The organism is Bacillus aquiflavi, from assembly GCF_019915265.1.
GTDB classification, from domain to species: Bacteria; Bacillota; Bacilli; order Bacillales; family Cytobacillaceae; genus Bacillus_BT; species Bacillus_BT aquiflavi.
In genome coordinates this window covers 1,326,445-1,441,787 of record NZ_CP082780.1, presented here as the reverse complement: position 1 = coordinate 1,441,787, position 115,343 = coordinate 1,326,445, and the positions used below count along the sequence as shown (strand labels likewise).

Annotated in this window: 98 protein-coding genes, 1 tRNA gene, 18 pseudogenes and 1 riboswitch (2 of these 118 only partly in view); of the genes and pseudogenes, 36 read left to right on the top strand and 81 right to left on the bottom strand. The window is 36.1% G+C overall.

Annotated features, from left to right (window positions below; translation table 11 throughout):
* From tnpC (K6959_RS07125) to K6959_RS07115, 3 genes and pseudogenes are all read left to right on the top strand, one after another.
* A pseudogene (gene tnpC, locus K6959_RS07125) lies at positions 1–684 on the top strand (IS66 family transposase) (it extends 874 nt beyond the left edge of the window).
* Between the two features lie 340 nt (positions 685–1,024).
* Positions 1,025–1,126, top strand: a complete 102-nt coding sequence (locus tag K6959_RS07120) for a hypothetical protein (RefSeq protein WP_163243285.1) — start codon at positions 1,025–1,027, stop codon at positions 1,124–1,126.
* A gap of 62 nt (positions 1,127–1,188) precedes the next feature.
* Positions 1,189–1,467 (top strand): annotated as a pseudogene (locus tag K6959_RS07115) (hypothetical protein); the annotation flags it as partial.
* A 74-nt stretch (positions 1,468–1,541) separates the two neighbouring features.
* Here the strand turns inward: K6959_RS07115 and K6959_RS07110 are convergent.
* The 8 genes and pseudogenes from K6959_RS07110 to K6959_RS07075 form a co-directional block, all read right to left on the bottom strand.
* Positions 1,542–2,040, bottom strand: a pseudogene (locus tag K6959_RS07110) (recombinase family protein); the annotation flags it as partial.
* Between the two features lie 438 nt (positions 2,041–2,478).
* Positions 2,479–2,997: a hypothetical protein gene (locus tag K6959_RS07105; protein WP_163243284.1), complete on the bottom strand. Its 519-nt coding sequence runs from the start codon at positions 2,995–2,997 to the stop codon at positions 2,479–2,481.
* 61 nt (positions 2,998–3,058) lie between these two features.
* Positions 3,059–3,520, bottom strand: coding sequence for a hypothetical protein (locus K6959_RS07100; RefSeq protein ID WP_223088029.1), 462 nt, complete (start codon positions 3,518–3,520; stop codon positions 3,059–3,061).
* Between the two features lie 28 nt (positions 3,521–3,548).
* The gene (locus tag K6959_RS07095; RefSeq protein WP_223088027.1) at positions 3,549–3,773 is read right to left on the bottom strand and encodes a hypothetical protein; all 225 of its coding nucleotides are present in this window, start codon (positions 3,771–3,773) and stop codon (positions 3,549–3,551) included.
* A 201-nt stretch (positions 3,774–3,974) separates the two neighbouring features.
* The gene (parC, locus tag K6959_RS07090) at positions 3,975–6,422 is read right to left on the bottom strand and encodes a DNA topoisomerase IV subunit A (protein ID WP_223088025.1); all 2,448 of its coding nucleotides are present in this window, start codon (positions 6,420–6,422) and stop codon (positions 3,975–3,977) included.
* Positions 6,422–8,395 (bottom strand): DNA topoisomerase IV subunit B, encoded by a 1,974-nt coding sequence (gene parE, locus K6959_RS07085; RefSeq protein ID WP_223088023.1) that lies wholly within the window; start codon positions 8,393–8,395, stop codon positions 6,422–6,424. The genes parC and parE overlap by 1 nt, the downstream gene beginning before the upstream one ends.
* 508 nt (positions 8,396–8,903) lie before the next feature.
* Positions 8,904–9,317 carry a CoA-binding protein gene (locus tag K6959_RS07080; protein ID WP_223088022.1) on the bottom strand — a complete coding sequence of 138 codons (414 nt, stop codon included), beginning with the start codon at positions 9,315–9,317 and terminating at the stop codon, positions 8,904–8,906.
* A 93-nt stretch (positions 9,318–9,410) separates the two neighbouring features.
* Positions 9,411–11,150, bottom strand: coding sequence for a glycosyl hydrolase family 18 protein (locus K6959_RS07075; RefSeq protein WP_223088020.1), 1,740 nt, complete (start codon positions 11,148–11,150; stop codon positions 9,411–9,413).
* 365 nt (positions 11,151–11,515) lie between these two features.
* Between K6959_RS07075 and K6959_RS07070 the strand changes: the two genes are divergently transcribed.
* The 6 genes from K6959_RS07070 to K6959_RS07040 all read left to right on the top strand — a co-directional run bounded on the left by K6959_RS07070 (position 11,516) and on the right by K6959_RS07040 (position 17,285).
* Positions 11,516–11,989 (top strand): PCYCGC motif-containing (lipo)protein, encoded by a 474-nt coding sequence (locus K6959_RS07070; protein WP_316252532.1) that lies wholly within the window; start codon positions 11,516–11,518, stop codon positions 11,987–11,989.
* Between the two features lie 442 nt (positions 11,990–12,431).
* Positions 12,432–13,016 carry a glycerol-3-phosphate 1-O-acyltransferase PlsY gene (gene plsY / locus K6959_RS07060; RefSeq protein WP_163243274.1) on the top strand — a complete coding sequence of 195 codons (585 nt, stop codon included), beginning with the start codon at positions 12,432–12,434 and terminating at the stop codon, positions 13,014–13,016.
* A 219-nt stretch (positions 13,017–13,235) separates the two neighbouring features.
* On the top strand, positions 13,236–14,249 hold the full coding sequence (locus K6959_RS07055) for an ATP-binding protein (RefSeq protein ID WP_163243273.1): 1,014 nt from the start codon (positions 13,236–13,238) through the stop codon (positions 14,247–14,249).
* A 110-nt stretch (positions 14,250–14,359) separates the two neighbouring features.
* Positions 14,360–14,560, top strand: coding sequence for a hypothetical protein (locus tag K6959_RS07050; RefSeq protein WP_163243272.1), 201 nt, complete (start codon positions 14,360–14,362; stop codon positions 14,558–14,560).
* 551 nt (positions 14,561–15,111) lie between these two features.
* The gene (locus K6959_RS07045; protein ID WP_223088016.1) at positions 15,112–16,257 is read left to right on the top strand and encodes a CapA family protein; all 1,146 of its coding nucleotides are present in this window, start codon (positions 15,112–15,114) and stop codon (positions 16,255–16,257) included.
* Between the two features lie 227 nt (positions 16,258–16,484).
* Complete coding sequence (locus tag K6959_RS07040; protein WP_163243270.1) at positions 16,485–17,285, top strand: CPBP family intramembrane glutamic endopeptidase; 801 nt, start codon at positions 16,485–16,487, stop codon at positions 17,283–17,285.
* A 79-nt stretch (positions 17,286–17,364) separates the two neighbouring features.
* Here K6959_RS07040 and K6959_RS07035 read toward each other — a convergent pair whose 3' ends face one another.
* From K6959_RS07035 to acnA, 8 genes are all read right to left on the bottom strand, one after another.
* The gene (locus tag K6959_RS07035; protein WP_163243269.1) at positions 17,365–17,787 is read right to left on the bottom strand and encodes an acyl-CoA thioesterase; all 423 of its coding nucleotides are present in this window, start codon (positions 17,785–17,787) and stop codon (positions 17,365–17,367) included.
* Positions 17,788–17,898: 111 nt separating this feature from the next.
* The gene (gene tlp / locus K6959_RS07030) at positions 17,899–18,138 is read right to left on the bottom strand and encodes a small acid-soluble spore protein Tlp (RefSeq protein ID WP_163243268.1); all 240 of its coding nucleotides are present in this window, start codon (positions 18,136–18,138) and stop codon (positions 17,899–17,901) included.
* A 184-nt stretch (positions 18,139–18,322) separates the two neighbouring features.
* A complete protein-coding gene (locus tag K6959_RS07025) occupies positions 18,323–19,069 on the bottom strand; it encodes a group II intron maturase-specific domain-containing protein (protein WP_262421912.1) in 747 nt (248 codons plus the stop codon).
* 540 nt (positions 19,070–19,609) lie between these two features.
* Positions 19,610–19,753 carry an acid-soluble spore protein N gene (locus tag K6959_RS07020; RefSeq protein WP_163243337.1) on the bottom strand — a complete coding sequence of 48 codons (144 nt, stop codon included), beginning with the start codon at positions 19,751–19,753 and terminating at the stop codon, positions 19,610–19,612.
* 59 nt (positions 19,754–19,812) lie between these two features.
* Positions 19,813–19,938: an FbpB family small basic protein gene (locus K6959_RS07015; protein ID WP_163243336.1), complete on the bottom strand. Its 126-nt coding sequence runs from the start codon at positions 19,936–19,938 to the stop codon at positions 19,813–19,815.
* A 93-nt stretch (positions 19,939–20,031) separates the two neighbouring features.
* Positions 20,032–20,532, bottom strand: coding sequence for a peroxiredoxin family protein (locus tag K6959_RS07010; RefSeq protein ID WP_163243335.1), 501 nt, complete (start codon positions 20,530–20,532; stop codon positions 20,032–20,034).
* A gap of 41 nt (positions 20,533–20,573) precedes the next feature.
* Positions 20,574–20,990 carry a hypothetical protein gene (locus tag K6959_RS07005; protein WP_223088015.1) on the bottom strand — a complete coding sequence of 139 codons (417 nt, stop codon included), beginning with the start codon at positions 20,988–20,990 and terminating at the stop codon, positions 20,574–20,576.
* A 428-nt stretch (positions 20,991–21,418) separates the two neighbouring features.
* Entirely contained in the window at positions 21,419–24,127 is a 2,709-nt protein-coding gene (gene acnA / locus K6959_RS07000) for an aconitate hydratase AcnA (protein WP_163243333.1), read from the bottom strand.
* A 518-nt stretch (positions 24,128–24,645) separates the two neighbouring features.
* Between acnA and K6959_RS19570 the strand changes: the two are divergent.
* A pseudogene (locus K6959_RS19570) lies at positions 24,646–24,981 on the top strand (transposase); the annotation flags it as partial.
* A gap of 244 nt (positions 24,982–25,225) precedes the next feature.
* On the opposite strand, the gene K6959_RS06990 reads toward K6959_RS19570, so the two are convergent.
* Complete coding sequence (locus tag K6959_RS06990) at positions 25,226–25,486, bottom strand: hypothetical protein (protein ID WP_163243332.1); 261 nt, start codon at positions 25,484–25,486, stop codon at positions 25,226–25,228.
* Between the two features lie 180 nt (positions 25,487–25,666).
* Between K6959_RS06990 and K6959_RS06985 the strand changes: the two genes are divergently transcribed.
* Positions 25,667–25,813: a small acid-soluble spore protein P gene (locus K6959_RS06985; RefSeq protein WP_163243331.1), complete on the top strand. Its 147-nt coding sequence runs from the start codon at positions 25,667–25,669 to the stop codon at positions 25,811–25,813.
* Positions 25,814–25,852: 39 nt separating this feature from the next.
* Here K6959_RS06985 and selA read toward each other — a convergent pair whose 3' ends face one another.
* Positions 25,853–27,268: an L-seryl-tRNA(Sec) selenium transferase gene (selA, locus tag K6959_RS06980; protein ID WP_163243330.1), complete on the bottom strand. Its 1,416-nt coding sequence runs from the start codon at positions 27,266–27,268 to the stop codon at positions 25,853–25,855.
* Between the two features lie 101 nt (positions 27,269–27,369).
* Here selA and K6959_RS06975 point away from each other — a divergent pair, with 101 nt between their 5' ends.
* From K6959_RS06975 to selD, 3 genes and pseudogenes are all read left to right on the top strand, one after another.
* Positions 27,370–27,759: an Hsp20/alpha crystallin family protein gene (locus K6959_RS06975; protein ID WP_163243329.1), complete on the top strand. Its 390-nt coding sequence runs from the start codon at positions 27,370–27,372 to the stop codon at positions 27,757–27,759.
* A gap of 101 nt (positions 27,760–27,860) precedes the next feature.
* On the top strand, positions 27,861–28,559 hold the full coding sequence (locus tag K6959_RS06970) for an aspartate/glutamate racemase family protein (RefSeq protein ID WP_223088014.1): 699 nt from the start codon (positions 27,861–27,863) through the stop codon (positions 28,557–28,559).
* Positions 28,560–28,683: 124 nt separating this feature from the next.
* Positions 28,684–29,751, top strand: a pseudogene (gene selD / locus K6959_RS06965) (selenide, water dikinase SelD).
* Positions 29,752–29,799: 48 nt separating this feature from the next.
* On the opposite strand, the gene K6959_RS06960 reads toward selD, so the two are convergent.
* Positions 29,800–30,243 carry a hypothetical protein gene (locus K6959_RS06960; protein ID WP_163243326.1) on the bottom strand — a complete coding sequence of 148 codons (444 nt, stop codon included), beginning with the start codon at positions 30,241–30,243 and terminating at the stop codon, positions 29,800–29,802.
* Positions 30,244–31,030: 787 nt separating this feature from the next.
* On the opposite strand from K6959_RS06960, the gene K6959_RS06955 reads away from it, so the two are divergent.
* A complete protein-coding gene (locus K6959_RS06955; protein WP_223088013.1) occupies positions 31,031–32,275 on the top strand; it encodes an MFS transporter in 1,245 nt (414 codons plus the stop codon).
* A gap of 181 nt (positions 32,276–32,456) precedes the next feature.
* Here K6959_RS06955 and K6959_RS06950 read toward each other — a convergent pair whose 3' ends face one another.
* Both K6959_RS06950 and K6959_RS06945 read right to left on the bottom strand, forming a co-directional pair.
* On the bottom strand, positions 32,457–33,311 hold the full coding sequence (locus K6959_RS06950) for a MurR/RpiR family transcriptional regulator (RefSeq protein WP_223088011.1): 855 nt from the start codon (positions 33,309–33,311) through the stop codon (positions 32,457–32,459).
* A complete protein-coding gene (locus tag K6959_RS06945) occupies positions 33,304–34,659 on the bottom strand; it encodes an aspartate aminotransferase family protein (protein ID WP_223088334.1) in 1,356 nt (451 codons plus the stop codon). Before K6959_RS06945 ends, K6959_RS06950 begins: the two co-directional genes overlap by 8 nt.
* A 588-nt stretch (positions 34,660–35,247) precedes the next feature.
* On the opposite strand from K6959_RS06945, the pseudogene K6959_RS18925 reads away from it, so the two are divergent.
* Together K6959_RS18925 and K6959_RS18920 are read left to right on the top strand one after the other, a co-directional pair.
* Positions 35,248–35,531 (top strand): annotated as a pseudogene (locus K6959_RS18925) (IS1595 family transposase); the annotation flags it as partial.
* A gap of 33 nt (positions 35,532–35,564) precedes the next feature.
* On the top strand, positions 35,565–36,083 hold the full coding sequence (locus tag K6959_RS18920; protein WP_163243323.1) for a general stress protein: 519 nt from the start codon (positions 35,565–35,567) through the stop codon (positions 36,081–36,083).
* A gap of 73 nt (positions 36,084–36,156) precedes the next feature.
* Here the strand turns inward: K6959_RS18920 and K6959_RS18915 are convergent.
* The 6 genes and pseudogenes from K6959_RS18915 to K6959_RS06930 form a co-directional block, all read right to left on the bottom strand.
* Positions 36,157–36,312, bottom strand: a pseudogene (locus K6959_RS18915) (IS200/IS605 family transposase); the annotation flags it as partial.
* 204 nt (positions 36,313–36,516) lie between these two features.
* Entirely contained in the window at positions 36,517–36,867 is a 351-nt protein-coding gene (locus K6959_RS18910) for a group II intron maturase-specific domain-containing protein (protein ID WP_262421968.1), read from the bottom strand.
* A gap of 26 nt (positions 36,868–36,893) precedes the next feature.
* Positions 36,894–37,163 (bottom strand): RNA-dependent RNA polymerase family protein, encoded by a 270-nt coding sequence (locus tag K6959_RS18905; protein WP_262421910.1) that lies wholly within the window; start codon positions 37,161–37,163, stop codon positions 36,894–36,896.
* Complete coding sequence (locus tag K6959_RS18900) at positions 37,120–37,701, bottom strand: reverse transcriptase domain-containing protein (protein WP_262421909.1); 582 nt, start codon at positions 37,699–37,701, stop codon at positions 37,120–37,122. Before K6959_RS18900 ends, K6959_RS18905 begins: the two co-directional genes overlap by 44 nt.
* A 684-nt stretch (positions 37,702–38,385) precedes the next feature.
* Complete coding sequence (locus K6959_RS06935; RefSeq protein WP_223088009.1) at positions 38,386–40,362, bottom strand: TRAP transporter permease; 1,977 nt, start codon at positions 40,360–40,362, stop codon at positions 38,386–38,388.
* A gap of 65 nt (positions 40,363–40,427) precedes the next feature.
* Positions 40,428–41,423 carry a TAXI family TRAP transporter solute-binding subunit gene (locus tag K6959_RS06930; protein WP_223088007.1) on the bottom strand — a complete coding sequence of 332 codons (996 nt, stop codon included), beginning with the start codon at positions 41,421–41,423 and terminating at the stop codon, positions 40,428–40,430.
* A gap of 417 nt (positions 41,424–41,840) precedes the next feature.
* On the opposite strand from K6959_RS06930, the gene K6959_RS06925 reads away from it, so the two are divergent.
* Positions 41,841–43,313 (top strand): alanine/glycine:cation symporter family protein, encoded by a 1,473-nt coding sequence (locus K6959_RS06925; protein ID WP_163243358.1) that lies wholly within the window; start codon positions 41,841–41,843, stop codon positions 43,311–43,313.
* 47 nt (positions 43,314–43,360) lie between these two features.
* Here the strand turns inward: K6959_RS06925 and K6959_RS06920 are convergent.
* From K6959_RS06920 to hppD, 4 genes and pseudogenes are all read right to left on the bottom strand, one after another.
* Positions 43,361–44,513 (bottom strand): annotated as a pseudogene (locus K6959_RS06920) (homogentisate 1,2-dioxygenase).
* 46 nt (positions 44,514–44,559) lie between these two features.
* Positions 44,560–45,463, bottom strand: a pseudogene (locus tag K6959_RS06915) (fumarylacetoacetate hydrolase family protein).
* 78 nt (positions 45,464–45,541) lie between these two features.
* Positions 45,542–46,165, bottom strand: a complete 624-nt coding sequence (locus tag K6959_RS06910; protein ID WP_163243361.1) for a flavin reductase family protein — start codon at positions 46,163–46,165, stop codon at positions 45,542–45,544.
* A 47-nt stretch (positions 46,166–46,212) separates the two neighbouring features.
* Positions 46,213–47,313: pseudogene (gene hppD, locus K6959_RS06905) on the bottom strand (4-hydroxyphenylpyruvate dioxygenase).
* 434 nt (positions 47,314–47,747) lie between these two features.
* On the opposite strand from hppD, the gene ggt reads away from it, so the two are divergent.
* Entirely contained in the window at positions 47,748–49,463 is a 1,716-nt protein-coding gene (ggt, locus tag K6959_RS06900) for a gamma-glutamyltransferase (RefSeq protein WP_374058379.1), read from the top strand.
* A 217-nt stretch (positions 49,464–49,680) separates the two neighbouring features.
* Here ggt and K6959_RS06895 read toward each other — a convergent pair whose 3' ends face one another.
* Positions 49,681–50,103: a hypothetical protein gene (locus tag K6959_RS06895; protein ID WP_163243364.1), complete on the bottom strand. Its 423-nt coding sequence runs from the start codon at positions 50,101–50,103 to the stop codon at positions 49,681–49,683.
* Complete coding sequence (locus K6959_RS06890) at positions 50,100–50,309, bottom strand: helix-turn-helix transcriptional regulator (RefSeq protein ID WP_163243365.1); 210 nt, start codon at positions 50,307–50,309, stop codon at positions 50,100–50,102. The genes K6959_RS06895 and K6959_RS06890 overlap by 4 nt, the downstream gene beginning before the upstream one ends.
* 305 nt (positions 50,310–50,614) lie before the next feature.
* On the opposite strand from K6959_RS06890, the gene K6959_RS06885 reads away from it, so the two are divergent.
* Positions 50,615–51,640 carry a M42 family metallopeptidase gene (locus K6959_RS06885; protein WP_262421967.1) on the top strand — a complete coding sequence of 342 codons (1,026 nt, stop codon included), beginning with the start codon at positions 50,615–50,617 and terminating at the stop codon, positions 51,638–51,640.
* 235 nt (positions 51,641–51,875) lie between these two features.
* Here the strand turns inward: K6959_RS06885 and tnpC (K6959_RS06880) are convergent.
* The 6 genes and pseudogenes from tnpC (K6959_RS06880) to K6959_RS06855 all read right to left on the bottom strand — a co-directional run bounded on the left by tnpC (K6959_RS06880) (position 51,876) and on the right by K6959_RS06855 (position 59,468).
* Positions 51,876–53,437: pseudogene (gene tnpC, locus K6959_RS06880) on the bottom strand (IS66 family transposase).
* Between the two features lie 85 nt (positions 53,438–53,522).
* Positions 53,523–53,876 (bottom strand): IS66 family insertion sequence element accessory protein TnpB, encoded by a 354-nt coding sequence (gene tnpB / locus K6959_RS06875; RefSeq protein ID WP_262421965.1) that lies wholly within the window; start codon positions 53,874–53,876, stop codon positions 53,523–53,525.
* A gap of 448 nt (positions 53,877–54,324) precedes the next feature.
* Complete coding sequence (locus tag K6959_RS06870; protein WP_223088001.1) at positions 54,325–54,915, bottom strand: thioesterase II family protein; 591 nt, start codon at positions 54,913–54,915, stop codon at positions 54,325–54,327.
* Between the two features lie 353 nt (positions 54,916–55,268).
* Complete coding sequence (locus K6959_RS06865) at positions 55,269–56,762, bottom strand: family 10 glycosylhydrolase (RefSeq protein WP_223087999.1); 1,494 nt, start codon at positions 56,760–56,762, stop codon at positions 55,269–55,271.
* A gap of 22 nt (positions 56,763–56,784) precedes the next feature.
* Complete coding sequence (locus tag K6959_RS06860) at positions 56,785–58,569, bottom strand: glycoside hydrolase family 3 protein (protein ID WP_262421907.1); 1,785 nt, start codon at positions 58,567–58,569, stop codon at positions 56,785–56,787.
* Between the two features lie 14 nt (positions 58,570–58,583).
* A complete protein-coding gene (locus tag K6959_RS06855; RefSeq protein ID WP_246234866.1) occupies positions 58,584–59,468 on the bottom strand; it encodes an endonuclease/exonuclease/phosphatase family protein in 885 nt (294 codons plus the stop codon).
* Positions 59,469–59,687: 219 nt separating this feature from the next.
* Between K6959_RS06855 and K6959_RS06850 the strand changes: the two genes are divergently transcribed.
* Positions 59,688–60,566 (top strand): phosphorothioated DNA-binding restriction endonuclease, encoded by an 879-nt coding sequence (locus K6959_RS06850; RefSeq protein WP_223087997.1) that lies wholly within the window; start codon positions 59,688–59,690, stop codon positions 60,564–60,566.
* 260 nt (positions 60,567–60,826) lie between these two features.
* Here K6959_RS06850 and K6959_RS06845 read toward each other — a convergent pair whose 3' ends face one another.
* The 4 genes from K6959_RS06845 to thiC form a co-directional block, all read right to left on the bottom strand.
* Positions 60,827–61,387: an NAD(P)H-dependent oxidoreductase gene (locus K6959_RS06845; RefSeq protein WP_223087996.1), complete on the bottom strand. Its 561-nt coding sequence runs from the start codon at positions 61,385–61,387 to the stop codon at positions 60,827–60,829.
* Positions 61,388–61,416: 29 nt separating this feature from the next.
* Positions 61,417–62,406 (bottom strand): TraB/GumN family protein, encoded by a 990-nt coding sequence (locus K6959_RS06840; RefSeq protein ID WP_223087994.1) that lies wholly within the window; start codon positions 62,404–62,406, stop codon positions 61,417–61,419.
* Between the two features lie 241 nt (positions 62,407–62,647).
* Complete coding sequence (locus K6959_RS06835) at positions 62,648–62,848, bottom strand: hypothetical protein (RefSeq protein ID WP_163243143.1); 201 nt, start codon at positions 62,846–62,848, stop codon at positions 62,648–62,650.
* Positions 62,826–64,493: a phosphomethylpyrimidine synthase ThiC gene (gene thiC, locus K6959_RS06830; RefSeq protein WP_223087992.1), complete on the bottom strand. Its 1,668-nt coding sequence runs from the start codon at positions 64,491–64,493 to the stop codon at positions 62,826–62,828. The genes K6959_RS06835 and thiC overlap by 23 nt, the downstream gene beginning before the upstream one ends.
* A gap of 206 nt (positions 64,494–64,699) precedes the next feature.
* Positions 64,700–64,811, bottom strand: a riboswitch (TPP riboswitch).
* Positions 64,812–64,961: 150 nt separating this feature from the next.
* Here thiC and K6959_RS06825 point away from each other — a divergent pair.
* Positions 64,962–66,173, top strand: coding sequence for an MFS transporter (locus K6959_RS06825; RefSeq protein ID WP_223087991.1), 1,212 nt, complete (start codon positions 64,962–64,964; stop codon positions 66,171–66,173).
* Between the two features lie 560 nt (positions 66,174–66,733).
* Here K6959_RS06825 and K6959_RS06820 read toward each other — a convergent pair.
* A complete protein-coding gene (locus K6959_RS06820; protein WP_223087989.1) occupies positions 66,734–68,158 on the bottom strand; it encodes an aminotransferase-like domain-containing protein in 1,425 nt (474 codons plus the stop codon).
* Positions 68,159–68,404: 246 nt separating this feature from the next.
* On the opposite strand from K6959_RS06820, the gene K6959_RS06815 reads away from it, so the two are divergent.
* Entirely contained in the window at positions 68,405–69,295 is an 891-nt protein-coding gene (locus tag K6959_RS06815; RefSeq protein WP_223088331.1) for a DMT family transporter, read from the top strand.
* A gap of 173 nt (positions 69,296–69,468) precedes the next feature.
* Here K6959_RS06815 and K6959_RS06810 read toward each other — a convergent pair whose 3' ends face one another.
* Positions 69,469–70,527, bottom strand: coding sequence for a cytochrome ubiquinol oxidase subunit I (locus tag K6959_RS06810; protein ID WP_163243138.1), 1,059 nt, complete (start codon positions 70,525–70,527; stop codon positions 69,469–69,471).
* Positions 70,527–71,864: a c-type cytochrome gene (locus K6959_RS06805; RefSeq protein WP_223087988.1), complete on the bottom strand. Its 1,338-nt coding sequence runs from the start codon at positions 71,862–71,864 to the stop codon at positions 70,527–70,529. Before K6959_RS06805 ends, K6959_RS06810 begins: the two co-directional genes overlap by 1 nt.
* A gap of 440 nt (positions 71,865–72,304) precedes the next feature.
* Here K6959_RS06805 and K6959_RS06800 point away from each other — a divergent pair, with 440 nt between their 5' ends.
* The 4 genes from K6959_RS06800 to K6959_RS06785 all read left to right on the top strand — a co-directional run bounded on the left by K6959_RS06800 (position 72,305) and on the right by K6959_RS06785 (position 76,249).
* A complete protein-coding gene (locus tag K6959_RS06800; RefSeq protein WP_163243136.1) occupies positions 72,305–73,084 on the top strand; it encodes an IclR family transcriptional regulator in 780 nt (259 codons plus the stop codon).
* A 362-nt stretch (positions 73,085–73,446) separates the two neighbouring features.
* Positions 73,447–74,466, top strand: a complete 1,020-nt coding sequence (locus K6959_RS06795; protein ID WP_223087986.1) for a TRAP transporter substrate-binding protein — start codon at positions 73,447–73,449, stop codon at positions 74,464–74,466.
* A 13-nt stretch (positions 74,467–74,479) separates the two neighbouring features.
* Entirely contained in the window at positions 74,480–74,968 is a 489-nt protein-coding gene (locus K6959_RS06790; RefSeq protein WP_223087985.1) for a TRAP transporter small permease, read from the top strand.
* Positions 74,969–74,971: 3 nt separating this feature from the next.
* Positions 74,972–76,249: a TRAP transporter large permease gene (locus K6959_RS06785; protein ID WP_163243133.1), complete on the top strand. Its 1,278-nt coding sequence runs from the start codon at positions 74,972–74,974 to the stop codon at positions 76,247–76,249.
* A gap of 251 nt (positions 76,250–76,500) precedes the next feature.
* Here the strand turns inward: K6959_RS06785 and K6959_RS06780 are convergent, their stop codons facing one another.
* Together K6959_RS06780 and K6959_RS06775 are read right to left on the bottom strand one after the other, a co-directional pair.
* The gene (locus K6959_RS06780) at positions 76,501–77,682 is read right to left on the bottom strand and encodes a hypothetical protein (protein WP_223087982.1); all 1,182 of its coding nucleotides are present in this window, start codon (positions 77,680–77,682) and stop codon (positions 76,501–76,503) included.
* Between the two features lie 65 nt (positions 77,683–77,747).
* Positions 77,748–78,479: a hypothetical protein gene (locus K6959_RS06775; protein ID WP_163243131.1), complete on the bottom strand. Its 732-nt coding sequence runs from the start codon at positions 78,477–78,479 to the stop codon at positions 77,748–77,750.
* A 440-nt stretch (positions 78,480–78,919) separates the two neighbouring features.
* Here K6959_RS06775 and K6959_RS06770 point away from each other — a divergent pair.
* A pseudogene (locus tag K6959_RS06770) lies at positions 78,920–79,111 on the top strand (transposase); the annotation flags it as partial.
* 488 nt (positions 79,112–79,599) lie between these two features.
* Here the strand turns inward: K6959_RS06770 and K6959_RS06765 are convergent.
* From K6959_RS06765 to K6959_RS06750, 5 genes and pseudogenes are all read right to left on the bottom strand, one after another.
* A complete protein-coding gene (locus K6959_RS06765; RefSeq protein ID WP_163243130.1) occupies positions 79,600–79,974 on the bottom strand; it encodes a YidH family protein in 375 nt (124 codons plus the stop codon).
* Between the two features lie 234 nt (positions 79,975–80,208).
* Positions 80,209–80,613 (bottom strand): annotated as a pseudogene (locus tag K6959_RS18890) (zinc ribbon domain-containing protein); the annotation flags it as partial.
* A gap of 185 nt (positions 80,614–80,798) precedes the next feature.
* Complete coding sequence (locus K6959_RS06760) at positions 80,799–80,960, bottom strand: hypothetical protein (protein ID WP_163243129.1); 162 nt, start codon at positions 80,958–80,960, stop codon at positions 80,799–80,801.
* 3 nt (positions 80,961–80,963) lie between these two features.
* Positions 80,964–81,158 (bottom strand): hypothetical protein, encoded by a 195-nt coding sequence (locus tag K6959_RS06755; RefSeq protein ID WP_163243128.1) that lies wholly within the window; start codon positions 81,156–81,158, stop codon positions 80,964–80,966.
* Complete coding sequence (locus tag K6959_RS06750; protein ID WP_163243127.1) at positions 81,115–81,306, bottom strand: hypothetical protein; 192 nt, start codon at positions 81,304–81,306, stop codon at positions 81,115–81,117. The genes K6959_RS06755 and K6959_RS06750 overlap by 44 nt, the downstream gene beginning before the upstream one ends.
* A gap of 146 nt (positions 81,307–81,452) precedes the next feature.
* Here K6959_RS06750 and K6959_RS06745 point away from each other — a divergent pair.
* The 3 pseudogenes from K6959_RS06745 (at position 81,453) to istB (ending at position 85,088) form a co-directional block, all read left to right on the top strand.
* Positions 81,453–82,571: pseudogene (locus K6959_RS06745) on the top strand (IS4 family transposase).
* Between the two features lie 471 nt (positions 82,572–83,042).
* Positions 83,043–84,331, top strand: a pseudogene (istA, locus tag K6959_RS06740) (IS21 family transposase).
* Positions 84,328–85,088 (top strand): annotated as a pseudogene (gene istB, locus K6959_RS06735) (IS21-like element helper ATPase IstB). The pseudogenes istA and istB overlap by 4 nt, the downstream one beginning before the upstream one ends.
* A gap of 713 nt (positions 85,089–85,801) precedes the next feature.
* On the opposite strand, the gene selB reads toward istB, so the two are convergent.
* The 9 genes from selB to K6959_RS06695 form a co-directional block, all read right to left on the bottom strand.
* Positions 85,802–87,655 carry a selenocysteine-specific translation elongation factor gene (selB, locus tag K6959_RS06730; RefSeq protein ID WP_262421964.1) on the bottom strand — a complete coding sequence of 618 codons (1,854 nt, stop codon included), beginning with the start codon at positions 87,653–87,655 and terminating at the stop codon, positions 85,802–85,804.
* 98 nt (positions 87,656–87,753) lie between these two features.
* On the bottom strand, positions 87,754–90,894 hold the full coding sequence (locus K6959_RS06725; RefSeq protein WP_223087979.1) for an AAA family ATPase: 3,141 nt from the start codon (positions 90,892–90,894) through the stop codon (positions 87,754–87,756).
* On the bottom strand, positions 90,891–92,036 hold the full coding sequence (locus K6959_RS06720) for an exonuclease SbcCD subunit D (RefSeq protein ID WP_163243167.1): 1,146 nt from the start codon (positions 92,034–92,036) through the stop codon (positions 90,891–90,893). The genes K6959_RS06725 and K6959_RS06720 overlap by 4 nt, the downstream gene beginning before the upstream one ends.
* A 135-nt stretch (positions 92,037–92,171) precedes the next feature.
* A complete protein-coding gene (locus K6959_RS06715; protein ID WP_163243153.1) occupies positions 92,172–92,372 on the bottom strand; it encodes a cold-shock protein in 201 nt (66 codons plus the stop codon).
* 277 nt (positions 92,373–92,649) lie between these two features.
* Positions 92,650–93,543: a DUF2268 domain-containing putative Zn-dependent protease gene (locus K6959_RS06710; protein WP_163243154.1), complete on the bottom strand. Its 894-nt coding sequence runs from the start codon at positions 93,541–93,543 to the stop codon at positions 92,650–92,652.
* Positions 93,540–94,292 carry a MerR family transcriptional regulator gene (locus K6959_RS06705; RefSeq protein WP_223087977.1) on the bottom strand — a complete coding sequence of 251 codons (753 nt, stop codon included), beginning with the start codon at positions 94,290–94,292 and terminating at the stop codon, positions 93,540–93,542. Before K6959_RS06705 ends, K6959_RS06710 begins: the two co-directional genes overlap by 4 nt.
* A gap of 482 nt (positions 94,293–94,774) precedes the next feature.
* Positions 94,775–94,906, bottom strand: coding sequence for a hypothetical protein (locus K6959_RS18885; RefSeq protein WP_258561197.1), 132 nt, complete (start codon positions 94,904–94,906; stop codon positions 94,775–94,777).
* A gap of 201 nt (positions 94,907–95,107) precedes the next feature.
* The gene (locus tag K6959_RS06700; protein WP_163243156.1) at positions 95,108–95,326 is read right to left on the bottom strand and encodes a DUF2922 domain-containing protein; all 219 of its coding nucleotides are present in this window, start codon (positions 95,324–95,326) and stop codon (positions 95,108–95,110) included.
* A 38-nt stretch (positions 95,327–95,364) separates the two neighbouring features.
* On the bottom strand, positions 95,365–95,583 hold the full coding sequence (locus K6959_RS06695; RefSeq protein ID WP_163243157.1) for a DUF1659 domain-containing protein: 219 nt from the start codon (positions 95,581–95,583) through the stop codon (positions 95,365–95,367).
* A 660-nt stretch (positions 95,584–96,243) separates the two neighbouring features.
* On the opposite strand from K6959_RS06695, the pseudogene K6959_RS06690 reads away from it, so the two are divergent.
* Positions 96,244–97,607 (top strand): annotated as a pseudogene (locus K6959_RS06690) (IS4 family transposase).
* Positions 97,608–98,360: 753 nt separating this feature from the next.
* Here K6959_RS06690 and K6959_RS06685 read toward each other — a convergent pair.
* On the bottom strand, positions 98,361–98,798 hold the full coding sequence (locus K6959_RS06685; protein ID WP_223087976.1) for a hypothetical protein: 438 nt from the start codon (positions 98,796–98,798) through the stop codon (positions 98,361–98,363).
* A gap of 635 nt (positions 98,799–99,433) precedes the next feature.
* On the opposite strand from K6959_RS06685, the pseudogene K6959_RS06680 reads away from it, so the two are divergent.
* Positions 99,434–100,551: pseudogene (locus K6959_RS06680) on the top strand (IS4 family transposase).
* 131 nt (positions 100,552–100,682) lie between these two features.
* Here the strand turns inward: K6959_RS06680 and K6959_RS06675 are convergent.
* The 6 genes from K6959_RS06675 to K6959_RS06650 form a co-directional block, all read right to left on the bottom strand.
* Complete coding sequence (locus K6959_RS06675) at positions 100,683–101,033, bottom strand: hypothetical protein (protein ID WP_163242785.1); 351 nt, start codon at positions 101,031–101,033, stop codon at positions 100,683–100,685.
* 15 nt (positions 101,034–101,048) lie between these two features.
* On the bottom strand, positions 101,049–101,330 hold the full coding sequence (locus tag K6959_RS06670; RefSeq protein WP_223087974.1) for a hypothetical protein: 282 nt from the start codon (positions 101,328–101,330) through the stop codon (positions 101,049–101,051).
* A gap of 31 nt (positions 101,331–101,361) precedes the next feature.
* Positions 101,362–101,970: a hypothetical protein gene (locus K6959_RS19565; protein WP_163242787.1), complete on the bottom strand. Its 609-nt coding sequence runs from the start codon at positions 101,968–101,970 to the stop codon at positions 101,362–101,364.
* 414 nt (positions 101,971–102,384) lie between these two features.
* On the bottom strand, positions 102,385–102,735 hold the full coding sequence (locus tag K6959_RS06660) for a dihydroorotate dehydrogenase (quinone) (protein WP_223088330.1): 351 nt from the start codon (positions 102,733–102,735) through the stop codon (positions 102,385–102,387).
* A 21-nt stretch (positions 102,736–102,756) separates the two neighbouring features.
* Positions 102,757–103,212: a hypothetical protein gene (locus K6959_RS06655; RefSeq protein ID WP_223087973.1), complete on the bottom strand. Its 456-nt coding sequence runs from the start codon at positions 103,210–103,212 to the stop codon at positions 102,757–102,759.
* 60 nt (positions 103,213–103,272) lie between these two features.
* Positions 103,273–104,616 carry an LXG domain-containing protein gene (locus K6959_RS06650; protein ID WP_223087971.1) on the bottom strand — a complete coding sequence of 448 codons (1,344 nt, stop codon included), beginning with the start codon at positions 104,614–104,616 and terminating at the stop codon, positions 103,273–103,275.
* 184 nt (positions 104,617–104,800) lie between these two features.
* Between K6959_RS06650 and K6959_RS06645 the strand changes: the two genes are divergently transcribed.
* Complete coding sequence (locus K6959_RS06645) at positions 104,801–104,896, top strand: excalibur calcium-binding domain-containing protein (RefSeq protein WP_163241930.1); 96 nt, start codon at positions 104,801–104,803, stop codon at positions 104,894–104,896.
* Between the two features lie 74 nt (positions 104,897–104,970).
* On the opposite strand, the gene K6959_RS06640 is transcribed toward K6959_RS06645, so the two are convergent.
* The 9 genes from K6959_RS06640 to K6959_RS06605 all read right to left on the bottom strand — a co-directional run bounded on the left by K6959_RS06640 (position 104,971) and on the right by K6959_RS06605 (position 110,957).
* Complete coding sequence (locus tag K6959_RS06640; protein ID WP_163241877.1) at positions 104,971–105,168, bottom strand: hypothetical protein; 198 nt, start codon at positions 105,166–105,168, stop codon at positions 104,971–104,973.
* A gap of 223 nt (positions 105,169–105,391) precedes the next feature.
* Positions 105,392–105,781, bottom strand: a complete 390-nt coding sequence (locus tag K6959_RS06635) for an MFS transporter (RefSeq protein WP_163241878.1) — start codon at positions 105,779–105,781, stop codon at positions 105,392–105,394.
* 74 nt (positions 105,782–105,855) lie between these two features.
* The gene (locus K6959_RS06630) at positions 105,856–106,170 is read right to left on the bottom strand and encodes an MFS transporter (RefSeq protein WP_163241879.1); all 315 of its coding nucleotides are present in this window, start codon (positions 106,168–106,170) and stop codon (positions 105,856–105,858) included.
* A 385-nt stretch (positions 106,171–106,555) separates the two neighbouring features.
* A complete protein-coding gene (locus K6959_RS06625) occupies positions 106,556–108,142 on the bottom strand; it encodes a hypothetical protein (protein WP_223087970.1) in 1,587 nt (528 codons plus the stop codon).
* 27 nt (positions 108,143–108,169) lie between these two features.
* On the bottom strand, positions 108,170–108,985 hold the full coding sequence (locus K6959_RS06620) for a hypothetical protein (RefSeq protein ID WP_163241881.1): 816 nt from the start codon (positions 108,983–108,985) through the stop codon (positions 108,170–108,172).
* A gap of 488 nt (positions 108,986–109,473) precedes the next feature.
* Entirely contained in the window at positions 109,474–109,782 is a 309-nt protein-coding gene (locus K6959_RS06615; protein WP_163241882.1) for a PepSY domain-containing protein, read from the bottom strand.
* A gap of 234 nt (positions 109,783–110,016) precedes the next feature.
* Positions 110,017–110,148, bottom strand: a complete 132-nt coding sequence (locus K6959_RS18880; RefSeq protein WP_258561176.1) for a nucleoside triphosphate pyrophosphohydrolase family protein — start codon at positions 110,146–110,148, stop codon at positions 110,017–110,019.
* A gap of 29 nt (positions 110,149–110,177) precedes the next feature.
* Positions 110,178–110,306 (bottom strand): hypothetical protein, encoded by a 129-nt coding sequence (locus tag K6959_RS18875; RefSeq protein WP_258561177.1) that lies wholly within the window; start codon positions 110,304–110,306, stop codon positions 110,178–110,180.
* A gap of 554 nt (positions 110,307–110,860) precedes the next feature.
* A tRNA-Sec gene (locus K6959_RS06605) sits at positions 110,861–110,957 on the bottom strand.
* A gap of 187 nt (positions 110,958–111,144) precedes the next feature.
* On the opposite strand from K6959_RS06605, the gene K6959_RS06600 reads away from it, so the two are divergent.
* Positions 111,145–111,570: a DUF2621 domain-containing protein gene (locus K6959_RS06600; protein ID WP_163241883.1), complete on the top strand. Its 426-nt coding sequence runs from the start codon at positions 111,145–111,147 to the stop codon at positions 111,568–111,570.
* A 158-nt stretch (positions 111,571–111,728) separates the two neighbouring features.
* Here the strand turns inward: K6959_RS06600 and K6959_RS06595 are convergent, their stop codons facing one another.
* Positions 111,729–112,436 carry a cytochrome c biogenesis CcdA family protein gene (locus tag K6959_RS06595; protein WP_163241884.1) on the bottom strand — a complete coding sequence of 236 codons (708 nt, stop codon included), beginning with the start codon at positions 112,434–112,436 and terminating at the stop codon, positions 111,729–111,731.
* Positions 112,437–112,797: 361 nt separating this feature from the next.
* Between K6959_RS06595 and K6959_RS06590 the strand changes: the two genes are divergently transcribed.
* A complete protein-coding gene (locus K6959_RS06590) occupies positions 112,798–112,962 on the top strand; it encodes an aspartyl-phosphate phosphatase Spo0E family protein (RefSeq protein WP_163241885.1) in 165 nt (54 codons plus the stop codon).
* A 50-nt stretch (positions 112,963–113,012) separates the two neighbouring features.
* On the opposite strand, the gene K6959_RS06585 is transcribed toward K6959_RS06590, so the two are convergent.
* Together K6959_RS06585 and K6959_RS06580 are read right to left on the bottom strand one after the other, a co-directional pair.
* Entirely contained in the window at positions 113,013–114,803 is a 1,791-nt protein-coding gene (locus K6959_RS06585; protein WP_163241886.1) for an ABC transporter ATP-binding protein, read from the bottom strand.
* A 4-nt stretch (positions 114,804–114,807) separates the two neighbouring features.
* On the bottom strand, positions 114,808–115,343 hold the 3' end of the coding sequence (locus K6959_RS06580) for an ABC transporter transmembrane domain-containing protein (protein ID WP_223087969.1). It continues 1,213 nt past the right edge of the window; 536 of the gene's 1,749 nt are visible here — the last part of the coding sequence; its start codon lies beyond the right edge, outside the window; the stop codon is at positions 114,808–114,810.

The following is a 115,343-nucleotide window of genomic DNA, read 5'->3' as shown; positions in this document are numbered from 1 at the left end:
ACGATAGTTCTATTTCAAAGTTCATTATCACGTGCACGTTCAGTTCTTGAAAGTTTTATTGAAGATTATTCAGGAACGATTATCTGTGATGGTTATTCTGCATATGACAAAATTGAAGGAATCAGCTTTGCGAATTGTTGGGCTCATGTTCGGCGTTATTGGCTGAAAGCAGACAGCAAAATGGCCGAATTGGTGTGAAGTATTGCGATGATTTGTATCGGCTCGAGAGGAAGTTTAAACATTTGTCCCCGAGTAAACGTAGAAAAAAACGCAAAAAGTTTTCAAAGCCAATAGTGGAGGAATTCCTTAACTGGGTTGAAACATCGCCATTCTTCGGAAAAAATGCCCTTGCGAAGGCGGCAGAATATACACTTAATAGAGCTGATGGATTAAAGGCATTCTTATATGATGGCCGGATTGAAATTGATAATAATCCCGCGGAAAATGCCATCCGACCCAATGTCATTGGAAGAAAAAATTGGCTATTTTCGGTCAGCGAAGCTGGGGCAAAAGCCAACGCCATTTGTTTGAGTATCGCAGAAACAGCCAAAAGTAACGGCATCGATTTCTACGAATATATAAAAAAAGCTTTTGACCGATCTACCAAATTGTAGTATCCATCAAAACCCTGAAATTTTAGATCTATATATGCCATGGTCGAAAATGATCAAGGCAGAATGTTAGTAAATAAATGAAATTAGCCGTATTTTGACCAAAAAGATCATGAAATACGGTTAATTGTCATGCGCACCAGAAGGTGCGCATATTTTTATAGTTCGGGCTTACGTTACAACTAATATCCTGAAGATTCTAAAATGGATATTTTATTCTTCACGAATTGCTTTTTCTAAATATTCCTCAAAACTCTCTGCTATCATTTCTTTCCCACCGAAATCAAAGTCTAATGTAATAATTTCTGTATTGGGAGAATTAAAACCCACCGGATTTCCTGCACCGTCTATGCCAATGGCAATAAAATTCTAATGAGGAAGTAAACCAAGCAGAAGATGAACTAAAGGTAAAATTGCCAGAGGATTTTAAAGAATTTCTTTTGAGGTATGGTTCTGGAGCAGTTGGTGGAGCTTTTGTCTTTGGATTGAGAGAAGCGGAGTTTGTTACCCTTTAGGGAGTGCTTTTCTAAAATGTAGAGAATTTCTCTACAAACGATGGTGATAGGCTTTCGTATCAGTTGGTGAACCGGACACACTCTTTGAAACAGACAATGGATTAGATAAGGATAATATAAATTATACAGAATATGATGCAGCTGTATTTAGAGTAATTAAAATTTTATCTCATCCTACTAATAACGAAGGCAGTGTATATAATTGGTTGAGACAAAAGAAAAGTTCATCGGTTGAAATTTCTCTCTATGATGATCCGCCAAATGCAGTTTATTTAACCGACGGGAAGAGAGTAAAGACAAGATATGCCAATGAAATGATTAAAAGGGGGATTATTGAATGAAGATAGAAATATTAAATGTCATCGATAAAGAGTTCGAAATGTGCCCTGAAGCTTTTGGAGGAGCTCTTAATTACTGCCAACCTAGACAATGACCATTTCTTATGTAGTTCCTTAAGCTCAAACACTCGTTTAACTGCTTCTGCCTGACTATCATGTATTATTAGTTCCTTTTCACCTTTTTGTTTCATGTAGCCAAATGTTGTCCTTCCTCCTGCATAACCACCTTCTCTCGCCTTTTTATTTCTCCCTTTTGTTAGTTCGAGGGCTATTTCAAGCCGTTGGTATTGGTCTAACAACCCCATTAATCCATTGAACAAAAAATCATTTGGGTCTTTCTTATGAATGCTTTATGAAGGCTGTTCAATACTATTAATATCACATCTATATTTCTTCAACTCTCGTTGTATCAATATCTGACTGCCATAATCGACTAGTATTGAGCATCACCACATAATTAATATTCAAGCCTTGTTCTTCACAATATGCTTTAATTTCATCTTTTTGATATTTCAAGCTATATCCTTCTTTCACTTGCCCTTGTGTAGAGACTCGTATATACCCGACAACGTTCAATTTTTCACCCTCCCGTTACATAAATTGTAATTTACGTAACGCTTTTTAAACGAATAGTAAGTATTATACGACCGTCTCTATGAAAAATACACCCATAATTTATTTAGCCAACGTAGAGTACGAACATCTTTTTACGTTACCCATTGCTTATCGCCACGAGCGTTGTCATTCCCGTTAGTTTGTTAATTATGCCATGTCATAACTATGTAAAATGTCATCTCGCCTAACTATCGTACTTCTCTTACTATCCAAGAATTAAAACAATACTCCATGATGGTACAACCTTCATGAGTTTATGAATTTCAGAGAAAATATCGTTTATGTTGTCCTTTTCATAGATTCTTTATTTTATCAAAAAAGCAATGGATAGATATTCTACCCATCGCTTTCAATCTCTTATATTTCTATCATATGCTTTAGCTTAATATCCGACTATAGTCAAATAACATTTCCACTATCTAATAAAAGAGAATATTCACCCTCATAAGTAGATAGTCTTAATATATTACTATCTAGCTCAAAATCTGTGATTACATCGCTAGTATGCTCCCACTGTTTTTCTCCTTTATAAGTAAGACTAACAACACCTAATTCACATATGACAAGAAAAGTTACGTCTGATACTTTCATCACTTCATAGACAACAGAATCAAACTCTTTCACCCACCTCATTCCATTACCTTTCAAATCTACACAATAAATTTTTTCATCAATACTTATAAGAATACATTTTTCCATTCTGGCTATCAGTGCTGATGGTTTAATACCATGTACTCCGCCAAAAATACCAATAAAAGTAGATTCTTTTATTTTGATACTTATCCCATAAAATTTCTTTTTGTCCACACATTTAGTATTGATTAGAATACTTTGGTTAACTTCAACATATTCTTTAAGTTCTGACTGTGACTCAAATTCATAAAGTTCATAATCATTATATTTATTAACTAATCTCATTATTTTCCTCCAAAGAGTTTAATGGTTATCAATTTTTCTCCGTCCCATATAGATTCTACTTTTAATACTCCATTCGGACCTTAATTCGACCATTATCTTGAGTCTTTAAGATACTTGAAGCATCATTGAACGTATCAGTTAAGTTATCAAGAACATGCTTCCTGCCTGTTTTATTATCAAAAATCCCAATACTATTCAATTGCCTTTCCATAGCAATAGAACGGTCGATATTGTGCTTATTACCAGTTGCATTACCAAAAACATAATCCATCTTCCGACCAAAATCAGGTGTAACTTTTACAGTATCCTTAGTTATCCCCCTACCTTCACTCTTCACCGAAAACATTTGCGGACGAATCTCACCAAGCGACTTTGTTCCCATTCCAACAATCAGCAGAGAAGAATAACCTGTCGACAGTTGCTCTCGATAAAGTACAGGGACTTTCATCTTGCCCATTCCCGCTTTCGCTGCGTTGATCTTTTCTTGGATAAATTCTTTGCTGTATGGTTTACTGTTATTCACTTTCGGTGATTTTCCAGGACTTTTTACGCTAGAAAGACCTTTTACTCCTTTGTAATAAGGTGCTTGGAATGAGAGACGGCAAGGCAGAACCAGTTGCATACATGATGCCTTCTTGTTCAACTGAATCGGTCACAACCTGTGCGACAGATTCCGCTGTACGAATAGGGTCTTGGATAAATTGTATCGCAGCCTGTGTGTATGTATCAATCGTTTGATCTGCCTTTTCTTTTAATTTAGGCGGTTCTCCATACATCTATTTTCCTAGTTTTTTTTGTATATTTTTAACTAATAAATACTTAACTAGAACTTTCAACCTAAAAATGATGAAAATAACCTCCAACTATTTTTCACTTATTTGTTATATTCTCATTTTTGGTAAAACATTTCTGAAAATTTAATAAAAAAAATGCCCTCACTCGACATATAGTCAAATGAGAACATGTTGTTTTTTAGTTTATTTTCGATTATTTTTATTTGCTTGTTCTATTTCTGTTGTCCAAACCTCTTTTACTTCCCCGCTGTCTAACTCATTAATAAGAAATGATCCGTTTGAATACTTGTCATTATAACGAAGCTCAGATACATGTATCCTTTCAATTACACCTTTTTCAGTGGAGATAAAAACGATCTCATTATTTTTTGATAGGACAACTCCGACGATCCGATGAGGATTTGATTTCAACTCACGCAGCATCATCGCTCCCCTTTTTGCTCGAGAAGTAAGCTCAATTTCAGTGAGCTTCATTTTTTTAATGGCACCGCGTTGGGTTACAATGACAATCGCTGCCTCGTCGTGGTGATCAATCACCTGTCCAGCAGTTACAAAATCATTTGTCTTTAAGTTCATTCCTTTTACCCCAGCTGCCCGGAGTCCGACAAGGTTCACTTCCTTTTCATGAAAACAAAGACCGTAGCTTAAAAAACTAGAGAGAAAAATATATTTTTTCCCGTCAGTAAGATGAACATCAATGACTTCATCGCCGTCTTTTAAGTTTAACGCCACAAGTGGCTTAGAATATCGTTGTGCTTTATATTGTCGTAATTCCGTTTTCTTTAACATTCCTTTTTTAGTTATAAACAATACATAGCTGCTATTGTTGAAATCCAGACAAGGCATGGCTTTTATAATTAGCTCATCACGATCGATCGGTATCATATTGGCAATATGCTGCCCGATATCCTTCCATCTTTTATCAGGGAGCTCATGAACTGGACAATATAAATAATTTCCTTTATTCGTAAAAAGAAGGAGCACGTCAGTCGTATTCATTTCTAGTTTGTCGAGTAATCTGTCAGATTCTTTCATTCCGAAGTCTTGTCCATTTGAAGCAGCATAAGAGCGCAAACTTGTCCGTTTTACATAGCCTTCTTTTGTTACGGTTACAATCACATCTTCGTTTGGTATCATCACTTCTAGATTAATTTTAATTTCTTCAATCTCTGCTTCAACTTTTGTTCGGCGTTCATCAGCAAATTGTTTTTTTACATTCTTCAATTCTTTTTTGATAACGTTCGTTAGCTTCCGTTCGCTTTCTAAAATAGCTGTTAATTCTTTGATTTTTTTTGCTAACTGTTCCGCTTCTTTTTCTAGGGCTGTAATGTCAGTGTTCGTTAATCTGTACAGTTGCAATGAAACTATTGCCTCTGCTTGCACCTCTGTAAACTGAAACTGAGCCATTAAATTATTTTTTGCATCACGTTTATCTTTTGAAGCACGTATTGTTTTAATCACTTCATCAAGAATAGATAAAGCTTTCATTAATCCTTCGACAATGTGCTCACGTTCTTTTGCCTTAGATAGTTCAAATTGGGATCGTCTTGTAACAACCTCTTTTTGGTGTGCGATATAGGCATCAAGAAGTTCACATAATCCCATTAATTTCGGGCGCTTATTATGAATGGCAACCATATTAAAATGATAAGCTATTTGCAAGTCACTGTTTTTATATAAATAATTTAATACACCATTGGCATCCGTATCTTTTTTCAATTCTATGACGATGCGTAAACCAGTTCTATCTGATTCGTCACGAACTTCTGAAATCCCTTCAAGCTTACGATCTAGACGAAATTCGTCGATTTTTTTTACGAGAGTTGCTTTGTTCACATCATACGGAATTTCAGTAATAACAATTTGCTGTTTCCCGCCTCGAACTGATTCAATATCCGCTTTTCCCCGAATAATCATTTTTCCTTTTCCAGTTTCATAAGCCTTTTTAATCCCGTCTATTCCTTGGATAATTCCCCCTGTTGGAAAATCAGGTCCTTTGATTACTTTTAATAAATCATCGACAGTTGCATTTGGGTTATCCATTTTGATCATTACCGCATCGATTACCTCACCAAGATGATGCGGAGGAATCTCAGTAGCATACCCTGCAGAAATTCCTGTTGAACCATTGACAAGTAAATTCGGAAACATTGCTGGTAAAACGGTTGGTTCTTCTGATGTATCATCAAAATTAGGAATAAAATCAACTGTCTTTTTTTCAATATCACGAAGCATTTCTGAAGCAATGGCTGATAATCTTGTCTCAGTATAACGCATAGCTGCAGGTGGATCGCCATCAATGCTCCCATTATTACCGTGCATTTGAATGAGCAAGTATCTCAGCTTCCATTCCTGACTCATTCGAACCATTGCCTCGTAGACAGATACGTCTCCATGAGGATGATAATTACCGATGACATTACCGACAGTCTTAGCCGCTTTACGAAAACCTTTATCTGCCGTATTGCCTTCAACATGCATTGAATATAAGATTCTCCGTTGCACAGGCTTTAATCCATCACGGGCATCAGGTAAAGCACGCTCTTGGATAATATATTTACTATATCGTCCAAACCGGTCACCAATGACATCCTCAAGAGGTAAATCTCGAAATTTTTCTACTGTAGACATTATTTAACCCCCTCTTGGACCGAAATATTTTCGTTGTCAAGAATATTGCTATCTTCATTTAGGCCAAAGGCAACATTCGCTTCAATCCATTTTCGACGCGGCTCTACTTTGTCACCCATTAACGTCGTGACTCGTCGTTCTGCTCTTGCACCATCATCGATTTGAACCCTGATTAATGTTCTCGTTTCAGGATTCATCGTCGTTTCCCACAGCTGCTCAGCATTCATTTCACCTAAACCTTTGTAACGTTGAAAGTTATATCCTTTGCCGACTTTTTTAAGCACTGTTTGCAATTCGTCGTCATTCCATGCATATTCAATTATTTCCTTCTTTCCACTGCCTTTACTAACTTTATATAACGGAGGCAAAGCAATAAATACCTTTCCTGCTTCTACTAACGGCTTCATATAACGATAAAAAAACGTTAGTAGGAGCACTTGAATATGAGCTCCATCCGTATCTGCGTCTGTCATAATGATGATTTTATCATAGTTAATATCTTCTAAATTAAAATCGGCTCCGACGCCTGCTCCGATCGCATGGATGATCGTATTAATTTCTTCATTTTTAAAAATATCTTGAAGCTTCGCCTTTTCAGTATTAATAACCTTTCCTCGTAATGGCAAAACAGCTTGAAACCGGCGGTCACGCCCTTGCTTTGCGGATCCGCCCGCAGAGTCACCCTCAACGAGATACAATTCATTTTTTTTTGGGTTTCGCGATTGGGCTGGAGTTAGTTTGCCTGACAGCAACGCATCTGAACGCTTTCGTTTTTTTCCGCTTCTTGCTTCTTCTCGCGCTTTTCTCGCCGCTTCCCTTGCTTGGAACGCTTTAATTGTTTTTTTTATGAGCAACGAGCTAATATCAGGATTCTCTTCTAAAAAGTATGAAAGATGCTCAGAGACGACTGCATCAACAACTGAACGGGCCTCACTTGTTCCTAATTTTCCTTTTGTTTGACCTTCAAATTGTAAAAGATTTTCTGGAATGCGAACAGAAACGATCGCAGATAACCCTTCCCGAATATCAGCACCATCCAAATTCTTATCCTTTTCTTTTAAAAGCCCCACTTTACGAGCATATTCATTAAATGTTCGTGTCATTGCTGTTTTAAAACCAGCTTCATGAGTCCCTCCGTCCTTTGTCCGTACATTGTTGACAAATGAAAGGACATTTTCTGAATATCCGTCATTAAATTGAAATGCAAAATCAACTTCAATTCCAGTTTGCTCCCCAGAAAAACTGACAACTGGATGAAGCACATCTTTTTCTTCATTTAAATAGGTAACAAATGCTTCGATTCCAGTTTCATAGTGGAACAATTGGTGCAAGTCATTCCGCTCATCGTAAAGGTCAATCTTTAAGTCTTTTAGCAAAAATGCCGACTCTCGTAAACGTTCCGCTAATGTTTCATAGTTAAATGAAGTAGTCGAAAAAATATCCCGGTCCGGCTTAAATCGAATCGATGTTCCGGTTTGATTCGTCTTTCCGATTTTTTCTAAAGTCGTTACAGGTGTTCCGCCATTTTCAAAACGTTGTTCATATACGAAGCCGTCACGCTTAATATTGACAACGAGCCACTCTGAAAGAGCATTCACAACTGAAGCTCCAACCCCGTGTAATCCACCGCTCGTTTTATATCCTCCCTGTCCAAATTTACCTCCAGCATGAAGAACAGTGAAAATCACTTCTGGAGTTGGCTTGCCAAGCTTATGCATACCAGTTGGCATTCCGCGTCCTTTATCTTGAACACTAATTGAGTTATCTTTATGTATTTTTACAATGACATGATCACCAAAGCCCCCAAGCGCTTCGTCAACTGCGTTATCTACAATCTCATAAACGAGATGATGTAGCCCGCGTACATCAGTACTTCCTATGTACATAGCTGGACGCTTTCTTACAGCATCAAGACCTTCAAGGACTTGTATGGCATCGTCATCATATTTAAATGGTAATTCTTTGTTCGCCACGAACATTCCCCTTTCGTACATCAGAAAACGATTCGGTTCCATTTTTTTAAAAATCATTAGAACCTCATTTTACACATTCGTTTTTTCTAGTTGATTTTCCTCCATCGGTACTTAAGAACATACATTCTTATTAAGTACTATTATTTCATAAAATTGATTTAACAGCCAGAAGAAGCTAAATCGCCTCTGCTTTATTTTACTGTTTTATTTTAATTTCGCAAATGAATGCTGATTTTTTCTAAAAAAAAAACATGCGATCTCATAAGACCCCATGTTTTTTGACTGGTGACAAACGCTCGCATTCTTCGTTACTTGCACTTCGTCGTAAGCTCATGACCGATTTGTTCTATTCGCTCCCGCCTTGTGCTGCGCACCTCGACTGACAAGCGTTTTCAATCAGTCTAAGAAGAATGGTTGGCTAATACTTAACTTTGTCTACGATAAGGATCTCATAAGACCCATGTATATGTCTGTTCAAAAAATATTTGCTCCAAGAGAATGAGAATATTTATTTCGTCATTGCATGTTCAACTTTAATACAGCGATCCATAATAACTGTATAGTTTCTTTCCTTCAAATAATGATATGCTTCCTCATTCACAACACCAAGCTGAGCCCAAAAAAAATCAGCATCAATTTCAGCAAATTCCTTAGCGATTTCAGGTAAATATTCTGAACGGCGGAAAACATTCACAATGTCGACATGATCCTTTATATCTTTCAACGAAGCAACTGCTTTTACACCTAATACTTCGTCAACTGCTGGATTTACAGGAATAATCTCATAACCTGCTTCTTGCATTGCTTTTGCAATCATATGAGATGTTCTTTCCGGATTTGCGCTTAACCCTACAACCGCAATTTTCTTTGCCTTTTTTAAAATCTTCCCTATTTCTTCTCGGCTAGGATTTTCAATTTTCATTAACATCCGCTCCTCTTTGTTCGTTACCTTTATTATTTACCATTAATGAAAATTTAGCAAACATACAGTTTTCTTATAAAGTAAAACCTATATTTATTGTGATTTTTGTGTAACAGTATTTTCATCATCTAACCGCAGTGCTGTCCACGCTCTCTCATCTGCAAAATAACGCGCCCAGCTTGCCACTCCTGCTAATTTATACTTTTTAGCTAAATCCGCCCGCTTTTTTAACGATAGTTCATCTTCAAGCCAGATTTTATATGTAGTCTTTTCATCTTCGTTATTGTATTCAACGTAATTTTGTCCGCTTTTTTCATCATCTTTCTTAGATAAATTTTTATCACTCATCCATTCTTGTATTTTTCCCATTGACATAGCTTCTGAAGAAACTTCTATCGTCCCATCTGGCTTTTCTGTCTCTTTCCAAAGGCGTGTATATAGCGGAACTCCTAAAACTAACCGTTCATGTGGAACAACTTCCAATAACGTCTGTAAATTTTTCTCTACCCACGGTAAGCTTGCTACACTGCCAGCAACAGGAGATGAACCCCAATGCTCATCATAAGCCATCACTGCCAAATAGTCAGCAATATCAGCGAGCTTATCTCGTTCATAAAAAGCAGACCAATTTCCCCCTGCAATAAACGTAATATCCATAGACACGATCAGACCAGCCTCATGAAAATATGGGGTTGCTTCTCTCATAAACTGTGTTACAAGCGGACCGTCTTCTTCATTCACATTTTCAATATCAATATTAATTCCATCCAGTTCATACATTTGACTATAATGGAGAAGCTGGCGAATAATGGTCTGTCTCGTCTCAAAGTCTTTCAACGCTTCATGAGTAAGTTGTGGATCAAATCCATTGGAGAAAAGAGCCCAGATGTGATAGCCCCGCTCCTTTGCCCATTTTACATATTCGTTTGATCCTAAATTTTTAACAGTGCCATCGCTAGAAGTAAGCTCAAACCATGTAGGAGAAACGACATTTACACCCGGCATTTCCGGCATTGTTAACAAATCAGGATTTTTAGAGTAGACGGCCTCCCAAGTTAAATTGATGGGACCCTCAATCTTAGGCAACTGCGGTTGTTTATTTTCTCTTGAAACGATTACTTTTTGGGATGGCCCCTCCATAACAACCTCTTTTTTAAGATAACCTCCCACTCCATTTTGTTTTCTAACAAAATAATAACCTTCAAATTCTTTTTCAATAAACACTGCCTCCTTGCCAACCGTTTCTTCTGTATAAGGTGATTTTAAACTTGGTTTAATCCTCATTCTTAATTCCTTTTTCGTACGATCCTTTTCTGTAATATGCCCTAATTTCCGTTCTTCACCATCTTTTTGGACCCAGATCGCACCCGTTTCTTGTAATCTCACAAATTGGATTGGGTAATAATCAAGAACTGAGTTTAACGCTAAATATAATTTTCCGTCCCTCGTTTTTAATGGCGGTAAATGAAGCTCCACCGGCTTTTCATTTACATAGTAAGTTAATGATTCTGTCGGCATTTGAACAACTTTATCTTTAGTTGTAATAATAATTGAGTTTGACTTTTTATCAAACGTCATTGTCTCATCAAAATTTTCTTCCATAAAAGAAAGCGGAACATACACTGTATCCCCTTCAATAAGTGCATTCCCTTTCTGCTTACCATTATAAAGAATCGGATTTTCACCAGTAAAATAAGGTTCCTTTACGTTCGAATGAAACGGGTATAAAAGCAATATTAAACTGGTCATAGTCAGTACAAATGCGAAACTAAGTCCGCCAATAATAAATCTAATTGATTTTCTTCTTTTGCGATAATATTGTAAACGCCCCACTACAAGTTCTCCTCCTTAAAAACTATCGTACTGAAAGATTGGCAAAATTGAAAGAATTTTCATCATTTCACATTAAAAAATATCTGCACAGCAGCTTGTAAACAAACTCATACTGAAGCATATTCCGAAAGTTTAGTTAAAAAACTTGTTAGCCGAGACGGAGAGCGCTAGGCAAAAACAAAAATAAAACTTTGGAGAACGAAGAATGTAGCGTTTGTCAATCGTTTTAAAATGCATAAAAAATGCACAATTAGGTGCTAATATCATGTTTACGAACTAGTCTCCATCCTAGATCGTGAAGAAATTTGTTGCTAAAATCTTAAACTTTAATTAAAATAAATTACTAACATATTTAAGGTGATAATATGAAAAAAATAATGCTATTTGCCGGATTAACTTTTCCCCTTATTTTAGCTGGCTGTTCGGCCGATCATGAAAATAATGCATCCAACACTTCACAACAGCCGCCAGTTTTAGAATATAAACTAGGAAGCAACGACTGGGATGTCATCACTTCCCATACGGATAACAAAAAAATTTTAGAAGCCTATCAAATTGCTGTAGAACATCCTGAAATTTTAGATTATATGCCGTGCTATTGTGGTTGCTATGAAGAAGATGGTCATGAAAATAATACCGACTGCTTCGTAGATGAAATTCAAAATGATGTTGCCAAACTAGATACGATGGGCTTTGGCTGAGGTGTTTGCGTCGATATTGCCCGGGAGGCAAAATCACAATATGATCAAGGTATTCCACTAAAAGAGATTCGAGAAAATATTGATAAAAAATACGAAAATACTGGAGTTCCATCAACTCCAACACCAAAACCAGAATAAAAGTGAAATATTCTGTCCATTACTCTTTTCGTATGTATGTTATATTACAAACAGAAAACTTCGTCTATAATGGATAGACGAAGTTTTCTGTTTTAAAGACAATGGAGCGGTTTCGTTAGTCAATAATTTTTGCTAGAGAATAAAAAACCGATAGGTCTTGTCGAATACTTATAATTTCGTTATGATCAAAATAACAGAAAATTAGATTAATAAATATAACATCATCATAAAAAATAAAAGAAGCAAGCCTATTATTTTTCTAAAAAAAAATGGTAAAATATAATGAAAACTTTAGTCATTTCACTTTGCGCAAATGGTAAATTGAACTTAGCAGTCGGCATACGAGCAGATAGCTCCCTGCCGTTCTCTAATAATCCTTTTGTCTCTTTTGAGGCGGGATTAGGATAAGAATGTATAGTTAAAGTATGAAGGAGACATGCGAATGGCAATATACGGACTCATTATTTTATTAGCTTATTTGATAGGTTCCATTCCATCAGGATTAATTGTCGGAAAACTTTTTTACGGAATTGATATCCGAGAACATGGGAGCGGAAATTTAGGCGGAACGAACACATTTAGAACTCTAGGAATAAAAGCAGGTCTAACCGTTACGATTGCTGATATATTAAAAGGAACACTTGCAGCCTCACTCCCGATTTTATTTCAATCGAACTTTAATGTTTTAGCTGCCGGAGTTTTTGCTGCTATCGGACATATATATCCAATATTCGCTCGTTTTAAAGGTGGAAAAGCGGTGGCGACATCTGCTGGTGTATTACTTTTTTATGCGCCTGTCATGTTTATCGTGATGATCATCTGCTTCTTTATCAGCCTTTACTTGACAAAATATGTTTCACTTTCTTCAATTGTAGGCGCAGTTACTGCCTTCATTTATTCGATCGTAAGTCAGGACCCTGCACTGATTATCGTTGTCTCGATCCTTTCAATATTTGTCATTTTCCGTCACCGAACAAATATAAAACGGATTAAGAATAAAACAGAGCCGAAAATTACCTGGCTGTAATCACATATCTTACTAGTGTTTTACTATGTATGGGAATGAAGTTTGAAAGAGCTGTACTAAAGTAGCAGACAATTACTTTAGTCAGCTCTTTTTATTTATATATTGGTATGATAAGAGAGTTTCAATCATACACTTTAAGAAAATATGTAAAATAATCAGTCATGATCTCGAAACGACTCATACTAGCCCTGTTCGACTGTAATAAAGAAGGATGGTAACATGCAATTAAATCAAAATGATTTGCAATCTCTTCCGTTTCCTTACTTTTATGTAGATCAACATCAACAAATTATCGCAAGATCTAACATTACAAAGCATTTATTCCCATATAAAACGAATTTTCTAAGTTTAATTGCTACAGACTTCCACATAAAAGTAAAGGGCTTTTTAGCTGATGTACAAAGCAAGTCAGCAGTAAGTATTCCGTTCTTTCATTTACACGAGAAACAAGCTTTTTATTACGTTTATAAGCTTTACGATGAACAAAAAAACGTTCATCTATTTTGCTTTTATCCGGAAAAAGAAATGAAAGAATTTACTGCAAGCGCGACGCACTTAGCATCCGTTGGGAAACTAGCTGCTGGAATAGCACATGAAATTCGCAACCCACTCACGACGATGAAAGGCTTTATTCAGCTGCTAAAGCCACATTTGCAGGAAATTGGGAAAGAATACTACGCTCATATCGTACTTGAAGAAATAAACCGAGCAAACGATATGATTGATGAATTTTTAAATACGGCTAAACCGCAAACGAATAAAAGACAACAAGTTAATTTAGCAACATTATTGAAAGACATCTATATTTTACATGAAAGTGAAGCGATTTTAAAAAATATTCACTTCACATTAAGTAGCCTCAATGATGACATTATCATTGAGGCAAATGTCAAGCAAATGAAGCAAGTTTTTATGAATATTATAAAAAATGCAATGGAAGCGATGGTAGAAAATAAGCTTACAGTAACCACAAGAAGGATTAATATTGTCGCTCAGCAAAGGAATAGCCAAGCAATCATCTCAATTATAGATAATGGCGGCGGTATGAATAACGAAACGATGGCAAATCTTTTCCTTCCTTTCTTTACGACAAAAGAAAAGGGAACTGGACTTGGACTGTCTATATGCAAAAAAATTATTGAAGACCATCACGGCACAATTGAAATAGACAGTGTACTTGGAAAGGGAACGACTTTTACAATTTCATTTCCGATATATCGTCACGAATGTTAACCAATTTCTAACAAAGTCGTCGAATTTTCGTCAAATATATAAGTCTTTTTCGTTTAGATGTACGGTAAAATAAAAGAAAAGCAAATCAGTTCAAAAGGAAGGGGAATTATATGAACAAGCCTCGTGCTAAAATGGGACAATATGTATATCGTACAACGACTGATGATCATTCAAATTGTGAATTCTTTCTTGAACTGTATGATTACTCGCCAGATCTTGCGTGTAACAATGAACCAATCAAAGTGATTACAAATTTTGACGAATTACTGACGTTTATAACTGATGATTACGATGAAAATTTCTCCAATTAATGAGCTGCTGCATTCATGAAATAAGGCCCATTCCATTTTAATATAAGGATCGGGCCTTTTTCATGAAGGAACTTACAGATTTATTATTTTAAAACGGCCGATGCCGAATAAATCATTTACATAATCAAGCTTTGTGTTGTCAAAATAATATTGATCTTGATTGTGGATCAGGATGTTCACATCATCTTCAAAATTGTATACTTTGTCTGCTTCTAAAGGCTGCTCTTCCAGAGACAGCTGGAGTTGAGGACCACCTCAGCCAATCCCCATTGACAATCGAATATAGAGCGTTTCATTCTCTTCTCTTCGTTCACTTTCAATCGCTTCTAGCAATTTTTTTCGTGCGTTCTCAGTTAGTTTAAACATTTTTTTACCCCGTTATTTTATTACTATTGGTTTTCCCAATTAAAGATGTAACGATCATTAAAAAGATTGCTAATTTATGTTACATTTTTTAAATGAGAAGAAGCTTTTTTGGCATAAATATATTATAGTATTAATACAATATTTTTTAAAATATACTGCTCACGGTATTTTTCAAGGAGAAAAGTATGAATAAAAAACGAATATTTATTAGTTCAATTGTTAGTATAGTCATTATTTCCTTTGCCTATTTACTCATTAACGTGGATCCAAAAAATAAACATCCGTCTTCAAAAAACACCACGATGCAAATACGAAAGCCAATCCATATTAATGAAAAAAAATGGTCAACTACAGTTACGCTTAGTGCAATTGGAGATATTCTAATTCACGATCGGGTATATGAAGATGCTCGTATAGAAAATGGCTATGATTTTAAACCGATGCTTCAAGGGGTAAAAGAATATTTACAAAAACCCCATTTATTATTAGCCAATCAGGAGACTATTTTAGGGGGGATTGAAATTGGCTTATCAAGTTATCCATCATTTAATAGTCCGCATGAAGTTGGAGATGCTTTAATTGATTCTGGAGTCGATATTGTCTCAACAGCGAATAACCATACCCTTGATCGCGGAGAAAAAGCGATTATCAATGCGATCAATTATTATGAAAGCACAGGATTACCGTATGTAGGCCATTTTAAAGATGACAAAGACCGGCAAACGTTACGGATATTAACGACTAACGGTATAAAAGTTGCCTATCTTTCCTATACATACGGGACAAATGGCATTCCAGTGCCTGAAGGAAAAGAACACCTTGTTAACTTAATTGATAAAGAGAAAATGAAGGATGAAATCCATCGTGCGAAAGAACAGGCAGATATTGTCGTAATGAGCCTTCATTGGGGGAATGAATACCAGCGTCTTCCGACTGAAGAACAAAAAGAACTCGCACAATTTTTAGCCGACGAAGGAATTGATATTTTATTCGGTCACCACCCACATGTTCTTCAGCCAATGGAATTTTTAAAAGCGAAGGACGATAGAAATGTATTCGTTGTTTATTCATTAGGAAACTTCTTATCAGGACAAATGTGGGATTATAAAGATATCGGTGGGATCGCTTCAATTGAAGTGACAAAAAAGGTTCATCAAGATAAGACTAATATAAGCTTAGCCAACCCGCAATTTTTTCCCACATACGTATCTAGTTCTAACTTACAAAACTATCGCATAGTTCCTCTTGAAAATGCTGATAAAGCCGGGTTAACAAATGCGAAAGAAAAATATAATGAGATCATGAACCATATGTTTCAATGGCTCAACTAAGACGGCTGATTAACAGCTCATGAATGAGGAGTTCTATTCATCTTTCCGGGTTTCTTGCAAATATTGACTTTGTCTATACACTAAAATGGCTCAACTATTTATGATGAGCCATTTTTCAATGAAACGAATACTTTAGTAAATTAATGAATGATCATAAAATCTCAACATTTGAATGGTAAAATAGACTTACGCCATTGACAAGGATCAGGGAAAAAGGAGAAACATAAATGAAAGGAACTCAATATCCTATAACAGTCTCATCAATTTTACTGAGTGCCGTTTTTTTATTGATGTATTTATTTTTTCAATTACAACTTTATAATGGAACTTTTTTAATCATGTTCGTTCTTCTTTTATCAATCGTGTTTTTAAAAGAAAAAAACCGTGTGTTTGCTTGGACAATCATCGCTTTTTTTCTTGGAGAAATGTTATTGCTGTACGGAAATCAACTAATAGATCAGCTACCGATTTCACATAGCTGGTCAGAAGTTGTAAAGAGCTTACTTATTCTATTTCCCCTGCTGTTTATCTTTTACATATCTAAAAAGTTTAAAGTAAAATTTAATATTTACAATCGTCGTCCGAAATGGGAAAAAGCATTTTCACTTCGTTTCTCAGAGAATCGAAGTCATGTTATTCGTGTCAAACAGCTTTTTATTGCCCTATGGATTATTTTTTTAATTGTCTTCTTTTTACTGATCATGAGAGGAAATGTCGAACTATTAAATAAAGAAATCCTGTTCGGAATGATTGTCTTTTCAATTGTAAACGGAATATTAGAAGAAATCTTGTGGCGTGGGGTTTTATTAACGAAGTTTGTTTCCATTGTCGGTGAACATCTCGGTCTTCTTTTTATAAGTATCGCCTTTGGATTTTCCGTCCTTTCAGTTGAACACGCACTTGCTTTTGTCCCCGTCTTTTTTATCATCGGGTTATTGTTCGGTAAATTAACTGTAAGTGCCAAGAGCATCATAGTAGCGATTAATTTACATATTGTTTTTAACCTTTTAATGTTTCTAACACATTGACTTGCCTTAACCTTAATGTGGCTGCAATGAATGCCACATTAAGGCGTCTAACTATAAAAACAGCAGACATGACCATTATCTAAGCATGCTTTTTCGCTTTTTCATATGCTAAATGCCATTCAGGATAAGACCTTTTAATTGAAATCGGTTTAAACGTGGCTTTTTTCACACAGACGTGCTTTGAAAAACCCATAACCGCTAACTCTCCCGTTTCAGTAAAAATTTCATAACCATATGTCACTTTAAAACCGTTGTATTCTTCAATCCATGTTTTTATTTTAGCAGTTTCTCCGTAGCGAAGTGGCTTTTTATACGAGGCTTCAATATCAATAACTGGAGAAATAATGCCATCCTCTTCCATTTTAGCATAATTAAAACCTAGATCTTTTACTAGCTTTGTTCGTCCGAGTTCCATCCAAACTAAATAATTTGCGTGATAAACAACTCCCATTTGGTCTGTTTCTGCATAGCGGACTTCGACTTCTTTTGTTGATACTAACATTGTTTTTTCCCCTTTTCAGTACAAATATAAATTTTTAATTTCCAATTCTATACTAGCACAAATTTTCTGTACATGAAGGAAAAAGAAAAAACCTATCCAAAAACGGATAGGTCAAAATTCTTCATTTTGATCTTGCTGTGCATGTGCCTCGTCTTTTATTTCTTGACGCATTGCCTCAATACTTTCTCGTCTCCGTTCATTTTTTTCAGCAATTTCTGCTCGATTCTCACCATTTGATAACTGCATTGTCTCTTCTGCCAGCTCTATATTTTCAATCGTATTTTGAACCATTTCTTGAAGCTTTTCAACATTGTCACTGCGATCATCTGGTTTTGATTTATTATTTGACACGTCATTTCCTCCTTTTTTTTAGATCTACACTGTTAGTTTGTGAAGGAAAAAAAATATTATAACAGCTGATTTTAAGTTTTATTCGTAATCAAACATTAAATTTAATCGAGTAGAGAGGAAAGTTATTTAACTTCCCATCCCTCTCACACCATCGTACGTACGGTTCCGTATACGGCGGTTCAACTTATATTGCAGTATGAACTTCTAAGTAATAATCTAAGGCAAAGGGGATTCCTCTTTGCTTTAGACGTTTATTTGATAATGCTGTTTGAACAACTTTCGATAGCCCTATGTACCGATATCCTTTTCGGCAATAGGTCAGTCCTTTGGCTTCTTCTTCAGGTACACCCAATTGAATAAGTGATTGGATTCGCTTCTTATTACTTTTCCATTGTTTCCAAATGATGACTCGTAACCTAGAGCGCAATTTCGCATCAGTAGTTGTGAGTATCTTTTTCAACTTCGCGATTTTAAAGTAGTTCACCCATCCGTAAATAACTTGTCTTAATTTCATTATCCTATTATTTAGGGAGACTCCTTGGTTGCGTTTCGTTAGCTGTTTTAGCTTTCTTTGGAATTTCCGTACCGAATCTTGATGCGCTCGTGGTTGATATTTTTTCGTATGCGTATCATAATAGAATCCAAATCCTAGAAATTTCGTATTTCCTGGTCTTGATATTCTACTTTTCTCTGCGTTTACGATTAACCCAAGTTTCTTTTCGATAAAATTTGTGATAGATTTCATGACACGATTGGCTGCTTTTTCACTTTTGACGAAGATGATGCTATCATCCGCATCTCTGACGAAATTTAGATTTCTTGCTTCTAATTCCTTATCTAATTCATTAAGCATGATGTTGCTTAATAGCGGACTCAGGTTACCACCTTGCGGTGTTCCAATGGGAGTGTTTTCACGTTTCCCATTCACCATTACTCCACTTGTTAGATATTTTCGTATGTGATATGACATCGCCATCCTTGATTGTATAAGAAATTATTCTCATTAACTTATCATGATGGACAGTATCAAAGAAGCGTTCTAGGTCAATATCAATTAACCACGTGTTGGTTTCTGCTGACTTCTCACGATAAACCTTATTCGACCAGTTTTCTTTATAGGGGACTCCTCAACTGTTCGTGAGACCTCCCAAGGTAAGACATTTATCTTTCCTCTTTTTATCTGCCTGATTTACTTCACAGAGTTACGCACATCTTTTGGACTTTGACTTGTTTAGTAGTCTTATCCTTCTGTAAAGCCTTGGTATCAGATTTCTGTTCGTCAGACCAAGATTTTGGTACACGCTTCCTTCAGCTCTTGCCTCACGACAAGCACCTTGCGCTTCCCTAGTGGTTGGATGATGTGTTCCCCCACAGTGGACTTGCACCACCTAGATAAATGCCATGCCTGGCACACTAATAAAAAGCACTCGAACGACGTCAAGTGCTATCATGATATAAAAATCTATTTCATTTATTCACCTTTAGTTTGAATGACTTGTGCATGCTGACCTGATTGGTCCTGCATCTTTTTTCCTTTATTTCCTCCAAAACCGCGCGGCTGTGTCCCAATATGGTTTGGAACGAAATGCTTTCTGCTTCCTTTCGGATTACCCATTATGATCCCCTCCATATTTTAAGGGTTCCCCTTACAACTTAGAATCATAATTGGTAAATCTATGCTTTAAGTCGTTTTTCTTCAATTCGTTCTTCAATTTTTTCTAACGCTTCGCGGTCTTTTAACAGCTGACGCTTATTTTCTAGTACAAGTTCAGCAAAGGAACGTTTCCGTGGCTTTCTCATTGTTTTCACCTTCCTTTAAAACCATTGTAACAGCTATTCTCCCCAAATTTCGTTAGAATTATTACAACTTTTCGAAAATTTAATTTAAGTTATTTATTTCAAATCATTCATACTCTTTTTCATCATTTGTAACGACATAGCACCTGTATATTTTTGACGAATCACACCTTCTGAATCGATAAAAAATGTTGTAGGGATAGATAAAATTTTATAAGTTTTCATCACGCTTTCTTCTTCATCTAATAAAACTGGAAAAGTAGCGCCCATTTCAGTCATAAACCCTTGAACATCTGCACCCGGATCAAGATTTACAGCTAAAATAACTTCATCTGTCCCCATTTTTTCATAAAATTTCTGCATATCAGGCATCTCAGCACGACAAGGAGGACACCAAGTTGCCCAAAAATTTAATATCACTTTTTTTCCTTTGTAATCAGAAAGCTTTACTGTCTCCCCTGTCAATGTTTTTAATTCAAAATCAGGTGCTTTATCTCCAATTTGTATTCCTGTCTTCGGTTCCCTTTCCATTGCCTGTACAATTACTGTTGTTAGCAGCCCGAATAAAATGATAGCAGCAATCACTTTTTTAATCATATAATCCTCCTTATGTATTCTTTTCCATTTAATATTGTACCCTAAAAAAATAGGAAAAATAAGGTTCTGAAAACCCAAAAAGAAAGAAAAAACGTAGCAATTATGTAAATTAACCCTTTAAAAACAATAACAGGCAGCCATTTTTCCTTCTTCATTTTCCATACTACATAAAAAAAAGCTGCGGAAACTCCTAAAAAAGCTCCTTTTATCCCACCAGTGAAATAAAGTAATCCAAGTGGATTATCAAAAATAAGTGCAGGTTTAAATAGAGCAAGGCTAAATTTATATATCAAAAAGCCAATTATTAGTGCATTAAAAATAGTATCGAGGAAACTCGTTTGAAATTTCCTATCTTCTTTTGTCCAATTTTTAATCACGATATATGTAATCATTCCTGAAAAAAGTATCATGATCCATTCATATTTTATTGTAAAAGCTCCTAGTTGAAACGCTCCCATATCGATCTCCTCACTCACTTATTTAGTTATGATTAACATATCGAAATTGAAGTGAGAACGCAAAGGAAATACACCGTATCTATATATCGTGTCAGACCGTTACCGTTAACAATGCTCGTATTCTTCGTTGTAACTCTGTACTTCCAATTTTCCGTCTCGTACTGCACGCCTAGACCGACAAAGTGCTTTCAATAGTCAGAGAGCATTTGCTTCAAATAATGACTTGTCTACAAGCTTAAGCACTCTATTTACATATAGTGCACACTCACTTTTTTATACGGACTTATAAACTATACGCCTCCTGTTACGTGCCTTGACTGCCAAACATGCAAGTCAAAAGGAAGCGATTTAAATTTAAATTTTTGTCTATAACATCAGAAAAACACCATATACTGTGATATGGTGTTTTTCTTTCATTTATGTTTATATTAAGCTTTAAGCTTATCGCGAAGTACCATTTGTAAAATACCACCGTGGCGGTAATAATCAATTTCAACTTCAGAATCAAAGCGTACAAGTACTTCAAATTCTTTTTTGTTGCCTTGTTCATCAGTAGCAGTCACTTTCACGATATCACGAGGTTTTACATTTTCATCGATTTGGACATCAATTACTTCTTTACCTGTAAGTCCAAGAACATCTGCGTTTTCTCCGTCCTTAAATTGAAGCGGAAGAACACCCATTAATACAAGGTTTGAACGGTGAATACGCTCAAAGCTTTCCGCAATTACTGTTTTAATACCTAGTAAATTTGTACCTTTTGCAGCCCAGTCACGAGAAGATCCCATACCGTAATCTTTTCCTGCAAGGACAGTTAAACCTGTTCCATCTTCTTTGTATTTCATGCATGCATCATAAATAGCCATTACTTCACCAGTTGGCCAGTAAGTAGTGAAGCCGCCTTCAGTGCCAGGAGCAATTTGGTTACGAATACGAATGTTTGCGAACGTACCGCGCATCATCACCTCATGGTTACCGCGACGTGATCCATAAGAGTTAAAGTCACGAACTTCAACGCCATTTTCACGCAAATATTTTCCTGCAGGAGTATCCTTGCCGATTGCACCAGCAGGTGAAATATGGTCAGTTGTGACAGAGTCACCGAATTTACCAACTACACGTAATCCAGATAATGGTTTTACTTCGTCTGGATTAGGTTTTAAACCTTCAAAGAAAGGCGGGTTTTGAATATAAGTTGAGTTTTCATCAAACGTGTAAAGCGGCTCATTGCTTGTTTTAATTTCATTCCAACGAGCATTATCATCGAATACACGTTCGTATTCTTTACGGAATAACTCAGGGGTCACAGTACGTTTGACAACATCGTTAACTTCTTCTGTAGTCGGCCAAATATCATTAAAGAAGACGTCATTTCCATCTTTATCTTTTCCAATTGGATCATTTTGCAGATCAACATCAACTGTACCAGCTAATGCATACGCAACTACAAGCGGTGGTGAAGCTAAGTAGTTTCCTTTAATTAACGGATGGATACGTCCTTCAAAGTTACGGTTCCCTGAAAGAACTGATGTAGCTAGCAAATCATTTTCAGCAATTGCTTTTTCGATTTCTTCTTTTAATGGACCAGAGTTTCCGATACATGTTGTACAACCGTATCCAACAACATTGAAACCAATTTCCTCTAAATATGGAAGCAAGCCAGAATCACGAAGATATCCAGTAACAACTTTTGAACCCGGTGCTAAAGATGTTTTAACAAATTTCGGCACTTGTAAACCTTTTTCGACAGCTTTTTTCGCTACAAGACCTGCACCTAACATGACGTAAGGATTAGATGTATTAGTACAGCTCGTAATTGCTGCGATTGCAATTGCGCCGGTTTTCATTGTAGCTTCGTCACCGTTTTCAAATTTAACGGCTACTTCTTTATTTAATTCAGCTTCCTCAAGTCCAAAACCTTGGTTACCCATTGGAGCACTTACAGCATCACGGAATGATTTTTGCATCATTGATAAAGGAATTAAATCTTGTGGACGCTTTGGACCAGAAAGATTTGCTTCAATTTCTGAAAGATCGATTTCCACTACATTTGTGTACATCGGTTCAACAGATGGATCGAAGAACAATCCGTTTTCTTGACAATATTTTTCAACAACCGCAATATGCTCGTCATCACGGCCTGTTAAGCGCATGTAATCAAGTGATTCTGCATCAACAGGGAAGAAACCGCAAGTGGCACCGTATTCAGGAGCCATGTTTGCAACTGTTGCCCGATCAGCAAGTGGAAGTGTTGATACACCAGGACCGAAAAACTCAACAAACTTGCCTACAACACCTTGTTTACGAAGAACTTGTGTTACTTTTAAAGCAAGGTCTGTAGCAGTTGCACCATTTGGAAGTGTTCCAGTTAGCTTAACTCCGACAACTTCTGGTACAGGGAAATATGAAGGCTGGCCCAGCATACCTGCTTCAGCTTCAATTCCACCTACTCCCCAACCAAGAACACCGATACCGTTAATCATTGTTGTATGAGAGTCTGTTCCTACTAAAGAATCAGGGTATGTTTCATACTCACCTGCTTCTGTTTCAACCGCATGAACAACATTTGCTAAATACTCAAGGTTCACTTGGTGAACGATTCCTGTTGCTGGTGGCACTGCCCGATAGTTATTAAATGCTTTTTGGGCCCAGCTTAAAAATTGATAACGCTCAGCGTTACGCTCAAACTCTAATTTCATATTTGCTTCAAGTGCATCTGAAGTACCGAATTTATCTACTTGAACAGAGTGGTCAATAACGAGATCAACAGGCTTTTCAGGGTTTATTTTATCAGGATCTCCACCCAGATCAGCCATGGCTTTCCGTAATGACGCAAGGTCAACAACTGCTGGAACACCTGTGAAATCTTGAAGGATAACACGTGATGGCTTAAATGGAACGTCAATTTCCTTTACTTCGTTTGTTCCCCATTTTGCTAAGTTTTCTACGTGTTCTTTTGTAATCACACGACCGTCTAATTGACGAAGAACAGATTCCAGTAATACTTTAATCGAATAAGGAAGCTTAGAAACTTTTCCAACACCTGCTTTTTCCAGGGCGTCTAAGCGATAATAATGGTAACGTTTGCCGTTTACATCAAAGGATGCACGGGAGTTAAAAACATCGTTCTTTTCCATAAGTACGATCCCCTCTTTCTTAATCTTACATAAAATAATAGAAGTTATTGAAAAGCTCGAACTTCTCCCATCTAACTTTTCACACATTATTTATCTTAATACAACCTGTTACATAAGTAAATAACAAGAAAGTTATTGTTTTTGATAAGTTTAACTTATGTGGGAGATATCATATAGCTTTATTGTAACGCATGATCTTAAAAGGTAGCTAGTAAGTTGATTTATGATCCTTTCACTTATCGCTAAAATAAGCCCAACAAAATGTGAGGGCACTGAAAAAGTCCTTAAAATTTCATAGCGAGTAGGTGAACGACTTGCGTTCATCTACTCGCCTTTTGAAACCCGTTAATTTCCGTTTCAGGCGAACGCATTCCACGGGCGGGCGAGCCTCCTCCTTCGCTTCGGGCGGGGTCTCGTCTGTCTCGCTTTCCCACAGGAGTCGCCGTCTTCCACTCCAATCAACTAGCGTGCTCTCTCCATAAATTTCAACCCAAGAAACGCTCAATTTAAGTCCCTATATGGTAATTTGTGATCTCGTCATGCCAAAAAGATAACAGGCTTCGTCAAATGAATGAACTTGGCGATTTTTCGTTTATATGAGAGGAGCTAAAAACGAAATACTGTTTGAATAATGGTCGAATTGCAATTTTTCCTATCGTATGTTTAAGGATTTATTATTAAAGGGGATTCATGATATCTCAGACGCTGATTTAGTAGAGCGTTCTAAAATATGATATGTCCTTAAATCCTTCTTAGATTTGGCACTAGAAGATGACGTAATCGATCCAAGTTCCCTGCAAAAAATACTTCTAACGAGAAAAGATGAAGTAACTTACTGTAAAAAAATAATTGAAGTGATTGAAAAAAGGAAACAAGCAGGTATGAAAGTGGATACGGTTATTGGAGATACAGCTTATTCAGAGAAAGCCAATATTGAAGCTCATGGACGAAAAGAGTAAGAAATAAGTAAAGAAAGGAGGCACTTTCTATTTAAAATAGAATAGAAAGTGCCTCCTTTTTATCTTGGAAACCGTTATGATATAAAAAAACGCAAGTTTTTCAGTGCCCTCCAAAACGTCGGGCTTTAAAATGAGCCAATTATTTCATTTTATTTACTTCATTTACTATCGCCTGAAGATCTTGTTGGAATTGCTTCAGTCGAATTCGCTGTGTTTCAGACGCTACTTCAAGAGCGTTTTCTATCTGTTCGTATGCTTCATTTACTTCATTTTTTAAATGCTTTAATTGATGGCCATATGCGGCACTATCTTTAACAATATCATGAAAGAAGCCTTTTGCTTCTTCTACTCCTTGTTGGGCAGCTTGAAAAGCTTGTTGTTTATCTTTGTAGTAAGGCATTTTAATTTCTCCTCCATTTAAAAAAGCTTACCGTTAAATTGCGCAGTTTTATTAGAAATATTCAGTAGTAAAAACAGGAGAATAAAAGCTCGTTTAAACGTAAATCCCACCAAATGTTACTGTTTGATCATATGTGGATAAAAGATGATGAAAGAATCATACTACTCCCTAGGAGGGATGATGATGAATAAAAATGATGGAAAAGATATGCGTAAAAATGCTCCAAAAGGCGAACAGTCTGGTCAACCTGAACCATTAAGCGGTTCACATAAAGTGAAAAACCGCAATCATACGAGACAAAAAAACAATGCTGGTCATGACATGTAATCATGAAAAGGGCTGATCTAACATTAGATCAGCCTCAGTTTAAATAATCAGCTTTTCAATCTCCAGCAGCGCATTCAAAATAATCCTCTCTTCTTCTTTCGTAATCGTCCGTAAATCAAATAAAATTTCTTCATTTTGGATGCGTGCAATAATGGGAGGTGAATGATTCGTTCGCAAACTGCGACCTAAATGTTCAGCTGATATTTGTTTATGCCTAATTGCAGCAAGGTAAGTCGGTAATTCAACACCCGGCATCGTTCCGCCGCCCACTTGACTGACACCCTCTTTTAAGCGAACTTTGTAATGTGTTGGCTGTTGTTGTAATGTTTCAATAAACTGAATTGTTCGCTCTTTTAATTGTTCAATCGGAATGAGCAAATCACGCAGCGTTGGAATAGTTGTTACATCCCCTTTTAAATAGTCCATTAATGTTCCTTCTAATGCTGCTAACGTCATTTTATCGACACGGACAACTCGTGCTAGTTGGTGTTTTTTTAACTGATCAATCCATTTCTTTTTTCCTGCAATAATACCTGCCTGTGGTCCCCCTAACAGTTTATCACCGCTAAAAGAAACGAGATCAACCCCCTTCTTTAGTACATCTCCGACGGCTCGTTCCTCGCCAATGCCATGCTTCTCGAAATCGTAAAGGACACCACTGCCTAAATCTTCATAAAAAATAATCCCAGCATGTTTTTTAGCTAGCGCTGCAAGCTCTTCTCGGTCGACTGACTTAGTAAAGCCAATCGTTTTAAAATTACTCGTATGTACTTTCAAAATCATCGCTGTATTTTCATTAATCGCTTGTTCATAATCATAAAGATGTGTTTTATTTGTCGTCCCGACTTCGACAAGCTGTGCACCGCTCTCTTCCATTATCGAGGAAATGCGAAAAGAACCGCCGATTTCTACAAGCTGGCCTCGAGAAACAATTACTTCTTTTTCACTGGCAAGCGCTCGCAACACTAAATAAACAGCTGCTGCATTGTTATTAACGACCATTGCACTTTCAGCGCCAGTTATTTTTGTAATTAATTGTTCAACATGACTATGTCGTGAGCCCCGTTCGCCTGCCTCTAACTCATATTCTAAATTTGAATAATGTTGGGCAGCTTCAAGAACATGTTCTGCAGCCCTGCTACTTAATCGAGCACGTCCTAGGTTTGTATGGAGGATCGTCCCTGTCCCATTTATCACCCTTTTTAATGTGTAAGAGTACTGTTTTTGCAACGTCTCACGTACAATTGAAAACAACTGTGAAATAAATTGTGCTGTTCCCGGCTTAGCACCGGACCAGCTCCCGGCAATTATTTGCTGACGCACATGATCAATTACATTCTTTACTGCTTCAGTCATAAAATTTACATCAATTTCAGCTTCTTTCATTTGCTGCTTAAATCGTTCATCCTTTTGAAGCTCATGAACGGGTGGGATATAGCGTAGAAACTGCTTCACTTTTAAAAAAATCCTCCGTCGTTATTATGGTGTCTATTATAACATCATCACAAATTGAAATGGAATGAATAGGCTAATGTAAATAAGGGGGGGATTGTGAAATGCCGAATGAAAGTAACGATCATTCACTATTACATGACTTTGAAAAATGGATGGAATGCTTTTTTCTTGATCCTCTTACCTCTCTCTTAGACCATTCAGAGTTTCGAATCGATCTTTTTGAAACAGGTGAAACGATTATTATCGAAGCATTACTGCCTCATTTCGAAAGTCATGAAATTTCAGTTCATGTAGAAAAAAATGAGCTGATCATTAAAGCCGGTTCCAATTCTAGTCCGAAGAAACGAACTGTTTCTTTCCCATTTTTACTTCAAAATAAAGAAATAACAGCAACGCTCAATAACGGCATATTAGAAGTATCAATTTCCAAACATAATGGTGGGACAGGAAAAAACCGCATTATCACAATTTCTGAAATAAATAACGACTAAATATCAATTTATATCGTTTCAACTAAATCATTTTGTTATGTTTAAACTATAGTTCAAATAGAAAGGCGGTGAACTGCTGTATATGTTGCAGCAGTAGAAACATGAAAACAATCGGCTTAATCGGCGGGATGAGTTGGGAATCGACAGGGGAATATTATCGGCTTATAAACGAGGAAGTAAAAAAACGACTCGGTGGGCTTCATTCAGCTAAATGCTTATTATATAGTGTAGATTTCGCTGAAATTGAACAATGTCAAATGAAGAATAATTGGGATAAAGCTGCAGACATCCTTGCTTCTGCTGCAAAAAAGCTTAGAAAGAGAGCAGGAGCTGATTTTCTCGTTTTATGTACGAATACGATGCATAAAGTAGCGCCAGAAATTGAAAAAGCAACAAAACTGCCACTTCTTCATATTGCAGATGCAACCGCAAAAAAAATAAAAGAACACGGTGTAAAAAAAATAGGCTTATTAGGGACATCATATACAATGGAACAAGCTTTTTATAAAGAAAGATTACTGACTAACGGAATTGATATTTTAATACCAAATAAACACGAACGTAATATAGTGAACAAAGTCATTTTTGAGGAGCTTTGTTTAGGGGATATTCGTTATCCATCTAAAGAAACGTATAAAAAAATTATCCATGACTTAATTAACGCAGGCGCTGAAGGGATCATCTTAGGCTGTACAGAAATAACATTATTAATTGATCAAGCTGATTCGAATGTACCACTATTCGATACGACTAGCATTCATGCACTTACCGCAGTTGAAAAAACGCTCCAAAATAAGTAACAAAATAAAAAGTACAAGCATACATAATGAAGCAATATGTTCGCTTGTTTTAGTAGGAAAAGCTATAATATGATATGATATTCCAGTTAAACAATTTGATGTTTCCTCAATATAAATAGGAAACATGGAGGTGAAAGAGTTGAACGAACATGAAAAAAACCGGCTGACATCGTTATCAACAAAAGCTGGCTGAGGCTGCAAAATCGGTCCTGATGACCTGGCGCAAGTGTTGCGTCTTTTACCAGAACAAGATCCTGTACCTGAATTGCTTGTCGGTCATGAAACTTCAGATGATGCTGGTGTGTATCGTTTAACTGATTCAATTGCTTTAATTCAAACGATCGATTATTTTACTCCAATTGTCGATGATCCATATATGTTTGGCCAAATTGCGGCTGCAAATGCGTTAAGTGACGTTTATGCAATGGGCGGAGAACCTAAAACCGTTCTAAATATTGTCGGATACCCTATAAAGACACTCGGAGCAGAAATGCTTGCACACATATTAAAAGGCGCCGCTGATTAAGTAAAAGAAGCGGGTGCAGTAACAGTCGGCGGGCACTCTGTAGACGATTCCGAACCGAAATTCGGTCTCTCTGTAACAGGCATTGTCCACCCCGATCACGTTTGGAAAAATGTTGGTGCAAAACAAAGCGACGTACTCGTACTAACAAAACCGATCGGTATCGGGATTATGACGACAGGAATTAAAAGAAGCGTTGTCACACCACAACAAGAAGAAAAAGTGACAAAAACGATGGCAATGTTAAATAAGGCAGCAGCACAACTGCTAAAACAATACTCCCCTCACGCCGTCACTGATGTCACAGGCTTTGGCCTCCTCGGCCACGCTAGTGAAATCGCTCGGGGAAGCAACGTCAGCTTTATCATTGATATTGAACGTGTTCCAGTTTTGGAAGGGGCCTATGAATTGGCAATAGAAAACGTCGTCCCAGGCGGATCAAAAGCAAATCATCGCTGGTTAATAGACGATGTAGAATACAAAAACATCGCTCCTCATGAACAAATTGTTCTTTGTGATGCGATCACATCAGGCGGTCTTCTCGTTTCAATGCCTGAAAATGAGGCAAAGCAATATGTTGCAGATCTTCATAAAAGCGGCTTAACAGATGCGGCAATTATTGGATCTGTAACAAAAAAAAAAGACAAATTAATCTACATAAAAAAATAAAACATAAAGCCACCTATTTTCCTAAAAATTGGTGGCTCATTATTTACCTCATGCAAAAAGAAAAATCATTACAAAAACAATGAGCGGAAAAGAAGAAATAAGTGCAATCCCCATCATCATAAATGTAGAAATATGTCTGTGAACTTCTTTTGTTATTTGCGGCTGCTGTTGCGCCTGCTTTGCAGAAATAACGACTAATAATAAACCAAACAAATATACAGCTACAGTAACAATAATATGTATGAGCATATCATCAATGGTCCCAGAAAATGTAGATAGTTTCATAATCCCAAAAATGAGAAGAATAATCGGAACAATCTCAATGACCATAATTTTAATAAAAAACTGAGTCAACGCTTTTTGAACCGTTTGTCTTTCTTTCCCTTGATCAGCAGAAACAACCTTTTCCATCAGCTGCTTAAAAACGAACGCAATTCCTAATACAGCAATTAATGATGCAAAAGTGAGCATCCATGCCGGATTTTCAAACATTTTATCCCTCTCCCCCATCAAGTATTCTTTTGTTATTTCTTATTATGAAAATAGTACCACACCTTTAAGCTTTTATTATAGCTTGTTTTTCATTAAACTGTCTAAAAACAGATAGAAGACTCATCATACTTATCTTCCTTCATTCATTTATAATATTTACTATCCATTAAAACACAGACAATGACATTGGACTATATTAATCCAGTTGAATAGCGGCTTACTGATCATCGAATGAGTTTATAATGAATATCTATTCAAGCCTACATCACCATTCTGATATCGTTTCGATCGATAGATTTCTTTTGATTTCTATCTTATCAGAATCCGTTTTATTTCTTTCAAAACAAAGTTTAACATTTCCCTCAATTTTATTTGCGATTTCTTTCAGCAAAGCTTGTGAACGCCATTAATATACTCCTTTATAACTACACCGCATAAAGTCTCCGCTTTTTTTACACTGCTCGACTCTATTTAAAATGGGGAATTACACAATCTATTTAGAAATAGATTTATTTACCAATTTTATCTTGTGTACGTAACAGTTAAAATAAAGTTTATCATGACATGTTTGAAAAACATGAATGATTGTTTCGGAATGTTACGATTTTTACATAAAGCTTAAGTCTTAAGGCTGAATTATTACAGAACATGAATATAGATGTAAATAGGATTAAAGTAATAAAATTTTCTTTTTTGGAAAATCAAAAATTTAAGAATCTTCATTCAACTACTTACCTTTTTTATTTATATACGTTAAAATTTTACAACAGGTGGAATATTTTGAGGGGTGACAATACTGGAGCAACAAATTGAAAAACAAAAAAATATGCAACAAAAAATAGTTCCTTGGATTAATTTAAACTTTCTATTTTTGTGGATCGGTTCAATCATTTCCAATTTTGGTTTACAAATGTACATGGTGACAATTCCGTTATTAATTTATCATATGTCAAAATCTCCATTAGCGATGAGCACGATGAGAGCAGTTGAGTTTTTTCCAAATATTTTGCTCGGATTAATTGCTGGTGTATTTATCGACCGTTTTTACAGAAAGAAAATAATGAGTGTAATGACATTAATCCAACTGTTTTTTGTTGGGGCGTTGTTATTACTGTTATGGATCGATCAGTTACTGATTTGGCATTTGTTTATAATCGGGTTCTTTCTTTCGGCTGCAAATTTTACGTTCATAAATACCCAGCATTCTATCGTTCCTTTAATTGTCGAAAAAAATCAATTAACAGAAGCAAATGCAAAACTCACTCTAGTATATACAGTTGTTAACTTAATTGGACCTGGAATAGCTGGGATTTTACTCGCAGTATACTCGTACAAAATTAGCTTTGCAATTTATTTCGTTTGCTTGTTTTTAATGTTTTTTACTGTCAATCTTGTTCGACTTGACAAAAACAGCGTACCAAAAAAGGAAAAGTCATCAGTCATAAAAGAAATAAAAGAAGGACTTTTCGAGCTGTTTGGAAACAAAACGTTGCTTATTCCAACGATTGTGATTTTAATTATTAACTTTTCTGCTAGTTTAATAATCGGTATAAATATTTTTTATGCTACAGAATATTTAGGGGCATCAGAAAGACAGATTGGTTATATTTTAAGCATTAGTGCAGTCGGAGGTCTGATCAGTTCACTCATTGTTCCAAAAATAACGAAAACTATAGCAAGAGGGAAAATTTTCGTCTATAGTTTATTATTTGACGCTCTCGGAGTTTTCTTTCTATTAATATCCACATCTTGGTGGGTCATGGCAATTGGATTATTTATAAGGCTGTTTGGGGTAACAACAATGTCGATTATTTACTTAACGATCCGGCAAGAACTTACTCCGAACCATTTACTAGGGAGAGTAACGAGCAGTTCTTCAATGCTCATGAGACTAGCAGCTCCATTAGGATTGTTTGTTTCGGGAATATGGGCGGAGTACTATTCTGTTAAAAATATTTATATTTTTTCAATCGCAATCGTTATTTGTTTATTTGTTATCTTAAGTACACATAAAATTAGACACTTTAAGTAGTGCAGTATGATGCTCCAACAATTATTTTAATCTCGGTTTGTCGCCAAATTTAATTTAAGTGTCCATTCTCCTAAAGACAATTTAGCGGAAGCGAATATAATTTGTATAACGAAGAATGGGAGATCATTTGTCAACAGGCCGAGATCATGTTCCAACAATTTTGTGAATTATCATCTCATGTTTATTTATGAGTAAAAAAAATATGAAAACGCTCCCATACTTCCTCTAAATTTTCTAAATGCTGTTCAATCTCGGTGCGTTTCTTTCTGCCGACAGCTGTTATTAAAGCATTAATCAAACTAAGTGGAGCTACAAAAGAATCGATGAACGAAGGCATTTCGCTAGGAGCGGTAAGGGCGACATCTGCAAATGGGATTAATGGTGAAAGTAAATGATCAGTAATCGCAATGACTTTTGTCCCACGATCCTTAGCAAATGAAACAGCTTCGATCGTATTTTGTGTATAGCGAGCAAAGCTTAAGCCTATTACAACGTCATTTTTATTTAAGCGAAAAAGCTTCTCAGAAATTCCGTGCGGATTTCGAATTAATTCTGTATTTTGAAACATTAAATCAAAATAAAATTCTAAAAATGCTCCAAGAGAAACAGCGCTTCGATTTGCAATGATAAATATTCGCTCCGCTTTTATAATACTTTGGACCGCTTCATCGAAAGCGGCGGCATTAAATTGATCTGCCATCGTTTGAATTCGTTCAATTTCTTCATGAAACATTTCATATATTGCTTTATCTTCCTTCTCATAAACATCGTCTGACAGTTGCAACCGTTCAACTGTTGTAAGTTGTCGTTTTACAGATTCCTGCATCGCTTTTTGCCATTTTGAATAGCCTGAAAAACCAAGAAAGGTTGCGAAGCGGACAACCGTCGCTTCGCTTACCCCTGCCATTTTCGCTAACTTTCCAACAGTAAAAAAAAGAACAGATTCTGTATTGCTCAATACATATTTCGCAATTTTTCGTTGTGACTTGCTCATTTCTGGTAATTTATTTGCAATTAACTTATACACTTCAACCATATCGAATTCCTCTCTCTTTAACACGTTTAATCGCTTGTTCATGAGCCGCTACTGTAAAATCAATGTCTGCTTTACTATGGGCAACTGACATAGAATATCGATTTAACGGCTTTGTATATACTCCTAATTTTAGCAATTCATAATCAATCTCTTTTCGCAATAACATATTTGCTGTTTTCAAATCACGGTAATTTTTAATGCTTTTATCTGTTAAAACAATATTAAAAATACTGCCCATTCCAATTGTCTTCATAGTGATTCCATTTTTATGATAAACAGCTTCAAGATTAGTTCGCAAAAGGTTTGTAAATTTGAGCAACTGCTCCATTACGCCTGAACTTGCCAGTACTTTAATCGTCGCAAGCCCTGCCGCCATAACGGTTGGATGCCCATTATATGTTCCGCTATGAAACACTGGGTCTTCTTTTTGCTCAGCATTAACCTCTGCAATTAAAATATCCCCTCCTCTGTCTGGAGCCATCATTTCCATAATATCACATTTTCCTCCAACAGCACCAACAGGAAATCCTCCTCCTAAAACTTTCCCTAACGCTGTAATGTCAGGAGTTATTTTATAAAGTGACTGTGCTCCGCCAACTGATAAACGAAATCCTGTTTTCACCTCGTCAAAGATGAGCAGAATTCCTAATTCGCTTGTCAGCTTTCTAACTAATTCTATAAATTCCTTTTCAGCAGGAATAAATCCTCCTTGAACTGGTTCTAATATCACTGCAGCTAATTCATCAGCATGCCGCCGTAATAATTTTTCTGTCGCTTCCATATCATTGAAAGGTAAAATAATCGTATTTTCAACATAGTATTGCGGTATTCCTTTTGAGTCTGGAACGGTTTTTGGTTTATTAGCCTGTCCTGCATCATTTATATTTGGGTTCACACTTAGCAGTACTTGGTCATAGCCACCGTGGTAATGACCTTCAAACTTTGCGATTTTTGTTTTTTCTGTATACGCTTGTGCAAGACGAATAGAAAGTAAAGTTGCTTCTAACCCTGAGTTCGTATAGCGAACCATCTCAATTCCTGGAAATATTTTCACAAGCTGCTTCGCCATTTCTACTTCTAAGTGATGAGGTGTACCAAAAACAGCCGTTCCAAAAGACGTTAATTGTTCAAATACAGCGTGATTGACTTCTGGATGGCCATGGCCAAGAATAAGCGCTCCATAACATAGTAAATAATCAACATACTCATTACCGTCTACATCCCATAAACGGCTCCCATTCCCCTTCTCCATCACGATTGGATGAGGTGCAAAATATTTAATATTTGCCGCTACCCCCCCTGGAATGACAGTTCGTGCTTCTTCGTATATCTTAGCTGAACGTTTCATGTTTTCAGAAATAAATTGATTGTTTAGTTGATTGACTTGCAATCGAAAACACCCCTTTGAAATTTATATTTCATTTAATTATTATTATGAAATATATATTTCATTATATGCATTAGTTTTTGAATTGTAAATAAAAACCGATCTAAAATATTCATTTTTCTGTCAATTCAATTTTAGAGCACGCAAAAAAGCACTTGTTGTCTCTATTAGACTATCAAGTGCTTTAAGTTCATCGGATTTTTAGTAATAGCAGTAAATTTGTAAGTTTTGTATCACCTTTATAGGTTGTGACAAATATTTCATTTACACTTGTCGTTAGTTTAATGCCAACGTTCCGTAAAACCTCATCTCTTCTAAGCTTGTACTTCTTTTTCTATTCTACTCCATTGTTTGATACTTTCCCGGGCTATTAGTATTATAATGATAAAAACAAATATACGGAAGAAGCCAAAATGAGTAAAGCCTTTAGCAATCTACTAATGCACATTGATAAATTATCAGATACGCAAAAAAACAAGAATACCAATGGTAAAACGTTATGTTCATCCTTCTTCTCCTGTTGGTGGTCATCTAATCAACGAAATGCGAGAAACTTATTTTAAAGAAGGATTGGGAAACTATCTAATTATAACAAAATATAGTAAGTATAGTATTAAAGACCTTTACCACATACAAAACGTTTACAACCTCCCCTCTCATATGAAACAATGGGTAAATTAAGTTAAAGGCGTGGCTACAAAATATCTCGACAATTACATCACTTCGTTCTTATTTATAGATTACAACACATATTTGAAATGACAGATACTTTCGACAGTTTACGCCTGTCAAAATTCAGTAGTTTTCTTATCGATCCAATTAGGGGTGTTTAACCCATTTCATATAAAAATAGGTGAGTAGTAAAGTTGAAGGAAATGTTAGAAAAAAGATTATTGTATTTATATTCAGGCGAATTATCTTCTATAATCGTTTTTGTTTTTGTCAGTTATTTATTTAATTATGCATATCCCAACCTACAATTATATTCGCTATATTCATTTTGGCTATCTTTTATCCTCTTAGAATGGCTTCTACTACAAGGAACGATTTATTGGTATGTAAAACTAAAAAGACTAAGAAACGAGAATACGTCTATAACTCCGATTAAGATTGTTCGACAGTTACATTGTTTAAAAACGCTGAATATAGTCATGATGATAACTACAATCATTGCATTTATTTTTGACTTCATTAAATGGTATCCCTCGTTACCATTAGGTGGGTTGTCAATTGCATTATTCATTTATATCTTTGCAATTTTAGAGTTTATTAACTATTTTTACATTCAACTGTCATATGATAATATCTCTGACATTAAATATTTGTTAAAAAGTAAAAAATTGAAGAAATCCTGTATGAATAAAGATTTTAAACGAATTTTATAGTTACTCTTTTGAAAAACGATTATTTGTATGCATGAATAAATTAGAACCGAATTGAGGTCCAATTTTATTCTTAATTTCTTCCTGCTGTATCTAAAAAACCTTTACACCAAAACTTTCTGTTTCCATATCGATATTTCTAATTTGCATGCCGATAAATATCATCAAACTGTTTTTTTCTTTTAAAATATCTCGCAAAAGAAGAAACATTTATTTTCGGTGGAATACTAACATATGTATATGATCCCTTACTTGGAAAATATAATAGATCTCCCCTTGGTACACAAATTTGATTGACAAACCAAAAACACCAAGAGGCCCTGAACAATAGCCTAGCGTATGGTTTTCATTTGTAATCGAGTAGAGAGGAAAGTTATTTAAACTTCCCATCCCTCTCACACCACCGTACGTACGGTTCCGTATACGGCGGTTCAACTTATATTGCAGTATGAACTTCTAAGTAATAATCTAAGGCAAAGGGGATTCCTCTTTGCTTTAGACGTTTATTTGATAATGCTGTTTGAACAACTTTCGATAGCCCTATGTACCGATATCCTTTTCGGCAATAGGTCAGTCCTTTGGCTTCTTCTTCAGGTATACCCAATTGAATAAGTGATTGGATTCGCTTCTTATTACTTTTCCATTGTTTCCAAATGATGACTCGTAACCTAGAGCGCAATTTCGCATCAGTAGTTGTGAGTATCTTTTTCAACTTCGCGATTTTAAAGTAGTTCACCCATCCGTAAATAACTTGTCTTAATTTCATTATCCTGTTATTTAGGGAGATTCCTTGGTTGCGTTTCGTTAGCTGTTTTAGCTTTCTTTGGAATTTCCGTACCGAATCTTGATGCGCTCGTGGTTGATATTTTTCGTATGCGTATCATAATAGAATCCAAATCCTAGAAATTTCGTATTTCCTGGTCTTGATATTCTACTTTTCTCTGCGTTTACGATTAACCCAAGTTTCTTTTCGATAAAATTTGTGATAGATTTCATGACACGATTGGCTGCTTTTTCACTTTTGACGAAGATGATGCTATCATCCTTGCGGTGTTCCAATGGGAGTGTTTTCACGTTTCCCATTCACCATTACTCCACTTGTTAGATATTTTCGTATGAGTGATATGACATCGCCATCCTTGATTGTATAAGAAATTATTCTCATTAACTTATCATGATGGACAGTATCAAAGAAGCGTTCTTCTAGGTCAATATCAATTAACCACGTGTAGCCTTCATTCATAAATTCTAATGCTTTAACGATTGCTTGTTCGCAACTTCTTCCTGGGCGAAATCCAAAGCTATACTCACTAAATTGTCGTTCAAATATTGGACTCAACTTTTGACTAATCGCCTGTTGAATCACACGGTCAACAACTGTGGGAATGCCTAGTTTTCTCGTCTTTCCATTATCTTTCGGTATTTCGACTCGTAACGCAGGCATTGGCTTGTATTTTCGCTTTCGGATTTGATTGCGTATGCCATCTTTATTCTTCCGAAGATGGTACGCCAAATCTTCAATGGATATACCATCTACGCCACTCGCACCTTTATTTCGATATACCTGTTTGTAGGCAGTATTCATATTTTCATTACTTAATATTTCTTCTAAAAGTTCCATACTCGTTTCTTCCTTTCCTTTTCTGTGATGAGAGACATTTCGCTTTTGAGTATCCTTTGGGATACGCCCATACTTTCCTCATTAACACATTCTGAAATTTATCTCTCATGCATCCATGGTGTTAGAAACACTATAAATTGTTCCACCCTTCATGACTTTTGTCATTACTATGGTTTCTGCTGACTTCTCACGATAAACCTTATTCGACCAGTTTTCTTTATAGGGGACTCCTCAACTGTTCGTGAGACCTCCCAGGGTAAGACATTTATCTTTCCTCTTTTTATCTGCCTGATTTACTTCACAGAGTTACGCACATCTTTTGGACTTTGACTTGTTTAGTAGTCTTATCCTTCTGTAAAGCCTTGGTATCAGATTTCTGTTCGTCAGACCAAGATTTTGATACACGCTTCCTTCAGCTCTTGCCTCACGACAAGCACCTTGCGCTTCCCTAGTGGTTGGATGATGTGTTCCCCCACAGTGGACTTGCACCACCTAGATAAATGCCATGCCTGGCACACTAAAAAAAGCAGACCAACCACATTAGTCTGCTCACATCTTGACATACACTTGTAAAAACTCATGAATGACAGATCTATTAAATTCACCTCCGCTGCTCCGGACCTTGACTTCTAATAGAAATAAACCTCCAGTTTTTTATAAAAATAAACTGTATTAATCTTCATTTTATTGACTTAAGCTAACATGATCCATTCCTCGCGCCTCTTGTGGACGGCGTGATTGAATAAATAAAATCGCTACAATAATGACGATTCCTGCAATGTCAACGATTTGGTTTGGAGTTATTAAACAAAGCCCCCCAACAGCAAGAGCTACTCTCTCCCAAAGATAAGTCTTTCTAATGAGATAACCGACCATCGCACTGCTTATACCGATCATTCCTAAAATTGCCGTTGCGACTCCAATCACTAACAGAAGCGGTTTATAATCAATTAATAATAATTGCGGATTCATCACAAATATATAAGGGATAATGTAAGCAGCAGTTGCCAATTTAAAGGCAGTAACCCCTGTCATAAATGGATTTGCTCGAGCTAAACCTGCTCCTGCATATGCTGCTAAGCAAACAGGCGGAGTTATATCGGCAACAATTCCGAAATAAAACACAAACATATGTGCAGCTAAAACAGGAACATCTAAACCCAGTATTAACGCCGGTGCTGCCATCGTTGCAGTGATGACGTAGTTAGCGGTTGTCGGCAAGCCCATTCCTAAAATGAGACAAGCAATCATTGTAAAAAATAACGTCAAAATTAAATTTCCGGCCCCCAGTGCAATAATTCCGTCTGCAATTCTGCCGCCCAGTCCTGTTTGAGCAACAACAAAGACAATAATCCCAGCCGATCCACAAGCTGCAATTACAGGTAAAGCAACTCGTGCCCCTTCTTCAAAGACGTTAATCAAGTCAAGAGGGGTCATTCGATTTTCTTTTCGAATAAGACTAACTAAAAATGAAACTAATATTGCAATAAGTGCTGCCCTTGCTGCTGTTTTCCCACTTAGAAGCGTGACAAAGATGACGACGAGCGGTAAAATTAAATACCCTCGTTCAATCATGAGCTTTTTAAAATTCGGTAGCTTATCTTTCGAAACACCAACGATTCCTAATTTTTTCGATTCAAAATGTACGCCTAAAAAAACGCCTAAAAAGTAGAGGATTGCTGGAATCATTGCAGCCAGCATAATTTGACTATATGGAGTTTCTGTATATGTCGCCATAATAAATGCAGCTGCCCCCATAATTGGCGGCATAATTTGTCCTCCCGTTGAAGCCGAAGCCTCTGTGGCTGCTGCAAACTCTGGTTTGTAGCCAGCCTTTTTCATCATCGGAATCGTAAATGAACCCGATCCTACAGTATTTGCAACTGAACTGCCAGAAACCATTCCTTGCAGTGAACTTGCGACTACAGCAGCTTTTGCTTGACCGCCTGTAAAGCGTCCAGTAAGAGCAAAGGCCAAATCATTAAAAAATTGCCCAACTCCTGTTTTAATTAACATAACGCCAAACAATAAGAATAAAAATATAAATGTGGAAGAAACTTGAATCGGTGTACTATAAATCCCTTTCGCTGTTAAGTATAAACTTGTAGTTAATTCTCCCCATGAAAAGCCTCCATGAGCAAACAGTTTTGTCGGAATGAAGTTTCCAAATAATGCATATAATAGTGCTGCCCCAGCGACAATGACGATCGGCAGACCGACACAGCGCCTCGTTGCCTCTAAAACGAGAAGCACACCAAGAGTTGCCACAATATAATCTGGAGTATTATAGCCAAAAATAATCCTTTCATTTACAAGTTCATTGTAAAATATGACATTATAATATCCGACTGACAACGCAATAAATGCTAATAATACATCATACCAAGGAACACCGTGCTGCTTTCGCTGCATTCCTTTCTTAATTGGATAAAGAAGAAATATTAATCCTAATGCTGTCCCAAGATGAATCGGACCTTGTATTCGTGCTTCAAACGCACCCCTATACCCGGTATATAAATGAAATAAAGTGAGCGAAACCGCGAGAAACATAACAATCCAGCCCCCTTTACCGAGCTTTTTTCGGTACGTGCTTTCTCTGTCGTATTTCTCCAATATTTCATCAATTTGTACATTTTCCTCAAATTTTTTATTATTTTTCACACATAACACCACCTGCGTTTTCCATTTCAGTTTTAAAAAGGGCCTTATCTAGGCCCTTTATCAATTTATTTTAATCCAATTTCTTTATAGTATTTCTCTGCCCCCGGGTGAAGTGGCAAATCTCCTAAGCCATTTAATGCATTTTCCTTTGTCATATGTTTTTCCTGTGGATGTGTATTTTCTTCAGATTTTTCAATCATCATTTTCGCTAGTTCATATGCAAGCTCATCGTTTACTGTATCAGTATTTGCTACTAGAACAGCAAAGGCTGACACTGCTTGAACCTCTTTATCAAGCCATTCGTACGTTCCAGATTCAATAGTAAAAGAAGAGTAGTCGCTGTTTTTCTCAATACTTTTTAGCTTATCTTCTGTTATTTCCAAAAACTTCATATCCTTAACCGCAGCCTGTAGCTCATCAATTCCTGCATCAGGTAAACCGAGTAAACCAAATGTTGCGTCAATTGTTCCATCTTGCATCTTTGATTTAGCATCACCAAAGCCTTCTTGATATGCGTCATAGTCCCCATCTTTAATGCCATGGGCCTCTAATATCAGCTTTGCTGCAGCCTGTGTACCACTTCCAGGCGGTCCAATCGCAATCCGCTTTCCTTTTAAATCTTCAATACTATCAATTTTAGAGCTTTCACGTGTCACGATTTGTAAAAATTCTGGATAAATATGTCCAATGTATGCGAAGTTATCAATCTTCTTTCCTTTAAAATCCCCTTTACCTGCAAAAGCCTCATAAGCAGGAAGGTTCACTGTCATCCCGAGGTCAAACTCACCGCGAGAAATTTTCGCTAAGTTTTCAACTGAAGCACCTGATTCAGTTGAAGTTACATTCACATTTTCTATATGTTTATTCCAAACATTTGCCATTTCGGCACCTAGCGGAAAATATGTTCCTCCTTGGCTACCAGTCCCCATTAATAAATCAACTTTTCCTCCTTTTGAACTACGCTCATTACTTTTATTTGTTTTTTCACCACCGCACGCTGAAGCAATGAGCAGCACAAAGGTAAGCATTAATGCTAAAGTTGAAAATTTCTTGAGCTTCATTTACATTCCCCCTTAAAATATTTATACATCCTCATAAATGAGGACAACCGCTTATTTTTGTAAGTATATGGTATATAATCCAATATAAACACTTACATTATACGATACCATATTTTTTGTCTATTTAACATAATCTTTTAAAAATTCGCTACTTATTTTATATATCATTTTTTTTTCAATTTTCAATCTTTTTAAAATATTATTAATATAATAATTTTTTAAAAAAACATTCCCTATTTAACTATTAACTGTTATAATACAGATATCATTTTTTTGTTTTATTAGAATACAGTTAAAGGTCTTTCATTTATTTTAATCAAAATATAAAAATTTTAGATTGTGCGATATTCTGAATTATTTTATAATTCTAAATAGGGGGACTTTTTTCACCGTAGACAAGATGAAGGAGGTATTTTTTTGGAGAATATCATTAACAAGTTAAGCGGTATATTATGGAGTTCACCGCTTATCATTATTAGCTTAGGGGTTGGGATTATTTTTACAATTCTAACTCGTTTTGTACAATTAAGATTGATAAAAGATATGGTCAAACTACTTTTCAGCGGGAAGAGCTCTGAAGCAGGCGTTTCCTCCTTCCAAGCATTATCTGTAGCCCTTTCCGGCCGGGTTGGAACAGGAAATATCGCGGGAACTGCCACCGCGATTGCTTATGGTGGCCCAGGTGCGGTCTTTTGGATGTGGTTGATCGCCTTTTTCGGTGCAAGCACTGCATATGTTGAATCAACGCTTGCACAAATTTATAAGGTGAAACAAGATGGCCAATATCGTGGGGGCCCTGCCTATTATATTGAAAAAGGACTCGGTTGGAAATGGTATGGTATTTTGTTCGCAATTGCAACTGCAATCGCCTTAACATTATTAATGCCAGGGGTTCAAGCTAACTCGATTGCATTAGGTTTGGAAACAGCGTTCGGAGTTAAACCTTGGATAACAGGTCTTATCGTCGTTGCTCTTTTAAGCTTAATTATTTTCGGTGGGATTAAACGGATTGCCAATGTTGCTCAAGTTGTTGTCCCATTTATGGCAATCGGATACATTTTAGTTTCGTTAATTGTCATTGCTTTTAATATTTCTGAATTACCGCATGTTTTTAAGCAAATTTTTGCTAGTGCTTTTGCATTAGATTCGGCATTTGGTGGAATTGTAGGTAGCGCGATTGCTTGGGGCGTCAAGCGGGGAATTTATTCAAACGAAGCAGGACAGGGAACTGGACCGCATGCGGCGGCTGCTGCTGAAGTGTCTCATCCTGCAAAGCAAGGTTTAGTACAAGCCTTTTCTGTATACATTGACACATTGCTCGTTTGTTCTGCAACGGCGTTTATGATTCTCATTACAGGGATGTATAATACAGAATTAGAAACAGATGCACCTGAAAAAACGTATATAGTTGAAAATATACCAGGTGTTGAACCTGGTCCAGGTTATACCCAAGCAGCTGTTGAAACTATTTTCCCAGGGTTTGGAGCTGGTTTCGTCTCAATTGCACTCTTTTTCTTTGCATTTACAACAATTATGGCATACTACTATATGGCGGAAACGAATATCGTTTATTTAACTAGGGGAAAAAAGAATGCTAAGTGGGCGACATTTTGTATCAGACTTGTCATACTAGCGTCTGTATTCTATGGAAGTATCAAAACGGCAACGATCGCTTGGACTTTAGGTGATATTGGATTAGGGGTCATGGTCTGGTTAAACTTATTTGCAATTATCCTCCTATTAAAACCTTCATTGATTGCATTGAAGGACTATGAACAACAGAAAAAGGAAGGAAAAGATCCTATCTTTGATTCTCAAAAACTTGGAATTAAAAATGCCGACTTTTGGGAAGATTATAGTAAGAGAGAAAATAAGCAAGATGCTTCTTAACTAGCAACAGACAAGCCTTCCGGCTTGTCTGTTCATTTTATGTCTGTTCATTCTTCGTGCCAGCTGTACATATAAGGCTCATCTTCAATGGCTGTAGTAGATTTTACAACGTGCAACGGTTTAAACGTATCCACCATTACTGCAAGTTCGAGCGTCTCTTTTTGTCCTATACTTGCTTCAGTTTTTCCTGGATGAGGTCCATGCGGTATTCCACAAGGATGAAGGGTAATTGAACCTTCGTTAATCCCTTTTCTGCTCATAAAATTCCCTTCTACATAATATAAAACTTCATCACTGTTCACATTACTATGATAGTAAGGTGCTGGAATTGCCATAGGATGATAGTCATATAGTCTGGGTACGAAGGAACAAACAACAAATTGATCTCCTTCAAACGTTTGATGGACTGGTGGTGGCTGATGTATTCGTCCCGTAATCGGTTCAAAATCCTCAATATTAAATGCATATGGATATAAGTATCCGTCCCAGCCGATCACATCAAAAGGATGATGTCCAAGGACGTGGTGATGAATAAGTCGTCTCGATTTTGTTAATATTGTATGCTCATCTTTTATATCGTATGTTTCAAGAGTTTCCGGACCTCTTAGATCGCGTTCACAAAAAGGACTATGTTCAAGTAATTGGCCGAACTCATTTCGATATCGCTTCGGTGTCCGCAGTTGACTATTTGACTCTATTACAAAAGAGCTTTGTCTCCTTGTAAGGGATCAATCGAAAAATCGTTCCGATCGGAATAATGAGATAGTCCCCTTTTTTATAATGAATTGTTCCAAACATCGTTTCAATTTTCCCTTTTCCATAATGAACAAATAGCATTTCATCGCCATCCCCATTGCGATAAAAGTAATTCATTCGCTCAGTTACATTCGCTGTTGCAATTAAAAGGTCACTATTACCTAGTAAATATTCACGCGCAAATAACGCATCTCCTGTTCGATTAATTTCATCCGTTCTAAAATGACGATGCTTTAAGACGGTATCTGTTTCAAATACGGGATAATATGTTGATGTTGTCTCCGCCTTGATAAACTTTGTTGGCATATAATGATGGTATAAGATGGATTGAGTTCCTGAGAAACCTTTCGTCCCCATCACTTGTTCCCGAAACAATGTGCCATCTTCCTTTCGAAACTGTACATGGCGCTTTAATGGAATTTTCCCCATTTGCCGATAGTACATCACAACACCCCCATTTCTTCTTGACGTGTTCGTACTAATTTGTAAACTATTCAACTATATTTTTCAAAACACCAAGACCTGTGATTTCTAACTCAACAATATCCCCTCGTTCCAACCAGCGATGTTTCTCGGTTCCGAGTTCTAAAATACAGCCTGTTCCTACAGTCCCTGAACCGATTACATCACCGGGGTAGAGCCTAACATCTTCTGAAGCCCGTTCAATCATTTCTCCGAAGGAATAATAAATATTTTTAAAATTACCACAAGATAACAGCTTTTTTTACCTTTGCAATCATTTCCAAATTAAAACGATTGCCTATTCGATATTGCTCCAATTCATCACTTGTCACGATATACGGTCCAAGGGATGTTGCGAAATCCTTTCCTTTTGCTGGTCCAAGGCCAACTTTCATTTCTTTCATTTGGATATCACGGGCACTCCAATCATTCATAATACAATAACCAAATATATAATCCTCTGCGACTTTGCGATCAATATTTTTTCCTTCCTTCCCAATGATACAAGCTATTTCTAATTCATAATCAAGCGCATGCGTCTTTCTCGGTTTTATGAGCGATTCATTTGGACCAATGATTGCTAAATGATTAGTAAAGTAAAACACTGGCATCTCATACCATTCAGGAACTACATTAAGCCCCCGCCGTTGACGAGCTGTTTTCACATGCTCTTCAAATGCATAAAAATCACGGACGCTAATTGGATTTGACAATGGAGCACATAAACGAACTTCATTCAAATGATAAACGCCTCTATCCTCTACATGTAGCTGCTCTAAAAAGGGCTTATAATTATGGTACCCTTGAATAATCCCGAGCATTTGATGAGGAACAATCCCATTAGTCAAAATATTCACATCAATTACTTTATCATTCATGATCAGTCCGCTGCGTTCCAATCCTATTTCATTTTTAAAAGAGACAAACTTCATTCGTGCCACCCCTATTTCAACGTTCGTGTAAATGAAACGGGCATTCTACCTGCTTATAAGAATATGAAGCTTATATTTTCATTTATCATCATCTCTTTTCCTTTGAAGTATGAACGTATCCGCACTAGCTCTTGTATACATTTGTCCTGCTAATCTTCCGATTGGCTTCAATTTATTTGTATCAATTTTTCCATCATAAAATAATTCATCCGCTATATGGACAAGCATAACTTTACCAATAACAAGACTTCCTGCCCCTGGTTGATCACCAAAGTGGACAATATCGTGAAGTATACATTCTAAATGAACGTCACACTCTTTTACACGTGGAGGAGTTACTATTTTACTGTTTTCTTTCGTTAAACCAATTGCAGCAAATTCATCTATTGAGGAGGGGTATTCAATTGCACTTTGATTCATTTTTTCAGCAATTTTCTCGCTAACAACATTAATGACGAATTCCTTTGTTGCTTCAATATTAAGTAAGGTATCCTTCTTTCTACCATCTGTTCCTCTCACCATTGGTGCAAAGCAAATCATCATCGGATCGGCACAAATTCCAGTAAAAAAACTAAATGGGGCAAGATTTGCTACCCCTTTAGTATCGACTGTTGAAACAAATGCAATCGGTCGTGGCAAAACTGAACCGATTAATAGTTTATAAGCATCTTGCCAATGTAATGTATTTGGTTCGATGTTCAAAAAATATCACTCCTTTCAATAACATGTAATACACTTTAAAAACAAAATTACAAGTTGCCGCGTCGTGCCTGCTCTCGTTCTATTGCCTCAAACAATGCTTTAAAGTTTCCTTCACCAAACCCTTTTGCACCCTTACGCTGAATGATTTCAATAAACAATGTTGGGCGATCGACAATTGGCTTTGTAAAAATTTGCAATAAATACCCTTCATCATCTCGATCAACAAGAATCTTCAAATCTTTCAGCTTGTCAATTTCTTCATCAATCTTTCCAACTCGCTCGGTCAATTCACCATAATAAGCATCAGGTGTATTTAAAAAATCAATGCCATTTTCGCGTAAAGCAGATACCGTTTTTACAATGTCGTCAGTAAGGAGGGCGATATGTTGCACACCAGCACCGTTATAAAATTCTAAAAATTCTTCAATTTGTGACTTCCGTTTCCCCTCTGCAGGTTCATTAATTGGAAATTTAATTCGATCTCCGTTTGTCATTACCTTTGACATGAGCGCTGAATATTCGGTACTAATATCGTCGTCATCAAAGTGAATCATTTGCTTGAAACCCATGACATTTTCATAATATGTTACCCACTTTTCCATTTCCTCGACATTTCCAACCACATGATCAATACCTAATAAACCTGTTTCTTTTCATGGAATATGAACATGAGCGGGTACATACCCAGGTAAAAAAACACCATGATAGTTTTTTCGCTCAATTAACGTATGAATCGTATCTCCATACGTCCCGATGACTGCTTTTTTAATTGTTCCATGTTCATCATGTATTTCCATTGGAGGAATGATTTCGATTGCACCGCGTTTCGCCGCTTCATGATATGCAGTGTCAATATGATCAACAAGTAAAGCAATATCTTTTACCCCATCACCATGCTTTTTAACAAATTGGGAAATACGGCTGCTTTCATTTAATGAACCAGTTAAGACGAGACGAATTTGATTTTGCTGAACAACATAAGAGACTGATTCCCTGTTACCAGTTTCTAAACCTGAATAAGCAATGGGCTTAAATCCAAATACGGTGCAAAAATAATGACAAGCCTGCAATGCATTTCCAACATAAAATTCTAAATAATCAACATCTTTAACAGGGAAAAAATCAACATTTACCGCTTGTTCATTCATCATCTTTTCTTTACGCATAAAGCACCCTCCTGTTTTTAATATTACTAATCTTTACACTATTATGATATTACCAACTTGTAAAATCTTTCAAGAATACAAATTGAAGCTAAAACGCTTTATTGTAATAAAGCGATTGAAAACAAAAGAGTATAGTTCGAACTATACGATGATAAAAAATTAGGTGTTTGTACTCAAAATTCCGAATATTTAATCACTTTTCTTGATTGCGCTTTCACCTTTTTTTAATCTAGTAGATAAAGAATAACTGCAATCAGTGGATCCACTGATTGTAAATATTAAGGCAGTATTCCTTCTGAGTGATTCAGGACGCCGAATATTGCTAAATGCAGATTAAACATAATATACGAGGAGGAGTAAAAATGAGAAATTGGCGGAAAGCTGGCTTCATTACTTTTGTTTGTTTCTTATTATTAATGGGAACGATCCCTTTAAAAGGAGAGGCAAAAAAACAACCAGTTTACTATGATAAATACAGCCAAGTAGACGTTGGCAAAGATGGAATGGTAGCAACTGCCCATCCGCTCGCTTCTGAAATCGGAGCAGATGTGTTAAGGAAAGGGGGAAATGCTGTTGATGCAGCAGTAGCTATCCAGTTTGCCTTGAACGTAGTCGAACCGATGATGTCAGGTATTGGCGGCGGCGGGTTTATGATGGTATATGATAATGAAACAAAAAAGACGACAATTATTAACAGTCGTGAGCGTGCTCCAGCAGGTGCAACCCCAGATATGTTTTTAGACAAAAACGGAAAACCAATCCCCTTTTCAATTCGTTCGACTGGCGGATCAGCAGTTGGGGTTCCCGGTACATTAAAAGGACTGGAAGAAGCTCTTCATATATGGGGTACTCGCCCTTTAGAAAAGCTTATTACCCCTGCAATCAAGTTAGCTGATAAAGGATTTCCGATTGATTCAGTTCTAGCAAATGCAATTAAAGATCATCGTGATAAATTATCGCAAACTGCTGCAAAGGATGTTTTTTTACCTAATGGCAAACCTTTAGAAGAAGGAGATATTCTCGTTCAAAAGGATTTAGCAAAAACATTTAAACTAATTCGTTCTAAAGGAACAGATGCTTTTTATCATGGGGAGATTGCAACTGCAATCGCTGAAACAGTTCAAAACTTTGGCGGATCAATGACAAAAGAAGATTTACGTAACTACAACACTACAATCGATGAACCTATTTGGGGGGAGTATAAAGGATATAAGATTGCTAGTATGCCTCCACCAAGCTCTGGCGGTGTTTTCCTTCTGCAAATGTTGAAAATTCTTGATGACTTTAACTTATCTCAATATGATATTCAATCTGTAGAAAAATATCACTTATTAGCTGAAATAATGCATCTTGCTTATGCTGATCGTGCAGCTTACGCGGGTGACCCTGAATTTGTAAATGTACCGTTAAAAGGACTACTCCACGATGACTATATTAAAGAACGTCAGCAACTAATCAGTTTAGATCGTGTCAATCACGATGTAACAGCTGGTGATCCTTGGAAATACGAACAAACAACTGCACATAATGAAGTAACAAACATGATCGACGATCGTCAAGATGGGGAAACAACCCATTTTACCGTTGCAGACAGATGGGGAAATGTCGTTTCATTTACAACGACAATTGAACAGCTATTCGGTACCGGCATTTTAGTTCCAGAATACGGAATTATTTTAAATAACGAGTTGACAGATTTTGATGCCGTCCCTGGCGGTGCTAACGAGGTGCAGCCAAACAAACGCCCGTTAAGCAGTATGACACCGACCATTATTTTTGCAGATGAAAAGCCTGTGTTAACAGTCGGCTCTCCAGGCGGTGCAACAATCATTTCTTCTGTTTTACAAACGATCCTGAATACGTTTGAGTATGATATGGAGCTGAAAGCAGCCGTTGAGGAGCCCAGAATTTATACGAACAATTTAAGCTCTTATCGATATGAAGAAGAGATCCCTCCTCATATAATAGAGCAATTAAATGAGATGGGACACCGTTTTGGCCAAAGTCCAACAACGATCGGAAACGTACAAAGTATTTTAATCGATCATCAAAAAGGAATGTTTAAAGGGGTCGCCGATTCAAGTCGAAACGGTGCAGCAATCGGCATTACTTTAAAAGGAAAACAGAAATAATTATAAAATGAGGTATAAGCAACTAAATGTATCGCGAGGATGTTCGGAATAATAACCGAACATCCTCTTTAACTGTTAACAAACAAACTTATGAACGACTGTTCGATTCACTTTCGCTTTGACTGATTAGCGTGATCAATCGGGTCAAAGAAATCAATTAAAAGATTGAATTTTTCTAAATCTATTCTTTATTGAAACTTGTTTTTTCTAAATCCTATTACCTTCTTTTAATAAAAAAAGCACCTATTGCTACAATCAAAAGATACGAAAAGAAAAAGATCCATAGATAAAAAATTGAAATCGATTCCTTTCCTAAAAGTGTGAAAACTGCCAATGCTATAAATAAAATAGCTAAGGAAAGATGTGAAGCGTATGCAAAAAAACGGAAGACATTGTGAATGATTCGTTCATCTGCTTCAGGAAGGTTATCTTTTTTCCGTATCTGCTTCATCACTTCAATTATTGTTAAAATTATAGTTACTACTAAACCACCTGCAAGCACTTCATACGGAAATTCTCCTTGAAAGAAATAGACAAGAAATGAACCCAAAATAACACCTATAAAAGTACAAATAATAATAAAAAATTGGCTCCACTTCGCTAAAATCGTCCCGTAACTTTTTCTTTCTTGTATACTCATTCGTCTTCCTCCTCTAAAATAAAGATTTCATCTATTGGCATTTCAAAGTAAGCTATTATTTTTAAAGCTAATTCCAAACTAGGGTTATACTTGTGTTTTTCAATTGCATTTATAGTTTGACGCGTAACTTGTAGATCCTCGGCCATTTTTATTTGAGTGATCCCCTTTTTTTGGCGGATTTCCCGAATATGATTAATCACCCTCATTTCTACCCTCCAAATGATAGTTAAGATATCTTTACATATATAATAATAATAAAATAAGCGGGTGTAAAGATACCTTTACATTCACTAAGCTTAATTTTCTAATAAGATTTTTACACGATGATCCAATTTATGATTTGTACAACAACTAATTTTCTAACCAAAATCTGATGATCCTTAAGTCATTTTTATAGATTAAATTTAAATTTACGTTTTTTATGCAAAAAACTGTATAATAGTAGAGAGTAATTAACCGTTGTTAAATGAAAGGAGATAGTCAATTGTCATATCCACATACAGATAAAACAATGGAATTAATTAAACAATTAGTCTCAATTCCAAGCCCTTCAGGAAATACGAATGAAATCATTTCGTTTGTTGAAAAGTTTTTACAAGAAGCAAATGTAGAAACGAAGCGAAACAGAAAAGGCGGACTAATTGCAGTTATCCCTGGAAAGGACACAAATAACCATCGAATGTTAACCGCACACGTTGATACACTCGGAGCGATTGTAAAAGAAATTAAACCGAGCGGTAGATTAAAACTAGATTTAATTGGCGGCTTTAAATATAACTCCATCGAGGGTGAATATTGCCAAAACGAAACGTCTTCGGGGAAAATATATTCTGGAACGATTTTAATGCACCAGACGTCAGTTCACGTGTATAAAAACGCTGGGAAAGCAGAGCGCAATCAAGATAATATGGAAGTGCGCATTGATGAAGTAGTACATAACGCAGACGATGTTCGTGCACTTGGCATTGAAGTTGGAGATTTTGTTTGTTTTGATCCAAGAGTGGAATTGACACACAATGGCTTTATTAAATCTCGTCATTTAGATGATAAAGCAAGTGTCGCCATTCTTCTCCAGCTTATTAAACAAATAAAAGCCGAGGACATTCTTCTCCCATACACAACATATTTCCTCATTTCAAATAATGAAGAAATCGGCTACGGAGGTAATTCAAATATTACTCCAGAAACAGTTGAATATTTAGCAGTTGACATGGGAGCGATTGGTGATGGACAAGCAACAGATGAATATACCGTTTCAATTTGTGTAAAAGACGCAAGCGGTCCATATCATTATGAGTTAAGAAAACATCTGGTCCATTTAGCAGAAAAAAATAAAATTCCATATAAACTAGATATATATCCTTACTACGGGTCAGATGCTTCAGCAGCCATTCGTTTAGGGCATGACATCGTTCATGGACTAATCGGCCCAGGAATCGATTCTTCTCATGCGTTTGAAAGAACTCATCGATCATCAATTGAAAAAACAACGAAGCTAATTTACCATTATTTGCAGTCGAAGATGATCGACTGTTAAGAAACAACGCTATTAGTCATTCATACTATAAATAAAAGGAAGGTGTCCTCAAGCGAAATAGCTATGAGACACCTTCCTCATTCATATAAAAATGTTATTAAATTTACCGCTCATATTTTGTTTTATCGTAAGCCCGAACTATAAAAATATGCGCACCTTCTGGTGCGCATGACAATTAACCGTATTTCATGATCTTTTTGGTCAAAATACGGCTAATTTCATTTATTTACTACATTTATTTACTACATTCTGCCTTGATCATTTTCGACCATGGCATATATTGATCTAAAATTTCAGGGTTTTGATGGATACTACAATTTGGTAGATCGGTCAAAAGCTTTTTTATATATTCGTAGAAATCGATGCCGTTACTTTTGGCTGTTTCTGCGATACTCAAACAAATGGCGTTGGCTTTTGCCCCAGCTTCGCTGACCGAAAATAGCCAATTTTTTCTTCCAATGACATTGGGTCGGATGGCATTTTCCGCGGGATTATTATCAATTTCAATCCGGCCATCATATAAGAATGCCTTTAATCCATCAGCTCTATTAAGTGTATATTCTGCCGCCTTCGCAAGGGCATTTTTTCCGAAGAATGGCGATGTTTCAACCCAGTTAAGGAATTCCTCCACTATTGGCTTTGAAAACTTTTTGCGTTTTTTTCTACGTTTACTCGGGGACAAATGTTTAAACTTCCTCTCGAGCCGATACAAATCATCGCAATACTTCACACCAATTCGGCCATTTTTGCTGTCTGCTTTTAGCCAATAACGCCGAACATGAGCCCAACAATTCGCAAAGCTGATTCCTTCAATTTTGTCATATGCAGAATAACCATCACAGATAATCGTTCCTGAATAATCTTCAATAAAACTTTCAAGAACTGAACGTGCACGTGATAATGAACTTTGAAATAGAACTATCGTTGGCCCCTGGCAAGGTATACTTCGGTAGACCCAGTTATAGGCATTGGCTTGACCCGGTTTACCGTCAGAACGATTAATAATTTTTGCATACGTTTCATCAATATGTAAAACGGATTTTGCCATCATGATCGTTTTCATTCGTTCATAGATAGGAAGTAGCCAATCACCTGCTACACGAATGACCCAATTGGAAAGGTTTTTGTCATTCGTATCCAGTCCATAACGAACCCATTCCTTCACCTGACGGTGAAGGGGTAAGTACTGCACAAATTTATCATAGATAACTTTGGCAAGTACACTGGGACTAGTAATACTGCGTTGAATAACTGGTTGTGGTGCTTTCCCACGTTTTATTTGCGCTGGTTGGGATGAATCCCCCTTACATTTTGTACACCCATAAGCATGTTCAATGTGTTGAATTTTCTTCATCCTTGCTGGAATGAATTCTGCCTCTTCACGTACGATTGTGCTGCCGATCTCAATCATTTGCCCTTGGCAACACTCACAGATTGTATTTTCTGGATGATGATGAATGTCATCTACTTCAATGTCATCATGTAATGAATCGTTTCTTTTTTTTTTTTTTGAACTTTTCGTACAACAGTATAAGAAATCGTCTGTTGGCTTTGTTCTTCTGTGTGCTCAGAATCGCTAAAAGACGAGTCATCATCAAATAAAGAGGCTTGCCCGTCTGGCGCATTGTATTTAGATTTCTCCGTTTTAGAACCATATAAAGCTTTTGTTAGCTGGCGAACTTGCTGTGATAGAGAATCAATCTTCTTCATTAATTCTTTATTTTGCTGGTTCGAATGAGCCAATTGTTCTTCAAGTAATTGAATTAATTTGTCCTTTGAAGAAGAGTCTTTTCCCACAATGTTCACCACTTTTCGTCCATTTTCGTACTCCTATTATAATCATTTTAAACCTTGAAATAAAGGAAAAATAGGTAGAAAAAGTTCAGAACGCGCCTTTTGGCGATGGTTGAATGGCCTTTGGCTGCTGAATGGATAACCCCTCAAGCAACCACCTGAGCTCCTTCTGAGATAGATTACGAACTGCTTGTTCATCTTTAGGCCATTGTAGCTTACCATTGTCCAGTCGTTTATAGAGCATGGCGAAGCCATCCCCATCGAAATACAGACATTTATATCTATCTTTCTTCCATCCGGCAAATAAGAATATAGAGTCGCCATAGGGGTCTAATTCAAAAGAATCTTGAATTAGAGTAGCCAATCCGTCAATCCCCTTCCGCATATCCGTTTTCCCACAGATAATATAGATATTTTTTTCATCCGTATAATCATGTTTCACCAATGTTTCAACTCCCTCATGATTGCTTGGATGACGTGCTCCTCTACGCCGTTGAAGAAGGCAATTTCCGCAGCTGCTGTTTTAATCATGCAAGCAGGTTTTGAGGAAAGCTCAGCTCAGCTGGAACTGAACTAGTAGAATTATTGTTTTCGGTATGTAATGTAACGGGGACAATAGTCAATTTTTGTTGTGGCATTTGAAAAGCACCTCCTTTTTTAATAGATACGCTTATCGTACCAGGAGGTGCTTCTATTTTATATGCGTTGTTTGAATTCGGGCTTACGTTTTATCAGCTAAAATTTATACATTATAACTCATTTTATTCCTAATCGTACGATTAATAATCTCGCTAACTTCATGCGTACATTCGTTAATAAAAAAATGTCCGCCATCAAGTTCATGCAATTGAAATGTTTTGTTCGCGTGGATCCCCCATCCTTTTATATCATCAAATGTCATTGTTTGATCTTTTTTTTTTTTTTTTTCCAAACAAAGCCGTCATGTTGCAGCCGATTTTTTGCTTTTTGGAAATATATTCGTACGTTTCTACGATTTTAAAGTCCGCTCTAAGAATCGGGACGAAAAAATTGATCAAATCTTGATTCTCAAACATAAGACTTGATGTCTTCATACCATATTTTAAAACTTCTTCTTTAAACTGTTCTAAAGGAAGATGATAGGAAGTTGACTCACGCAACCTTCTTTGCGGTGCTATTCCACCAGAGAAAAACAAATGAACAGGTTCTTTATACCCATTTTCAATTAACTTATAATACAATTCATAAGCAATTAGACTCCCCATACTATGACCAAAAATAGAATATTCTGATTTATCATTTAAAAAAGGAATGACTGATTCATATACATCCTCAACAATTGAAATGATATGATCGCATAAAGATTCTTCTATTCTATTTCCTCTTCCCGGTAGTTCAATCGGGCATAGTTCAATATCATCTGTTAAATACTTTTTCCATTTATAATATACAGCTGCATTCCCTCCAGCATAGGGAATACAAAATAATTTTACCTTGTCCATCTTCATCACTCTTTTATGTATTATTTTTTAAAATATTTTCTCGGATCGCAGAAAAACTAGATTCATATGGATAAAATAACAATAACATTAAATAACAAAAAATTCAATCTCATTTAAAAAATGCGCTTTTATGAAGTTCTCTCCATATGAAGTTAAAAAAATTAAAATCACCGCAGCTGAAAGGTCAGCGGTGATTTGGACTCATAAACGCTACCGCCTCATTGCTCGTACCTTGACTGCACAAGCGTTTTCACAAACAGTCTGAAGATCATACTTGTTTATATTCTAAATTACTTCATTCATGTCAATGCTGATTTTTTTACTAGATTTGAACATTTGCTTCTTCTAACATCCTACTTATTAGCCTGAATCTCCGCTGTCGTCACTTTACCGGCTTCAACTTTTACATGAACAGTTGGGGCATTTGTGCTCTCGGTTTTATATTTTATAATATAGTTTCCTGGTGTAAGTTTACTGACGCCAAACCATCCATTTCCATCTGTTTTTATAAATTTAGCGAATCCTTCCTCACCTTTTAACTCTATCATCGTATCACCAACAAGCTGTCCGCTTTGATCTTCAAGAACTCCCATTAAATAACCTGTTATCGGATTTGTTTTCCACGGCATCTCGGGTACTCGAACTTTTTGTTCAAAAACAGCAGTAGATAATGCGTTAATAAAATTTTCTATCGGCTCGTTATCTACATTTGTAACAGCGTAACTATAGAAACTTACCCCAGCGAGCTGTTCACCGTCTTCATTCGCCTCAAGAGCCCGTTTTGTTTGATTGAGAGTATTGTTAATTGAATTTAAATATGCAGCAGGCCCAGCTGCAATTTGTCTATTAAATTGATTTTTCTTTTCCCATGCAATCCATTGATCATACCATTTCTTTTGTAACTCTACATGCTCGCGGTTATAATTCATCGGAATCGCCATGTCAATTATTTCTTCTTTCAGCACCCCCTGCCAATCTTGAAATACTTCTGTCATTGTCCGTGTTTTTTCATAATCATCTTGTGTCTCCGGTCCAGCTCCCCAAGCAATTGTAGCAACAGTTACTTTTACTTCTGGTTTGACAGCAATTGCATTTAAATAAGTCTTGCGAACAAGATTATTCACCTGATCTCTTCTCCAACTTCCCCAATTTTGATCAGCTGGCTTAGGAATATCCGCCATTTTATATTCTTTTTGAAAACGTTCAACACTAGTCGGATTATACCCCCAATCCGTTCCCATATATCTTGCAAGATCTAAATGAATCCCATCTACATCATATTCCTTTACAACATTCACATATTGTTCAACTGTATAATCAAGAGCATCTGGATGCCCTGGATCGAGAACATAGTCGGCACCAGCTCGAATAACACCATCATACCTTGTCATTAACCAAAAATCTGCTCCTTCCGAAGATGGTCCATGCTGATTAAAAACATGGTTTGCATCGATCGGAGGATAAAGGGAATTCCAAATTGGCAAAGTCGCAAGCCATGCATGAACTTCGATTTTAGGCTCCATCGCATGTGCCTTGTCAATCAGATCTTGAAGCGCATCAAAACCTTGTTTTAACCGTGGGTCCTGTGTTCTCGGTTCAAGTGATTTATTAAAATAAGCATCACCTCTTCGACGCACTTGAACAATCACTGTATTTGCATTTGCATCATGTACGTCTTTGAGCAACTGATCAACTTGTTCTGGCGTTTTTATCCCATCATGGAACGCATCAACCCAAAAAGCGCGCAACTGTTCATGGGTTTGTTCCTGTGCATTCGTCCTGTCCGGCAGCCATGTCAAAAAAAACAATACAAATAGAAGACTAAATTGAACAACTTTTTTGCCCATTATTTCTCCTCCTATTAATAGATTAATAGCTTAAACCATGACCGTATGGGTATAATGTCGGAATAGTCACAGGAAGCTGCCCAGTCGGAGACAGTTCACCAGTCAAAACTTTTGCTAATGCTTCAATAGAAACTTGTCGAAACCCGTACGTTAACACATTGGCATCAATATCTGGAAATGCAAGCAAATCGTATGGATTCCGCATCGATGCAACAACAACTTTTTTTCCGGAGTCTTTCAAAGCACGAACAAGCTCTTTTTGAGCCGAATTTGTATTTGCTGTGTATGTTGTTACAATCACGATATGAGCATTTTGTGCTTGTTCTACAGCCGAACTGATTTCAGCACTCGTTGGATTAGTGCTAGTTGGATAGCTGTTAGAACTGATTCCTTTCTCAGTAAGCAGCTGTGAAAGCATACTTGGATTTCCTACTGAAGGTCCAGTAACAAATATTTGCTGCTCTTGTTTCAATGGTAATATGTCGTTGTCATTCTTTACGAGCGTAATGCTTTTTTCAGTTATTTCAGCTGCTATATTCAAATGATCATCTGTACCAATGTTTTGTATTTCATCTGCAGGAGTTTCAGGGGAATGGAAAAGACCTCTTTTAAACTTTAACATTAAGATTCTAAAAACAGATTCATCTACACGTTTTTCAGAGATCTCACCGCTCTGTACGGCATTAAGCATTGCATTATAACTAAGCTCAACATCTGGAGGATTAAGAAGAATATCAGCCCCAGCCTTAAAAGCTTCTACAGGAACACGTTCTCTAGGAACGACGTTCGCCCCCGACATTCCGAGGCTATCAGTAATGATAACACCATTAAATCCTAATTCCTTCCGAAGCAAATCAGTTAAGATTGGTTTCGATAATGTCGCTGGGAGTCCGGAGTCATCAAGAGCAGGGACGACAATATGTCCCGGCATAATCGCATCAATTCCGTTATGAATCGCTGCTTTAAAAGGCTTTAAATCAACTTCATGCAACGTTTTTAAATCATGGTTAATAATTGGAAGACCGTAATGAGAGTCAACATTCGTATCACCATGTCCGGGAAAATGCTTTGCAGTCACGATCAGATTTTGACTTTGATATCCTTTCACTTGAGCTGAACCAAGATCAGCAACAAGCTCAGGACTTTCTGAAAAAGACCTCACTCCAATAACTGGATTGTCAGGGTTTATGTTGACATCTAGCACTGGGGCCAAATCCATATTAATTCCAAGACTTTTTAACTCTGCACCCATGATCTCAGCGGATTTTTCCGCATAAGCTGTTGACCGGGAAGCGGCAATTGCCATATTCCCTGGAAAAACAGTTGCCGGCTCAGTCACTCTTGCTACTACCCCACCTTCTTGGTCGGTAGCAATTAACAACGGGATCGGCATGCGCTGATCCATTGCAATTTTTTGTAATCCGTTCGAGAGAGAGTTAACTTGTTGAGCATCAAGCGGAGTTCCAATATTATCTGTCCAGTTAAAATAAATAACCCCGCCGATATGGTATTTTTCAATCGCCTCTTTAAAATTTTTTGCTCCTCTATTTTGTCTTACATTCGTTTCTTCATAACTTGCGTCTTCCGGGGTTTTCCCATAAACATGAATCATAAACAGCTGGCCGATTTTTTCTTCAAGAGACATATGTTGAATTTTACTTTGTATCCATCCTCTTGCTGCTTGATCATCCTTCCATCCCGGCCTTGTCGGATCATCCCAGGCTGCTGAAGTAACAGCAGACAAAGGTCCACTCATAACGAGAATAAGAATAAGTAACATACCGAGGAAACGACAACATATTTTCATGTTTTTTTCTCCTTTCAATGATTACTAGTTCCACGCCGAAGAGTGACATCCGCTATGACAGGCAAATGATCTGAAGCTAAAGTTGACAGTACTTGTGCATTTTCTATTTTAATACCAGCAGTTGTGAAAATATAATCGATTCTCTTATTCGGATTAAGTGCAGAAAATGTAAAGCCAGGCGATCCATTACCAGCTAAGATCCAAACATCATTAAAATGTGTAAACAATGGTAAAAGTTCTGGGGCGTCAGGTGAAGCATTCATATCTCCAACGAGAATTTTTTCTCCAGGCAGTTGCGAGAAAATATTTAACATATCTTGTACTTGCAACTCTCTTACATAAGGGTTAGATCGGTAATCGAGATGTGTAACATAAAAGGGGAAAATGGCTCCCTTTGCATTAATTTTAACTTCTGCAAATCCAGGTGTAAGTTGCGGTGAAGGGTTTGTGTCTTGAGTAGATAATCTTGTCATTTGTTGATTTTTTGCATAAATGATTGGGTATTTACTTAACACAGCTACGCCAAATTGTCTTCGAGGCTCGTCCTCTTGGTAAGGATCAAGGTCATAGATTGGTGCGAAAAAAGCAAACATATCTAGCCTCTCACTCAGTTTGGCTATTCCATTTTCAAAATCGCTTCTCGTCCCCCAATGAACATCAACCTCCTGAAGACCAATCACATCTGCGCCTGATTGCTCAATCACTTTGGCAATTCTTTCGAGATCATACGTTCCGTCAGATCCACTACCTGCATGAATGTTGTAAGTCATCACTCTAATAGATACATCCCGTTTGGAATTTTCTGTAGTGGCTTGCGCTGTTTGCTTAGGAAATACAGAGGAAAATATGACGACAACGAGCAACAAAATAACAGTGAACAGCTTTTTAGAATGTTTCAATATTTCTTACCCCTCTCTCTTAAATAGTTTGTCTGTCTATTCCTGCTGTATCTTTAAAATAACAAGATTACCATCTAGTTGTCTATACAACTATAGCACCAATTATGATGCTTAAAGACCTATGAATGTCCATGTTAAAACAGATTTGTTCACCACGATTAATCTGTATTACAATAGAATGAAAGTGTAAGAGGCAAAATGGGAAGTTTGGTGAAAAGATTGAATAGAGAAAAGTTACTTGAGCATGTAAAAACGTTAGCAGTCTGGAAAAAAAAAGGTGTGAGAGCTCCTCATAAACCATTACTTTTACTTTACGCCATTAGTCAAGTAAAAAATAACAGTCAGCGACTTTTCATTTACAGTGAAATAAAAGAGAAACTTAAAGAGTTACTAATAGAATTCGGACCAGTGAGAAAATCCTATCATCCAGAAGAACCATTTGTCCGCTTAGTGCATGATGGATTATGGGAGCTGTCTAACGATCAGGTTAATACGAAAAACCCTAGTAATAAAAAATTAATTGAGGAAAACATTGCCGGGGGATTTACAACCGATGTTTATCAACTCTTAAAGAAAGATACTAGTTTAGCCCAGGAAATAACTGAAATGATTTTACAACTGCACTTTCCAGAAACTATTCATGAAGATATTTTAGCAGCTATTGGGCTTGATTTTAGTACAATAAAAAAGAAAAGAGACCGGGATTTTAGAGATAAAGTTTTAAAAGCATATGAATATTCTTGTGCGGTTTGCGGTTTCCGTGTTCACTTAGGTCATCATTTAGTTGGAATTGAAGCTGCACATATTAAATGGCACCAAGCAGGCGGTCCAGATATTGAGGAAAATGGAATTGCACTCTGCTCTCTCCACCATAAACTTTTCGATCGTGGAGTTTTTACAATTGATCCATCTAGAAAGATGATTGTTTCAGAATACGCACATGGCAATAACGGCTTTGAAGAATGGTTAATGAAATATCATGGTCAAACGATCAAATCACCGTTACAGCCAACATATAATCCGAACGATCTCTACTTAAACTGGCATGTGAGAGAAGTATTCAAAGGACCTGGAAGATATACTACTACTTCTAATTAATTGATCAATACCTAAACGATCTTCATAATCGAACGTTTGGGTATTGATCATGTTGAATCTATGTTCATAATAGCTAATCGATTTTAGTTACCGAGCCCCAGAATTCAGATTTCTATGAAATTGAACCCCTTATGATCAGAATCTAATTATTAAAATGTTTCGTAATTTCAACTAGATTACTTTTTTATTCCCGAATTCCACAGTTTTAATTCCTACACAGGTGATGTTTTATGAACTCCTTTAAGAGGGCTATAAAAAAGCTATATATGAAAAATATCTTTTAAATGTTTTTTTACATCTGCCAATCTCTTTTCAAGGTTAGGATCTCGCATTGCTTTATATAATGAGAAAGTTTTTAACGGTTTCAATCCGCAATACTCCATTGTTTTATGCACGCTAAAAAGGACTTCATCTTCATTTTTCCCTTCAAGAAAGTTCAAGTGATCTTTCGAAAATTCCTTTTCAGATGCACCCCAGCTAAGAGAAAGCATATAGTATTTATTTGTAAACAGCCCGCCGCGACCAAACTTTTCGGATTCGGATTTTGTAAAAAATATATTTGGTTCAAATACATCGTCAATATACTTTTTCAGCACACCAGGGAGATTAAACCAATAAATTGGTGTTTGGATGATAATAACATCTGCCCATTTGAATTTTTCGATTTCATCAGGAACATCATATCCATCATATACAACCGTCGTTTTAATTTCATATTTTTCCTTAAGTATATGATAGATTGAAGAGCACATTTCCTTAGTAAGATTGCCTTTTGCCCGTTCATAATAATCGTGACCATCGATTAATAGTACATTTTTCATTGAATGAACTCCTTCCTGTAAAAGTACTTTTAAAATTGTTCTTCCACAGTGAATCCTTTATTTTGGAGTATATTTACGATGCCGTTCTCTCCCACAAAATGAGCCGCCCCGACGATAACAAAATAAGTTCCTTTTTCTTCGCTATTTAAAAACTCTTCAATTTTAACAGCCATATCTTTATTTCGTTGATCCATAAACACTTCATTAAATTGCTTATACTCTTCACTATCATCCTCAGACTCTAGTAAAACTTGACTAAGCTGTTCAGCGTTACCTGATTTCCAAGCGGTTACGAGCTTCTCTATGTTTTCTTTAGCGGTTTTCTTTTCAGCAAAATAAACTTCTATCAATTTTTTTTGGATTTCCGGAGATAATTGATCAAATAAATCGAGTTGAAAGGTTACTCCTTCTAATTCAATGATCTCTTTATCATCTTTTTCCTTTTTTAAGAAGTGATAATCAATTCCCAGTTCAGAATCGTAGCCAAGCTTTTGCGCTTGCAGGCCCTCTAAAACCATTGAAATATACCATGTTTCATATTCATTTAACATTGATATATTAATCCCGTACTCTTGCAACTCTGATTTCAGCTGGCTGTATAAATCGGCTGGTAAGTCGGCTTGCAGTGTCTTTCCGTCTGCATATTTCGCTTTTTCCTCTAGCTCTTTCTGCATTTGCAATTGATTCATATTAAAAATATCCGCTTCAACTGCTAAATATGTTGATTGATCAAATGCTGTTTCAATTTTTTCATGTAAAGGATAAAAATCTTCAGTCGCGACGTGAATTGAACCTAACATATAGACAACGTTGTCATTATGAGTGATTTTCCAAAAAGGACCGATCGTCCCAGGCTTTTCATCAGCTTGTTCTTTTTTAGCTGATTGATCTTCTTTCATTTTAATACTTTGTGATTTTTTTTCGTCTGCTTTTTGCTCTGCTTCCTCCGTCGTACTGCATGCCGTCATACTAAATACGAGAACAAGTAACATGAGTAAAACATTGAATAATTTCTTCATCCGGCAAAAACATCCTTTCAATCTAACGTATTCACTTATCAATTCAAACTAACTAAAAATGATTAAAAACCCAATAAATGGCTCTTAATTACTATAACATATTCAACTCTGAAACTAACATCATTCTTTTTAACTAATTAAAAAAAGCTGAACAATTGGCACTCTTTTCTGCGGTACCAATGATTCAGCTTTAATCTGTTTGCTATGCTACATAATTGTGAGAATGATGTGTTTATAAAGCTTAATAATAAAGAACCTCTACTTTTTCACACTTTTTGCATTGACGATAACCTGTCATCTCAACATACTCATGCAAGCAATGATGTTGAATGTGTTTAATTTCAGCTTGGAGCTGCTGAATATGTTCTTTATGTTTCTTTATTTCTCTTTTTAGCTCACCGACGTTAGCTGCTTCCGATTTATTGATAAATAGATGAGCCACCTTCGACAAACTCCTTTGCCTTTTCTTTCAATCCTTTTTCAATCTCTTCTTCCGACATGTTTCGAATATCATGAGAAATCCTCATTGAACAAAATTTTGGACCGCACATTGAACAAAAATGGGCTGTTTTAGCTCCTTCTGCTGGAAGTGTTTCATCATGATACTCTTTTGCTCGCAACGGATCTAAAGACAGATTAAATTGATCATTCCAGCGAAACTCAAAACGGGCTTTTGATAAAGCATCGTCTCGTAACTGTGCTCCCGGATGACCTTTTGCTAAATCAGCTGCATGTGCAGCAATTTTGTAGGCGATTACTCCTTCGCGCACATCGTTTTTATTCGGTAACCCTAGGTGCTCTTTTGGCGTTACATAACATAACATTGCTGTACCGAATGAACCAATCATTGCTGCCCCAATTGCTGAAGTAATGTGATCATATCCTGGTGCAATATCGGTTGTAAGTGGTCCTAATGTGTAAAATGGCGTGTCATGACAAAGTTGTTGCTGTTTTTCTACATTTTCTTTAATTAAATGCATCGGGACATGTCCAGGCCCTTCAATCATTACTTGAACATCATGCTTCCAAGCGATTTTCGTTAATTCGCCTAATGTTTCAAGCTCAGCAAATTGTGCTTCATCATTAGCATCCGCGATAGAACCTGGTCGTAACCCATCACCTAATGAAATCGAAATATCATATCTTTTTAAAATTTCACAAATATCTTCAAAGTGTGTGTAAAGAAAATTCTCTTTATGATGGGCTAAAAACAATTGCGCCATAATCGAGCCGCCGCGAGAAACAATTCCAGTTGTTCGTTTACTTGTTAAAGGAATATACCGTAATAATACCCCTGCATGGATTGTAAAATAATCAACACCTTGTTCAGCCTGCTCAATTAGCGTATCACGGTAAATCTCCCACGTAAGGTTTTCCGCAATGCCATCGACCTTTTCGAGAGTTTGATAGATTGGAACAGTACCGACTGGAACAGGAGAATTACGAATAATCCATTCTCTTGTCGTGTGAATATGTTTTCCAGTGGATAAATCCATAATCGTATCTGCTCCCCAACGAATGGCCCATGTCATTTTCTCTATCTCTTCAGAAATAGATGAAGAAACTGCAGACGTTCCAATATTAGCATTCACCTTCACATGGAAATTTCGCCCGATAATCATCGGTTCACTCTCGGGATGATTAATGTTTACAGGGATAATTGCTCTTCCAGACGCAACTTCTTTGCATACAAATTCTGGATCAAGATTTTCCCTTATAGCGACAAATTCCATTTCCGGTGTAATGATCCCTTTTTTTGCATAATGCATTTGGGTGACAGTTTTTCCTGTTTTCGCTCTCACTATTTTTTTATTTGTAAATATATTGTCTTCGAATGTTACTCTAGGCGAATACTCCTCAACATCACTGCGTTCTAATATCCATTGTCTACGAAGGGGCGGCAATCCTTTTTCTATCTTTATATCGCAATGAGTATCTGTATACGGTCCGCTAGTATCGTACACTCGTACAGGCGGATTTTCTTCAGGTGCACTTTGAGAGATTTCTCTCATCGGAACTTTTATATCTGGTCTCGATCCTTCTATATAAACTTTTTTACTATTTGGAAATGGGGTTAAATTTGCCATATTTTCATCCTCCGTTTTCTACTCGCTTATTTTTTTGAATCAGTCGTTTTTCATTCACACTTCTATATCACGAATAGCTTCATTTATTTATCAATAAAAAACACCTCCAATGTAATAGCACTGGAAGTGAAAGCGGTAATAAACAAAGAACATCATGGCTGTAGTCAAAAAAGCAGACTCCGGCAAGGGGAATCTGCTTATGCATGACGAAAATCCATACACTTCCCTACGCTGGTTTTAACCAGATCAGGTTCAAGGGTCAAAGACTATCGGGTCTTAATCTCAGCCGGCCATATCCCGGCACCCCCAGTGCCAAATATTCAATTTACAATACATTCATAACTATACCATAACATTCCTTGTTTTTAAAGCTTCATTGTTATCAAATTAAATGACAACTCATATAAATTCAAGTATACTATTGCTTACAATTCGAAAATCGAAATAAATATTGTGAGGAAATTGCCTATGTGGAGAAACCGTAATGTATGGATTATCTTATTTGGTGAGTTTATTGCAGGTCTTGGCTTATGGACGGGAATAATCGGAAACTTAGAATTTATGCAAGATAAAATACCTTCTGATTTTGTCAAATCTTTAATTTTATCAAGTGGGTTACTAGCAGGTATTATCGTTGGTCCGCTCGCCGGAAAAATAATAGATCAGACAAAAAAGAAAACAGTCATGGTTTATTCAGGCTTAGGCAGAATGTTTAGTGTCGTCTTTATGTTTATCGCTATTTACACGGGCTCCGTTTGGTGGATGGTGTTATTTATGATTAGCATGCAAATTTCTGCCGCTTTTTATTTTCCCGCTCTCCAATCAGCTATTCCACTCATTGTGAAGGAAAAGGATTTATTGCAATTAAATGGAGTTCATATGAATGTCGCAACTTTGTCTCGAGTTATTGGCACCGCACTTGCAGGAGCAATGCTCGTTGTAATGTCGCTATTCATGCTATACATCTCATCGTTTATCGCTTATTTTATTCTCTTTATTTTTACGTTATTTTTACAAATTGAAGAAACGAACAAACAAAAAAATATTTCTGAAAATCAATCAAAAGGTGACTTTAAAGAAGTATTGCCGATTATTAAAGGTTTTCCAATTATTATGATGACATTAATTATGACCCTTGTACCATTGTTATTTATCGGTGGTTTTAACTTAATGGTCATCAATATCAGTGAAATTCATCATGATCCTTCCGTGAAAGGATTGATTTATGCAGCAGAAGGAATTGCTTTTATGATTGGAGCTTTTTTCATCAAACAAATCAGTCATAAATGGTCACCTTATGGAATTATGTTCTTCTTTTCCGTTATAATTGGGTTAGCCCAATTGTCATTATATTTCGTTGATTTCAAATTACTAACAATCGCTTCATTCGCTGTCTTTGGTTTTGCAGTTGGATGCTTTTTCCCAACAGCCGCTACGATATTCCAAACAAAAATGCCTAAAAAATATCATGGACGTTTCTTTTCATTTCGAAACATGCTTGATCGGATCATTTTCCAAATCGTTCTTTTAGGAACAGGTTTTCTGTTAGATTTAATTGGATTAAAAATGATGGTGATTGTATTTGGGATTATTTCCTTATCGTTAACAACTATTTTTTATATTCGTTACAAACGTTACAGTAGGGAACAAAATCAAAAAAAAGATGTTACAGCAGTATAAAAAAACGGATTTAGCTTAGAAGCAATTTTTTTAGCTATTCTGACGATATATCCGAGTGAGAACACGAGTTCCATAATGTCGTATAAGACTGCTTTCTTACACGAAGAACCCTAAAAAACTATTATGATGCGAATAGTAAATTTCACTTTAAGTGGAAATTTATGATAAAATAAAAGCAGCGATAGAACAGGCTTTCTATTTAAGGGTGGTCGGCATTCATCCCAACAGGAGGGGGTGATGCTGTTGTCAGTTTTTGAAGCGTTGATGTTTGCACTGGCTTTTACTGGTTTAGTCATTTCAGTGCTGTCATTTAACCAAAAAAAGAAATAACCCACCCTTGAGCTTGCCGGCTAAGATGGATTATTTCTTCATTTCTACGCCCGATCTCCCCTTTAAAGGGAACTGTTCTATTGTGACCAAAGATGAAACAACATCTTTGGTCTTTTTTAAATATATGTATTCTTTTACTTATATTATACAAAAAATCTCGAAAATAAACTATTTTTTTATTATGTCATATTTTTGAATATGTAGCTAATTCGACAACATCTAATAAAAAATTATTTTTTAATAAGCTGCTTGATTAGTTGACTAAGCTGTTGAATTCCTTGTTTCAACTCAAGGATGGGTGCATACGCATAAGAAAGCCGAAGATAACGTCCTGAATCTTCCCCATAAATATGGCCAGGATTAATAAGCAGTCCATTAGCTCGTGCCTTCATAAACAGATCTCTCATTGAAATTTTCGGCTTTATTTGTATCCAGACAAACAATCCTCCTGATGGGATCTCCCAACAAGCAATATCGCTTAAATAAGTTTCTAATGCGAATAGCACAATCCCCCTTCGTACTTTTAATTGCTCTCTTACGTAAACTAAATGCTTTTCATATAAACCGCTATCAAGCCATTCAAATGCAACACTTTGCGAGATCGAGCTTGAACCATAATCTGTTTGCATTTTAATATCCGCCAAACGCTCAATAACAGGCTCTGATCCTACGATCCAGCCAATTCGCAAGCCGGGGCTTAAAGTTTTCGATAGACTGTCAACAAATAAAACATGACCTGAGGAATCGAAGGCTTTTAATGGCAACGGCGGTTTTTCATCAATCCACAACTCTCGATAAATATCATCTTCAATCATTGGGAGCTGTTCTTTTTCACACAATTTAAGAATTTCTTGACGATGTTGAGATGATAATAATCTTCCTGTCGGATTGTGAAAGCACGGAATCGTATATAAAATCGCTTGCTCTCGCTTCGACTTTCGCGTAAAAAAATCGCTTTGATCTAATGAGACACCAGTTAACTTCATCCCTGCTGATTGAAACAAATGAAGTGAGTACAAATACGAAGGTTTTTCTAGTAAAATCGTTGAGCCTATTTTTAAAAGACCAATCGATATTAACTGCAATGCCTGTAATGCCCCGCTCACAATCAAAATAGAGGCAGGAGAAGCTTTAATACCAATTGTTAATAAATAGTTGCTTATCGCTTCACGCAAATGTAGTGATCCCTTCGGTTCCTCATATCCAAATGAACTCATTTTTTCACTTGCTCTTCTCATTACATCCCTCATCGTCTGCAACGGAAAAAGTTCGGGGGACAGCTCACCTTTGCTTAGTTGGATTAAACTTGAATTCGACTCTGTAGCATTAATCTCTTGAACTGTTGTTTTACTAGGCTCATATATCCCTAACGGAACATTATCATTCCAATTTGGAAGTGAGGTTGCTGCTAATAATGACCATGTATTATTAATAACAATTGTTCCCTTCCCCATTTTACCCTCAATTAAGCCATCTGCCGCTAATTCCTCTAATGCGGTAATAACAGTACTTCTGTTTACATTTAGCAACTTCGCCAGTTGGCGTTGGCTGGGGATCTTACTTCCAATCGGCCATTCTCCATTGGAAATTTTATCACGTATAAAAGTGATAATTTGTTGATATTTAGGTGTTCGATCATTTAGTTTCAAGTTCATCTTACAATCCCTCATTTAAAAAGGTGGTTGGTCTTTTTTAGACTAACTGGTTGAGGACATTTTTGCAAATAGTCCGTAAAATAAAAAAGATGAATTAAATAAAAAGAAAAAAAAGTTTTTTTTCCTCGAAAAATGAAACGATTGCTATTTAGGTGGAAACAAGTCATAACGAAATGCAAAATGCGAAATTTTTTTAAGGAAGTGTTAAATAAATCATGAAAGAGAAAAAAAAAAAACACCGTCAGTATTTATAGGGTACAGCATAACTATTTTTTTCTTTGGGCTTCGGCATTTCCAGCGATTCGAATTGGCTTAGAAGCATATAGCCCTTTGCATTTAACTTTACTGCGTCTTCTTGTTGGATCTCTCGCTCTTGTCATTTTCGCTCTTATTACGCGCATGAGGCTGCCACATATAAAAGATATTCCGATGATTTTGCTTCTTGGGGGATTCGGCTTTGCTGCCTATCATACAGCTTTAAACTATGGAGAAATGACAGTGAGCGCTGGTGCCGCTAGTTTAATTATTTCAACAGCGCCCATTTTTACTGCTCTATTATCGTTATTCTTTTTCAAAGAACGATTAAAAATATCGGCTTGGATTGGCGCAGTCGTTAGTTTATTAGGCGTTGCCTTCATTTCCCTCGGCTCTTCAGATCACCTTCATTTGAATAGCGGGGCATTATTCGTTCTTATTGCCGCTTTTGTCGAGAGTATTTATTTTGCCTTTCAAAAGCCTTATTTAAAAAAATATGGATCACTTGCATTTACGACTTATTGTCTCTGGGCTGGAACGTTGTTTATGCTTATATTTCTTCCTGGACTTGGTGAGGAAATAATGGCAGCTCCGTTTAAAGTGACCTTGAATGTCGTTTACTTAGGAATCTTTCCAACTGTAATTGCTTATATCGCTTTAGCCTATGTTACAAGTCGTGTCGGGGCTTCTGAAGCGACAAGCTCCCTTTATTTAATTCCTGCTCTTGCATTTATAATTTCTTGGATCTGGCTCGGTGAATCACCAACTCAGCTTACGATAATTGGCGGATGTATAACGCTTTTTGGCGTCTTTCTTGCAAATATGAAAAAGGGGGAAAATAGTAAGTCTCACTCACAAAGCAAAATTGAAACAAAGTTTTAACAGACTTTATTTTGTTGATTCTTATGAGATAGTGACCTCATACGCTTTTCTACTTTAGAAAAAGGTCTTTCTAATAAATCATCGTGTTAGATAACATAGCTATCAAAAAATAAACAGCATCTATCATGTTTATAGACAGATGCTGTGTTTGTCGTTATTATTTTTTCATTCTCTTATTCGCTTACTTCTATAGAAGTTGTTCTTACGTTATCAGCCTTATACGGTTCTAAGTAGGATTCACGCAATTCGTGGCGCATCCATCCCATTAAACCAAGAACAAGAACGAAAGTAGTCATAGATAAAATAAAGTATTTTCTTTTATCATGCTTTAACAATAAATATAAGAAGAAAGAAAGTAATAGAGTGATAAAGATTGAACCTATTAGCAGTCCTGTTAGTAAAGCACTATCTCCCATATAAAGCATCATAATATCGCGTTCAAAACTCATTAATAAAACAGTTCCTGCTACTAATTGAAGTAATGTTGTCCAAAGCATTACTTTTACACCAAACTTTTTGCCATCTTTAACGACTTCTGCTTTTTCTTCTTTCGTCATGCCCGCTCTATCAGCAATTTTTCTCTCAGCTCGTGCATTCCAAAAGTATAGATAAAATCCTGCAACGGCAAAGCTTGCTAAAATAAAGTGGAAATATCTTTGCCAAATTTGTGGATAGTATACTAAACCATGGAAAAATCCTTTTGAGCCTTCCCACATTTCTGGATAAAGCATTGAGACAACGTTCACAATGAAAATGAGTGGAACAAATAGTAATAGTAAACTACCAGTTGCACCAATTAAAACGTGTAGTTTCTTTTTTCCTCCGCCCATTTTATCCCAACTAAATTTATATAAATATAAAATGAGAAAAGCAGCGATTAATAGAATAATAAGTGACAACCAAGCCTTACCAATTAATAATGTTGATGGATAAAAATATTGTGTGTAAATAACACTAATAATTAATAACGGCGCTACCCCAATTACAACAGCAATACTTTTCATTATCGATGCATGTGTTGCTAATTGGAAAGCTAAGTTGTCGTATTTTTTATCTTTCTTAACGATCCCTTTTATTTCTTGAAAAACAGCAAGGGATGAAGAACCGACTGTAATGTTAACAAATAAAATGTGAAGTAAAAAGCTAATAACAAGTAAGATTTCAAAAAAACCAATATTTCCTGGGATCACTAATTCAATATCTTTCGGTATAATCGACCCTAATTGCCACATTATTGATCCCCCTCCATTGCTGTTGATTGATTTTCTTCATTGACAACATTATACAAGTAATGTGCTAATGCCTTACGTTCTTCATCTGTTCCCATAAATGGAGGCATAAAATATCTTGTCTCATGAAGGGTTGTAATATAATTTGCTATTGAATCCTCTGTCCAGCCGTTAAGACGATTAGAAAATGCGCGTTTATCTCTCCAACCATCGACAGTGTGACAAACTAAACATTGACCTTTATACAATTCACGGCCAGCTTCCATTTTATTTTCTTCTGTTACTTCCTTCACCTTTGCAAAAGTAGAGTTTGCCAAATATCCTTCTTCTTTATACTGTTCCTTATCTTTCGCCAGTGTACCGTTGGCATACATATAGTTATAAATGATATACGGTTTACGAACAGATTCGCGTACCATTTCAAACTCTGCAATGAATCCCATTGAAGCAACCAATACTCCAAGTGATAAAATAAGCGGTACTTTCTTGGGTGATTTCGCCATCCAAAATGCAAAAATAAGAAAAGCAGCAAGACCAAGAAGATTAACGATTTTAAACATGTTTTCGCTCATTCCAGTTGACCAAACGACAAGGTCATAAGCTTCTTGTGGAATGTTGGCCAAATACCAGGCACCAGTTATTAAGATAGCTGGCAAGGAGATGGCTGTCCAAAAACTAAATACTTTATAAACCTCTTTTTGTAAATCCTTATCCTTGATAAAAATATTAATAAGAAAGGCAATTAATGCAACCGCTAACATTAAAGCAATAAACGTTCTAAAAGCTAGAGACGGCATGTAAGTTGGATTGAAAAATGCATTCCAGAATGATAATGTTTCTGTCCATTTTCCTGGAGTTAATTTTGCTGATAAAATTCCAGTAATAATGGCTGCAGTCAACCATGAAAAGATGACAAGCGCCCAACCAATTCGGTTATGAATAACCTTTTTAGCTCCTTTAAATTTATCCCATGTGTAGAAATAAATGATTAAAAGAACCACTTCTGTTATAAAGACGATCCATTCTGCAAACCATGCCCAAAAGAAAATTCTCAGTAATGAACCGATTGAATCTGGTTGGATGACAGTTGTAGAGAACCAAATTCCAACCCCTGTTATCGCACCAACTGTGGTCGTTATGATTAGTATCCATTTACTAAACTTCCGCGCCACTCCATCAAGCTTTTCATTGTTCGTTTTCATCCCCCTATATTCGAGGGATACCATTAAGGTCGAAGCCCCGATAGCTACTCCATGGCTAACAATTACGTGAATAATTGCAATAATAGCAATTACTGTTCCATTTCCAAGCCACGGGAATTCAACGACAGGAAAGTTCATCTCTTCCCCCTCCATCCATGAAGTTTGTTGTATTTACTTAACGCCTTTAGTATAGAATTAAATTGTGATGAATCTGTAAAATCTAAGCGACAGTTTTTAAACATATTGACAGTGTTAAACCTGCTTGGAGCTTGTGATAAAGGGGATTTTTAAGAATTATCATCAGTTCAAGCCTAAACCGATCAAGAGAACATTTTGGTCATTAAATTGTCACTTTTTATAAAGAATCGATCCGTGTTATTTAGTTTGTATTAAAATATATATTTAAAGTAAATATTTTCAAATTTTTTAATGATCGTCCTCGTTCCAAATGAACATTTACATGTTCTTTTACCATAATAAGGAGACTATTTTTATTGTTATTTTTCTCAACTTTTGGATGGAAACGCTTTTCTCTGATATACTGAGGAAAATTTGATCTTATCGAGGAGAATAAAAGAATGGTTAATGAGAAAAAAAATAATTCTATGATTCAATCACTTCAATTAGGTATGAGCATTGTCGAGTTAATCGCGTCACAGGAACAACCGCTAAAGTTTTCTGACATACAGGAATTGTCTAATATTACCAAAAGTAACCTTTATAAATATTTAAATACGTTAACACATTTAGGCCTTCTACATCGAGATAAAAGAGAAGGAACATACATACTTGGAAGTAAACTAATTGAATATGGTGTGGCAGCGATTGGTCACCAAGATACGATTAGTAAAGTAACGCCATATTTACAAGAAATAAGCCGAAATACTTCATTAACTTCACTATTAGCCGTATGGACATATGAAGGTCCTGTGATTGCTAATATTTGGAGTTCAAGTCAAGGCTTAAATATCGGTGCACAAATAGGAACTAAATTACCTATTTTGTCATCTTCAGGGAAAATATTTTCGGTATTTAACGATCAAGCTCTTATAAAAGAATGGAAAACAAATGAATTAAATCTACTATCTAATGAAGAGCAAATGTTATTTGAACAAGAAACGCAAGAGATTAAAAAAAATCACATTGCTTTTGCAAAGGAACCTCTTGTCCCATTCGTATCATCTATTTCTATTCCTTTGTTTAACTACAGTGCTAGTTTGCTCGGTGCAATAACCGTTGTTGGATTTTCTCAGCATATTCCACAAACAATTGAAAGCAAAACTGCTGCATATTTGCTAAACATGTCAACCGAGATTTCTAACATTTTCGGTTATCAAAAAGATAAAAGCGCAAAGTAAATATTGGATTATTTCCCCAATCATTTTTACAGTCTAAAGCCAACAATCTCCTTCGATTTGTTGGCTTTATTGATTAAAAATAGCACGCCCTCATTCCTTTAACGTTAAAAACAGACATCCACCTTCGATTATTCATCTTACATATTGAATTGTAAAATTTTCAAATAAAATAAATTTTCTAAATTTTTTTTGACAATCAATTCGATCCCGTTATAATAAAAGTGAATTGAATTCACTATTTCGATAATGTAAACGGGGATTGCAGGATTTCAGCGATATCGCACATAAATATAATCTATTTATCCTGCCTATTAAGCTATTGATAATTGAAAACACTTTCACAACAAAGGGGGGAATTTTACATGAAAACAACTTACACAAAATTGCTAGCTCTTTTTTTTTTTGTAGTCCTTACTTTCACGATCACAGGCTGTGGAAACAACTCAAAGAAAACTGAATCATCAAACAATGAGAATTCAGCCTACACATTTAAGGTTTCTCATGTGACGCAAAAAGATCATATATGGCACAAAACCGCAGAGAAATTTGGCGAAGAGCTTGAATCGCTGTCAAACGGGAGAATGAAGCTTGAAATTTATCCTGCATCCCAATTAGGACAAGAAAAAGATATGGTGCAACAGCTTGAAACGGGATCAATTGATTTTGGATTTTTAACGAACGCCTATATGAGTACACGTCAAGAATCTTTAAATGCGTGGTTTTTACCTTTTACATTTAAAAACTTAGATGAAGCTAATAAGGCTAGACAATCTGAGGCAGCACGCGAAATGTTAAAAGAGCTGGAAGACCAAGGGTTAGTTGGTTTAGATTTTATTTTTGTCGGTAATCGCCACATTTTATTGAAAGATGATCATATTTCATCGCCCCATGATCTTAAAGGTAAAAAAGTAAGAATTATCGGAAGCCCAATCATTCAAGATTTCTGGAAGGCTACTGGAGCAGGTCCTACTGCAATGCCGCTTCCGGAAGTTTATACGTCACTTCAAACTGGTGTCATTGATGGAATTGATATTGATTTAGATGCGCTAGTAACTGAAAAATATTATGAGAACGCGAAGCAATTAACGTTAACAAATCATATGACATTTCCAGCAGTCATTGTCATGAGTAAACAATCGTACTCAAGCTTGTCAAAAGAAGATCAACATATTGTGAACGAAGCGATTAAAACAGCAGTTGATTGGGGGGTCGAGGAAGCAATTAAACGTGAAGAGGAGAATCTTGAAAAGCTTAAAGCGGCTGGTGTAGAGGTAGAAGAACTATCTGATATCAGTTCATTTGCTGCTATTAAAAAGGAAATTCAAGAAAAATATCAACAACAATCTCCGATTATTAAATCATTTATAGAGTCGCTTGAATAATGGAGGAGGCAGTATGAATTTCATTCACAAAATAAGTAACTTGGTTTTTAACATTGAAAAGCTCTTAGCGATTATATTATGCACGTTAATGCTTAGCTCGCTTTTTGCAGGAGTTGTCTTTCGGTACGCTTTAAATGCTCCTTTAACATGGTCAGAAGAAACGGCTATTTTTTCGCTCGTCTGGCTTACTTTCATCGGCGGGAGCATGGGGATTAAAAGCCAAAAGTCTGCTGTAATTACACTTTTTATGGACAAGTTTCATGGGAAATTAAGAATGATTTTAATGGCAATCAGTATTTTAGCTTTATTATTGTTCGTTGTATATATTTTCTACTTGTCAGTTATTTGGCTTTCGTCGCCTACAGTCTTATTGCAAAAATCCAATTCGATGCAGATGCCAATGATCATTGCTTATTTAAGCGTTCCTGTCAGCTTCTTTTTTATCTTTATTCACTCTCTAGATTTACTAATCAAAAAATTCCGTCAAGAAAAGGAGGCGTAACATTTGCTGGCAGCATTGATCATCTTCATTATCTTGCTTTTACTTCAAGTGCCTATCGCTTTTGTACTTGGAATTACAACAATTTCATATATCATTTTAAGTAATAATTTAGGACTGCTGCCTACAGCTCCACAGCGCCTATATTCAGGGCTTGAAAGCTATGGATTACTGGCAATTCCGTTATTTATGCTTGCTGGAGAGTTAATGAACTCAGGCGGCATTACGAAAAGACTGATTCATTTTTCAAAAACAATCGTTGGACACTTTAGAGGCGGTTTGGCATATGTAAACGTTGTTTCTAATATGCTTTTAGCATCCATTATCGGTTCGGCAACTGCGCAAATTGCGATGATGAGCAGAACAATGGTTCCAGCAATGGAAAAGGAAGGATATTCAAGAGAGTTCAGTGCTTCGACAACCGCAGCAGCCGGACTGCTTGGACCGATTATCCCTCCAAGTATGCTCTTCATTATTTATGGTGTTTCATCCGGGGCATCAATTGGAACGATGTTTTTGGCAGGCATTTTACCTGGCTTGATTCTTGGACTTAGTATTATTTTACTTATCGCTTATACAGGAAAAAAACAGCAATGGCAAAGTTCAGAAAGAGCCAGTCTGAGTAAAATAGGACGTTCATTCATTGAAGTGATCCCTGCTTTATTAGTACCTGTTATTATTATTGCTGGGATATTAAGCGGAATTTTCACACCGACTGAATCAGCTGCCATTGCCTGTGTTGTCGCACTGTTAATCGGGTTCTTTTTTTATCGGGAATTAACAATTAAAGATCTTCCTAAAGTGATAATTAACACAACCATTACTACTGCGACAATTACAATGCTAATTGCTATGGCAAATTTATTCGGCTGGATGCTGTCTTTTGAACAAATTCCACAAGCAATTGCTGAATGGATGGTATCTCTTACAGAAAATCCAATTATTTTTCTCTTATTAGTAAACATATTCTTACTATTAATAGGGATGGTTATGGATGGAATTGCTGCTCTTATTATACTAGTTCCGATTTTCACGCCGTTGCTGGCTAATTTTAATATTGATCCTGTCCACTTTGGGGTCATTATTTGTCTAAATTTAACAATTGGTTTATTAACTCCGCCGGTAGGTGCTGGGCTATATATTGCATCAGCACTCGGTCAAGTAAAGCTTGAACAATTAACAAAAGCAATTTGGCCGTTTTTAATTGTTTCACTTGCCTCCCTTCTTATGATTACTTACTGGCCAGATCTTGTCCTTTGGCTTCCAACGATTATGAATAATTAACGAGATAAATATAGCCCGCCCATCAAACGAATGGGCGGGCTGACTGTTAACAGACGATCGCTTCTGCCTCATTGCTTAGCGCTTCAACTGACAGGTGTATTCAAGCAGTCTTTCGGAATTTTTTATCTATAATATGACTGCCCATCAAACGAAGGGCAGATCTTTATTTTAAAGTATGAAATATGTAACACGTAAAGCATTCTAAGCCAAAACAGCGTAACTGATCATCTTTAGCTACGTGCTGACCGTTTTTAATCAATCACTTTAAAATCATAGATGAATTGCTCGGTTAAGCCTTGTGAAATAACTTGCTTTAAATCAGGTACTTTTACTCTCGCTACCCTTTCCCCATTTAGTGAATATTGATCGATCATATGTGTATTCAGAGCACGGTCGTAATGAAAAAAGTATAAGTCGTCGTTTTTTAAATAAATAAATTCGTCATAGTAATATTCATCTCTTTCATAATCTAAAAAGGAAAACTGCCGGTTCACTTCTTTTGAATCTAGGTGAAAGGAATAAACATTTCCAAAGCCATCGACAAAGTAAAGCTGGTTGCCAACTATTGTAGAACTGTTCATGTTAAATGGATAATATGTAGGATCTTCGCTAGGTAAGTATTCTTTTAAAATATAATCGTTAATGATGACGGCGTCTTGCTTATGAATCTCTAACAACTTAATAAAGCTTTTATCCGATTGTTTATGATAGTATGTAAAGAAAAGTGAATTTTTATATTCTAATAAGTTAGAAAACGGAATTTCAATACTCGCTTCACTTAGTAACGTTTTCTTTTGCTTTAGCTTTTCACCATTTAATTCAAGCGTCATTAAATATAAGTTTTCTGCCCCATCCTGCTCTAAATCAGTTGTCATAAGGAAAATCTTTTGACCATCATTTCCTTGTGTGATGATATATTCTTCAATATCTTTACAACTATTTTTACTGTTCATTCCCCATCTAATAGTTGAGCGATAGCTTTCAAAATCATCTTTATATCCTTGATTAAAAATTGCATAATAAATATTTTTATCATCCAAAAAACCTGCAGATTGACCATATCCTGAATAAATCTCACAAGTACTGCGATTTGAATGAATGGCATTCGTTTTTTTATTTATCGTGTTTACACTTGTCTTCTCATTCATAATTAGATGATCTTTTGTTTCGATTAATGCATTTGCATTTGATTCTACACCTTCACCTTTAATATCATAAATCTTGCCTTCTTTGTTCACAAAAATAGTATGGCTCTCACCTTCACCTACAACAGCTGAGGATGAATAGATGATACTAGCAAAAGGCTGATTGAGATCCACTTTTTTTGTAACAGCAGAATGCCCTCCAAACTTAAAGAAAAAAAAGCAAATCCCTCCCGCCAATACAACAAAAACAGCAATCAAGGCTGCGATGCTTTTCCTTTTACCCGTCATTTTTACCCTTCCTTTATTAAGAAGTATAAAAAGAGGAATGCTAGATTCCTCCTTTTTTCTACTATTTAGTAATATTTGATCGCAGTGACTCGACTATGGTCTCTTATATCTTTTGGATATACACCGAGACCTCCGTTAGAATCTAAATCTAGTCCTGTTACATTTTTCCATGCACACCAAACTAATTTAGAGCAATTTTTATCACCCGTGCAAGACGTTAAACGATTCGTTGCAAAGTTATAAGAGTAGCTCTCTCCAATTCTATTGTAAGCCCAATTTGCAGAACTATTTTTTTCTGTTGATGTTGTGTTGGAAACAGTCATAATTCTCGCACCTTCACCTACTTTTTTGTTTGAGCGATTTAATGACCGCACCCCGTAAGAAGGCACTGACTCTACTAAAGTATCAGCAGTATAGTACATCCCTACATGGCCGTGTTCGATTAAAGCAGTTGCCGCTGTCTCATAAAAAATGTTGCCTTTTGTACTAGAATCAATAACTGTCGTACCGCCAGATCCAGGGCTAGCAATCCGGATCGGTTCTTCTTTAGCAGCTAAATCTTGCTGTTCTTTCAACTCTGAATACATTTGATCAGCAACTTTCCCCTTACTGATGCCTAAAGCTTTAGAAGTTTGATTAATTTCCTTCATGATCTCTTGTTTTGATACGTTTTGATAGATTGATAAAATTTTATCAATCTGGTCTTTACTTACATGATTATCTGAAGAACTTTGGGCAAAACCTTGAGTTGGAACAACGATTAATAACAACGATAATAAAAAAGCAAGTTTCTTCAAGTTTATTCCTCCCTCTTTAAAATTAAAAACTGCTCCCAAGACTTCTGTGACTTCTTAGTTTCCGCAAAAAATTTAGTGTAACCCCCACCTCCATATGAAACTAGGAATATTTTACACATTCATTGTATACAGTTAATAACAAAACAGTAAATATATAATAATACCTATAATCAATAGTTATAAAGCCGGTACATTATTCCTATTTTACTGAGATGGTCATATCTTGCATTTTTCAATCTCCAAAAATAGTGTGTCTCTACTTGGTTTTTTGTTTACCAATCAGTGCCTTTCGAACTGCTAAAAGCCCGGCTTTACAGCAAATCGACCCGCATCCTTATTGTATTCGAACTTGTCTTCTTCTTTTCTAACATTTTGATTTCTCTTGTAAGAATTCTTTTGGTGACTTTTGATTATACCGTGCTTTTGTATATGTGGCATATGTATCAGGCGTTGATTTAGTAGAGCGTTCGCAATACGATAGGTCCTTTAAATCCTTCTTACATATGGCACCAGAAGATGACGTTATCGATCTAAGTTCCCTGACAAAATTTCGTCGACTGCGTCTAAAAGATGTCGGACTATTAGATATGTTAATTGGGAAAACTGTTGAAATCGCACTGGAAAAGAACATGAATCGCCTTTCATAATCAATACTTGAACATCTGGATAGAAGGAATTTCAATTCGACCATTATCCAATTTTCGTTTTTAGCTCTTCTCATATAAACGAAAAATCGCCAAATTCATTCATTTGACGAAGCCTGTTATCTTTTTGGCATGAGGAGATCACAAATTGCCATATATGGACTTCAATTGAGCGTTTCTTAGGTTGAAATTATGGAGAGCACCACCTGCATTTACTTTATTTTAGTAGACAGGAAAAAGGACATTTTTTAGAGGAAAGAAATACTTTTCATGGTAATGACACTAGTTGATTGGAGTGGAAGGCGGCGACGCCTCGCCCGCCCGCGGAAAGCGTCCGCCTGAAACGGAAATCAACGGGTTCCAAAAAGGCGAGTAGATGAAGGACAAGTCGCTCACTTACTCGCTATGAAATCCCTTTAAGGACTTTTCCAGTGCCCTCTCGTTTTTGGAGCGTTCATTTCGTCATTGCAACTTTTTTATATAATAAAGAACAAATAAACAGCGAAAATAAGGATGATGACGATTAAGAGAGTCGATAGTATTCCGACAAAAAGCTTAGAAGCTTTAAATGTTTGTTCATTAATGGTTTTGAGCTTTTTAAAATAACTATAGGTTGATATTAAAATCGTCACAACCCCGAAAATAACAGATATAATTCCGATAATATTTGCCAACATATCGCCCGTTTGACTAAAGAAAGGCTTGAGTGAGAAATGTACATTCGTGATCAGAAACCCGAGACCAATAATCGCAATCGCAGTACGAACCCATGCCAAATATGTACGTTCATTTGCTAAATGCTGCTGAATATATTTAGAATCTACCGTTTGCACTAATTTTTCCTTTTCCATTATTATCACCTTCATATCATTCAGAGATCGATACTCACCCAAATCACGATCATCCCTTTATGGACATGCTAATATGAACTACTCACCACTTATCGCTCTTACAAGCTGATTAAAGTAGGGGCTTCTCTACTTACTTTTACTAGCAAAAAATGACCGAGCTAATCCTCTAGCTCCAAGTTTTTGCTTCTATGATAAGTCTAATAAGCGTAATCCTTCTTTTTTGATATTGATTGCTCAATGATTGTCCCGATCTGCTACGTAACGGCAAGAACATTAATATGTACGTTCAGATAGTTTCATAGGTTTTTCTGCACCACAGCAGGAACGTTTCTTCGTGGAAGGGAACCACTTATCAATTTTTACTAGTTGTTTCCCTTGTTCTTTTAGCTTGTACTCTAAAAAGTAGTAACTTACCCCAACCACATTGTCATAAACGCTTCCAAAGTGAAGGGCTTAAGATGTTTAAGTCCTCGATCACTGGAAGCTAGAAGCTAACTCTTTTGATTTGCGGTGAAGAAAATTCAGACATCGGTTTGCTGCTTTTTCTTGCGATTTAGCCACTACTATGCGTTACTTATTCCAACGTACAGAACCTTTCTTACGTTTAGACAGAATTCGTTGTGCTTTTGCTACTTTTTCTGATCTAATGTATGGAAAGTGTCTTTTTATCGATCGAGAACGAGCATTCTTATAAGCATTGATGAACTTTGATCATTCGGATTTTGCCTAACAGTGAAATAATACCATGAAAATCCGGCGGTAAGCAAAATTCAGCTATCAACAACATATGTGTGAATTAATCCCACCGTAAAGCACGTTTTCTGTTATACCATCAATAGAATCATACCTAACTCCTCTAACCTATCCGCTTTAAGCTCAATGACTATTTCCTTTTCTTCTAAACCAACTAATTGAACTTCGCGAACCTCAGGTAATGCTTCAAGTCGTAATTTGATTACATTTTTTTGCGAAATTAGACATCTCATCCATCATTTTTTCCTAGATAAATCCATAAAAAATTCATACGATTGGTTTGTGGAAAATTGGGTAACAGAAATATCAGCTGGCAGCTTGCCCTTTAAATCATGAACAGCTGTTTCAATTTCTTTCGTAACTTCGTCGCCTCTTCCTTCCTCTATCTCAATTAAAGCTGTACTGTTTCCTATTGTTGACGTCGTTTCCACTAATTCCGGTTAAGACTTGTTCAATCGGTTTACTTACAAATTGTTCTACATCTGTTGCCGGCATATCCTTTATCTCAACAACGACTATTGTATGATCAAATGATACGCTTGGCAAAAGTTCTTTATCAAGCTTCTTTAAAGGATACATACCAAATCACTAGCGTTGCATTAATGAATATTGAAAGTTATGAAGATCCCTAATAGTTAGTAATTAATTTTCAAGCAATAAAAAATCCTTTACAATGGAAGTACAGGTGATTCCCTGTCCAAATCCAATAGTAAAGGATAACCGATATGGACAAGAATACACTAAAATCATCATTTGGTAAATGGATAACACCTATAAACTCAAAAAAATACTTTTTGAACAAGTAGAAGAAAGTAAGCAAGATCATTATACGAAAAAAATGACAACTGTAGCCTACATAAAGCTTATGTTGCTTGCTCAATTACAAGGATTCGAGAGTCTGGAAGAAATGAGTGACGCACTGATTCATGATCAACTTCAAAAAGCCTTAGGTTTTGAATCAATCAGTAAATCTCAATTATCAAGAAAAAACAATGAAGTCAATCCAGCTATTCTTTCCCGATTATTTTTGGAGCTTGTGCACCAAATAAAAGAAATTCACTTTAAAAACGGAAAGCATATGCCATTAAAAATCATCGACTCCAGTACACTTCCATTAAACCTGACGAATTATAAGTGGGCAAAATTCCGCAAAACAAAAGCTGGTGTCAAGCTGCATTTGCGACTTGTGTTCATGAATAATGATACTGTATACCCTGAAAAAGCAGTAATTACAACAGCCAAAGAACATGACAGAAATCAATTGGAAATTCTCGTTGATGATAAGGAAGCCATGTATGTGTTTGACCGCGGATATGTTGATTACGAACGGGTTCGATCGAATGATGGATGATGGCTACTTCTTTGTATCAAGATTAAAGAAAAACGCCGTCATTCGTGAGGTAGAATCCTTTTCGGTTCCTGAAAAGTCTACTGTTCTATCAGATAGAATGGTTTACATTGGCTCTACTCAAAATCGTACAGAGAATGTCTTCCGCCTCCTTGAAGTTGAGGACACAAAAGGAAACATTCTTAGGTTAATAACGAATCGTTTCGATTTAGAACCTGACGAAGTCAGCGAAATTTATCGTCAACGTTGGGCGATTGAACTGTTTTTTAAATGGCTAAAACAGCATGTAAAGATCAAACACTTTTATGGTATGGGTGAAACAGCGATTCAGAATCAAATTTATCTTGCACTCATTGCCTACTGTCTAAATGTTCTAATCCAACTGGAGATGAAAAGCAAAAAAAGCCTACTCCGGATTAGTCGTTGGTTAAAGGCAGCACTTTGGAAGCCTGCTTACATTTGGATTCGCAAATTCGATAATAGAGCAAGTCCGTAAACACATACACAGTTGCTGTCACCTAAGCATTAAATGTATATTTTTACCAAATGAACAGAGCACCTTTGTTTAGCCCTTGTTCTTTTAGCAAAAAATAACACTGGTCTATTTACAGAATATTCCGTCCTTATTTATGCAACGCTAATGATACCAAATACAAAAATAAAAAATGACAAATAGTCCAATCATTAATTTTCTATTCAGTAAAAAACGAAATAGCGACATTCCAAACTCCTTCCACTTTTGCAGTTCTATTCAATTTACCCTCGTGGGATTCACCACTACTTTCTAAGCGTGAGGTTTCTCTGTTTTCTGTGTTCATTCATCCAAACTGGAAAGCCAAGGGCTATTCTTTCTTAATTGTTCAGTCCTTCCAAGTTAGAAATGCTATCTTAAATATGTACAAAAACGCTTGGATAAATATGTACATTCTTGCTTCCATTCTACATACTAGTCTTGAGGTGACTAGTTATGTATATATCGCTAAATGTTGATGTTAATATTGAGATTAATAGTCTTTCAGACTTACCAAAATTTAAACAAATAATGGAGTATATGAAAATGAAAATTAATAAGAGCAAGTTGGCAAAGGAGTTAGGGGTAGACCGCCGAACGATTGATAAATATTTAAATGGTTTTGTACCTAAGAAAACGAGACAGAGAACGTCAAAAATTGATGAATATTACGAAGTAATTGCTGCTTTGTTATCAGAAGACTCCAAACAGGTGTTTTATTATCGACGAGTGCTATGGCAGTATTTAAAGGACAATCATGGCCTTGATTGTGGGGCTTCCACTTTTCGAGCCTATATTGCACGTACACCAGAATTTAATGCTTATTTTGAAGAGGATCAGCGCATCGCTTCCCCAAAGGGAACGGTTCGTTATGAGACGCCGCCTGGTGAACAAGCGCAACTAGATTGGAAAGAAAACATTTTATTTGAGACGAAAGATGGTGAAAAAGTTGAAGTCAATGTGGCTGCACTCATTCTTTCTAGTTCAAGATTCCGCGTATTTCATTTAAGTGTATCGAAGTCACAAAGTACATTGTTTTCCTTTTTAACAGAAGCCTTTGAAACCTTTGGTGGTGTTCCTAGGGAAATCCTTACGGATAATATGAAAACAGTCATGGATGAGGCTAGAACAGAGAACATTATAGAGGTAAAGTGAATGCAAAGTTTGAGCAATTCGCAAAAGACTTTGGTTTTAAGGTAAGGGCATGTATTGCTGGACGGCCAAGGACGAAAGGGAAAATAGAAACAACCATGAAGCTGATAGATGAAATACACGCTTATCAAGGTCAATTAACATTAGAGGAGTTGCATCAGTTTATACAGGATCTGGCGAATCGAGTGAATCATCAGATTCACCAAGGTACAGGGAAACTTCCAATCATTGAATTCAAAAAAGAAAGGAATCACTTACTCCAGCTACCAACTGAAAATGTAAGAGATTCCTATCGCATCACGCATACACTTGTAAAAGTCAATGCGTCGAACATGATTTCCTACAAATCAAACCAGTACTCCGTACCACCAGAATATCAAGGAAAGAAAGTAGGCCTACAGGTGTATGATGATCAATTGTGGATTTATTATAACATGAAACTTATCGCACAACATCCAATCGGCAAATCAAAATTAAATTATCAGGAGGCGCATTATAAAGCAACCCTAGTTATTTCGGCCCCTTACTATCCCGAAATAGATGAATTGGCTAAAAGAAATCTAGCAACGATTGGAGATGTGTATAAGTCATGAATCCAGCTACTAATTATCAGCAGCTATTAAGCAATTTGGAGTATTTAAAGCTAAAGCAAATGGTCGTGCATTTAAATGAGGTTGTTGATTTTGGTGTAAAGAACCAGATGTCATTCATTGATACGTTAATTAAATTGACCAACTATGAAATTGATGTACGGGAACAAAATATGATTCAATCGATGGTGAAAGTCGCTGCGTTTCCACATTTGAAGGAAATAAAGGATTTCGACTTTACCTTCCAAGCGTCAGTCAATCAACAGCAAATTCTAGATTTTTTAACACTTCGCTTTATTGAACAGAATGAGAATATTGTGTTTTTTTAGGACCAAGTGGGGTAGGCAAGACCCACTTGGCGACCGCGATAGGGATTGCGGCAGCAAAGAAACGGACGAGCACCTATTTCATTAAGTGCCATGATTTAATTCAAAATTTAAGACGAGCACGACTAGAGAATCGCTTGGAAGCCCGTTTAAAGCATTTTACAAAATATAAACTACTAATTATTGACGAAATCGGTTATTTACCGATTGAGCAAGAAGATGCAAAACTGTTTTTCCAGCTGATTGATATGCGATATGAGAAGCGAAGTACCATCTTAACGACCAATGTGAATTTTAAAGCATGGGATGAAGTTTTTCAGGAACCCAAACTAGCAAATGCCATTCTAGATCGTATTTTACACCATGCGACAGTCGTCACAATGATCGGAGACTCGTATCGTTTAAAGGATCATTTTACAATAGAAAGCGAGTAATTTTGTACATTCTTAAACAAGCGAAATTGTACATATTTATGTTGACATTTATATTCCAAGTTGTTCTAGACCAACTCGTACTATGACCTCTGCTGACTTCTGACAGTTCAGTTACTTGTCACCAAGTAGGTTATGAAGGGAACTTCACGTTTCTGTCAGACCTCCCCGGGTAAGCGCATCCACTTTCACACCATCTATCCGCCTCATTTACTTGATATGACCTTCGACAGAAAGAGCTTTATTTTGTTTGGCAAACTCACTCAATCATATCTAGCCTTGTATGAGATTCGTGTTCCTCGGATCGGTGTTTTGCCTCCAGCTTCCTTCAGATTCCATGTCACCACGGACACCCTTGCTCTTGGCTAACCTCTACTTCTGTCTTCGGGGTTCGGGACTTGCACCCTATAGTTCATGCGCATGCCGGGCGCACCAAAAAAAGGAGCCAATTGGCTCCTTTCAAACTGTTGACAAATCATTCTCTTTATTTTATGCATAGATTATATAATGATAGAATCCCCCAAGTAGCTATGGAAATACCCAGTATAAACAATAGAAGTAATCCACCAAAGAAATACAAACGATTCGCCTCCTAGTTTTTATATGAATATATATCCATTATCTCAAAACAAGTACAAAATGAAAAGGAAAATTTTAGGGAAGATTAAACCACAGTTGATGCTCTCTAAAAACCGATATATCATGGGAAAATAAATCTATTGCCATCTCCTTTTATTTTCTATCCGCTTCGTTAATTGTTTACTGTCAAGGCGTTCCAGAAATGGGATGATATACTTTCGTGACAGCCCGAGAATATCTTTAGCTTCACCAACTGTAAACTCATCTTCAGTTCCATTCCGCAACGTTTTTACGGCTTCGCGGAAAATATCACCATGCCAATAAAACTGATCATTAAGCGAAACGACCAATTCCTCCTCTTCAAGGAAACGGACTAAGTCATGAACTAATAAGTCTGGAATTCCTGCCTTTTCGAGATAATTGCTTAAATATTCTACCTTCATCCCGTCTATTTTCAAATTTTCAAGCATATGCTCTGTCCGTTTCCTCCAGTTATTTGGAACATGCGGTTTGAAATCCACCTGAAAAAGAAACTGGCCAGCTCTCCCTAATAAAGCTGAGGTAACAGCTTGATCTGCCGCATATTCAAGTAGCCCTTTCGGATAATCCAGCTCTAACCCTTGAAATAACTCAGCCTTATTTAACCCTTTCTTTAACGGGTATTCTTTATGAAATGTTTCCAGCCGCTCTTTCATTTCTGTTTGAATGTTTAAAACGATAGCTTGAAGCGTATATTCTCTTCCGTTGTATAAAATAAATGCTTCATCTTTAAGTTTTTCTTTTAACGTCTGTTCTTCAAGTGCAGCTCGTTTTATTAATTGCGTAAAAGATAAGCTTTTTTCCTCTAATAATGCAGAAATAATTCTTTCCTTCGGTGTACCTTTCTTTTTCTTTTCAAGCTCAGAAACAGTTTTTTTACCGAAGCGATATTTTTCTCCCCTCGCATCAATTACCCAGCCGCCTCCTATCGTTTCTTGGGGGCTTGGACGGCGAATAATAAATCTGTCGCCGCGCTTTGTCACAACTTCTTCATCTAAACGTAGCTGACACAAAATTTCGTCATGAGCTGCTAACAATTCATTTCGGTCAAAGAAAACAATCCGGCCCATTACTTCAGCTGTGCCAATATGACATTTAATCGGCATTCGTTGTTTAACAATATAATCTAAATCGCCAACAATACGAAGAGCAACATCAATTGTGTTTGTCACTGTAAAATGGTCTGATGAAACGAGGACATCCCCTCTTTTTATGTCTTCTTTAGAGATTCCTGTTAAATTAATCGCCGTTCGTTGCCCTGCAAAAGCTTGATTTGCTTGTTTATGATGGACTTGTATTTGTCTAACCCTTCCGATTAATCCTTTCGGTAAAATCGTTAGCGTTTCCCCTTCCGCAACAACTCCTTCAAAAACTGTTCCTCTCACGACAGTACCTTGACCTTTCACAGTAAAAACTTGGTCAATCGGTAAGCGAAAGGCTCCCCCTGCATCCCGCATTTGCTGATCTTTTAACGATTCGATAATAAGCGACTTTAAATGCGCTATTCCTTTCCCTGAAATACTATCAACGAGAACAAACGGGGCATTTTCAAACACCGTTCCCGTTAATTCAGCGAAAATATCGTCTTTTACTAATTCGATAAACTCTTCATCGACTCGATCTATTTTTGTAATCGCAACAATTCCATTTTTAACTCCTAAAAAACGAAGAATATCAAGATGTTCCTTCGTTTGCGGCATGACTCCTTCATCCGCTGCGACTACGAGGACGACTAAGTCAATGCCTGTCACCCCGGCAATCATTTGCCTAATAAATCGCTCATGTCCCGGTACATCTATAACAGAAATTTGCAACTCATCATCTTCATACAATGGGGCAAAGCCAAGTTCAATAGAAATTTGCCGTTCTTTTTCTTCTTTTAGCCGATCAGTATCTATATGAGTGAGCGCTTTCGTTAATGTTGTTTTCCCATGATCAATATGGCCTGCCATGCCGATTGTAAAATATCTCTTATCCACTGGTGCCACCTACTAATAAGTTTTTCTTTTTTCTGTAGCTTGAAACTGCAAAATGTTCAAGGAAACGCTATTTATCCATTTAAAAACTCAAATGTTGCCGTACTCCCCGTCTTTGTAGCCACTACTTCTAAGCGGGCATCAATTCGTTCTTTAAGCTCAGGAACATGAGAAATAATCCCAACGAGACGGCCACTGTTTTGGATATCAATTAATGCTTCAACAGCTTGATCTAACGATTCGGGATCTAATGTTCCAAAACCTTCGTCAATAAACATCGTCTCTAATGAAACCCCTCCTGCATGTCGCTGGACAACATCAGCTAAACCAAGTGCAAGGGACAATGCCGCTTTAAAGCTCTCCCCCCCTGATAATGTTTTCACATGACGTTCTTGACCTGTATATTGGTCAAAAACGAGAAGTTCAAGACCACTTTGAACATTCCCTTTTGAGCGATCGGTTTTTCTTAAAAGTTGATAGCGCCCTCCCGTCATTTTCGTTAATCTTACATTTGCTTTTTGTAAAATATCATCTAAAAAAGATGCCAGTACAAAGCGCTCAAACGTAATCCGCAAAACATTTTGTCCTTTTGACATTTCCGATAAATGTCCAATAATTTGATAGCTTGCTTCTAACTCTTTCAACTCGCTATTTATATTTTCAATTCGTTGACGAATCTCTTCATTATCCTTCTTTTTCATTAATAGGCTCGTATAATCATCTTGTAACTTCGTATATTGTTCATCTATTGAAGCGATTATCTCTTTCAATTTGTCGATTTGAGGCACTTTCACATCTTTTAATAGCTCGGCCAATTCGAGATAGCGATCAGAAACAGAGCGTAGTTCCTCACGATAACGGCGAACAGCCTGTTCAAGTATTTTTATTTCTTGTTCTGTCCGTTTCGCAGTTCTGTATGTAGTATAATTGCTAAAACCTTGTGATAACATCGTTTCTTTAAATAACTCTCGTTCGGTTTCTAGTTTTGTAGCCAGCTCAGTTCCTTGCTTTTGAACGGTTTCAAAACGTGCTTGTTCACTTGCGAATTTTTCTTTCGTACGTTGATATTTCTGCTGCATGTCCTCAAGCTGCTTTTCCATCATTTTTAGTTTTTTCTGAGCGGCATTTCGTTCTGCCTCGTATGCTTGAATTGTACGTAAATTTTCTGGAATCGTCGCCATCATTCGAGTTAACGTTGTGTTTTTTTCCGTAAATTCAATCGTTAATTTATTTAAGCTTGTCTCGATTGATTCCATTTTTTTTTTCAATTCAGCTTGTTCATTCTCAAGTTTGACAATCGTTGCAGTCATATTTGCAAGCTGTTTTTTCTCTAGTTTTAAATCATTTTGTTCCACTTGCAATTCTGTTTGCTTTTGCAACAGTTCCGCTTTCAACTGTCGTAACGTTTCGGCTGAAAAATTCGGATGAATTGTGCGCAGCTCTGCAGCAAGTTCTGTAGCTGATTTCTCCAATGAGTTAATTTCGAGCTGTATTCTATAATATTCTCGCTCTACATTTAAATTATCTCGTTCTAGTTGAAGCATTTGCTGCTTTGCGGCACGCAAGTCGTCTTCAGTAGGAAGCAATTGATCTGATGATGTTGCCGGCTGGGGATGATGCGTTGATCCACAAACAGGACATGGCTCCCCAACATGAAGTGTTTTTGCAAGCATCGCTGCTTGTCCTCGATGCCACCTTGTTTCAATCTCATAAAGAAGGGCTTTTTCATCTTCATATCTGGCAGTTATATTTTCAAACTCTTTCTTTTTTCTCATAAATGATGCATTCTCATCATGAAGTTCAATAAATAACGTGTTATATTTATCTAGCATAGCAAGTTCATAAGTAAGCTTATCTAGCGTTCGTTCATTTTCAACAAAACGAAGCTGGCCTTTTTCAATTTTTTCTTTATCTGCTTGCAATTGTTTTATATGTATATCAAGAGCGTTCATTCGTTTATTAAAGCGGTCCTTGCGGTTTTTTTCCCCTTCTATTGTATCCTTTAATTTGGTAACGGCTTCTTGGTAGCGAGCAAATGAATACACATCATCTTCCATGCCGTTAAGCCGATTAATTTCATCTGCTAAGCTTTTTCTTTCATTCTCACGGGCCAGTTCTTGTTCCAATGCCTCCTGCTGTGCCTTTAAAGATTGTGACAGCTGTTTTGTATTGTCACTTATCGCAGTCAACTGCAAATTTGCTTGATCAAGCTCTCGTTTCAGACGGTGGCAAAGCATTTCCTGCTGTGCTAAAATACTCGCTTTATGAGCTAATGTGATTTCCGCTTCCTTTTGTTCGTATATATCTTTTTCTTCTTCGAGCTTAGCCTTTTTGAGTTTTAATTCATCTCTTACCGTGAGCTGTTTTACTATTGCCTCTCCTTCAAATAACTTTTGTGTTAATCTGTCTCGTTCTTCTTTTTGTTCTCTTGCTATTTCGCTTAACCTTTCCAGTTCGTCGTTCATATAAGCGATCTCTTCTGTTAAAAGCGATATGATTAAATTGTCATTTGTATTTTCTGCTTCTAAGCAGCTTTTTAATTCCTCGCTCTGAATGACTTGAATCGCTCGAACGGTATGGTTTCGCTCTTCTCTTAGCTTTTCAATAGACTTTGTTAACTGATTTGCCTCTTCTTTTAACTTTTCTTCTATTCGTTTATATATTTCAGTATGAAAAAGCCGTTGCAGAATGACCTCCTTCTCTTTACTATCGGAAATTAGCAGTTTGCGAAACTCCCCTTGTGGAATCATTAAAATTTGCCGAAACTGGTTGCTGTCCATTTGCATAATTTCTTTTATTTTTTCATCAACATCACGAACATTTGCCGCTAAAAGCTGCTTTTCTCCTTGGTCATTTAATACGTACAGTTCAGCCTTTGCGCTGATCGTCGTATACCCATTCCCCCGTTCTTTTTTCTTTTCCTGTTGAGGGGAGCGCCATATATAGTACGTATTATTTCGCAGCCAAAACTCAAGCGCTACTTCTGTCAACATGTGGTCTTGTGCAAATTGGCTGCGAAGCTCGGAACCATTTCGATCGTTGCCGCTTGCTCTGCCATAAATCGCATAACTAATCCCATCAAAAATCGTTGTTTTACCAGCTCCTGTTTTACCAGAAATGACAAACATCGTCCTATTTTCAAGCTTTGTAAAATCAATACACTCTTTATCGGCGTATGGTCCAAACGCCTGCATCGTCAGCTTTAACGGTCTCATTTCGCCCCCTCCTCTTGCAGCACTTTATTAATAACCGACGTCATAACAGCCCGTTTCTCCTCGGTAAACTCTTCTGTTGTCATTTGTTCATAAAACAATTGAAATAACTCAATTTCTGACTTTTTTTCAGCTTTAATTGAATGAACTGAATGACGTTTTTTTAAATTTATGAGGTCAATTTTCCTTTCTAGATGTAAGACATTTGGATATACTTGGCGCAGCTTATTAATTGGATCAATAATTGTTCCCTCATCAAGCAATGTCACTTTTAAATAATCATTGACGTTTTCTTTTTCATCATAACTTGGATCAAGAAGCTCGTCTAAGTAACCTTCAATCTCTCGCATATCATGATGGGGCTGCAATGAGCGAAACCGGAGATCAAAGCTTCCGTCATCCTTCATGTCAATAATGGAAATAGATTTTCTCTGTCTTGCTTCAGAAAAGGAGTATTTTAATAATGAACCAGAATAATAGATCGTATCATGCTTAATTGCATCAGGGCTATGTAGGTGGCCGAGGGCTGTATATGAAAATGGTGCAAATACATCAGCTGTTACACAGCCAGAACCTCCTATCGAGAGAGTTCTCTCTGAATCTGTTTCTTTTCCACCTAAGACGAAAGCATGGCCAACGAAAACATTCGGTTCGTTCGGATTTAATGTTTTTTCAATTTCGTTCACTAATGCCTTCATTGCGTCTTGATGGGAATGGATGGATTGATTGTCGAAGAGGTGGCGAACGATTCCCGGTTCAGTATATGGAAGGAGATAGAAATTTACCCCGTTAATATGTATCGGCTGAATGTCTTTTTCTAATTTCCCCATTAAATAAAATTGACTTTGTCGATACCACGAATTTCCGAATGACAGCCGCTCTGGACTGTCGTGATTTCCAGCAATCGATAGAACTGGTATCTTTAATTCAACATTTATTTTAAACATAATATCATTTAAAAGCTCTACAGCATCGATCGGCGGAACGGAACGATCATATACGTCGCCAGCAAGGATAACCGCATCAGGCTGTTCTTCCTCAACTAGCTTTACAAACTGATTCAAAACTACACGTTGCTCCTCTGTCATATAAACACCATGAATAAGCTTTCCTAAATGCCAATCAGCAGTATGTATAAATTTCATGCCAAGCACCTCTTTCAACTCGTTCATCTCACACTCTCTACCATTATAACAAAAGAACATTAACTATAACTGACATTGACAATATAAAAAAAAGTCTAACCAATTGGCTAGACTGTTCATTTATAGGATAACCTATTATTTTTTAACTACGTTAGCAGCTTGTGGTCCACGAGCTCCTTCAACAACGTCGAAAGAAACTTCTTGACCTTCTTCTAAAGTTTTGAAACCTTCAGTTTGAATTGCAGAGTAATGAACAAATACGTCGTTTCCATCTTCAGCTTCAATAAATCCAAAGCCTTTTTCACTGTTAAACCATTTAACTTTACCGTTTTTCATTAAAAAAAACCTCCTTACGGCATTTTGCCGTGTGTAAATATTAACCATTTTTTACAACGTATAGCTTTGTATCCATTACTCAACAAAATATTGAATAAGTGTTACTTTTTAATCTATCCGATGCAAAACGGCTCCTTATAAGTTACCATGTTTTTTCGTTAAAGTCAAGGAAGGTTCATGAAAAAAGTAAAACATTTACCATTTTTTAATAAATATCTTGGGATTGACTTGAAGCGAATTTGTGTACCTTATCGTTTTGATCAACGTCTTTAAAAGATTATTTAGAAAACAATGGGCAATGATTGATTATTTCTTCTGTACTAAGTAATGTAGCTTCTTTTATCCCTACATGGTTCATTTTCATAAAAGATTGCACTGCTTCATATCCTACTGCATAGCCGGAAAATGGTGATAAACCAACAGGTTCGTATCCTTGTTCTATTGCGTACATATCACCGAACATGTAGCTGCTCACTTCAGCAAATCCTTTAACATTTAATACATCTTTCATGACTTCAATCGAGTATTGCAAATCTTCTTTATCAGAAGTGACCCAAGGTCCTAAAAGCTCTTCACCATAAAGTTCTTTTGCAAATGATTCAGCTAACCCCTCAATAATCAAATAATCACCGACAGTAACATTCCCATGATCCCAATCAAAATATGAAAAACGAACATTATGATGAAACTCATGAGCAATTAGAGCAGGAAGTCTCGGAATATTGTATGAATAAGGATACATTGTTACTTGAATAAAACCTGGAATTCCCCCAAAGCCACAATAACCTTTTTGCAGCTTTAGCTTTTGCGGATCAGCAATATACAATCCAAATGTTAGTTGATCAGCATTGATATATAAATTGTTTTGTTGAATAAAATGAACTAAGTGATTTAAAGTGTCATGTACAATTTGAAGCGCTTGAATTTCTTTAAAAGTGTCCAACGCTTTTTTGCCAATAGTCGTATCCGATACATCCAAATATCCAAGCATTTTAGTAGCCATGATCACATCGTACCCATTAGGCTGTTTCGCTTCTAAAGGAACATGAATCATGTTCCACATTTTTTCAAAAGGCTTCATCATTGAATACCGAAAGTAGTTTTCTCTTTCTGTTTCAATAGAAAATAATTTTTCATATTGTTCGATTGTATTTTCAATAACTATTTTCATCCATTGTCGCCCCTACCTTTAACCGTAAAGACGCTCATTGCCTCACTCATAAATTTCGCTAAGCCTTCTCCATATTTATCAATATTTTTAGTAAATCGTTCATCGTCAATATAAAGTTGACCTAATCCATTAAATGCCTCGAGAGAGTATTGACCAAAATGTTCATTTAAAAAAACATACCATTCTTTTATTGCCGCTTGAACTTCTAGACTGTCAGGAGATTGATCAAGAAGAAGGGCGAGTTTTTGAAAAATCAGCTGCCATCTTTCAGATAAATGCTTCTGTTCATTTTTAGACATTTTCGCTAACTTCGCATTTGTTTGATCAACAGTTTGATCGCCCCAACGTTCACGAGCTTCCTGTTCATATGGATTATGACTAAAGTGAATCCCCGCAAATTTTTCTTCCTTTGTCATTTGAATTTCTCCCATCATATGTTTAATTGTTTTATCAATCGTGACAATCATTTTATCGATTCTATTCCGTTTCTCAAGCAACATTTTCCGTTGTAAAATCAATGCTTCCTTTCGATCAAACGTAGGACTGTTAATGATATGTTTTATTTCCTTCAATGAAAAGCCCAGTTCTTTAAAAAATAAAATTTGCTGCAGTTGCTCAAGATTTTTTTCGGAATAAAGGCGATAACCTGATTCGGTTATTTCGTTTGGAGTTAACAATCCAATCTCATCATAATGATGTAGTGTACGAACACTAATCCCAACTAAATCTGCCACTTCTTTTACTTTCACTAAGTCTGCGCCTCCTTTCGTACATACTATAAAGTATCACGTAACGTGAAAGTCAATTGTTTTTAAATATGTTTTTATGAAACATAAAGATCATCCTAACCCCGATCAACATTTAGTGAATTGAAAGAGGTAAAAAAAAAAAAATCCGCCTAAAGGCGAACTCGATCATAAAGTTATGTATTTTATGTTAATCAAACTAAAAGCCCATTCAGCGATATAGTTGTTAAAAAAGCTTTAAACTATTGAAGTTCTAGATAAAATAATAAAAAGTATTTTTTTTGAAGATATCCATCTATATCGTCCGTGTTCCTTGATGAAAATAAAGACGCCATTGTGTTGCGCCAAATAGAGCTTCTCAATGATTTGAACCCATCAATCAAACTTTGATTCCGTTTGATCGGTCACATGAGCAATGTTCTGCGATAATAATTTTACACGGAAGTCCGTAATGATAAATGGAATCTGTCGTGGACCCTCATCGTTTACGTATTATACACTTTACCTGATGGAGCAAATTCCAGAAAATCCTTCGATAAAATCGTTTTAAAATCGTTCATTCGATCATACATCAATTGCTTCTCTAATGTTAAAAGTGTTACCTCTAACTCTCTCAATTTATTTGCCCACCCTCCCTCTTCCATTTAGTTATACATTCATTTCTTATAAAAGACATGGAACAAATTTTTGTATCCCTTTTGGTAGACTATTAACGACAGTTCTACTTCGCTTCGTTGCTCGGCACATTGATCCAGGCTGAGGACAGTTATTTTCTAAATATGACTTAAGACCGGTTCAAAAAAAACCGGCCCTTTTAGTTAAACAACTTCATATTCAATGATATTCCGCTCAACAACCCGTGCTCCCTTTATTGCTGTAAAATGACCATTATCAGTGTAAAATACGTTTGAACTAATAATTTTCTCCATTGCCTCTTTAAGAGCAGAAATTTCAATCGGTTCTTTTGGACTCTCCACTGATAAGCTCGCTGTTTTTCCAGCTTCCGTCTCAAATTGAAGTTCCAGCGTCTTTACCACTTCACTCACCACCTTCACCCATTTTGTTTTTGCGACATTTAACCGACAATATCATAATTATCACTGCGCTCAATTGAATCTAGTGAATAGTTACAGAGCGCTGAAATTGCTTGGGCTGCTTCATAAAGCTCATTTGCTCCGGCCGTCTTTTTAATATTGTTAAAAGTTTTCGCCTTAAAAATCGGCTTGCCGTCATCATCCACCCCAGCTTCAAACACAAGTCTAAGCCTAGAATCTAGTAAATTCGCTTCTGCCATTTCCTTCACCTCCCTTCACCCTTTATATATAGAAAATGGTGGGAAAAGGATATGTTTGAGAAGAAAATTTTTTAGATCGAAAGCTCCTCTAGCTGAAAATTGAAATATAAACATAAAAGCCCGAAAAGAATGGGAGAATCCCGTTTGAAGAATAAAAGATTATAATTGTAAGATATACTATCCCGCAACTAGATGATCGAGAAAGAGAGATTGAGGGACTCGCTATATGAATAGACAAGAATCTGAAGAAAGATCCACTTTTCCGCCATAATTAGAAAATATTTAAGTAATTTACAAGAAATAAGGACTTCATTTGGGTATACATTTGGAAGTTATATCCTCTTTAAAAGTAGTCGTTAATATTCGATAAATGAACATAAGTATGAACAGGTTTTACTATGTTAGTGGCTAATTATCTAATCTATTTTTAGTTGATCGTAAATTATCAAACATTATGATAAACCTTTTAATATCAAATTTTTATTATTAATAACTCAACTTTCGCAGTGTAAAAATAACATATAATCGTTATCCGGTATAAGACATTCAGTACTTCATTATGTTGCTTGACAAAAGTATTTATAAAAGAAAAACACCCCAACCTTTGGTATAGTTTAATTGTCGAGAAAAAACTACCAAATAGATGAGGTGCCTCCTACTATGATAGCGAATAATGACCAAAATAATCAACTACCAAATGATTTGAAATCTGCATTTAATGAATTACAGATCCTTAAACACTTATGGAATGCTGGAATTACAAAAGACTTCGGGTTCTCTTGTGCATATCTTTTCAAGCTTGTTTTTTGTTTGATATTTGAACAAAAAAATTGGTTTCGTCTACTCGAGAGTAAGAAATCTGAAAACCTTCCCGAGAAAGATACTATTTATCGCTTTTTAAATCATTCCAAATTTTCTTGGCGTCGATTTTTACTTTTACTAAGCACAGCAACTATTTATAAAATCAATCGCTTGACCAAAAGTGACCGTCCAAAAGTATTGATCATTGATGATTCTTCATATGAACGAAACCGTAGTAAAAAGGTGGAATTGCTTGCGCGCTGTTTTGACCATGCATCTCATAAAATGCGTTTTTATAAAGGCTTTCGTATGCTTACGCTAGGCTGGTCTGATGGTGCTACCTTCATGCCAATTGATTTCTCGTTATTAAGCTCAAAGAAGTCTAGAATAAATGACATCTCGGATAAAGTAGACAAACGCACTTTAGGTTATAAAAGACGTGTAGAAGCACTACAAACTGCGCCAGAACAGATACCATCTATGATTTCCCGAGCACTTTCTCTGCAGGAATTGATGCTTCTTACGTGTTAATGGACAGTTGGTTTACCCAACAACCCCTTATTCAATCTATCGTGAAACAAGGCATCGATGTCATCGGTATGGTTAAGGCCACGAATCAACGTTATCTAGTAAATGAAAAGCGAGTCGGGTTAAAAGAACTTTACCGCCTAGCGACACCTACATCAGGAAATAAAAACATCTTGCGCTCCATTCGTACAACGATGGCAAATGGTGTCCAGGTAAAAGTTGTATTCGTCCGAAACCGTAACAAAAGAAGTGAATGGTTAGCCATTTTAAGCACAGATTGCACGTTAACAGAGACAGAAATCATACGAATTTATGGGATGCGCTGGGATATTGAAGTCTTTTTCAAGGCTACAAAATCGCTACTAAAATTACAAAAGGAATTTCAAGGCAGGTCTTATGATTCACTTATAAGCCATACAACCATTGTATTTGCAAGATATATTCTTTTATCATGGCAAAATCGTTGCAGCACAGATGACCGCACACTTGGTGGTATGTTTTACGAACTTTGTGACGAAATAAATGAGCTTGATTGGGCTGTTGCACTTCAACAACTTATCGAGCTTCTTGAAGATGCCTTGGAAAAAACAAATAAGAAATTCAAAAAGTTAATCAAAAGTCAACTACAACAATGGTTTGCCGGATTGCCTAATTATATCAAGGCGTACCTGCCTAATTTGGGCTGCGAAAGTTGAGTTAATAACATATATTAAATCTTCAACAGGTAATTGAAATCTAGTGTATTTATAATCATTTGAATACTCTTCTGATACTGAATCAATTACAATTGCTTGATTATTTTCTTTTTTTATCAAATATTGATTGCCATCCAGCAAAGTTCCTTTGTATTTATTACCACTATACAAATATTCCTTAAATAAATTTTTTCTCTTCACCATCTTTACTTTTTAAAAATTTTTTTTCGTCTCTTCCAAGGTATCTTATTAATTTCAGATAATAGAAAATCCTTTAATTTATTTATAGCAAAGTCACCGTTTTTTTCCATAAATTTTTTTGATTAAATTTTCCCTTCTTTATTTTCTACCTCACTATTTAACAGGATATACAGTCCATATATTTTCTAATTCATCATAAACAATTTTTATTTTCGTTTTACTTTTTGTTCCTGGTAAAGTAGAGATATAGACAATCGCTAGAGTTGTTATGTCAAAATAAAGGAGTATGAAATTTATGATTTGAATGTAAATGCGGTCTAACAGTTTGTCACCAAATGATATAGAATTACGAGTTTATATATTCCGTATTCGGATATTTTCCTGTTGCTTTAGATAAAATTTCTTCTGATTGACTTCTAGTTAATCAGCATAAGTACCATCAAGTTACGTTATTTGTATTTTGCTTAAAAGCATCCTGAATTCTTTTCATTCCGGTATTTGTATCTGATTTTCTAATTCTTTTTAATAAAGTATTATCTGGAATCTAAACACTTACATAGTTTGGGTAAATTCAAAGCTTTCAATATAATATTTATTTTCTAAAGATAAAATTAATTTTTCAAAATACCAATTTGCATCTGTTATTTGTTCCATAATAACTTTTCTATTTATAGAAAATATAACCGAAATTCTGCATTCTGGATATAAGAGTAAATTTATACCGATACTTGAATTATCAAAAATGAGTTCAATACCACCTACTTCATTCAATTCTTGTTTGATTTTTAATATATTAATTACTTTTTGCTCATCTTCTGAAAAATCTATCCAGTTAAAATCATCTTGATCATTTGGCATTAAAACTGTATATAGGGAACTTTCCCTATTCCCCCAACCTGTATCTTTTAGTAATCTAAATATAGCATCATAAGTGTATGTGCCATCTTTTTTTTCATTTAAATAAATATCCATTGATGCTTGAATAGCCATAATAATTCTCCTTTATTAATCTAATATTTCTGTAAATTTTATTCCCTTTTTCGTCAACCAATCTTTTACATGATGTGGAATTGGTGTATTTGAATACAATTCATATAGTTCGGGATTTTGGCAATGACTTAAAATTCTTTTGAAAGTAGCTAGTATCCGCCAGTCACTTTAAAGAAAACGATCAAAATATAAAAGCAGGTGGAGAAAAACGATGTTTTGTTTTTCTCCACCTGCTTTATTTTAGGGGCTTATTGGTCAAGTCCCTCTCTTAAATAGACAATTTTTACTTTAACTAGTTAATTTATCCATTAAGTTAAGTATTTCTTTTTTACCGGCTGGAAAAACTTCACCAATTTGTCCTTTATATTTACTACCATCTATATTTTCTGTCCATCCGCAAGTATCACATTCTAATAGTAGTCTCTCCGATTCATCTAAATATTTAATAAGAATATACCTAAGCTCATCATCAAAACAATTAGGACAATCTTTTCTACATTAGCGTTGCATTAATGAATATTGAAGGTTATGAAGATTCCTAATAGTTAGTAATTAATTTTTAAGCAATAAAAAATCCTTTACAATGGAAGTACAGGTGATTCCCTGTCCAAATCCAATAGTAAAGGATAACCGATATGGACAAGAATACACTAAAATCATCATTTGGTAAATGGATAACACCTATAAACTCAAAAATACTTTTTGAACAAATAGAAGAAAGTAAGCAAGATCATTATACGAAAAAACTGACAACTGTAGCCTACATAAAGCTTATGTTGCTTGCTCAATTACAAGGATTCGAGAGTCTGGAAGAAATGAGTGACGCACTGATTCATGATCCACTTCAAAAAGCCTTAGGTTTTGAATCAATCAGTAAATCTCAATTATCAAGAAAAAACAATGAAGTCAATCCAGCTATTCTTTCCCGATTATTTTTGGAGCTTGTGCACCAAATAAAAGAAAATTCACTTTAAAAACGGAAAGCATATGCCATTAAAAATCATCGACTCCAGTACACTTCCATTAAACCTGACGAATTATAAGTGGGCAAAATTCCGCAAAACAAAAGCTGGTGTCAAGCTGCATTTGCGACTTGTGTTCATGAATAATGATACTGTATACCCTGAAAAAGCAGTCATTACAACAGCCAAAGAACATGACAGAAATCAATTGGAAATTCTCGTTGATGATAAGGAAGCCATGTATGTGTTTGACCGCGGATATGTTGATTACGAACGGTTCGATCGAATGATGGATGATGGCTACTTCTTTGTATCAAGATTAAAGAAAAACGCCGTCATTCGTGAGGTAGAATCCTTTTCGGTTCCTGAAAAGTCTACTGTTCTATCAGATAGAATGGTTTACATTGGCTCTACTCAAAATCGTACAGAGAATGTCTTCCGCCTCCTTGAAGTTGAGGACACAAAAGGAAACATTCTTAGGTTAATAACGAATCGCTTCGATTTAGAACCTGACGAAGTCAGCGAAATTTATCGTCAACGTTGGGCGATTGAACTGTTTTTTAAATGGCTAAAACAGCATGTAAAGATCAAACACTTTTATGGTATGGGTGAAACAGCGATTCAGAATCAAAATTTATCTTGCACTCATTGCCTACTGTCTAAATGTTCTAATCCAACTGGAGATGAAAAGCAAAAAAGCCCTACTCCGGATTAGTCGTTGGTTAAAGGCAGCACTTTGGAAGCCTGCTTACATTTGGATTCGCAAATTCGATAATAGAGCAAGTCCGTAAACACATACACAGTTGCTGTCACCTAAGTATTAAATGTATATTTTTACCAAATGGACAGAGCACCTTTGTTTAGCCCTTGTTCTTTTAGCAAAAAATAACACTGGTCTATTTACAGAATATTCCGTCCTTATTTATGCAACGCTAATGTCTTTTCTACTATAAATAGTAACCATATCCCATAAAGTATCACCTATTGCCATGGCTAGACTTTCAATCGTTTCGTATTTTATAAATAATCTTTGCGACTCCATTTGTAAAGAAATAGAAGGATTATCAACAATATATTTATCTGGATCTAACTTAATGAGAACATCCAGTCTAAATTTTTTTAAAATATCTAACGTAAAATAATTCGAATGAATTTTAATAAACTCTACCAAAGAATTGTAGTAATTACTATAATTTTCTAAATTACTGTTATTCTTTATTAAAAAATAAAATTCATTTAATAACTGAGTGTCAATTGGATTAGAATTTTCCATTCTAGATACCTCCTATTAAGGTTTCGGTACAGGATAAGTTGTAATTAGGTTTCCTGCTTTATCCGTAATTACTTTTATATATGTTGTCTCTTTACCACCACTCTTCAAAGATGATCTTCCTATTACTTTTCCAGTATCTACAACCCTAACATATTGCCCTCCTTCCAATTTCTTGATAGGTTTCTTTACAGTACTTGGCTTTTGTAAAATTCTTTTTAATTCATCTGGTGATATATAAAATATTGATCTATTATTAGCTAACGGCCTGTTAAAGTGACCTTCTAATACATGAATCAAATCCAGCAGAAACAGGTTATCCAGTTAAAGGTCACCTTGGTGTTGTACGTGTTTGTCTATTAGCAATATTTATTCTTGACTGTACTATTCCAACAAATGGTGACTTTTCAGCTCCTCTGCTTCGCTTACTAGCTTCTCCAACACCCCCAAACGCTTCCTTACTCGCCTGGTGGATTCGATTGTACAAGTCATCCATTACGTTGTATGGAATGTTGTTTACCGTGCATGTAACAAAAGCCGGAGTTAATCCTTTATTAATCGGTATCGGTGGCGGGATCTTATTGGCAACATTACCGAGTTTTGCCGCATTTCCAAGCTGACCTGCTCTACTTAATCCTTTATCTCCGATTAAGCCAATTTCAATTGTTGTTAAACCATAGGAGAAGAATTCAGCGCGGCTATGAGCATCACCGTTGATGACATCTCGATTCCAGGCGTTTTTCATCCCTTCCCACATATATTTTAGGAAATTGATTACTTTATTCTTATTTTCCCCTAGCTTTTTCTTTGGGTCATGGATGAGTTGATAGGCGAAGATTGCTTTTTCAATATAATTGATATGACCCGGTTGTAAATTTCCCTTGGCAAATTTGTATAGAGAAACGAGACCGTCTATCGTGTCACCAAGAGCTTTTCCCATTCCATCAATGACACTTCAAATGATCAACTGGTGAAAGAAAAAAAAGCTCCTTTATTGGAGCCTTTCAGATAACTTATGTGGATCTTACCTCGATTACATTCTCCAAAACTTCCAATACATTAAGAAATTAACTAAAACAATGTCGAAAATAGCAATCTATAGCCCAATACATTCTTTAAAATCATTATCTACTGTTTATTCTGGATGTATTTTAACAAGTACTTGAGAAAACTGGATACACCTAAGCCTTTTGGTCTTGACAAAACCTTTGGTTGATTTTTATTCTTCAACACTATATTAAACGCATGGTACGTTTTATTATTAATCGTCTATAGAATCTATTAAAAGCCATGTATGATTAAAGAGTTTTATGGGGTTTGGAGAAAATTGTTTACCCCCAATTTAACATGCATTTTAAGAATATTCTATATAAATATCGCTATTGAGATTCTCCTTTAAAAGGTTGATTATCTCTTTTAAAATAATTTGTTCTTTTTTATCTAACAACTTAATATTTATAGTTTGCAATTGTTGTAAAGCATCCTTATTGTTAGGTATTTTCCAAGGGCTATCTTCATACCATCCTTCATCTAAATGATAATAATATGCTAAAGAATGCCATCCATCATCATTCGGTTGAATTTTTTGCATTATATTGTCAAAATAACCATCCCAAATTCTAATCACTTCCCTCTTTTCACCAATTTTTATATAAAAAACAATTTCTGGATATCCTTCAAAACCCGTATAATAATCACCTATTATTTTCTCCATATATTTCCCTCCTTAAGGTGCCTTCCAATGACCATTTTCTAATATTTCGTTTTGCTGGGGAGTACTTTTTCCTTTTTGTCTATCTGCAATGGCTTGTTGCCATACATGTTTACTAACCCAAGTATCTTCTCCTACTAAAAATTGTTTTTTCTTTCTTTGCCCATTGGGATTTCCCGGTAGTGTCCTTTCAACCACATAAGTGTTCCCTTGGTTTTTAGGAGCACCTGGAGTTCTTGTATGCCATCTTACTTCATACTTTTTTCCCCCTTCAATCCATTTGTAGGATATTTGTTCATATCCAGTTTTCGATTGCGCTTTAATAATAGCATTTTCAGGGATCTTGATTGGTGAATTTTTAGAATATTTATTGGCAAACTTCATTTGCTTCTCAAATGTTAATTCAGATAATTTAGGTATTTTATTAGTACCACTAGCTCCTTTACCAGTCCCCCCAACACTTACCGACACTTTCCCACCACGACTATCTCCAAACGCTTCCTTACTCGCTTGGTGGATTCGATTTACGTTTTATGGAATCGTATTAACTTTGCCTGTGGCAAAAGCAGGGGTTAGTCCTTTATTAATCGGTATCGGTGGCGGAATCTTATTTGCAACACTTCCTACTTTTCCAACATGACCGGGTTTTGCAGCGTTCCCAAGCTGACCTGCTCTGCTTAATCCTTTATCTCCGATTACGCCAATCCCGATTGTTGTTAAACCATAGGAGAAGAATTCAGCGCGACTATGGGCATCTCCGTTGATGACATCTCGATTCCAGGCGTTTTTCATCCCTTCCCACATATATTTTGGGAAATTGATTACTTTATCCTTCATTTCCCCTAGCTTTTTCTTTGGGTCATGGATGAGTTGATAAGCGAAGATGGATTTTTCGATATAATTGATATGACCCGGTTGTAAATTTTCCTCGGCAAATTTGTATAGAGAAACGAGACCGTCTATCGTGTCACCAAGCGCTTTTCCCGTTCCATCAATGACACCTTCAAATGCACGATCAACGGGTGAAGTAATGGCACCATCCCTTATTTCTTCGGGGATTTCTGGAACAACTTCATAATGAACTTTACCAGATCGATCGGCTTCCATCACAATCAAGCCGTCTGCATATACGTGATATATGATACTGTTGTCGTTTCCATATGGATCTCTTTCGACTGTATTGATTGGCTCAAGCACAACCTTTTGCACTAAGCTGCCTAAAAGCTTGCGATAAGCCTCGCTTGTCATCATTTTTGATACGCTGTTATGAGAAATTGGCAATTGACCGCTTTGAGTCATCGCTTCTATTTCTTTCATAAAGCTGGTCATCATTAGTAAGTCATCTAAAATCCGGTCAAGTAAACGAGTTGCTTGCTCATCAAAGGAATGAAGGTTTTCGATCGTCATTCGATTATGTTGTCGCGCTTGATTGATCTGAAAGATTGTTTCATCAGCTTGGATAGGTGGCAAGCTGACGATATCTTGTACACTATGTATCGCATTGTTAATTTCACTTGTTATCGATGTAACTCGTCTCTCAAGACGATCTAACCCATTCGCGACATCATTTTCTAAAAAAATTTCGTGAATAAAGCCATCTTCTGCCGGCTCAAACGATTGGAGTAAGTATTTAATTTTTTCTAAAATTGTATCATAATCAGTAATGAATGCTTGATGAAATAAGAGAAATGGCTTATGTACGTTTTGAAAAAAAGCACGAATCGCTTCGCCTCCTTTTCCTTTAAGTGAATCTTCTAGTTGAATAATTCCTTCAACAGCATGTTCAATTTCACTCACTTGTTCATAGGTGGTTTTCAATGTTTGTTGAATGATTTCAATGACGGTATAAATCTCACGGGCATGTAAGATTTTCATGGCTTCACCCACTTTTGATAGAAAATTTATCTATAGAAGTATTTTTTATACATGTATATTAATAGTAAATATATATCCTATTATTTTCAAGGGGTTTTTAGACTTCTTCAACTGAATTGAATACAACTACAGAATCTACTTCAACTAGCGATAATATAGAGCTGTTTGCTAAAATTGTACAGAGCTGCGTGCTAAATATCCTAACGGTGTTGCAAAAGGTCACACATCCTATAACCCTGCTTTAGACAGAGATAAGGATGGGTACGCTTGTGAACTTTAATCTCACTTAACGGAAAAAAAGAATTGTTCTTTCCAGTTGCTTTTATTTTTTGCCCAAATGTTGAAATTTTCCTACTATACACTTTGCTTATTTTGAATAACTTCTAGTCTGTTTATTTTTAAGAAAATTAGATAGGAAATTCCTGCAAATATACATAGAACTCCACAGATCGCAAAAACATTCCCTACTCCGAGAGCTTTAGCCATAAAAGCACCAATACCGGGTGCGAGAAGCATCGTGATTGTTTGAACGCTTTGAGCTGCCGAACTCACTCTTCCCATTTTTTGATTTGGTGTTTCAGTTTGCAAAACATAGGCATAAGGAATATTTCCGCCTGCCTGCTAAAGCTCCTAATAAAAAAGCACATAAATAATAGATTAATGAAGGAAGCTGAATATAATTGGCTCCTTCTAACCCCATAACGACAACTATAAATCCTATCATTCCAAAAGTAAGCGCCATTGTAGTGAGCGGTTTATTTTTCCAAAATAATCGTTATCCTATTACAAAAGAACTTATTAGTGAACCAAAACCGATTAATGAAACAAATATACCAAATGCAGCTTCATTGAAACCGATTTGTTTAGATAATATAACTAGTAAACCATCGCAAAGAAAGATAATAAACAAGGACAGTGCGGATAACACAATTGCAGTACTCAAAATTGTATTGTTGTATATATGTTTTATCCCTTCTTGAAGTTCATCTTTATATTTCTTCTTTTCCTGAACTTTTTCAATCGAAGTATTTCTTATATTAGGTAAATGAACGAAGGATAAGATAATCGTTGTAAAAATAAAACAGAAAGCTTCAACAATTAAAACAATGTCAGAATTAAATGATGCGACTAAAATACCTCCAAGTGATGGACCAACTATTTTCATAGAATTTAAAGAAATTTGAGATATGTTACAGCCGCTGACAGTTGAGACTCCTTTACTAATAATCGAATGCTTGCTTAACGGGCAGGATCAAACAGAGAAGCTAACGTCCCTTTAAAGAAGACGAAAATTAATAAGAAAAATAGATTAGGAGCAAATATATAACCTACTATTACAAATATACGTAAAAAGGAAGAAATCATTAGCACTTTTTTTCTTGACCATCGATCAACAAAAACACTTACAAAAGGACCGATTACAACCCATGGCAGTCCATACGTGATGACAAATAACGCCATTGAAGATTCATCTAATCCCCATTCATAGATAATTAAAACAGTTAAAATTGTAAAATCAAGCCAATTTCCTAAATCTGAAAATATTTGCCCCATAAAAAAGCTTCGATAATTTTTTGATGTCAGTGGCGAGAACAAAGAGTTTTTCATCTATCTGATCCTTTTCTTTTAAAATATCTTTTTATTTTTATTTTAATATGTTTTTCCCTATTTATTTATAATATTTATCACTTAGTTCTTAATATTGTATTTTATGTTAGATTAAAAAAAGCTTTCTGCAACAGAAAAAAATTTTAAAATATACGTACACGTACATATAAAAATTAAAATAATCATTTTTTGTACTCTGAAACAGGAATTTTTGACTTATTTCAAACTATTGACAAACGCTCGTGTTTTCTAGTGACAGTGCATAAATAAAAAAAGCGATCCTTTTAATGAAGAATCGCGAATTTTTCAAATGGTTAAATGAGAATAATATTTAGCCGATTACGTTGACTTCACCATCATATACAATCGGACACGTCCCGCCTTCAAAGGAGATACTTAACTGATTTGTTAGGAGCATTCCGCCAATTATTTGTGCTGCTTCTTCCGGCTCCATGTCCGGAGTCGCATGATTGATATCTTGAGCAATGACAAGGTATTTCCAAATTCCATTATCTTTTCTAGAAAAATATTTAGAACCGGTATACGTACCATCGTTAACTGTTTCGTCTTTATCTATACCAGTATCTTGCAGGACGAAACTGTTCCATTGGCCATCCAGCCCTATAAGGAAGCACTGCACAAAAAGCTGATTGCCGGTAAAGAGATTATGATCGGCATCATAAAACTGAGCTTTAACAATAAATTTTTCATCATTGTCTAAATGGATTACATCCGGTGCGCTCATTTCATATTTGGACAGCAGATGAGTATTAGCATTTGTCTCTATATCGTTATATGTGTATGTTCCACCTGTCGTATTACGTTGATATTTCCAGTCAACCTTCACTTTAAATGGCTTTCCAGGCATTATAGCTTCTGGATAAGAGAAACTCATTTTCATTTCTTCAGTTACCGTAAGTTCCCCTGCATTGGGAGCGGTATGATCTTGACCTTTACGGAATGGATCACGGGTGTCACTTGCACCTGCAATAGTTGCAACGGTTGCTGCAGCTGCAACTAAGCCTGCTGCTACTTTACTTGTACCGCCACCACTAGCTTCAATTGTACAGCAAGAGCCGCCACTATCATTCGGCAAATCGTGAGTACCGCCTGCTCCTGCAGTAATATCACCTGAACCATCTACAGCTTCTGCGATTGCAGCCGCTACGAGCAGAACAAATGCTACAACAGCGAGCACAACCTTCCACCATGGATCTTGAAACGGTAAATCTCCGTACTGCCCCTCAGACGGAGGAGTAAGTTGAAGCTGAGCTTCTAGTTCCCCGAGTAGTAATTGCGGTACGCAAAGCTTAAAGCGTGGATCATTTGTAACACTGATCGCCTTGCTTAAATAATCAAGCAAATTTTCAGACTCATCATCGTTCGCTCGGGAGTTCCCAACACCGTTGAGAACTTCAAGGAGAGTTGCCTTCTCATCGCCTTGGGTATTTTTTTTGTTTGAAAAGTGAGGATCACGGGGACCGATCATTTTTTTAAAAGCAACATTAAATACTGCCTCTGGTGTCATAACTGAAAACGAATGTGTAGCTGGATTAAAGCTCATTTTCGTTAAAAATATCGTTTTAATTATCCGTTGTAGTCCTGCAGCCGTTATAACAATAAAACTCACCATATGCTTCCCAGGGGTTGCTGCGCTAAAATCAGCTTCCCAGCTAAAAAGATGCGACACTCCAGTTGCAGCGTGATCAATTTTATATGTTCTTGGCGTTACAACGATACCTGGGTCTGATACGCTTTCAATGTAAATTTGGACCTGATCAATAGCTGGGCCATTATTCATAAAATGAGCATGAATCATTTGCTTTCCAAGACTGACCTCAAAAATGCCATCTGGCGTCATCAAGCCAGTAATTGGTTCTGAAGCAAAAGGGCGATTTGGGATGATAAATTGTGTCATAGCTTTTTAACTTACCTCCTGCTTTTGTTAGTTACTTTGAAAAACTAGGATACTTAAACCACCGATTTCTATCTCATCTCTTTTTTGGACAATATGAAGAAGTGCAATCTCTCCCTCAAGCATCCCTACAACTGATAAGCCAACATTCGCATTCGGGCCAACTTCCAGTTTGACAACGGGCTCTGCTTCTTCTAGAGCATCTTCATCCGGACAAGATCTCCTTACAAAACCGACTTGTGTCATTGTACCTTCACCATTTTTCGGGATATTTTGATCAAGATATGACAGCAATGCATCGATCTCTTCAAGACTACCAACTCGAGTAACGATGTGATAAGTTTGTGCAAGTCGGGAATGATTATGTAGTTCAAAATTTGTTGTAAAATACGTCTTTTTTCTAGCCAACTTGAGTACTATTAAGTTACGTTGCGCCACATGGCGATCGGTTGGAACATTGAATTGCGGTACGGATGGCAATGGATCAAGATAGCTATGGGAAACTTCTGCGACTACGCATTCATGACCATTATTGACAAAGGTCGGATCCCATGGGCTTAAACATAATACGTCTCGCGTCTCACCGCCATTAAGAGATACATTAGCGGTACCAATATAATTGGCTGTATGGCGATCAAATCCAACAGCTGGATTCGCCCAGTAGAAACGTACAGTGGCATTCTCAACAGCATCTTCACCTTTGTTTTGAACGCGTGCCCATATGTAACACGGTTCACCTACGATCGGCTGATCCGGTGTACTTGTCGGATCTTTGCCTGGTACAGTCCAAATATTAGGACTTAGCCACCAAGGTGATCCATCCTGAATTTCTAATTTTATATCCATAGCCCATTCCTCCTTTTTTTAAATATGTCCAATTCTTACATATCCCATACTGGATGAGTGCTTCATTTTTGAAGTTCATACGGTGCTTATGTTTAACACTAATAGTTTAAAATCTAGTCATTGTTCCTCGCTAGTTTGGGAACACAACATAACCATGGCAACGAACAGAAACGAACACCATTCATTGGAAAAAATAAAAAGGATCGAATTCTGTATAATACAGAGTTCAATCCTTTATAACTTTAACGTTAAATAGTATTTTTACGAGAATTGCTTAGTTCTAATATCATACTCAATAAATTTAAGTACTAGGTCTTTACTTAAATGAATACTCGGATTCATACTATAGTGAAAAGCTTTACACAGAAACTAAAATGGAGATTTAGCATTTATAATAGAAGAATGCGGAAGGAAAAAATCTAAAAAGGACTGTAGCTCACTATAGCTAGGCATTCTCCCTTTTCATTAAAAGCAGTCCTAAATAGTTTTTAATCATTGTTATAATTATTGTAGTTATTATTGTTGTCGTAATGATAGTAAGGGTTATGATCATCATCATCATTTTCTTGTTCAATTTTTAAAATCTTACCGTTTTTTGCAAGTATCTCAACTTCAAATATTTTGCCTTGTGCCGTCATAATGAAGACTTCATAAACTAAAACACCATTTTCTAAATCCATATCTACATGCATAACTTTCCCAGGCACCCTTCTTAGAGCTATTTCTCGAGCTTGTTGCTTCGTAATTCTTTGTCTTTCCATAGGGGTTGGTGTGTTATAAAAATAATTCCCATACATTAAAAAAACATCCTCCTCATCAAAAAATCATCACTCATTTATTCATATGTATGAGACTAAGTATAGGTGTGTTGTAAATTTCCCTTGTTTAACTATCCACGTAGGAAAAATTGATTCAAATAAAATTTAATTAAAATATTTCCATGAAGAATGCCTCTCTCTAATAAGACACTCCTTTAATGAGTTCCTTCATTAATATAAATTCAACATTGTTATTTTACGGGTTTTACGCTATTAACCAATTACCTTTTCCAATACTATACGTTCATTAAATCCGCCACGATTTGCTAACTTATCAGCCTTTACTTTTAACACTTTATCCATATCAATGTTAAAAGCATGGGCGATACTCTCAATCACTTCCAATATATCAGCTAACTCTTCAAACTCTTCAATTAATTTATGTAGTAACAGCGGCTTAACTTCAGCTTCACTTGCAACATGAAAAAACGTTTTTTGTTATTCTCCTTTATCATTTGCGGTATTTTATCACGAACTAACTTGTTATCAATCATTTCAGCCATCATAACGCCCCTATCTTTTGAAAAAAATTCAAAAATTACTAGCATATTGTTTTTAATATCAATCTGGTACATTCAAAATTATTATACATGGAAGAATTTAATCGAGAACGATTATCTTTATCAGTTAAAAAGCTGTTTTTATTTGATTAATCTTTGCAGAGTTTTTAAGGATATTTTTCTATAGAAAAGTATGCAAATATTAGTTTAGATTTATAAATATGTAACCAATATATTCTCAGAAATAATCGAGAGTATTTTAATACCCCAGCTGAATAATCAATTAGATAATAAGAATATTTCATAATACTGTTAGCCTTCTTCGGTTTGCTTATAATTCATAAACCTATTAAACATTTCTAATAACGTTAACTTTTTCTTCAACAAACTTGACACAATTATTTCTAGTACCTTTACGAGTTTTTTTCTAATAGCTCATTGCATAAAAAAATCCACCTTTCTTTTTAAGAAATAAGTGGATTAGACATACTATGACTATATAATTTACTCTATAAAGAGAATACACTGTTCAAATTGTTGATAACGTTGAATTCATTTGGCGGGACTGCCTGGGAATCGAACCCAGCTGACCACGCACGGTGGTCACAAGCGGTTTTGAAGACCGTGGAGGACACCAGTACCCCATTCAGCCCCATTTTGTAATGGACATCACTATTATATAGGTAGAATAGTTAGGAATCAAGGAAGGACACTCCGATAAAACAGCCCTTTAAATTATTTGCAAGCAATTGAGCGAATAAATGGAACGTTACGCTTGTTTTCCTTAGCAAGGAAATATTATAATGAAGGAAAATATAACGAGTCGTGCAGGTGAACATATATGCTTGATGGTTGGTTTTTATGGTTTATTATTTTTTGGGTTGCTTTTTTAGTATTTTCTTTTGCAGTAGGCGGCTATTTTATGTTTCGGAAATTTTTGAAAAGGCTTCCGAAGAAAGACGGAAAGTCGATTATGGATTGGGAAGAATATTACGTAAACAAAACACGCCATTTATGGTCTGAGAATCAAAAGGCGCTGTTGGAAGAACTAGTCAGTCCTGTTCCTGAGCTGTTTCGTGATGTTGCCCGTCATAAAATTGCTGGAAAAATTGGCGAACTAGCCTTAAATGAAAAAGCGGAAAAGATTACGGAAGATTTAGTGATCCGTGGCTATATTACCGCAACCCCAAAACGAGATCATAAGTTTTTACGAAAAAGACTTGCAGAAAAAAATATCGATGTCGCCCCATATGAGCAATTTTTTTAAATTATAATCAAGGCATGCTTTCGTTATCAGCTTATGAACCGAGCGTGTTCAGCATCTCGACTAACAAGCATTGTTGCCTAACAAACTAAGACCGTCCCTATTTGACGGTCTTTTATTTTTGTAAAAATATGTTTCTAACTTTCCCATTATATATAACATTAAAAACCGGTAAAATTACCAAACCAGCCTGACATGATGGCAATTAATTTAGTCATCCAATCAAAAAATAGCACGATCCCCATCACAATCATTAAATATCCGCCAATTTTCATAATTTTAACATTATGTTTGCGAATCCAATGCATTTTTCCTATGAAGAATGATAATACAAAGAATGGAATTGAAAATCCGAGTGAATACGCAATCATATAAATCATACTTGAACCTGGATTTGTAGCGGCTAGACTGATAACGGCACCTAAAATTGGTCCGGTACACGGAGTCCAACCTGCTGCAAAGGCTAAACCAATTAAAACTGAGCCTAAATAGCCTGACGGACGATTTTTAAATTCAAAACGGCGATCCTTCATTATAAATTCCGGTTTAATAAAACCAACGACGATTAAACCAAACAGAATAATAAAAATAGCACCAATTTGACGTATTAAATCTTGATAGTCATAAAAAAAACGTCCAATGAAAGAGGTTCCAAAGCCGAGAGCGATAAACACTAAGGAAAATCCAATAATAAAAAATAACGTATGCATCATACTGCGTTTTTGCAAGATGGCATTTTCACTTTTTAATTCACCAACTGACATTCCAGTTATATACGATAAAAACGCAGGATATAGCGGAAGACAGCAAGGAGAAATAAAGCTTAAAAACCCTGCTCCAAAAGCTAAGAAAACATTAACATCTGTCACAATCATAACACCTACCTAACTTCATATCGTCTTCATTCTAACAAATCTACGATGTAAAAGATAATAGTTGAGATGTGAATTTTTTATGTCACAAACTTTTGCATGAAACGAGAATATTTTATAAAAAAAGAAGGATGTATATGTTAAAAAGCGAATCTATTTTTAATTAGGAAAATAATTTAATATTTATAACAAATCTTTTTGAATTTACTAACATAATACGTTATACTTGTATGAAACATAACATTAATTACTATAATTTATCATCTTTTTACATAACAGAGACAACGAAATATGACTTTAGTTGCATAAAGTTGCCCAAACTTTTTATAAGAATAATTTCATGAAAGGATAGACACCGGTGTCTAAACAAGAAATGCTTACACTGATTGAGAAAAAGCGTGCTGAACTTATTCGTATTGTTTCAAAAAATGGATTAAGTTCAACGCTCGCTATTAAGTATAGTCAAGAATTAGACTATCTCCTTAATCAGTATAATCGCCTGCTTTCAAAAAAAAGAGGATGAAAGAAGACAAAACAGCTTCAATATGAGGCTGTTTTGTTTTTTCAAAAATATTAACTGACAACATGATTGATCCGTTCGACAGATTCATTTTGCAACAAATACATTTTATGGTATAACCCTTTCATTGCTAGCAGTTCTTGATGTGTCCCTCGTTCAACGATTTCACCTTGATGTAAAACAAGTATTAAATCGGCATCTTGAATTGTCGATAATCGATGTGCGATTGCAATCGTTGTCCTTCCTTTACGCATTTTATTCAGTGCGATCTGAATTGCTTCCTCTGTCTCTGTATCAATGTTTGCCGTAGCCTCGTCTAAAACTAATATTTTCGGATTGGCGGCAATCGTTCTTGCAAATGCAATTAACTGTCTCTGACCGCTAGAGAAGGTTGAACCCCTTTCGACAACTTGATGATCAAATCTCTTATCTAGCAATTCAATAAATGGATAAGCCTGAACAAATTTAGCCGCAGCAATTACTTCTTCATCACTTATCTCCTCATTGTATAGACGAATGTTATCCTTGATCGTTCCGTAAAATAAAAATGGATCTTGCAAAACGAGTCCCATTTTTTTTCGCAGTTCATGAATTGGATAATCTTTAAGTGAAATACCATCGATGTATATATTTCCTCTTTCAAACTCATAAAAACGCATTAATAAATTAATAATCGAGCTTTTTCCACTTCCAGTATGACCAACTAAAGCAACTGTTTCACCAGGCTGTGCTATAAATGAAATATTCTTTAATACGTCTCGTTTTCCATCATATGAAAAGCTGACATTGCGAAATTCTATTTTTCCTTCACTTATGTGATGATTTTCCTTACCTTGTTCAGGCGCCAGCTCTGTTTCATCTATTAAACGAAAGACACGCGACGCTGAAACAATCGCTTGTTGATACATAGAAAGACGCATCATCATTTGGTTAATCGGCTCGAAAAAGCGATCAATATAATTGACGAAAGCATATAGCACTCCGATTTCAACAGGACTATTAAAAGAGGTGATCCCAAAATAGCTTAAAATCATCACAATGGCAAACACATAAACTAAATCAATCGCCGGTCTTAGTAATAAGCCATCTAGTTTAATATTTCTCATCCCTGCTTTGTAATGCTTTTCATTAATTTCACCAAACTCTTTTCGAAGCCGTTTTTCTTGGCGAAACAGTTGAATGATCCCCATTCCTTGAATTGATTCGTTCAATTTTGCATTTAAACGACTAAGCTGTTCACGCATTTCTTGATAAAAAACGGAGCTATATTTACGATAAATTGAAATAATCATAAAAATAATCGGGAAAAGAATCGTACAAACTAACGCCAGCTTAACATTTAAACTAAACATAGCAATAAAGATTCCGATTAATAAAAAACCACTTTGAATAAATGTGACTAAAACACTAACAAACATCTCTTTAATTGCTTCAGTATCATTCGTAACGCGCGAAACAATTGCTCCGGCAGGTGTTTTATCAAAATATTTTAAGCCGAGTGTTTGCACTTTAGAAAATACATCTATTCTCAACTGTTGAATAATTTTCAAAGCGATTTCTTGAAATTTTAACAATTGAAAATAAGAGACTAACACATTGGCAATTTGGATTGCCATAAACGCAGCTCCAAGTGTAAATAAAGGCTTAAACACGATATTTCTTGGTGTTAAGTAATCATCGATAAAAATTTTCACTAATATTGGCCCGATAATATCGCCAAGCGTTGTTAACAGCAATAAAAAAAATGCAATCGCAATTATTTTCATATGGGGTTTCGCATAGGAAAGGAGCCGGAAAAGAACTTTTCTCTGTTCCTTTCCTGTCAACACTTCAGTTTTATCCATATTTTTATCCTCCGTGTTCTACAAGTTCCTCAAGCTGTTGCCGTAAATACATTTCTTTATACCAGCCATCTTCGTCCATCAACTCTTCATGGGTTCCTCGTTGAATAATACGTCCTTCGTCTAACACTAAAATAAGATCAGCATGTTGAATGGCACTTAAACGATGGGCTGTAATGATCGTTGTTTTTCCTTTTCGATTTTCCTTTAAAGCTGACAAAATTGCTTCCTCTGTTTTTGCATCAACTGCTGACAGGGAATCATCTAAAATTAATACTTCAGGATCGATCATTAATGCTCTAGCAATAGCAATCCGTTGCTTTTGACCGCCTGATAAAGAAACACCTCGTTCACCTACGACTGTTTCATAGCCTTCAGTAAATTGAAGAATGTCATCATGAATATGAGCGACCTTTGCAGCTCTTTCAATAGCTTCAGCAGGTGCATTCGGATCGGTAAACGCAATATTTTCTCCAACAGTTGCTGAAAATAAAAAATGATCTTGCGGAACATAGCCGATCGCTTTTCGTAAGCTTTCAATTT

Bases quoted from the DNA above. Each gene is read 5' to 3' on its own strand.
- K6959_RS06695 (WP_163243157.1), bottom strand. From the start codon at position 95,583: ATGGCAGAAGCGAATTTACTAGATTCTAGGCTTAGACTTGTGTTTGAA.
- K6959_RS06600 (WP_163241883.1), top strand. From the start codon at position 111,145: ATGCTTGATGGTTGGTTTTTATGGTTTATTATTTTTTGGGTTGCTTTT.
- selB (WP_262421964.1), bottom strand. From the start codon at position 87,655: ATGGCAGGCCATATTGATCATGGGAAAACAACATTAACGAAAGCGCTC.
- acnA (WP_163243333.1), bottom strand. From the start codon at position 24,127: ATGGAAAAGAACGATGTTTTTAACTCCCGTGCATCCTTTGATGTAAAC.
- K6959_RS06865 (WP_223087999.1), bottom strand. From the start codon at position 56,762: ATGGGCAAAAAAGTTGTTCAATTTAGTCTTCTATTTGTATTGTTTTTT.
- K6959_RS06650 (WP_223087971.1), bottom strand. From the start codon at position 104,616: ATGAAAATCTTACATGCCCGTGAGATTTATACCGTCATTGAAATCATT.
- K6959_RS06780 (WP_223087982.1), bottom strand. From the start codon at position 77,682: ATGACGGGTAAAAGGAAAAGCATCGCAGCCTTGATTGCTGTTTTTGTT.
- K6959_RS18900 (WP_262421909.1), bottom strand. From the start codon at position 37,701: ATGGAACTTTTAGAAGAAATATTAAGTAATGAAAATATGAATACTGCC.
- K6959_RS07005 (WP_223088015.1), bottom strand. From the start codon at position 20,990: ATGGGAGCGTTTCAACTAGGAGCTTTTACAATAAAATATGAATGGATC.
- K6959_RS06630 (WP_163241879.1), bottom strand. From the start codon at position 106,170: ATGGGGCAAATATTTTCAGATTTAGGAAATTGGCTTGATTTTACAATT.
- K6959_RS06710 (WP_163243154.1), bottom strand. From the start codon at position 93,543: ATGAAAATAGTTATTGAAAATACAATCGAACAATATGAAAAATTATTT.
- K6959_RS06870 (WP_223088001.1), bottom strand. From the start codon at position 54,915: ATGGACAAGGTAAAATTATTTTGTATTCCCTATGCTGGAGGGAATGCA.
- K6959_RS06820 (WP_223087989.1), bottom strand. From the start codon at position 68,158: ATGAACTTGAAACTAAATGATCGAACACCTAAATATCAACAAATTATC.
- K6959_RS07050 (WP_163243272.1), top strand. From the start codon at position 14,360: ATGAACAAGCCTCGTGCTAAAATGGGACAATATGTATATCGTACAACG.
- K6959_RS19565 (WP_163242787.1), bottom strand. From the start codon at position 101,970: ATGGGAAAAGCTCTTGGTGACACGATAGACGGTCTCGTTTCTCTATAC.
- K6959_RS06860 (WP_262421907.1), bottom strand. From the start codon at position 58,569: ATGAAAATATGTTGTCGTTTCCTCGGTATGTTACTTATTCTTATTCTC.
- K6959_RS07095 (WP_223088027.1), bottom strand. From the start codon at position 3,773: ATGTATGGAGAACCGCCTAAATTAAAAGAAAAGGCAGATCAAACGATT.
- K6959_RS06840 (WP_223087994.1), bottom strand. From the start codon at position 62,406: ATGAAGAAATTATTCAATGTTTTACTCATGTTACTTGTTCTCGTATTT.
- thiC (WP_223087992.1), bottom strand. From the start codon at position 64,493: ATGGCAAATTTAACCCCATTTCCAAATAGTAAAAAAGTTTATATAGAA.
- K6959_RS06960 (WP_163243326.1), bottom strand. From the start codon at position 30,243: ATGTTTGAAAATCCGGCATGGATGCTCACTTTTGCATCATTAATTGCT.
- K6959_RS07010 (WP_163243335.1), bottom strand. From the start codon at position 20,532: ATGATTAAAAAAGTGATTGCTGCTATCATTTTATTCGGGCTGCTAACA.
- K6959_RS07055 (WP_163243273.1), top strand. From the start codon at position 13,236: ATGCAATTAAATCAAAATGATTTGCAATCTCTTCCGTTTCCTTACTTT.
- K6959_RS06795 (WP_223087986.1), top strand. From the start codon at position 73,447: ATGAAAACAACTTACACAAAATTGCTAGCTCTTTTTTTTTTTGTAGTC.
- K6959_RS18875 (WP_258561177.1), bottom strand. From the start codon at position 110,306: ATGGCTGAAATGATTGATAACAAGTTAGTTCGTGATAAAATACCGCAA.
- K6959_RS07015 (WP_163243336.1), bottom strand. From the start codon at position 19,938: ATGAGAAAGCCACGGAAACGTTCCTTTGCTGAACTTGTACTAGAAAAT.
- K6959_RS06805 (WP_223087988.1), bottom strand. From the start codon at position 71,864: ATGAACTTTCCTGTCGTTGAATTCCCGTGGCTTGGAAATGGAACAGTA.
- K6959_RS06985 (WP_163243331.1), top strand. From the start codon at position 25,667: ATGATGAATAAAAATGATGGAAAAGATATGCGTAAAAATGCTCCAAAA.
- K6959_RS06810 (WP_163243138.1), bottom strand. From the start codon at position 70,527: ATGTGGCAATTAGGGTCGATTATACCGAAAGATATTGAATTAGTGATC.
- K6959_RS06895 (WP_163243364.1), bottom strand. From the start codon at position 50,103: ATGAGTATACAAGAAAGAAAAAGTTACGGGACGATTTTAGCGAAGTGG.
- K6959_RS07020 (WP_163243337.1), bottom strand. From the start codon at position 19,753: ATGGGTAATCCGAAAGGAAGCAGAAAGCATTTCGTTCCAAACCATATT.
- K6959_RS06760 (WP_163243129.1), bottom strand. From the start codon at position 80,960: ATGAGATGTCTAATTTCGCAAAAAAATGTAATCAAATTACGACTTGAA.
- K6959_RS06930 (WP_223088007.1), bottom strand. From the start codon at position 41,423: ATGAAGCTCAAGAAATTTTCAACTTTAGCATTAATGCTTACCTTTGTG.
- K6959_RS06950 (WP_223088011.1), bottom strand. From the start codon at position 33,311: ATGGTTGAAGTGTATAAGTTAATTGCAAATAAATTACCAGAAATGAGC.
- K6959_RS06885 (WP_262421967.1), top strand. From the start codon at position 50,615: ATGGAATTAATTAAACAATTAGTCTCAATTCCAAGCCCTTCAGGAAAT.
- K6959_RS06675 (WP_163242785.1), bottom strand. From the start codon at position 101,033: ATGGAAAATTCTAATCCAATTGACACTCAGTTATTAAATGAATTTTAT.
- K6959_RS06790 (WP_223087985.1), top strand. From the start codon at position 74,480: ATGAATTTCATTCACAAAATAAGTAACTTGGTTTTTAACATTGAAAAG.
- K6959_RS07105 (WP_163243284.1), bottom strand. From the start codon at position 2,997: ATGAGATTAGTTAATAAATATAATGATTATGAACTTTATGAATTTGAG.
- K6959_RS06715 (WP_163243153.1), bottom strand. From the start codon at position 92,372: ATGAAAAACGGTAAAGTTAAATGGTTTAACAGTGAAAAAGGCTTTGGA.
- K6959_RS18905 (WP_262421910.1), bottom strand. From the start codon at position 37,163: ATGGGAAACGTGAAAACACTCCCATTGGAACACCGCAAGGATGATAGC.
- K6959_RS06990 (WP_163243332.1), bottom strand. From the start codon at position 25,486: ATGCCTTACTACAAAGATAAACAACAAGCTTTTCAAGCTGCCCAACAA.
- K6959_RS07045 (WP_223088016.1), top strand. From the start codon at position 15,112: ATGAATAAAAAACGAATATTTATTAGTTCAATTGTTAGTATAGTCATT.
- K6959_RS06585 (WP_163241886.1), bottom strand. From the start codon at position 114,803: ATGGATAAAACTGAAGTGTTGACAGGAAAGGAACAGAGAAAAGTTCTT.
- K6959_RS06825 (WP_223087991.1), top strand. From the start codon at position 64,962: ATGTGGAGAAACCGTAATGTATGGATTATCTTATTTGGTGAGTTTATT.
- K6959_RS07080 (WP_223088022.1), bottom strand. From the start codon at position 9,317: ATGAAAATTGAAAATCCTAGCCGAGAAGAAATAGGGAAGATTTTAAAA.
- K6959_RS06890 (WP_163243365.1), bottom strand. From the start codon at position 50,309: ATGAGGGTGATTAATCATATTCGGGAAATCCGCCAAAAAAAGGGGATC.
- K6959_RS06975 (WP_163243329.1), top strand. From the start codon at position 27,370: ATGCCGAATGAAAGTAACGATCATTCACTATTACATGACTTTGAAAAA.
- ggt (WP_374058379.1), top strand. From the start codon at position 47,748: ATGGGAACGATCCCTTTAAAAGGAGAGGCAAAAAAACAACCAGTTTAC.
- plsY (WP_163243274.1), top strand. From the start codon at position 12,432: ATGGCAATATACGGACTCATTATTTTATTAGCTTATTTGATAGGTTCC.
- K6959_RS06800 (WP_163243136.1), top strand. From the start codon at position 72,305: ATGGTTAATGAGAAAAAAAATAATTCTATGATTCAATCACTTCAATTA.
- K6959_RS06625 (WP_223087970.1), bottom strand. From the start codon at position 108,142: ATGACACAATTTATCATCCCAAATCGCCCTTTTGCTTCAGAACCAATT.
- K6959_RS06845 (WP_223087996.1), bottom strand. From the start codon at position 61,387: ATGAAAAATGTACTATTAATCGATGGTCACGATTATTATGAACGGGCA.
- K6959_RS06750 (WP_163243127.1), bottom strand. From the start codon at position 81,306: ATGTATCCTTTAAAGAAGCTTGATAAAGAACTTTTGCCAAGCGTATCA.
- K6959_RS07035 (WP_163243269.1), bottom strand. From the start codon at position 17,787: ATGTTAGTATCAACAAAAGAAGTCGAAGTCCGCTATGCAGAAACAGAC.
- K6959_RS06685 (WP_223087976.1), bottom strand. From the start codon at position 98,798: ATGGCTATTCAAGCATCAATGGATATTTATTTAAATGAAAAAAAAGAT.
- K6959_RS07025 (WP_262421912.1), bottom strand. From the start codon at position 19,069: ATGGTGAATGGGAAACGTGAAAACACTCCCATTGGAACACCGCAAGGT.
- K6959_RS06725 (WP_223087979.1), bottom strand. From the start codon at position 90,894: ATGAGACCGTTAAAGCTGACGATGCAGGCGTTTGGACCATACGCCGAT.
- K6959_RS06615 (WP_163241882.1), bottom strand. From the start codon at position 109,782: ATGTATGGGAATTATTTTTATAACACACCAACCCCTATGGAAAGACAA.
- parC (WP_223088025.1), bottom strand. From the start codon at position 6,422: ATGTCTACAGTAGAAAAATTTCGAGATTTACCTCTTGAGGATGTCATT.
- K6959_RS06620 (WP_163241881.1), bottom strand. From the start codon at position 108,985: ATGGATATAAAATTAGAAATTCAGGATGGATCACCTTGGTGGCTAAGT.
- K6959_RS06945 (WP_223088334.1), bottom strand. From the start codon at position 34,659: ATGAAACGTTCAGCTAAGATATACGAAGAAGCACGAACTGTCATTCCA.
- K6959_RS06970 (WP_223088014.1), top strand. From the start codon at position 27,861: ATGAAAACAATCGGCTTAATCGGCGGGATGAGTTGGGAATCGACAGGG.
- K6959_RS06765 (WP_163243130.1), bottom strand. From the start codon at position 79,974: ATGGAAAAGGAAAAATTAGTGCAAACGGTAGATTCTAAATATATTCAG.
- K6959_RS06720 (WP_163243167.1), bottom strand. From the start codon at position 92,036: ATGAAATTTATACATACTGCTGATTGGCATTTAGGAAAGCTTATTCAT.
- K6959_RS07040 (WP_163243270.1), top strand. From the start codon at position 16,485: ATGAAAGGAACTCAATATCCTATAACAGTCTCATCAATTTTACTGAGT.
- K6959_RS06635 (WP_163241878.1), bottom strand. From the start codon at position 105,781: ATGAAAATAGTTGGTCCATCACTTGGAGGTATTTTAGTCGCATCATTT.